General features: G+C 60.3%; 102 protein-coding genes (2 of these 102 only partly in view). 53 read left to right on the top strand and 49 right to left on the bottom strand.

What is annotated here, in order from left to right; genetic code table 11:
- Positions 1–1026: the 3' portion of an adenylate/guanylate cyclase domain-containing protein gene (locus tag RDA78_RS05995; protein ID WP_434054438.1), read on the top strand. Its footprint begins 255 nt before the window's first position; only the last 1026 of its 1281 coding nucleotides appear in the window; its start codon lies beyond the left edge, outside the window; it ends in the stop codon at positions 1024–1026.
- A 73-nt stretch (positions 1027–1099) separates the two neighbouring features.
- On the opposite strand, the gene RDA78_RS05990 is transcribed toward RDA78_RS05995, so the two are convergent.
- A complete protein-coding gene (locus RDA78_RS05990) occupies positions 1100–1843 on the bottom strand; it encodes an SDR family oxidoreductase (RefSeq protein ID WP_434054437.1) in 744 nt (247 codons plus the stop codon).
- Between the two features lie 115 nt (positions 1844–1958).
- On the opposite strand from RDA78_RS05990, the gene RDA78_RS05985 reads away from it, so the two are divergent.
- Positions 1959–2846 carry a LysR family transcriptional regulator gene (locus RDA78_RS05985; protein WP_434054436.1) on the top strand — a complete coding sequence of 296 codons (888 nt, stop codon included), beginning with the start codon at positions 1959–1961 and terminating at the stop codon, positions 2844–2846.
- A gap of 582 nt (positions 2847–3428) precedes the next feature.
- Here RDA78_RS05985 and RDA78_RS05980 read toward each other — a convergent pair.
- The 4 genes from RDA78_RS05980 to RDA78_RS05965 form a co-directional block, all read right to left on the bottom strand.
- Positions 3429–4619 (bottom strand): IS91 family transposase, encoded by a 1191-nt coding sequence (locus RDA78_RS05980; protein WP_434053052.1) that lies wholly within the window; start codon positions 4617–4619, stop codon positions 3429–3431.
- Positions 4620–4623: 4 nt separating this feature from the next.
- Complete coding sequence (locus RDA78_RS05975; RefSeq protein WP_434053053.1) at positions 4624–5529, bottom strand: tyrosine-type recombinase/integrase; 906 nt, start codon at positions 5527–5529, stop codon at positions 4624–4626.
- Positions 5530–6078: 549 nt separating this feature from the next.
- Positions 6079–7269 carry an IS91 family transposase gene (locus tag RDA78_RS05970; RefSeq protein ID WP_434053115.1) on the bottom strand — a complete coding sequence of 397 codons (1191 nt, stop codon included), beginning with the start codon at positions 7267–7269 and terminating at the stop codon, positions 6079–6081.
- Positions 7270–7272: 3 nt separating this feature from the next.
- The gene (locus RDA78_RS05965; RefSeq protein WP_434053116.1) at positions 7273–8181 is read right to left on the bottom strand and encodes a tyrosine-type recombinase/integrase; all 909 of its coding nucleotides are present in this window, start codon (positions 8179–8181) and stop codon (positions 7273–7275) included.
- A gap of 877 nt (positions 8182–9058) precedes the next feature.
- Here RDA78_RS05965 and RDA78_RS05960 point away from each other — a divergent pair.
- Positions 9059–9940: a helix-turn-helix transcriptional regulator gene (locus tag RDA78_RS05960; RefSeq protein ID WP_434054435.1), complete on the top strand. Its 882-nt coding sequence runs from the start codon at positions 9059–9061 to the stop codon at positions 9938–9940.
- A 143-nt stretch (positions 9941–10083) separates the two neighbouring features.
- Here the strand turns inward: RDA78_RS05960 and RDA78_RS05955 are convergent, their stop codons facing one another.
- From RDA78_RS05955 to RDA78_RS05945, 3 genes are all read right to left on the bottom strand, one after another.
- A complete protein-coding gene (locus tag RDA78_RS05955) occupies positions 10084–10770 on the bottom strand; it encodes an SDR family NAD(P)-dependent oxidoreductase (RefSeq protein ID WP_434054434.1) in 687 nt (228 codons plus the stop codon).
- An 18-nt stretch (positions 10771–10788) separates the two neighbouring features.
- Positions 10789–12084 carry an epoxide hydrolase family protein gene (locus tag RDA78_RS05950; protein WP_434054433.1) on the bottom strand — a complete coding sequence of 432 codons (1296 nt, stop codon included), beginning with the start codon at positions 12082–12084 and terminating at the stop codon, positions 10789–10791.
- A 433-nt stretch (positions 12085–12517) separates the two neighbouring features.
- On the bottom strand, positions 12518–13399 hold the full coding sequence (locus RDA78_RS05945) for a LysR family transcriptional regulator (protein WP_434054432.1): 882 nt from the start codon (positions 13397–13399) through the stop codon (positions 12518–12520).
- Between the two features lie 101 nt (positions 13400–13500).
- On the opposite strand from RDA78_RS05945, the gene RDA78_RS05940 reads away from it, so the two are divergent.
- Together RDA78_RS05940 and RDA78_RS05935 are read left to right on the top strand one after the other, a co-directional pair.
- Positions 13501–14682, top strand: a complete 1182-nt coding sequence (locus tag RDA78_RS05940) for an MFS transporter (protein ID WP_434054431.1) — start codon at positions 13501–13503, stop codon at positions 14680–14682.
- Between the two features lie 73 nt (positions 14683–14755).
- Positions 14756–15208: a YybH family protein gene (locus tag RDA78_RS05935; protein WP_434054430.1), complete on the top strand. Its 453-nt coding sequence runs from the start codon at positions 14756–14758 to the stop codon at positions 15206–15208.
- Between the two features lie 458 nt (positions 15209–15666).
- Here RDA78_RS05935 and RDA78_RS05930 read toward each other — a convergent pair whose 3' ends face one another.
- Both RDA78_RS05930 and RDA78_RS05925 read right to left on the bottom strand, forming a co-directional pair.
- Positions 15667–16857 (bottom strand): IS91 family transposase, encoded by a 1191-nt coding sequence (locus tag RDA78_RS05930; protein ID WP_434053052.1) that lies wholly within the window; start codon positions 16855–16857, stop codon positions 15667–15669.
- A gap of 4 nt (positions 16858–16861) precedes the next feature.
- Positions 16862–17767: a tyrosine-type recombinase/integrase gene (locus RDA78_RS05925; protein WP_434053053.1), complete on the bottom strand. Its 906-nt coding sequence runs from the start codon at positions 17765–17767 to the stop codon at positions 16862–16864.
- A gap of 405 nt (positions 17768–18172) precedes the next feature.
- Here RDA78_RS05925 and RDA78_RS05920 point away from each other — a divergent pair, with 405 nt between their 5' ends.
- Positions 18173–18433 (top strand): hypothetical protein, encoded by a 261-nt coding sequence (locus RDA78_RS05920; protein ID WP_434054429.1) that lies wholly within the window; start codon positions 18173–18175, stop codon positions 18431–18433.
- 36 nt (positions 18434–18469) lie between these two features.
- On the opposite strand, the gene RDA78_RS05915 is transcribed toward RDA78_RS05920, so the two are convergent.
- Entirely contained in the window at positions 18470–19033 is a 564-nt protein-coding gene (locus RDA78_RS05915) for a hypothetical protein (protein ID WP_434054428.1), read from the bottom strand.
- 79 nt (positions 19034–19112) lie between these two features.
- On the opposite strand from RDA78_RS05915, the gene RDA78_RS05910 reads away from it, so the two are divergent.
- On the top strand, positions 19113–19577 hold the full coding sequence (locus RDA78_RS05910) for a maleylpyruvate isomerase N-terminal domain-containing protein (RefSeq protein WP_434054427.1): 465 nt from the start codon (positions 19113–19115) through the stop codon (positions 19575–19577).
- Positions 19578–19705: 128 nt separating this feature from the next.
- Here the strand turns inward: RDA78_RS05910 and RDA78_RS05905 are convergent, their stop codons facing one another.
- Both RDA78_RS05905 and RDA78_RS05900 read right to left on the bottom strand, forming a co-directional pair.
- Entirely contained in the window at positions 19706–19942 is a 237-nt protein-coding gene (locus RDA78_RS05905; RefSeq protein ID WP_434054426.1) for a hypothetical protein, read from the bottom strand.
- Entirely contained in the window at positions 19939–20733 is a 795-nt protein-coding gene (locus RDA78_RS05900; protein WP_434054425.1) for an aldo/keto reductase, read from the bottom strand. Before RDA78_RS05900 ends, RDA78_RS05905 begins: the two co-directional genes overlap by 4 nt.
- Positions 20734–20830: 97 nt before the next feature.
- Here RDA78_RS05900 and RDA78_RS05895 point away from each other — a divergent pair, with 97 nt between their 5' ends.
- The 5 genes from RDA78_RS05895 (at position 20831) to RDA78_RS05875 (ending at position 28736) form a co-directional block, all read left to right on the top strand.
- Positions 20831–21754, top strand: a complete 924-nt coding sequence (locus tag RDA78_RS05895) for a LysR family transcriptional regulator (RefSeq protein WP_434054424.1) — start codon at positions 20831–20833, stop codon at positions 21752–21754.
- Positions 21755–21827: 73 nt separating this feature from the next.
- A complete protein-coding gene (locus RDA78_RS05890) occupies positions 21828–23174 on the top strand; it encodes an MFS transporter (protein WP_434054423.1) in 1347 nt (448 codons plus the stop codon).
- Between the two features lie 118 nt (positions 23175–23292).
- The gene (locus RDA78_RS05885; protein ID WP_420334372.1) at positions 23293–24201 is read left to right on the top strand and encodes a LysR family transcriptional regulator; all 909 of its coding nucleotides are present in this window, start codon (positions 23293–23295) and stop codon (positions 24199–24201) included.
- A 141-nt stretch (positions 24202–24342) separates the two neighbouring features.
- The gene (locus RDA78_RS05880) at positions 24343–25539 is read left to right on the top strand and encodes an efflux RND transporter periplasmic adaptor subunit (protein ID WP_434054422.1); all 1197 of its coding nucleotides are present in this window, start codon (positions 24343–24345) and stop codon (positions 25537–25539) included.
- Between the two features lie 32 nt (positions 25540–25571).
- Positions 25572–28736 (top strand): efflux RND transporter permease subunit, encoded by a 3165-nt coding sequence (locus RDA78_RS05875; protein WP_434054421.1) that lies wholly within the window; start codon positions 25572–25574, stop codon positions 28734–28736.
- A 71-nt stretch (positions 28737–28807) separates the two neighbouring features.
- Here the strand turns inward: RDA78_RS05875 and RDA78_RS05870 are convergent, their stop codons facing one another.
- Complete coding sequence (locus RDA78_RS05870) at positions 28808–29419, bottom strand: hypothetical protein (RefSeq protein ID WP_434054420.1); 612 nt, start codon at positions 29417–29419, stop codon at positions 28808–28810.
- A 108-nt stretch (positions 29420–29527) separates the two neighbouring features.
- Positions 29528–30067, bottom strand: a complete 540-nt coding sequence (locus tag RDA78_RS05865; protein WP_434054419.1) for a YybH family protein — start codon at positions 30065–30067, stop codon at positions 29528–29530.
- Between the two features lie 526 nt (positions 30068–30593).
- Between RDA78_RS05865 and RDA78_RS05860 the strand changes: the two genes are divergently transcribed.
- Entirely contained in the window at positions 30594–32204 is a 1611-nt protein-coding gene (locus RDA78_RS05860) for an FAD-dependent oxidoreductase (protein WP_434054418.1), read from the top strand.
- Between the two features lie 88 nt (positions 32205–32292).
- Here the strand turns inward: RDA78_RS05860 and RDA78_RS05855 are convergent, their stop codons facing one another.
- From RDA78_RS05855 to RDA78_RS05845, 3 genes are all read right to left on the bottom strand, one after another.
- Positions 32293–32799 carry a YdeI/OmpD-associated family protein gene (locus tag RDA78_RS05855; RefSeq protein ID WP_434054417.1) on the bottom strand — a complete coding sequence of 169 codons (507 nt, stop codon included), beginning with the start codon at positions 32797–32799 and terminating at the stop codon, positions 32293–32295.
- A gap of 94 nt (positions 32800–32893) precedes the next feature.
- Positions 32894–33787 (bottom strand): helix-turn-helix transcriptional regulator, encoded by an 894-nt coding sequence (locus RDA78_RS05850; protein WP_434054416.1) that lies wholly within the window; start codon positions 33785–33787, stop codon positions 32894–32896.
- A complete protein-coding gene (locus RDA78_RS05845) occupies positions 33784–34680 on the bottom strand; it encodes a helix-turn-helix domain-containing protein (RefSeq protein ID WP_434054415.1) in 897 nt (298 codons plus the stop codon). The genes RDA78_RS05850 and RDA78_RS05845 overlap by 4 nt, the downstream gene beginning before the upstream one ends.
- Before the next feature lie 335 nt (positions 34681–35015).
- Between RDA78_RS05845 and RDA78_RS05840 the strand changes: the two genes are divergently transcribed.
- Positions 35016–35441 (top strand): hypothetical protein, encoded by a 426-nt coding sequence (locus tag RDA78_RS05840; RefSeq protein WP_434054414.1) that lies wholly within the window; start codon positions 35016–35018, stop codon positions 35439–35441.
- Positions 35442–35515: 74 nt separating this feature from the next.
- On the opposite strand, the gene RDA78_RS05835 is transcribed toward RDA78_RS05840, so the two are convergent.
- On the bottom strand, positions 35516–36391 hold the full coding sequence (locus tag RDA78_RS05835) for a helix-turn-helix domain-containing protein (RefSeq protein WP_434054413.1): 876 nt from the start codon (positions 36389–36391) through the stop codon (positions 35516–35518).
- Between the two features lie 383 nt (positions 36392–36774).
- Between RDA78_RS05835 and RDA78_RS05830 the strand changes: the two genes are divergently transcribed.
- Genes RDA78_RS05830 through RDA78_RS05820 form a run of 3 tightly spaced genes read left to right on the top strand, consistent with a single transcriptional unit; the run spans position 36775 to position 41758 of the window.
- Complete coding sequence (locus RDA78_RS05830; RefSeq protein WP_434054412.1) at positions 36775–37407, top strand: hypothetical protein; 633 nt, start codon at positions 36775–36777, stop codon at positions 37405–37407.
- A complete protein-coding gene (locus RDA78_RS05825) occupies positions 37404–38576 on the top strand; it encodes an efflux RND transporter periplasmic adaptor subunit (RefSeq protein WP_434054411.1) in 1173 nt (390 codons plus the stop codon). The genes RDA78_RS05830 and RDA78_RS05825 overlap by 4 nt, the downstream gene beginning before the upstream one ends.
- Positions 38577–38581: 5 nt before the next feature.
- Positions 38582–41758, top strand: a complete 3177-nt coding sequence (locus tag RDA78_RS05820) for an efflux RND transporter permease subunit (RefSeq protein WP_434054410.1) — start codon at positions 38582–38584, stop codon at positions 41756–41758.
- A gap of 413 nt (positions 41759–42171) precedes the next feature.
- Here RDA78_RS05820 and RDA78_RS05815 read toward each other — a convergent pair whose 3' ends face one another.
- From RDA78_RS05815 to ltnD, 4 genes are read right to left on the bottom strand one after another with little or no spacing between them, the layout of a single operon-like run.
- The gene (locus tag RDA78_RS05815; RefSeq protein ID WP_434054409.1) at positions 42172–42933 is read right to left on the bottom strand and encodes a hydroxypyruvate isomerase family protein; all 762 of its coding nucleotides are present in this window, start codon (positions 42931–42933) and stop codon (positions 42172–42174) included.
- Positions 42930–43577 carry an aldolase gene (locus RDA78_RS05810; RefSeq protein ID WP_434054408.1) on the bottom strand — a complete coding sequence of 216 codons (648 nt, stop codon included), beginning with the start codon at positions 43575–43577 and terminating at the stop codon, positions 42930–42932. The genes RDA78_RS05815 and RDA78_RS05810 overlap by 4 nt, the downstream gene beginning before the upstream one ends.
- Positions 43574–44815, bottom strand: coding sequence for a 3-oxo-tetronate kinase (gene otnK / locus RDA78_RS05805; protein WP_434054407.1), 1242 nt, complete (start codon positions 44813–44815; stop codon positions 43574–43576). The genes RDA78_RS05810 and otnK overlap by 4 nt, the downstream gene beginning before the upstream one ends.
- Positions 44812–45741, bottom strand: coding sequence for an L-threonate dehydrogenase (ltnD, locus tag RDA78_RS05800; RefSeq protein ID WP_434054406.1), 930 nt, complete (start codon positions 45739–45741; stop codon positions 44812–44814). The genes otnK and ltnD overlap by 4 nt, the downstream gene beginning before the upstream one ends.
- Positions 45742–45884: 143 nt before the next feature.
- Here ltnD and RDA78_RS05795 point away from each other — a divergent pair, with 143 nt between their 5' ends.
- The 11 genes from RDA78_RS05795 (at position 45885) to RDA78_RS05745 (ending at position 59248) form a co-directional block, all read left to right on the top strand.
- Positions 45885–46889: a LacI family DNA-binding transcriptional regulator gene (locus tag RDA78_RS05795; protein WP_434054405.1), complete on the top strand. Its 1005-nt coding sequence runs from the start codon at positions 45885–45887 to the stop codon at positions 46887–46889.
- Positions 46890–47134: 245 nt separating this feature from the next.
- Positions 47135–48409 (top strand): hypothetical protein, encoded by a 1275-nt coding sequence (locus tag RDA78_RS05790; protein WP_434054404.1) that lies wholly within the window; start codon positions 47135–47137, stop codon positions 48407–48409.
- Positions 48406–49338, top strand: a complete 933-nt coding sequence (locus RDA78_RS05785; RefSeq protein ID WP_434054403.1) for a UbiA family prenyltransferase — start codon at positions 48406–48408, stop codon at positions 49336–49338. Before RDA78_RS05790 ends, RDA78_RS05785 begins: the two co-directional genes overlap by 4 nt.
- The gene (locus tag RDA78_RS05780) at positions 49335–51797 is read left to right on the top strand and encodes a PEP/pyruvate-binding domain-containing protein (protein ID WP_434054402.1); all 2463 of its coding nucleotides are present in this window, start codon (positions 49335–49337) and stop codon (positions 51795–51797) included. Before RDA78_RS05785 ends, RDA78_RS05780 begins: the two co-directional genes overlap by 4 nt.
- Positions 51794–52885: a DUF3419 family protein gene (locus RDA78_RS05775; protein ID WP_434054401.1), complete on the top strand. Its 1092-nt coding sequence runs from the start codon at positions 51794–51796 to the stop codon at positions 52883–52885. Before RDA78_RS05780 ends, RDA78_RS05775 begins: the two co-directional genes overlap by 4 nt.
- Positions 52882–54183, top strand: coding sequence for a hypothetical protein (locus tag RDA78_RS05770; RefSeq protein ID WP_434054400.1), 1302 nt, complete (start codon positions 52882–52884; stop codon positions 54181–54183). The genes RDA78_RS05775 and RDA78_RS05770 overlap by 4 nt, the downstream gene beginning before the upstream one ends.
- Positions 54180–54980 carry a hypothetical protein gene (locus RDA78_RS05765; protein WP_434054399.1) on the top strand — a complete coding sequence of 267 codons (801 nt, stop codon included), beginning with the start codon at positions 54180–54182 and terminating at the stop codon, positions 54978–54980. The genes RDA78_RS05770 and RDA78_RS05765 overlap by 4 nt, the downstream gene beginning before the upstream one ends.
- Positions 54977–56416, top strand: a complete 1440-nt coding sequence (locus tag RDA78_RS05760) for an AMP-binding protein (RefSeq protein ID WP_434054398.1) — start codon at positions 54977–54979, stop codon at positions 56414–56416. The genes RDA78_RS05765 and RDA78_RS05760 overlap by 4 nt, the downstream gene beginning before the upstream one ends.
- 123 nt (positions 56417–56539) lie before the next feature.
- Complete coding sequence (locus RDA78_RS05755; protein WP_434054397.1) at positions 56540–57436, top strand: DUF5996 family protein; 897 nt, start codon at positions 56540–56542, stop codon at positions 57434–57436.
- 24 nt (positions 57437–57460) lie between these two features.
- Positions 57461–58546 carry an enolase C-terminal domain-like protein gene (locus tag RDA78_RS05750; protein WP_434054396.1) on the top strand — a complete coding sequence of 362 codons (1086 nt, stop codon included), beginning with the start codon at positions 57461–57463 and terminating at the stop codon, positions 58544–58546.
- Between the two features lie 54 nt (positions 58547–58600).
- A complete protein-coding gene (locus RDA78_RS05745) occupies positions 58601–59248 on the top strand; it encodes an RraA family protein (protein ID WP_434054395.1) in 648 nt (215 codons plus the stop codon).
- A 12-nt stretch (positions 59249–59260) separates the two neighbouring features.
- Here the strand turns inward: RDA78_RS05745 and RDA78_RS05740 are convergent, their stop codons facing one another.
- Entirely contained in the window at positions 59261–61696 is a 2436-nt protein-coding gene (locus RDA78_RS05740; RefSeq protein WP_434054394.1) for a GcvT family protein, read from the bottom strand.
- Between the two features lie 188 nt (positions 61697–61884).
- Here RDA78_RS05740 and RDA78_RS05735 point away from each other — a divergent pair, with 188 nt between their 5' ends.
- Entirely contained in the window at positions 61885–63402 is a 1518-nt protein-coding gene (locus RDA78_RS05735; protein ID WP_434054393.1) for a trimethylamine methyltransferase family protein, read from the top strand.
- A 22-nt stretch (positions 63403–63424) separates the two neighbouring features.
- Here the strand turns inward: RDA78_RS05735 and RDA78_RS05730 are convergent, their stop codons facing one another.
- Positions 63425–64399: a LysR family transcriptional regulator gene (locus tag RDA78_RS05730; protein ID WP_434054392.1), complete on the bottom strand. Its 975-nt coding sequence runs from the start codon at positions 64397–64399 to the stop codon at positions 63425–63427.
- A gap of 309 nt (positions 64400–64708) precedes the next feature.
- On the opposite strand from RDA78_RS05730, the gene RDA78_RS05725 reads away from it, so the two are divergent.
- Positions 64709–66256, top strand: a complete 1548-nt coding sequence (locus RDA78_RS05725) for an ABC transporter substrate-binding protein (RefSeq protein ID WP_434054391.1) — start codon at positions 64709–64711, stop codon at positions 66254–66256.
- Between the two features lie 102 nt (positions 66257–66358).
- On the opposite strand, the gene RDA78_RS05720 is transcribed toward RDA78_RS05725, so the two are convergent.
- From RDA78_RS05720 to RDA78_RS05695, 6 genes are all read right to left on the bottom strand, one after another.
- Positions 66359–67666: a TRAP transporter large permease gene (locus RDA78_RS05720; protein ID WP_434054390.1), complete on the bottom strand. Its 1308-nt coding sequence runs from the start codon at positions 67664–67666 to the stop codon at positions 66359–66361.
- The gene (locus RDA78_RS05715; protein ID WP_434054389.1) at positions 67666–68172 is read right to left on the bottom strand and encodes a TRAP transporter small permease; all 507 of its coding nucleotides are present in this window, start codon (positions 68170–68172) and stop codon (positions 67666–67668) included. Before RDA78_RS05715 ends, RDA78_RS05720 begins: the two co-directional genes overlap by 1 nt.
- A gap of 57 nt (positions 68173–68229) precedes the next feature.
- The gene (dctP, locus tag RDA78_RS05710) at positions 68230–69243 is read right to left on the bottom strand and encodes a TRAP transporter substrate-binding protein DctP (protein ID WP_434054388.1); all 1014 of its coding nucleotides are present in this window, start codon (positions 69241–69243) and stop codon (positions 68230–68232) included.
- An 85-nt stretch (positions 69244–69328) separates the two neighbouring features.
- Positions 69329–69949 carry a 3-isopropylmalate dehydratase small subunit gene (gene leuD / locus RDA78_RS05705; protein ID WP_434054387.1) on the bottom strand — a complete coding sequence of 207 codons (621 nt, stop codon included), beginning with the start codon at positions 69947–69949 and terminating at the stop codon, positions 69329–69331.
- Positions 69946–71352, bottom strand: a complete 1407-nt coding sequence (gene leuC, locus RDA78_RS05700) for a 3-isopropylmalate dehydratase large subunit (protein WP_434054386.1) — start codon at positions 71350–71352, stop codon at positions 69946–69948. Before leuC ends, leuD begins: the two co-directional genes overlap by 4 nt.
- On the bottom strand, positions 71349–72152 hold the full coding sequence (locus RDA78_RS05695) for a GntR family transcriptional regulator (RefSeq protein WP_434054385.1): 804 nt from the start codon (positions 72150–72152) through the stop codon (positions 71349–71351). The genes leuC and RDA78_RS05695 overlap by 4 nt, the downstream gene beginning before the upstream one ends.
- Positions 72153–72298: 146 nt before the next feature.
- On the opposite strand from RDA78_RS05695, the gene RDA78_RS05690 reads away from it, so the two are divergent.
- The 6 genes from RDA78_RS05690 to RDA78_RS05665 are packed head-to-tail and all read left to right on the top strand — an operon-like array spanning position 72299 to position 79456.
- Positions 72299–72865: a tautomerase family protein gene (locus RDA78_RS05690; RefSeq protein ID WP_434054384.1), complete on the top strand. Its 567-nt coding sequence runs from the start codon at positions 72299–72301 to the stop codon at positions 72863–72865.
- Complete coding sequence (locus tag RDA78_RS05685) at positions 72862–74556, top strand: hydantoinase B/oxoprolinase family protein (protein WP_434054383.1); 1695 nt, start codon at positions 72862–72864, stop codon at positions 74554–74556. Before RDA78_RS05690 ends, RDA78_RS05685 begins: the two co-directional genes overlap by 4 nt.
- Positions 74553–76616: a hydantoinase/oxoprolinase family protein gene (locus RDA78_RS05680; RefSeq protein ID WP_434054382.1), complete on the top strand. Its 2064-nt coding sequence runs from the start codon at positions 74553–74555 to the stop codon at positions 76614–76616. Before RDA78_RS05685 ends, RDA78_RS05680 begins: the two co-directional genes overlap by 4 nt.
- Positions 76613–77233, top strand: a complete 621-nt coding sequence (locus RDA78_RS05675; RefSeq protein ID WP_434054381.1) for a cysteine hydrolase family protein — start codon at positions 76613–76615, stop codon at positions 77231–77233. Before RDA78_RS05680 ends, RDA78_RS05675 begins: the two co-directional genes overlap by 4 nt.
- Entirely contained in the window at positions 77230–78096 is an 867-nt protein-coding gene (locus RDA78_RS05670) for an isocitrate lyase/PEP mutase family protein (protein WP_434054380.1), read from the top strand. The genes RDA78_RS05675 and RDA78_RS05670 overlap by 4 nt, the downstream gene beginning before the upstream one ends.
- Positions 78077–79456, top strand: a complete 1380-nt coding sequence (locus tag RDA78_RS05665) for an FAD-dependent oxidoreductase (protein ID WP_434054379.1) — start codon at positions 78077–78079, stop codon at positions 79454–79456. Before RDA78_RS05670 ends, RDA78_RS05665 begins: the two co-directional genes overlap by 20 nt.
- A 33-nt stretch (positions 79457–79489) precedes the next feature.
- Here RDA78_RS05665 and RDA78_RS05660 read toward each other — a convergent pair whose 3' ends face one another.
- A complete protein-coding gene (locus RDA78_RS05660) occupies positions 79490–80956 on the bottom strand; it encodes an aldo/keto reductase (protein WP_434054378.1) in 1467 nt (488 codons plus the stop codon).
- Positions 80957–80965: 9 nt separating this feature from the next.
- Positions 80966–81616, bottom strand: coding sequence for a GntR family transcriptional regulator (locus tag RDA78_RS05655; protein ID WP_434054377.1), 651 nt, complete (start codon positions 81614–81616; stop codon positions 80966–80968).
- A 149-nt stretch (positions 81617–81765) separates the two neighbouring features.
- Between RDA78_RS05655 and RDA78_RS05650 the strand changes: the two genes are divergently transcribed.
- From RDA78_RS05650 to RDA78_RS05620, 7 genes are read left to right on the top strand one after another with little or no spacing between them, the layout of a single operon-like run.
- Positions 81766–82140 (top strand): TIGR04076 family protein, encoded by a 375-nt coding sequence (locus RDA78_RS05650; RefSeq protein WP_434054376.1) that lies wholly within the window; start codon positions 81766–81768, stop codon positions 82138–82140.
- The gene (locus tag RDA78_RS05645; protein ID WP_434054375.1) at positions 82137–83219 is read left to right on the top strand and encodes an aldo/keto reductase; all 1083 of its coding nucleotides are present in this window, start codon (positions 82137–82139) and stop codon (positions 83217–83219) included. Before RDA78_RS05650 ends, RDA78_RS05645 begins: the two co-directional genes overlap by 4 nt.
- Entirely contained in the window at positions 83212–83985 is a 774-nt protein-coding gene (locus RDA78_RS05640; RefSeq protein ID WP_434054374.1) for an ABC transporter ATP-binding protein, read from the top strand. The genes RDA78_RS05645 and RDA78_RS05640 overlap by 8 nt, the downstream gene beginning before the upstream one ends.
- Positions 83978–84706 (top strand): ABC transporter ATP-binding protein, encoded by a 729-nt coding sequence (locus RDA78_RS05635; RefSeq protein WP_434054373.1) that lies wholly within the window; start codon positions 83978–83980, stop codon positions 84704–84706. The genes RDA78_RS05640 and RDA78_RS05635 overlap by 8 nt, the downstream gene beginning before the upstream one ends.
- The gene (locus RDA78_RS05630) at positions 84703–85617 is read left to right on the top strand and encodes a branched-chain amino acid ABC transporter permease (protein ID WP_434054372.1); all 915 of its coding nucleotides are present in this window, start codon (positions 84703–84705) and stop codon (positions 85615–85617) included. Before RDA78_RS05635 ends, RDA78_RS05630 begins: the two co-directional genes overlap by 4 nt.
- A complete protein-coding gene (locus RDA78_RS05625) occupies positions 85614–86591 on the top strand; it encodes a branched-chain amino acid ABC transporter permease (RefSeq protein ID WP_434054371.1) in 978 nt (325 codons plus the stop codon). Before RDA78_RS05630 ends, RDA78_RS05625 begins: the two co-directional genes overlap by 4 nt.
- Positions 86588–87844 (top strand): ABC transporter substrate-binding protein, encoded by a 1257-nt coding sequence (locus tag RDA78_RS05620; protein ID WP_434054370.1) that lies wholly within the window; start codon positions 86588–86590, stop codon positions 87842–87844. Before RDA78_RS05625 ends, RDA78_RS05620 begins: the two co-directional genes overlap by 4 nt.
- Before the next feature lie 54 nt (positions 87845–87898).
- Here the strand turns inward: RDA78_RS05620 and RDA78_RS05615 are convergent, their stop codons facing one another.
- The 3 genes from RDA78_RS05615 to RDA78_RS05605 all read right to left on the bottom strand — a co-directional run bounded on the left by RDA78_RS05615 (position 87899) and on the right by RDA78_RS05605 (position 90690).
- Positions 87899–88792: an MBL fold metallo-hydrolase gene (locus RDA78_RS05615; RefSeq protein WP_434054369.1), complete on the bottom strand. Its 894-nt coding sequence runs from the start codon at positions 88790–88792 to the stop codon at positions 87899–87901.
- A gap of 156 nt (positions 88793–88948) precedes the next feature.
- Positions 88949–89611 carry an aspartate/glutamate racemase family protein gene (locus tag RDA78_RS05610; RefSeq protein WP_434054368.1) on the bottom strand — a complete coding sequence of 221 codons (663 nt, stop codon included), beginning with the start codon at positions 89609–89611 and terminating at the stop codon, positions 88949–88951.
- Between the two features lie 65 nt (positions 89612–89676).
- Positions 89677–90690 (bottom strand): NAD(P)-dependent oxidoreductase, encoded by a 1014-nt coding sequence (locus RDA78_RS05605; RefSeq protein WP_434054367.1) that lies wholly within the window; start codon positions 90688–90690, stop codon positions 89677–89679.
- A gap of 74 nt (positions 90691–90764) precedes the next feature.
- Between RDA78_RS05605 and RDA78_RS05600 the strand changes: the two genes are divergently transcribed.
- From RDA78_RS05600 to RDA78_RS05575, 6 genes are all read left to right on the top strand, one after another.
- The gene (locus RDA78_RS05600) at positions 90765–91829 is read left to right on the top strand and encodes a LacI family DNA-binding transcriptional regulator (RefSeq protein ID WP_434054366.1); all 1065 of its coding nucleotides are present in this window, start codon (positions 90765–90767) and stop codon (positions 91827–91829) included.
- 70 nt (positions 91830–91899) lie between these two features.
- Entirely contained in the window at positions 91900–92847 is a 948-nt protein-coding gene (locus tag RDA78_RS05595; RefSeq protein WP_434054365.1) for a sugar ABC transporter substrate-binding protein, read from the top strand.
- 97 nt (positions 92848–92944) lie between these two features.
- Positions 92945–93916, top strand: coding sequence for an ABC transporter permease (locus tag RDA78_RS05590; protein ID WP_319385095.1), 972 nt, complete (start codon positions 92945–92947; stop codon positions 93914–93916).
- Positions 93913–94656, top strand: coding sequence for an ATP-binding cassette domain-containing protein (locus tag RDA78_RS05585; RefSeq protein ID WP_319385096.1), 744 nt, complete (start codon positions 93913–93915; stop codon positions 94654–94656). The genes RDA78_RS05590 and RDA78_RS05585 overlap by 4 nt, the downstream gene beginning before the upstream one ends.
- Before the next feature lie 9 nt (positions 94657–94665).
- Positions 94666–95520 (top strand): sugar phosphate isomerase/epimerase family protein, encoded by an 855-nt coding sequence (locus RDA78_RS05580; RefSeq protein WP_434054364.1) that lies wholly within the window; start codon positions 94666–94668, stop codon positions 95518–95520.
- On the top strand, positions 95517–96155 hold the full coding sequence (locus RDA78_RS05575; RefSeq protein WP_434054363.1) for a nucleoside/nucleotide kinase family protein: 639 nt from the start codon (positions 95517–95519) through the stop codon (positions 96153–96155). Before RDA78_RS05580 ends, RDA78_RS05575 begins: the two co-directional genes overlap by 4 nt.
- A gap of 19 nt (positions 96156–96174) precedes the next feature.
- Here RDA78_RS05575 and RDA78_RS05570 read toward each other — a convergent pair whose 3' ends face one another.
- The 8 genes from RDA78_RS05570 to RDA78_RS05535 form a co-directional block, all read right to left on the bottom strand.
- Complete coding sequence (locus RDA78_RS05570) at positions 96175–96939, bottom strand: SDR family oxidoreductase (protein ID WP_434056105.1); 765 nt, start codon at positions 96937–96939, stop codon at positions 96175–96177.
- Positions 96940–96941: 2 nt separating this feature from the next.
- Positions 96942–97976, bottom strand: a complete 1035-nt coding sequence (locus tag RDA78_RS05565; RefSeq protein ID WP_434054362.1) for a zinc-dependent alcohol dehydrogenase — start codon at positions 97974–97976, stop codon at positions 96942–96944.
- 8 nt (positions 97977–97984) lie between these two features.
- Positions 97985–99082, bottom strand: coding sequence for a mandelate racemase/muconate lactonizing enzyme family protein (locus tag RDA78_RS05560; RefSeq protein WP_434054361.1), 1098 nt, complete (start codon positions 99080–99082; stop codon positions 97985–97987).
- Positions 99079–100056 (bottom strand): ABC transporter permease, encoded by a 978-nt coding sequence (locus tag RDA78_RS05555; protein ID WP_434056104.1) that lies wholly within the window; start codon positions 100054–100056, stop codon positions 99079–99081. Before RDA78_RS05555 ends, RDA78_RS05560 begins: the two co-directional genes overlap by 4 nt.
- Positions 100057–100084: 28 nt before the next feature.
- Positions 100085–101068, bottom strand: coding sequence for an ABC transporter permease (locus tag RDA78_RS05550; RefSeq protein WP_434054360.1), 984 nt, complete (start codon positions 101066–101068; stop codon positions 100085–100087).
- Complete coding sequence (locus RDA78_RS05545; protein WP_434054359.1) at positions 101065–102585, bottom strand: sugar ABC transporter ATP-binding protein; 1521 nt, start codon at positions 102583–102585, stop codon at positions 101065–101067. Before RDA78_RS05545 ends, RDA78_RS05550 begins: the two co-directional genes overlap by 4 nt.
- A gap of 164 nt (positions 102586–102749) precedes the next feature.
- Positions 102750–103724, bottom strand: coding sequence for an ABC transporter substrate-binding protein (locus RDA78_RS05540; RefSeq protein WP_434054358.1), 975 nt, complete (start codon positions 103722–103724; stop codon positions 102750–102752).
- A 52-nt stretch (positions 103725–103776) separates the two neighbouring features.
- Positions 103777–105249 carry an aldehyde dehydrogenase family protein gene (locus RDA78_RS05535; protein WP_434054357.1) on the bottom strand — a complete coding sequence of 491 codons (1473 nt, stop codon included), beginning with the start codon at positions 105247–105249 and terminating at the stop codon, positions 103777–103779.
- Between the two features lie 225 nt (positions 105250–105474).
- Between RDA78_RS05535 and RDA78_RS05530 the strand changes: the two genes are divergently transcribed.
- The 4 genes from RDA78_RS05530 (at position 105475) to RDA78_RS05515 (ending at position 110560) form a co-directional block, all read left to right on the top strand.
- Positions 105475–106188 carry an FCD domain-containing protein gene (locus tag RDA78_RS05530; RefSeq protein WP_434054356.1) on the top strand — a complete coding sequence of 238 codons (714 nt, stop codon included), beginning with the start codon at positions 105475–105477 and terminating at the stop codon, positions 106186–106188.
- Positions 106185–107798: a GMC family oxidoreductase gene (locus tag RDA78_RS05525; RefSeq protein ID WP_434054355.1), complete on the top strand. Its 1614-nt coding sequence runs from the start codon at positions 106185–106187 to the stop codon at positions 107796–107798. Before RDA78_RS05530 ends, RDA78_RS05525 begins: the two co-directional genes overlap by 4 nt.
- 135 nt (positions 107799–107933) lie before the next feature.
- On the top strand, positions 107934–109394 hold the full coding sequence (locus tag RDA78_RS05520) for an NAD-dependent succinate-semialdehyde dehydrogenase (RefSeq protein ID WP_434054354.1): 1461 nt from the start codon (positions 107934–107936) through the stop codon (positions 109392–109394).
- A complete protein-coding gene (locus tag RDA78_RS05515; protein WP_434054353.1) occupies positions 109391–110560 on the top strand; it encodes a mandelate racemase/muconate lactonizing enzyme family protein in 1170 nt (389 codons plus the stop codon). Before RDA78_RS05520 ends, RDA78_RS05515 begins: the two co-directional genes overlap by 4 nt.
- Before the next feature lie 5 nt (positions 110561–110565).
- Here RDA78_RS05515 and RDA78_RS05510 read toward each other — a convergent pair whose 3' ends face one another.
- The 5 genes from RDA78_RS05510 to RDA78_RS05490 all read right to left on the bottom strand — a co-directional run.
- Positions 110566–111369 carry an ABC transporter ATP-binding protein gene (locus tag RDA78_RS05510; protein ID WP_434054352.1) on the bottom strand — a complete coding sequence of 268 codons (804 nt, stop codon included), beginning with the start codon at positions 111367–111369 and terminating at the stop codon, positions 110566–110568.
- Positions 111370–111377: 8 nt separating this feature from the next.
- Positions 111378–112244, bottom strand: a complete 867-nt coding sequence (locus RDA78_RS05505; protein WP_434054351.1) for an ABC transporter ATP-binding protein — start codon at positions 112242–112244, stop codon at positions 111378–111380.
- Positions 112241–113092 (bottom strand): ABC transporter permease, encoded by an 852-nt coding sequence (locus RDA78_RS05500; protein ID WP_434054350.1) that lies wholly within the window; start codon positions 113090–113092, stop codon positions 112241–112243. Before RDA78_RS05500 ends, RDA78_RS05505 begins: the two co-directional genes overlap by 4 nt.
- Complete coding sequence (locus tag RDA78_RS05495) at positions 113085–114095, bottom strand: ABC transporter permease (protein ID WP_434054349.1); 1011 nt, start codon at positions 114093–114095, stop codon at positions 113085–113087. Before RDA78_RS05495 ends, RDA78_RS05500 begins: the two co-directional genes overlap by 8 nt.
- A gap of 106 nt (positions 114096–114201) precedes the next feature.
- On the bottom strand, positions 114202–115343 hold the 3' portion of the coding sequence (locus RDA78_RS05490; RefSeq protein ID WP_434054348.1) for an ABC transporter substrate-binding protein. The gene runs 382 nt beyond the window's last position; only the last 1142 of its 1524 coding nucleotides appear in the window; the start codon falls outside the window, past its right edge; its stop codon occupies positions 114202–114204.

Below are 115343 nucleotides of genomic sequence, written 5' to 3'. Positions count from 1 at the left end.
TTTTACTTTGTTTGTTTGTTGCTGCTTCGACGCGGGCACTATCAGCTTTCTCTGATCCTCATGCTCTTTGAGATCACAATTCATGCATGGATAGGACAATATTGCCTGGGGGTTCAGTCCGGGTTTGCGGGATACATAATTGCGTTCCTTTTAATCACGATCTTGCAGCCTTTTTGGTCGCTGAAGGTCACTTTAGGGATCTGCCTCGTTGGCATTTTGTCTGTTGCTGGCCTCATTATTCTGACATATGAACACGTTCCGCTTTTTGACCTCACAGCACCGTCCGACATGATCGTCGCGACGATCGTCTGGATTTTGTGGTCGCTGGTCATCATAGGCATGGTTGTGCCGTTTTCCATTGAGGTCAGACACAGTGAAGCTGTTCTGGAAGAAGCGTGGAATGAAAGCGAAACGCTGCTGTTGAACATTTTACCGGCGCATCTCGCCGAGCGTTTGAAGCAGACAGGTGGCACACTCGTGGACGAGCATCAACACGTGGCGGTACTGTTCGCGGACATTGTTGACTTCACATCATTCACTGAAAATATGAAGCCCGAAGCGGTTGTTGATCTCCTTGATGCGGTTTTCGCCGAATTTGATGAGGTGGCAGAAAGACTAGGTGCCGAAAAGATCAAAACAATCGGCGATGCCTGGATGGCTGTGGCTGGCGATGATGATTGCGATAAGACAATCGCACTGCTGGCACTTGCAATAAGGGACCAAATCGAACTGTTTCAAAACCCTGTCAGCGGTCACCCTTTGAAAATTCGAATTGGTATCAATTCAGGGCGTGTGGTGGCCGGCGTAATTGGCCGGCGCAAGTTCGCATATGATGTCTGGGGCGATACGGTCAATGTAGCAGCCCGTATGGAAGAGACCGGTTTGCCGGGTCGCATTCAACTGCCGGAAGAAATGATCGAGAAGCTACCGCCGAGGTTCAAGGTAACTTCTCGGGGTTCAATTGAAGTCAAGGGCAAGGGGTTCTTGCGAACCGCGTGGTTGCAGCAGGCATTACCGGTTGAATGAACTCGCCAAGTTACAATCGCAGAGTCCGCGGCCATCATGTGCTACGCGGTTGCCGTCCCTTGCCCTCCATTTATCAGACCATGCCACCGTTGGCCCGCAGAGTTTGACCATTTATCCAGCCGCCGTCCGAACTTGCCAGGAATGCGACCACGTTTGCCATGTCCTCCGGTTGCCCAAGTCTTTCAAGCGGATTAGCTCTGCTAAGGGTGGCGATTTGTTCTACTGTCTTGCCATTCAGGAACAGGTCCGTCGCAGTCGGCCCCGGAGCGATGGAGTTGACCGTAATATTGCGGCCGCGAAGCTCTTTCGAAAGAATCGCGCCCATGGTCTCGATTGCTGCCTTTGTTGCGGTGTAGACCGAATAGGTCGGAAGTTTGGCACCAACGACGGAAGTCGACAGGTTGATGATCCTGCCACCGGCCTGCATGCGCCGGGAAGCCTCCCTCATTGTATTGAAACTGCCCTTCAGGTTTACGGCCAGAATCTTGTCGAAATCATCATCGCTGGTCTGTGCGAGCGGTGCCAGTTTCATGATGCCCGCAGAATTGACTAGAACCTGAGGAATGCCGACGGCCTCCTCTGCCTTGTCGAACAACTCTGCAACATCCTTTGAAATGGCGACGTCTGCCTGCGCGGAAACCGCGCGCCCGCCAGAGCTTTCGATTTCTGCGACGACGGCCGCGGCGGCTTCTGACCCGCTTGAATAATTGACTATGACAGCAAATCCTTCGGCTGCAAGACGCTTGGCGACCGCTGCGCCGATGCCGCGCGATGCGCCTGTGACGAGTGCTGATTTTGTTTTGTGTTCAGACATCATTGGCTCCTTGGTTCGGCATCCTTCTTCGATGCGTCTCGATGTACGCAATATCGCAACCTTGTATTTCTCGAACAATTACCTAAAAATCGGCATCTGAATTGGAGATTTTCGGATAATGGATAGAGTTGATGAAATGCGGGTCTTTGCACGAGTGGTGGAGGCGCGGAGTTTCCGGCGGGCGGCACAAGACCTCGGCATACCGGCTTCAACGGCGACTGATGCGGTCAAGCGGACGGAACGCCGGCTCGGTGTGGGTCTCATTGATCGCACCACGCGCATCGTCGCGCCAACACTCGACGGCGAGGCATGGTACAAGAGGTGTCTCTCAATAATTTCGGCGATGGAAGATGCCGAGGCTTCATTTTCAGGCGGCGCAGCAGAGGGTCGTCTTCACGTCAACGCCCATGGGACACTTGCTAGACATTTCCTGCTTCCGCGTTTGCCTGAGTTCCTCGCAGGCAACCCCGGCATCGACCTCGTTCTGTCCGAGGGCGACAGGTTGGTTGATCTGATGCGAGAGGGTGTCGACTGCGTGGTTCGTGTGGGCACTCCTGCGGACAGTGACTTGATAGCGCGCAAACTCGGTGAGTTTTCTGAAGTAACCCTTGCCTCTCCCAAATACCTTGAAAGGCATGGCGTTCCTGAGAGCGCTGATGATCTTGATGGGCATGTGGTGGTAGCGTTTCAGTCATCACAAACCGGCACGGCCATACCGCTCGAGTTTGAGATTACAGGAAAGATTGTCGAAAGACACCTTCCCGTGGCGCTGACGGTCACCGCCGCCGATACTCTGGCGGAAGCCGCTCGGCTTGGCATAGGCCTGATTCAAGCGCCCAGATACCGCTTTATCGAGGATCTAAAGTCAGGCCAGCTTGTAGAAATTCTGAAAGATACACCCCCGCAACCTTCGCGAGTTTCTGCGCTTTACCCACGTGACCGTCAGTTATCGCCCCGCGTCAGGGTTTTTCTCGCATGGCTTTGTCAGATCGATTTCACAATTTGAAGCATTGTTGAAATCAAAAAAATTGCCAAAAAACAGTCGGCCAACGTTCACTTGAAATACTCACGCAAGCACGGATAAACCGTTTGAAGGTGCAATTGCGAAATTTGACGGAAACGAGGTAAAAGTCTTTCTCAACTCAAGTTGGACGCTAGCTTGAATTCCAACAAATTCTTATAATTGAACTCGTTGTGAATTGATTGGGCTTAACGCGCCATAAAAGTGAGAATTCGCAGCGAATGTCCGCTTTCGGGCGTAGGCTGCAACGCGGTGAACGACCGATTTGGCTAAGGTTTTCGGGTGCCGTTAGGCGTACGAAAACCTCTCATGCAGGAACCCGCGGTCCGCGCATTGCAGGCTATGGGGTTTTGTTTTTTTCGGCAGGTCTGGGGCAGTTACGATCAGCAACAATTGGTGGGCAGATCGGGGTGCGCAATGGCCTTTCCGGCGTTAGAGCAGCGCTTGTCGCATTGGCCTGTTGCGGGTTTGCGCGGCTGAGAGCCGTCCTGTTTTCGCAGAGCGCAAGCCGTCTCATCGGCTGATGCCGTTGCAGGGCGGCCGGTTGATCGAACAGGCCATGCCGGGTCATGGCGCAGTCTCCCGGGTTGACGCGGCACAGTGCGGGGGTGCGCGGGGCTGTTGCCAGCGGGCGAAGGTCTCGATGATGATCATGCGTCCACCACAGCAAGGGCATGGTGGCCGAGTATCGGACACCTCTGGCGCGTCGTCTTCGGGTACTGTAGCGACGCTCAGCAATGCGCGTGCACGATCGAGACTGGCCTTGCGAGAGGTGCCGGCAAGGAGGCCGTAATGGCGAATACGGTGGAAGCCGCGCGGCAGGACATGGAGCAGGAAGCGTCGGATGAACTCGTCGGTGGCGAGGGTCATGACCTGCTGCCGGTCGGTGCCGCCACGGCGGTAATCCTTGTAGCGGAAGGTGACCTTGTTCTCGTCGAAGCCGATGAGGCGGCGGTTCGAGATGGCGACCCTGTGGGTGTAGCGCGCCAGATAGGCGAGTACCGCTTCCGGTCCGGCGAAGGGCGGCTTGGCGTAGACGATCCAGCGTTTGCTGCGCACAGGCTTCAGGTGACGCAGAAAGACGCCGCGGTCCGCCAAATGGGCCATAGATCCGAAGAAGGCGAGCCGGCCGGCATCGTGGAGCGCGATCAGCCGGGTCAGGAACAGGCGACGGAACAACTTGCCCAGGGCGCGCACCGGCAGGAGGAATGCGGGGCGTGACGATATCCAGCGCGTTCCGTCGAGGGAGATGCCGCCGCCCGGCACAATCATGTGCACATGGGGATGGTGGGTCATCGCCGATCCCCAAGTGTGGAGCACCGCTGTGATGCCGATGCGGGCGCTGAGGTGCTTCGGGTCGGCGGCGATTGTCAGCATCGTCTCTGAGGCAGCCCGGAACAACAGGTCGTAGACCAACGCCTTGTTCTGGAAGGCGATGGAGGCGATCTCGGCGGGCAACGTGAAGACGACGTGGAAGTAGCCGACCGGCAAGAGGTCGGCCTCCCGCTCGGCGAGCCAAGCGCGCGCGGTGGCACCCTGGCACTTGGGGCAGTGCCGGTTGCGGCAGCTGTTATAGGCGATGCGCCAATGCCCGCAGTCCTCGCAGGCCTCGACATGTCCGCCCAAGGCAGCTGTGCGGCACTGTTCGACCGCCGACATCACCTTGAGCTGGGCAAGGCTCAGGTGTCCTTCATGGGTTGCCCGGTAGGCGGGACCGGCAGCGCGGAAGATGTCAGCGACCTCGATTGAGGTGCGCACTTGTTCACTCGGGCGGCGTCTTGCCTTCCATCAGCGCCATCAGCCGATCGAGAGGCCCCGCAACCGCGTGGATCGTTCGGGTCGAGACCTTGGCGTAAAGGGCGGTTGTCTCAAGCTTGCTGTGTCCAAGCAGAACCTGGATGACCCTGATATCGGTGCCGTCCTCCAGAAGGTGTGTGGCGAAGCTGTGCCGTAATGTATGCGGGCTGACACGTTTGCGGAGGCCGGCGACCTCGGCCGCTTCCTGCACTGCGCGATGCAATTGCCGTGACGAGATCGGATCGGTGCAACTGCGTCCCGGAAACAGCCAGCCATGGGGCAGCATCACGCCGCGCCGCTTTCCTTCGCGCCACCATACACGCAAAAGCTCCAGGAGTTGCGGTGAGAGCATGGCGTTGCGGTCCTTGCGTCCCTTGCCCTGTTCGACGCGGATCAGCATGCGGGTCGAGTCGATATCGTCGACCTTGAGATGCGCGACCTCGGAGACGCGCAGGCCCGCGCCATAGGCAACACCGAGCGCTGCCTTGTATTTGATGCCCGGTGCCGCCTCGAGCAGTTGAGCGGCTTCCTCCACACTCAACACCTCGGGCAGCTTGCGCGGGTTGCGGGTGATCACCAGAGTTCGCGACAGATCCCGTCGGTTCAGCGTTACTGTGAACAGGAAGCGCAGCGCCGAAACCGTGCTGTTGATCGTCGCCGGACCTACGCCGGTCTCATGCTGGTGCAACTGGTAGTGCCGGATGTCCTCCGTGGTCGCGGTGTCGGGAGGACGCCCGAGGAAAGCGGCGAAGTTCCGGACGTGGCGAACGTAATCCTGCTGTGTATGGGAGCCCAGGCCCCGCATCACCATGTCTTGCTGCATGCGCTGGCGTAGCTGTGTGATCGGGGCTTCGGTCTGAAAGGTCGTCATGTTGAGTTCCTCCGGTTGAAAGGAACTCCATGCTCGGACCTTTGCCTCTACCTGCCCAGAGCCTCAGAGAAATCCACCAAACCGCGCCACGTGCACCCTCCCGCGAAGCGGGTTCGTGCTTGAGGACGCAAAGCGGAAGTCTGTCGACGAGGGGTACAATGTCAGCTATGGGCCGAAATCGGCCGCGAACTTGCGCTTCACGAACGTCCGCTTCAATGACTTTTCGGATAGAACCCGACGGTCCGCTCACGTGAAGAGTTTCGGGTGCCGTCAGGCGTACGAAAGTCCCCGAGGACCGAACCCGCGTGCCGCAGATACTGTGTTATGGGGATTTCTATTTCCGGCTGGTCTTGTTCCCTACGTTGGTCGCTTGAGGGAGCGTATCGTCTGATACGTTTGCACCGCCAACAACCGGTTTCGTGTGTTGCCAGTGATGTGGCCGAGCGGTGCTGATGATCATCGCAACGGTTGGAATGGCGGCTTGGGCACAGCGGAGCCTTCGCCGGAGCGCAAAGGCTCCGGGATGGTGTCCAGTCTGTCGATGCCGGGTCATGGCCCAGTCTCCCGGTTTGACGCGGCGCAGTGCGGTGGTGCCCGGGGCTGTTGCCAGCGGGCGAAGGTCTCAATGATGATCATGTGCCCACCGCAGCAAGGACATGGCGGCCGTGCATCGGACACCTCTGGTTCGTCATCCTCGGGCTGTGGGACAACGCTCAGCAATTCTCGAGCGCGATCGAGGCTGGTCTTGCGAGAGCTGCCGGCAAGAAGGCCGTAGTGGCGAATACGGTGGAAGCCGCGCGGCAGGACATGGAGCAGGAAGCGGCGGATGAACTCGTCGGTGGAGAGGGTCATGACCTGCCGCTGGTCGGCACCAGTGCGGCGGTAGTCCTTGTAACGGAAGGTGACCTCGTTCTCGTCGAAGCCGATGAGACGGCGATTGGAGATGGCGACCCTGTGCGTGTAGCGAGCGAGATAGGCAAGAACCGCCTCCGGTCCGGCGAAGGGGGCCTTGGCATAGACGGCCCACCGCTTTTTGTGCACCGGTGATAGATGCTTCAGAAAGGCGCGCCGCTCGGCCAATGGGGCCATCGATCCGAAGAAGGCGAGCTGTCCTTTATCGTGAAGCGCGATCAGCCGGGTCAGAAACAGGCGGCGGAACAGTTTGCCCAGCACCCGCACTGGCAAGAGGAATGCGGGGCGCGACGATATCCAGCGCGTCCCATCGAGCGAGATGCCGCCGCCCGGCACGATCATGTGCACATGGGGGTGGTGGGTCATCGCCGATCCCCAAGTATGCAGCACGGCTGTGATGCCGATGCGGGCGCCAAGGTGCTTCGGGTCGGCAGCGATCATCAGCATCGTCTCCGACGCGGCGCGGAACAACAGATCGTAGACCAGAGCCTTGTTCTGGAAGGCGATGGCGGCGGCCTCGGCGGGCAGCGTGAAGACGACATGGAAGTAGCCGACCGGCAAGAGGTCAGCTTCCCGCTCGGCCAACCAGGCGCGCGCGGCAGCGCCCTGACACTTGGGGCAGTGTCGGTTGCGGCAGCTGTTATAGGCGATGCGCCAGTGGCCGCAGTCCTCGCAGGCTTCGACGTGGCCGCCCAATGCAGCTGTGCGGCAGTGTTCGACCGCCGACATCACCCTGAGCTGGGCGAGGCTCAGGTGTCCGGCATGAGAAGCCCGGTAGGCGGGCCCGGCAGCGCGGAAGATGTCGGCGACCTCAAGTGAGGCGGACACGCCTCAGCCATCGGGCGCGGTGTCTGCGACAGAGAAGATACCGAGCTTGTCGAGCGGACTGATGACAGTGCGCACCGTACGGGTCGCGACCTTGGTATAAAAGGCGGTGTTCTCCAGCTTGGCATGCCCGAGCAGGACCTGGATCACCCGGATATCGATGCCGTCCTCCAGCAGATGGGTGGCGAAGCTGTGGCGCAAAGTGTGCGGGCAGACCCGCTTGCCGATGTCGGCGGCCCGTGCCGCTTCGACGACGATGCGGTGGAGCTGACGCGTGCTGATCGGCTTAGAGTAATGCTGTCCCGGAAACAGCCAGCCGTCGCGATGCATCACGCCCTGCTGGTGGCCGACCTTCCACCAGTGCCGCAGCAGGGTGAGCAGGTCTTTGGACAGCATGGCATTGCGATATTGTCCGCCCTTGCCGCGCTCAACCCGGATCAGCATACGCTCGCTATCGATGTCGCGGACCTTGAGCATCGATATCTCCGCGACACGAAGGCCTGCGCCGTAGCCGACCGACAGGGCCGCCTGGTGCTTGAGGCAGGTGGTCGCGTTGAGCAGACGGGTCACTTCGTCCCGGCTCAGAACAACAGGGAGCTTGCGCATGCTCTTCACTCGAACCAGCTTGCGCGCTAGATCCGGCCGGTCGACCGTGTTGGTGAAGAAGAAGCGCAGCGCCGACACGATGCTGTTCATCGTCGGCACCGGGACACCGGCTTCGCGCTGCTCGATCTGGAATCGATGCAGGTCTTCGGCTGTAGCCGTATCGGGAGGTCGACCGAGATAAGTCGCGAAACGTCCGACATCGCGCGTGTAGTTGCGCTGCGTCTCCATGGAGAAGTGGCGCAGGTTCATATCTTCGATCAGTCGCTGCCGCAACCGACTGACGGGGGAAATGGATGTAACTTCGGTCATTGTTTGGTTCCTTCTGGTTGAAAGGAACCAAATGGTCCGCTCAGGACCGCCGACGCTCAATCAAAACACAGCCGTCAAGGATTTGCCGTGTCCTTGCCACGCGCGACCTCCCGCGCAGCGGGTTCGTTCTTCGGCCCCGAAGCGGACGCTCGTACAGCGCGCCACGCACGTCCGCTTCCCGACAGGAACGATTGTTACGCACGAGTGGTGCAAGGCCTGATTTATTGCATCGCAGGGGAAGTCCCCTCGCCGCTCATCCCGAAAAATCATAGCGTCTAGGTCGAACGTCCGCTTTGGAGCCAACAGCGGACTGTCGGCTCTTGGAAACTCACTCATATAAGCCATCATTCATTAGGGTATTTACCTCTGTGGTTTTCGACCCAGTGGGGACGTCTGTTTGAGTCGCAACGAATGTCCAGAACGAGCCGATCCAAGACAGTCTGTTTGTCTGATGATCGACTCTTCAAGTCGAAGGCAGCAGTTCGCTGTATCAATCGCGGATGTCTGCATTGGCGGCAATGCGGACATTAGAACGGAACGTGTTTCACTGCTGATTTTTACCAGAAAGGAGATCGGATGACCTGCCAAACTCACTTTCCCGCGCTACACCGCCCTTGATACAGAAATAAATCGTATACTGGTCGCGCAAGTCCTGGTGCGACGAATGTGTTCGGAGATTTTGACATCGGGGTCGCGGCCATCTTCAACGGGTGCACATATCAACACTCAAGCAAGCCTCAAGACTGGACTTCCGTAGACAAATCACTATCCCAACACATCAATTGTAAACTCAAAACTGTCAACCATGTTGGACATTGCAGTATCCAAATTGTACATTTGTCGCGAGGTTAAGTTTGAAGCAAGCTGGACGAGTGACTTGGCGGCATACGAGAAGTCCGAACAGCCATGGGCAAAAATAGGTTCACAGCAGGTCGCGGCTGGAGACTGTTTCGTTGACTACGTGAGTAAACACTCAGAGGGACATGTAGTTTCGGCAACAGCTGCTTGTCTCACACTCTCTGCGACGCTCTCACCATCAAGTGGCATGTTCGCGGCAAATTCTGATCGTCTAGAGGAACTTACCCGACCCCAAAATGCGTCCGCATTCGTGCCTAGGGGAACAACCATCAAAGCAGCCGTATCAGCTGGATCGCAGGAAATGCTTCTGTTTCATTTGCGCAATCCACCTGAAGAATTAGTTGAACTCAATGCCCTCGGTTACGGTCTTGAATTCAGAAACGATCTTGTCGACGCAAACCTCGGCTTGCTAGCACGCGAAATCCGCAGAGCTTTGTTGACAGGGCAAAAAGAGGGCCCGAATTTTATTGAGCATCTCATTTATGCATTTGCACAAAGGCAATTGTATCTGATGCGAAGCAAACCGGCACCTTCCCTTAAATGCTCTCCTTGGATCTCGTCCACAGTCGTTTCCAAAATCAAAGACTATATAGATGCGAACGTTGGTCAGAGTTTAAGCCTGAATGATGTTGCGAGTGCCGTTCAGATACCATTGTTCCGGTTGCAACGTGAGCTCCGCGCTACGGCAGGGGTTTCTCTATATCAACTTATTCTATCCCGCCGAATTGCACGGGTTCGCGAGTTGCTTGCGTTCTCTGATCAGACTTTGGCAGACATCTCTTTTCAGTGCGGATTTTCGAGCCAGCAACATATGACAAGCGTTTTCTCATCACGTTTGGGCGTTTCTCCCGGTCGATATCGGCGTGAAACCAATGCTGACCAAAATCGAAAAACACAATAAATGTGTCGCTTCAACGCACCGTGCGAAGTATCTTTCGAAGCAAATTGCGTATGGGTACACTTGTGGCTTCATGTTGCCCCTGACGTGTGCCTGAGTGGCTCAGGTCATGCTTCACCAAACGTGTTTTCAGAGAAAGAGAGCTTTCACCAATCCACGCTTTTTCGATCAAAGAAAAAGCCGCCATTTGGTCCGTCTTCCGGCAAGGTGCCCAGCCAGAAGGCCGTGTCTGCTGCCATTTCAGGTGTCCGGGTCGCGTTTTGTCCACCCATCCTTGTACGAACCCATCCTGGATTCATCGCGTTGGTCTTGGTGGTTTCTGGAAGATCTTTGGAGAGTCGGACTGTCAGCGCATTCAGCGCAGCCTTGGTGACGCCATATGCGCCGGGACCGCCCATACCAGCTTCAAACGACCCCCAATCCGAGGAGACATTTACGATCCGGCCATAGGCGCGCTCGGCCATTCCTGGCGCGAGCAGCCGCGCCAGCTCTAACGGACCCAAGACATTTACCGCGAAGCTGAGGTCGATTTCCGCATCCGAAAGGCTCATCAGGTCGCCATCAGGCAAGACACCCGCATTGTTGATCAAAACATCGACAGATGCTGCGAGAGAGCCGATGGCGGCTTTGATGCTTTCGCGATCGGCGACATCCATCTCCAAAGGCGTCACATTGTGCCCGCGGTCTCGAAGGCGCTGAGCCTCTGCGACAACGGATGCGCCATCGCGCCCGGACAGGAAAACCGAGTAGCCCTCCGCCGCAAAACGTTCCACGATGGCGAGCCCGATGCCGCGATTGCCGCCGGTGACGAGAACTGTTTGATTGCTGGTCATTGTCGAATTCCTTTCAGGTTAGAGCGTGCGGGCGAACTGCCGGAGGCTGTCAACGAACAGGTCCGCCCGTTCGATCATCGGCCAATGCCCACCTTCGGTCTCTTCGCGCCACCAAGTGACGTTGTAGCTGCGCTCAGCCAATGATCTGGGTGGCGGTGCGATGAAGGGATCGGGGAAGGCCGCAAATCCGGTTGGAACCTCGACCTTCACCCGCTCTGGCAGCGTCCATGGCATCTCAAGCGCAGCGCCATGGTAGATCCATAGCGCCGTGTCGTCAGTGCCGGTCACCAGGTTGACCATCACCTGATCCAGAAGCGTGTCATGGTCGATGATGTCGGTCGCGGTGCGCTGGCTCGTATCGACCCATTGTAGGAACTTGTCTGCGTACCAGGCAGCAGAGCCCATTGGGCTATCGGCCAGGGCATGGGCAATCGACTGGGGACGGGCGGATTGCATCGGGAAGTAGCTGGCCGTGGGGCTGGCAAAGGCGGCGGCCTCGGCAGCGACGAATGCGCGCTCTTCCTCGGAGGGATCGGGGATCTTCCCGAGTTGACCTGATCCTAGCCAGGCTCCCTCGGGCCGCAGCAGTAGGTGGTTCAAGTGGATGGCCTCGACCTCGTTGGGGGCGCCGACCGCCATCCAGGAGGCGACCAACGCGCCCCAATCGCCGCCCTGCATCATGTAGCGATCAAAGCCCAGCACCTCTGTCATCAACGTATGCAGACGCACGCCGATCGCTTTGGGCCCAAGAGGTGTTGCTGGCTTGTCGGAAAAGCCCGTGCCTGGAAACGACGGAACGACGACGGTGAAAGCGTCCTCTACGCGCCCACCAAAGCGCTCCGGATGTGCAAGCGGTTCGATGATGTCCAGGAACGATATGAAGTTATGCGGCCAGCCGTGTAAAAGCAGGAGACGACGTGGGTTCGGCCCTGAGCCTTCCTCGACGATGTAGTGCAAAGCCTCCCCTTCGATTTCGGCCCTGTAGTGGTCAAACCGGTTAATCCGGCGTTCGGTCGCCCGCCAATCGTACGCATTCAGCCAATGCGTGCGCAGGTCCTGCATGTAAGCTGCGGTCGGTCCCATCGCGTTGGTTTCGCCCGGGATCGGGTCGGCAAGGACAGCATCCGCAACCCGCTGGCGGATGCGATCCAGCGTCGCTTGCGGCACGTCGATCACGAACCGGTCTGCAGCAGGGATCGCGCCCATAAGACGAGAGGGACGCATCGCGCCGAGCGCGGCAAATCCTGCTCCGCTCATCTTCAGAAAGTTTCGCCGGGTGAGGGAGAGGCTGGTGTTCGAGTTGATCGGCGGCATGGGCTCGGCTCCTTGGGTTCAGAGGTCTTAAGGAGCAAAATGTCAGCGAAGGCGGCGGCGCGCCAATCGCGAGGTCTCATGTCATGATAACTGTCAGTAATCGCGCACCCGTGCTGATACCAGTTGGTAATCAGGCGATACCGGATCGCGATTGGCGTACCCGACATCGCGATGTCACTTTCAACGCAACGAACGTATCGCGACATTGAAAGGACCGAACGATGCCTCGCCTGACTGCTCAGATGAAAACCGCATTAGTCACATGGTTGGCCATATGGCCCTCAATCACCGCCTTGCTTCTGGTGATGCAAGATGCGCTCTCGACGCTACCGATCGCCGCGCAAACGTTCATCCTCACGGCCATTCTGGTCCCGTGGATGAGCTTCGTGGCCATGCCGTGGCTAATGAAGCGAGTCGGGGACTGGGTCCGGACCTAAACCTTCGGAAGCAGATCGACGAAAGACCTCAGTGTCGGCGTCATGGTGCCCTGCCGCCACGCTGCACCGAAGCTGACATCTGCATCAAATCCCGATAGAGGACGCATGACGAGGTTTTCGCCCAGATCTCCGGACATCGCGTAGTCCGCCACGACGAACAGGCCTACGCCCTTTGCAACCAGGTCCGGCCCCATCTGTGGGTCCTGCGTGTGATAGGCGATCCTCGGCGTGACACCCGCGGCAGAGAACTTGTACTTCAGGCTGTCATAGAGGTCGGGGTTGACTCTGCGTGCAAAGAACACCAGGGGCTCGTTTGCGAGCTCTTTTACCGGGATTGTATCGGCAACGGCCAAACGGTGGCCGGCAGGCACGACCAGGGACCAGCGCCCTTTCAGCATCTTCCGAACAACCAGGGACGGCTCCTCCACGGGAACGACCACCAGGCCCAGGTCCACGCGTCCCTCCATCAGTGCGCCGATCGTCTCGGCCGGCGTCATATCGTCGATCTCGACATGGGAGTCCGGATGTGCCGCGGCGAAAGCCGTTAAGGCCTCGGGCAGGAACCGCTTTGCAATGTACTCTAGGCTACCCACCCGGATCGTCATGGCACTTCCCATCTCCGATGACTTCAGCTTCGCTTCCAGCCTCTCTGCGCTGTCTATCAAACGGCGGATGTCGTCGATGATAACCTCCGCCTGCGCGGTCATGCGCACTTGGCGGTCGAGGCGTTCGAACAGGCTCACACCAAGACGCCCTTCGATGTCCTGGATTTGCTTGGTCAACGCTGGCTGAGTGATGTTGAGCCGAGCCGCAGCCCGCCGGAAGTGCAGTTCCTCCGACAGAATTAGAACGGATCGCCAAAGCCGCAGCTCGATCATGGTCGATTACCTCTGGTTATCAAGCCGTTCTATAACGCGATTAGAGTCCAGACACCAGAGCAGGCATATCTGTCACAGCACCAAACACTAGGAGACAGATCATGGCCGTGAAGCCCTTTGACAAATCCATCCTTGCCCTCGCGGCCGCGGCCTTCGCCGTGGTCACGACCGAGTTCAGTATTGTTGGCATTCTGCCCGATGTCGCGAGGGATCTCGACGTGTCAGTACCAACAGCCGGATTGCTGGTTACACTTTTCGCGTTCACCGTCGCACTTGCCGGGCCGTTCCTAACCATGCTGGCCGGAAAGATCGAAAGGCGGCGGCTGTTCGTTGGGCTGCTGCTGGTCCTCGCCGCCGGAAACATCATCGCCGCATTGGCCGAGAACTTCACGATTATGGTCATCGGACGGATCATCCCGGCGCTGGCCTTGCCAGTGTTCTGGAGCATCGCCAGCACCAGCGCTGCGCGGCTGGCAGGATCCGAGAATGCGGGCCAAGCGATCAGCGTCGTCTTCTATGGTGTCTCAGGGGCAACTATCCTCGGCATGCCGCTTGGGGCACTCATTGCCGATGCCGTCGGATGGCGCACCAGTTTCTTGGTGATCGCTGGCCTTTCCGTAGCGATGGCCATGGCACTGGCAGCGGTGTTTCCCCGTCTGGAAGCCGAGGCCGAGCAGAACACGGCATCGGCCCGTACGCTTCTCGCCAGCCGACCCTTCTTGGGTCACCTCGCCCTGTCCGGGGCCGTCCTGACGGCCTTGTTCACGGCGTATACCTATCTCTCCGATGTCTTGCAGACGATCGGTGGCATGGGTGGCGGAACGGCTGGCTGGGTCCTGATGGGTTTCGGCACTGTCGGCCTCCTGGGAAATTGGCTGGCCGGTAAGACCGTTGGTCAGCGCCCGATGGCGACATCCTTGATCGCGGCTGCTGTCGCTGCCCTGGGCATGGCCATCGCGATCCCGGCCCTTCAGGCACCCATGCTTGCTGGTATTGCTCTGTTACTTTGGGGCGTTGCCCAATCTGCAAGCTTCGTGGCCAACCATGTGCGCGTGATTCAGGCAGCTCCACACAGCCAGGACCTCGCTGCTTCGCTGAACGTCTCGGTCTACAACGTCGGCATCGGCCTCGGTGCCATCATCGGCGGCGAAGTGATCGCCACGGTGGGGCTCTCTAACGTCGGAATCGCCGGAGGGCTGATTGTCGCGGTCACGCTCGCGGTGATCTTCCTCCTAAGCCGTTGGGCTCCGCAGCAGTCTGCCGCCCCCCTCGTTCAAAACTGAAACCATCCGCCCGCCGCTTCTGTCGCGGGCACCCCCAACCTCTAATTCCAACCCCAACCTGAAAGGACACAACATGACCAAAGAAACAATCACTGCTCAGACCATGGCCTGGATCGAAGGCTGGCGCACCAGCCCCGAAGCCCCCTTTGACCTAGATGCCTTCCGTCACATTTATGCTCAAGACGACCGGTTTTCGTCCTTCGACTTTGGGCGCCCACACGAAGGGTTCACTGACTGGGCAACGGCCGAGGCCTACTACCGCAAGTTCATGACGGTGCCTGCTAACTGGCGTCTCGACCCGACCGGACCTATTCAAGTCACGATCCGTAGCGATGTCGCCTGGTCCTCCGTGCCGCTGCATGCTGCGGGCAGTCTGCCGGATGGCACCGCTTTCGACTTTCCCGACAGTCGTGTGACACTGATATTCGAAAAGGACGGTGACGAGTGGTTGATTGTTCACGAACACGGCTCCACTGCGCTGCCATTCCCGGACGAGGAAACTGCGAAGAAGATGTTGGGCGCATAGCCCGTTGGTTTCCATCACCATGCCATGATGCGATCCCGTCACGGGATCGCATTCGGCATTTCCACCAGGTCGACTTTCCGCGAACTTCCGGACATCACTTTTCAAGAAGTGAACGGCAGCTTTCGGGCACAGCCTTAAGTGCAGCGAACGACCGAATTGGCTAAGGTTTTCGGGTGCCGTTAGGCGTACGAAAACCTCTCATGCAGGAACCCGCGGTCCGCGCATTGCAGGCTATGGGGTTTTGTTTTTTTCGGCAGGTCTGGGGCAGTTACGATCAGCAACAATTGGTGGGCAGATCGGGGTGCGCAATGGCCTTTCCGGCGTTAGAGCAGCGCTTGTCGCATTGGCCTGTTGCGGGTTTGCGCGGCTGAGAGCCGTCCTGTTTTCGCAGAGCGCAAGCCGTCTCATCGGCTGATGCCGTTGCAGGGCGGCCGGTTGATCGAACAGGCCATGCCGGGTCATGGCGCAGTCTCCCGGGTTGACGCGGCACAGTGCGGGGGTGCGCGGGGCTGTTGCCAGCGGGCGAAGGTCTCGATGATGATCATGCGTCCACCACAGCAAGGGCATGGTGGCCGAGTATCGGACACCTCTGGCGCGTCGTCTTCGGGTACTGTAGCGACGCTCAGCAATGCGCGTGCACGATCGAGACTGGCCTTGCGAGAGGTGCCGGCAAGGAGGCCGTAATGGCGAATACGGTGGAAGCCGCGCGGCAGGACATGGAGCAGGAAGCGTCGGATGAACTCGTCGGTGGCGAGGGTCATGACCTGCTGCCGGTCGGTGCCGCCACGGCGGTAATCCTTGTAGCGGAAGGTGACCTTGTTCTCGTCGAAGCCGATGAGGCGGCGGTTCGAGATGGCGACCCTGTGGGTGTAGCGCGCCAGATAGGCGAGTACCGCTTCCGGTCCGGCGAAGGGCGGCTTGGCGTAGACGATCCAGCGTTTGCTGCGCACAGGCTTCAGGTGACGCAGAAAGACGCCGCGGTCCGCCAAATGGGCCATAGATCCGAAGAAGGCGAGCCGGCCGGCATCGTGGAGCGCGATCAGCCGGGTCAGGAACAGGCGACGGAACAACTTGCCCAGGGCGCGCACCGGCAGGAGGAATGCGGGGCGTGACGATATCCAGCGCGTTCCGTCGAGGGAGATGCCGCCGCCCGGCACAATCATGTGCACATGGGGATGGTGGGTCATCGCCGATCCCCAAGTGTGGAGCACCGCTGTGATGCCGATGCGGGCGCTGAGGTGCTTCGGGTCGGCGGCGATTGTCAGCATCGTCTCTGAGGCAGCCCGGAACAACAGGTCGTAGACCAACGCCTTGTTCTGGAAGGCGATGGAGGCGATCTCGGCGGGCAACGTGAAGACGACGTGGAAGTAGCCGACCGGCAAGAGGTCGGCCTCCCGCTCGGCGAGCCAAGCGCGCGCGGTGGCACCCTGGCACTTGGGGCAGTGCCGGTTGCGGCAGCTGTTATAGGCGATGCGCCAATGCCCGCAGTCCTCGCAGGCCTCGACATGTCCGCCCAAGGCAGCTGTGCGGCACTGTTCGACCGCCGACATCACCTTGAGCTGGGCAAGGCTCAGGTGTCCTTCATGGGTTGCCCGGTAGGCGGGACCGGCAGCGCGGAAGATGTCAGCGACCTCGATTGAGGTGCGCACTTGTTCACTCGGGCGGCGTCTTGCCTTCCATCAGCGCCATCAGCCGATCGAGAGGCCCCGCAACCGCGTGGATCGTTCGGGTCGAGACCTTGGCGTAAAGGGCGGTTGTCTCAAGCTTGCTGTGTCCAAGCAGAACCTGGATGACCCTGATATCGGTGCCGTCCTCCAGAAGGTGTGTGGCGAAGCTGTGCCGTAATGTATGCGGGCTGACACGTTTGCGGAGGCCGGCGACCTCGGCCGCTTCCTGCACTGCGCGATGCAATTGCCGTGACGAGATCGGATCGGTGCAACTGCGTCCCGGAAACAGCCAGCCATGGGGCAGCATCACGCCGCGCCGCTTTCCTTCGCGCCACCATACACGCAAAAGCTCCAGGAGTTGCGGTGAGAGCATGGCGTTGCGGTCCTTGCGTCCCTTGCCCTGTTCGACGCGGATCAGCATGCGGGTCGAGTCGATATCGTCGACCTTGAGATGCGCGACCTCGGAGACGCGCAGGCCCGCGCCATAGGCAACACCGAGCGCTGCCTTGTATTTGATGCCCGGTGCCGCCTCGAGCAGTTGAGCGGCTTCCTCCACACTCAACACCTCGGGCAGCTTGCGCGGGTTGCGGGTGATCACCAGAGTTCGCGACAGATCCCGTCGGTTCAGCGTTACTGTGAACAGGAAGCGCAGCGCCGAAACCGTGCTGTTGATCGTCGCCGGACCTACGCCGGTCTCATGCTGGTGCAACTGGTAGTGCCGGATGTCCTCCGTGGTCGCGGTGTCGGGAGGACGCCCGAGGAAAGCGGCGAAGTTCCGGACGTGGCGAACGTAATCCTGCTGTGTATGGGAGCCCAGGCCCCGCATCACCATGTCTTGCTGCATGCGCTGGCGTAGCTGTGTGATCGGGGCTTCGGTCTGAAAGGTCGTCATGTTGAGTTCCTCCGGTTGAAAGGAACTCCATGCTCGGACCTTTGCCTCTACCTGCCCAGAGCCTCAGAGAAATCCACCAAACCGCGCCACGTGCACCCTCCCGCGAAGCGGGTTCGTGCATGGGGGTGCAAAGCGGTCATCGAGTTTTGCAAATGCAGTTCCCCAGCAATTGTGCATTTTCCGATCGCTGATCGATAACCCTTCGATCGCATTGCCGCGGACAAGGCAGGAGTGTTGTGCCAGGTTCCTGTTACCGAGCCGCTGAGGCGGCCGCCGGCACCAGCCACTGGGGCTGTTGTCCTGACAAAAGGACTTTCGAGATTGACCCATCACCAAACGAATAAGGGAGCATTTGCAAACACGACTGACATTGATGAGCCTGATCGGTGGGCGATTGACCGCGCTGTGTCTGAATGGCACGCAGCCCGTGCACGTCTGGCGGATCCCGTCACGCCGACCTCAGACGTTGAACTTGCCACATTGTTGGATACCGAACAGGCTGCAGTCAGGAAAATCGTCTTGGCTCCAGCGCTGACACTTGAAGGACTGATGTCCAAATTCGCGCTGCTGACGTCCGAACTTGCCGATACAAAGGTTCCCGCATCGGTTCGGCTTCTGGTGGCAAGCATTCAGACTGATGCCGAACGCTTGATGGATGAGATTTAGCCCGGGGCTCAGTTGCGTGTTGAAGAAGGCCGGCAGCTAGCTCGCCTTCTTCATTTTGGCATTTGTACCCCCGACGGTTTCCAACACAGCTCGTCCGCTCAAAGCTTGATGCGTGAGCAGAGCATCCGTCAACGCGTCCAGGGCATCCCGGTTTTCAGAAAGGAGTTCGCGTGCTTGATCGAAGGCTGCCCGAAGACACCGGTTGACCTGTCTCCTGAGATCCTTGTCGTTTGCCAATTGCGCACGCAGGTGCGCTGAGCCTTTAGCGCCAAGATAAACAAGACTATTGCCAAGCCCCAGACTTGTCTCAAGATCCAGAGCACGAAGGGTTGCCTGATGAAGATCTGACCCATGCACACCACCGCCACCGTCGCCAAAATCACCCAAAACGATCTGCTCAGCCGCCAGTCCAGCAAGATCGATCACAAGGTGGTTTTCGTGCTCCTGGCGCGTCAAGAATCGTGGCCGCGTTTGTCTCGTTTCTAGTGCGCCAAGAGCATAGAGCCGTCGTTCGGGCGAGATCTCAGACTGAATTGATAGTTTCACGATGTCCCCTTCGCCGACCAAGAGATGCAAAAGAGCATGACCTGCTTCATGCACGGCAAGCCGGCGCAAATCAAAGCAGGGAAGGGGAGCCCGCTATGATGCCCCGAACGCACCGCATGAAGACCTTTTGCTGATGCGACGCGGCACCGCCTACTTTGCCCGCAACCTCAATGAACTCGCGGATCCGGACCTGGGTGAAGCAAGCCTTGTTCGAAATTGGACAAGGCGGCGGCTCGTTGCTGAAGTTAGTCTCCACGCCCGGGCTTTGGCGATCGCCCTCAAGGAACTTAGGGAAGAGCTATCCGACGAGGAAGCGGCTTGGAGACCCGACCCGGAATTTGCCGCGACGCTACCACCGCACGCCTTGCGCTATCTTTATCACCATTCGGCCATTCACCTGAATGTCGAGTTTCGCGACCTTTTGGAGAAGAACTGGGATAAACAAATCGCGCCGAATTCAAAAGCGCGAGTTTACGTCCGAACCTTACCGCTTCAAAGAGCACAATTGATTTGGGTGGCAGCCCGAAACCTTTTGGCTGAGGTGAAGGTCTCAGACCTGCCTGAACACATGCGTCGCTTGAGTGAACTCAAGTTTTGAGAGTATCTCTAGCCTCAACTCCTTATCCTGCGGACTAAAACCTGAAGAGTGAGGGTGACAATTGAAGCTCTGTTCGCTAAGCCGGATGTCTTCTTGAAGCGGTCGTTTCTTCAGACACCTTGTTTATGTTACCGGGTCGCGCCCGGACCGGATGTTCCGCTCAGCCACCAGCGCAGGCGCGCGGTGGCGAAGGGCATGGTGCCGTAGACCATCGCGGGGACCATGATTAGCGACAGAACCAGAGTTCGCAGCGGTATGGCCACATCGCTCAAGAGCGGTTCAAGCACGGCAAGCAGGACCGTGATCATCGGATAGACGACCAGCCATGTGAGCAAGGCTATCTTGTGTTTGCTGGGTTTTGTCATCTCTGTTTCTCCTGACCGGCTTGCTCTGCGATGTCCCAGGCGCGCCAGTTGTCTTCAAGGTGCGCGATGGAGGTTGTTCCGGGAATGACGATGATGTTCGGCGCATGGGCAAGCAGCCACGCGATCGCCTGTTTCGGCTCAAGCCTTGCGCCCGCCTTCATGGGATTCGCGCCAAGCGGACCATAGGGAATGAACGCAATGCCGCGCTCTGCCGTAAATGCAACAAGGTCCTGTTGGCCGGTTTCGGCCATATTGAACCGGTTCTGGACGCTCGCGACCGGGGCGACTGTGAGCGCGCGCTCAAGGTCGCTCTTGGTCACATTGGAAAGCCCGATGTGGCCTATGCGCCCGTCCGCCTTGGCCTCCGCGAGAGCTGCCACAGAAACTTCGACCGGTGTTTCGGGATCGAGCCTATGCAGCTGGAACAGGTCGATCCGGTCGCGGCGCAGATTGACGAGGGCCTTGTCGATCTGGCGCAGAAGCGTGTCCCGCGACCCGTCCGTGACGATGTTGCCGGGCGTAGGCTTGTCGACGCCGCCCTTGGTCGCGATGACCGCGAACCGGCCTTCCAGGGCTTCGCCGACGATCCGGTCAGCCGTTTCCGGTCCATAGGCCCAGGCGCTGTCGAAGAAGTCGACGCCCAGATCATTGGCGCGGCGTAGCAGCTCAACTCCCTGCCGCCAGTCGGGATAGGGACCGAAATTACCCGGCTGTCCGGTCAGGCGCATCGCGCCATAGCCAAGGCGGTTGACGGTCAGCTCGCCGCCGATCTTGAAGGTTCGATTGATCATTGCTCATCTCCTGATGCCGTGTTGATGCGGACAAGATGATCGTTGGATGCTTCCCCGTGTAGCCAATTAACAAGAGTATCTGTTATACGTATTGAGTATGAGCAAAACTCTCGACCGCCTGTCGCTTCTGGAAACCTTCGTTCGCATAGCCGAGCGGGGATCGATCAGCGGCGCGGCGCGGGACCTTGGCCTTTCACAGGCATCGGCAAGCCGGCACCTGCAAGAGCTGGAAAGCCGGTTCGGGCTGCAGCTGATGCGGCGGACGACCCATTCTCTCGCACTGACACAGGCCGGGTTGGACCTCTTGCGTGATGCCCGGAGCCTCCTGACCGGTTGGGACGCGTTGCGGGAAACGCACTCAGGCACCGACAGCGCCGTCCGCGGCCCGCTGAAAGTGGTTGCTCCGGTCGCCCTCGGTCAGCTTTATCTCGCCGACATCGCCGCCGACTTTCAGATGGCGCATCCGGAGGTTTCACTGACCTGGGATCTGAACGACCAGCCCATACGCTTCGCGGAAGTTGGATGTGACTGCTGGATCCGGATCGGTCGCGTGCCGGACGAGACCCTGGTCATACGGGAAATAGGACGCGTCGAGAGACTGGTCGTGGCAAGTCCCGGTCTCCTGGCCGGGTTCTGCCCCGTGACACAAGACTTGGTTTCCGGGCTGCCTTTCGTCGCCTTGTCGCCGTTCGAGGGAGGCCGCATAAGCCTTCGCGACACACAAGGCCGGGATCTGGCGTTCGAACCGCGCATCAGTATGGCGACCAACAACATCTTTGCCGTTCACAGGGCCGTTCTGAAGGGGGCAGGAGCTGCCATTTTGCCACGCTGGTTCGTGCAGGCGGATCTCGACAACGGACGCCTGACCGACATTCTGCCCGCCTGGCGCGCGGCAGAACTCCGGATCAATGCGGCCTATCTCCCGGCAGGACGGCAGCCAAAACGGCTGTCATCGTTTCTGCGGTGTGTTACGGACCAGGTCGCCCTCGTACCGGGCATCGGTGCATCCGAACCACGTTGATTTTCCGGTGCAGTGTGCGACCATTCGGTGACGGGCAACCGATTGACGGTGCGGAAAAGGCAGACGATCCGACATGGCAAATACCGTTTCCGATTTGATGCCGTCACCCATGCCGTCGATCCTGCCCATTCTCTCGGTCAACTTCGTTGGAACGCTGGGTTTTTCCATCGTCGTTCCCTTCATGGTTTTCCTCGTGACCGATTGGGGTGGCAATGCGCTTGTTTACGGAGTGCTTGCCTCGACCTATTCAGCGTTTCAGCTTATCGGCGCGCCGATCCTCGGCAAATGGTCGGATCAGATCGGCAGGCGCAAAGTGCTGCTGGTGAGCCAGTTGGGCACGCTGGCGTCCTGGGTCGTGTTCCTTATCGCCTTTTACCTTCCCACCGATGCGATCATCCAGGTTGAATCCGGCCTCCTGGGGCAATTCGCGCTGACCCTGCCGCTGATCGTGCTCTTCTTTGCGCGCGCGGCGGACGGTCTCACTGGCGGGAATGTTTCGGTCGCAAACGCTTATCTTGCCGACATCACTGATGATGCTCACCGGACAGAGAATTTCGGCCGGATGGCCATGTCGACAAACGCGGGGTTCATCCTTGGGCCTGCGCTTGCCGGGCTACTCGGCGCGAGCTTTCTTGGGGAAATGCTGCCCGTGATCGCCGCGCTGCTGATCTCCCTCGTCGCAAGCGTCCTGACGTATCTCGGACTGACGGACACGCATGCCGGCATGCTGCGGACCAAGCCGGGCCTCTCCAACGCCTGCAAGGTGTTCGGACAGGATACCAAGGAGGCTTACCGTCTGACGGGATGCGCCGAAACGCCGAAGACGGACCTCATGCGCCTGCCCGGGATTCCGCAACTCATGCTCGTCAACTTTCTGGTGATGCTGGGGTTCAGTTTTTTCTACATCGCCTTTCCGGTTCATGCAGCCACGCGGCTGGATTGGACCGTGACCGACACCGGCATCTTCTTCGCCGTCCTGAGCCTCTTCATGATGCTCGTCCAGGGACCGCTGCTCGCCCGTGCTGCCGAGGTGGTGTCTCAACGCGTGCTGGTCTCCTGCGGCGGACTGGTGCTCGGTCTCGGCTTCGTCGCTCTCTTCTGGAACACGACGCCCAGCATCTATCTCGCGGCGCTCCTGATCGCTGTGGGCAACGGGCTCATGTGGCCGACGTTCACCGCCGTTCTGTCGACATTCGCCGGCAACGAACACCAGGGCGCAGTTCAGGGAATGGCGAGCAGTCTCAGCGCCGCAGCAAGCATCATCGGTCTGATTGGCGGCGGTCTGCTTTATGACTGGATGACGTCCTGGGTGTTCCTGGTATCCGCGGCAACGATCATGCTCGCCGCTCTTGTCGCGTTTACTCTGCCACATGCTGGATCGGGGAAACCTGCCGGAGCGGTTGCAGGTGCTGCGACGTGAGGCAATCTGCAGGCGCCTGATCTGAAACCGTTTTACCATCGCGTTCTTTCCATTGCAGGCGGGCCGCAGCGTTCTTTATGATCGCGACCTGAACGTGCCATCCATCAATCGGTGCTAGATGAACAATCTCAACGAACTGCGGGTATTCGTCCAGGTTGCCCAGGCGGAGAACTTTGCCGGGGCGGCGAGGGTGCTCGGCATGACGACTTCGGCTGTCTCGAAAGCAGTCCAGCGGCTTGAGGCGGAAATGGGAGCCAAGCTCTTCACCAGGACAACGAGATCGGTCTCGCTCACCGTGGAGGGAACGCGTTTTCTCGACGGGGCAACACGTCTGCTGAGCGATGCCGACGCGCTCAAGGAGGAATTTGCCGACAGCATTTCGCAGCCACGCGGAAAGCTCGTCATTTCAGCGCCGGCTGTGTTTGGGCGTGTCTGGCTGACCGAACGTGTGCTCGCTTTCATGTGCCGTTACGAGGAGGTCGATGTCGAGCTGAAATTCGAAGACCGTCAGGTCGATCTTGGAACCGAGGGCATCGATATCGCGATCCGAATCGGCGCGCTTGGCGACAGCGCTAATCTGATGACAAGGAAGCTCTTCGACGATCGTGCGTATACATGCGTCTCGCCCGCCTATATCGAGCGATACGGACGGCCCGAAACGCTGGAAGACCTCGAACATCATCGCGGCATCCACTATCGGGTTCAGAACACCGGCCTCTTGTTTCCGTTTCTTTTCGACGAGAACGGTGAAGTCGTGCGCCGCACACTCAATCCGGTCCTGATAGGAAACAGTGTCGATGCTTTGCGTCAGGCGGCCGAACAGGGGATCGGCATTGCCCAGTTGCCGAGCTTTCTTGCTCTGGAAGCCTTTGAGGCCGGACGGCTCGTCGAAGTTCTCGAAGACAAGAGGCTGAATAACTTCCCTTATTCGATTATCTACCTCAACCGGCAGCTTGTTGCCCCCCGTGTCAGGGCATTTGTTGATTTTCTGGTCGCCGATCCGCCGAGCTTCGTTCAGGCGCTGTAAGAGCGGAGATGCATACAGCTCTTTGATTGCGTCCTATCAGGAAACACTGAGCGTCTTGGCTTCCGGCTAATCAGGAGGCAACTCCGAACCCATCTCCCTTCCCATGCGCGGGGCACCGCCCCGCAACGAAAGGAGACCGGAATGCCAAAGTCCAGCAAACTTTTAGCAGGTGCCGCACTGGCCGTATTCTACGGCGCCGGTGCCTGGTATGCCGGAGAGCGCATCAGCGACATGCCGTTCGTCGCATCTGTCGAAGCGTCGGCACCGGCCCAAGAAGTGCCGCTTCCGGTCGTCGACGTGGTGGCGGCAGATGCACGATCCATCACCGAGTGGGACGAATTCACCGGCCGGTTCGAGGCGGTCGATGAAGTGTCGATCAGAGCGCGCGTGTCGGGTTATCTCGATGAAGTTCACTTCAAACCGGGCGATATTGTTGAAAAGGGCGATCTTCTTTTCACGATCGATGCGCGCCCGTTCGAAACGGCGCTCGCCGAAGCCGAAGCCAGGCTGAGTGAAGCAAGGGCCGCGGCGCGCCTTGCTGAAAAGGAACTGGACCGTGCCGAGCAGCTCATCGAAAACGGGCATACAAGCCGGTCTGTTCTGGACGAGCGTGTCCACGAGGCGGAAATCGCAGCGGCAAGTATCGAGGCCGCCGAGGCTGCTGTTTCGCGCGCCAGGCTCGACCTTGGCTTCACCCAGATCCATGCACCGGTCAGCGGGCGGATTTCGGATGACTTTGTCAGCCCCGGCAATCTGATCGCCGCCGGCGCGGGATCTGGTGCTCTGACGACCATCGTTTCCCTCGATCCGATTCATTTCGTCTTCGACGCGACGGAACAGCAGTATCTTGAATACATGCGTGCGTCCGCATCGTCGGGGCTAAGGGAAATTGCCGGAAAAACACCGGTTGACGTGCGGCTCATCGACGAAGCTGATTTTGCCCATGGCGGTTCCATCGACTTCATCGACAACCGGATCGACCGGTCCACGGGCACCATTCGCGGCCGCGCCGTGTTCGAGAATCCGGATGGGGTTCTGACCCCCGGCATGTTCGGACGCCTGCGTCTTGCAACGGCTGAGGACACCCGCCGCGTGCTCATTCCGGAGCGGGCGATCGGGTCCGATCAGACCACGAAATTCGTCTGGGTGGTCGACAACACCGGGACGGTGTCGCGCAAGATCGTCACGCTCGGCGACCGATACGCTGACGAACGCGTTGTCGAAGGTCTTTCAGAAGGCGAACGGGTGATTGTCTCCGGCCTGCACATGGTGGGTGCCGGTGCACAGGTTACGGCCCGATTGATTGAAGAACCAACGGTTCAGATGGCGAAGCGCTAGGCGCGCATCGTATATCAGGTGAGGACAAATTAATGAAACTTCCCCAGTTTTTCATAGACCGGCCGATATTCGCCGTCGTGCTTTCGGCCTTCATCACAATCGTTGGCGCACTCAGCTACTTCACGCTGCCGATTGCGCAATATCCGGAGGTGGCACCCCCCACCGTTCAGGTCCGGGCACAGTATCCGGGTGCTTCCGCCGAAACGATCGCGTCAACGGTGGCGACCCCGCTCGAACAGCAGATCAACGGCGTTGAAGGCATGCTCTACCTGTCTTCGCAGGCCACCGGCGACGGCAACCTGACGGTCACCGTCACGTTCGAGCTCGGCACCGATCTCGATGCAGCTCAGGTTCTGGTACAGAACAGGGTGGCCATAGCCGAACCGCGCCTGCCGGCGGAGGTGCAACGACTCGGAGTGATTACCCAGAAAGCATCACCGGATCTTTTGCTCGTGGTGCACATGTTCTCGCCGGACGGCTCCAAGGACGACCTTTACATCACCAATGCCGCTCAGCGCGTACGCGACGAACTTACGCGTCTTGGCGGTGTCGGCGACATCACCATCTTCGGTGCACGCGACTACGCCATGCGGATCTGGCTCGATCCGGAGCGCATTGCGGCACTGGATATGACACCCGGCGAAGTGCTCTCGGCTCTGCGGAGCCAGAATGCCCAGATTGCATCCGGCCTGCTGAACCAGCAGCCGACCCCGACAGCCTCTGCCTTTGAGCTCTCCGTTCAAACGGCGGGCCGACTGGCATCGCCTGAGGAATTTGAGCGGGTCATCGTCAAACGGGGGGATGACGGCAGGATCGTTCGGCTGAGCGATGTCGGCCGCGTCGAGCTTGGTGCGGCGGACTATACGACCCGCGCTTATCTCGACCGAAATCCTGCCGTCGCAATGGTCGTGAACCAGCGCCCCGGAACCAATGCGCTTGCGACGGCCGAGGAGGTTCTGAGCACGGTCGAACGGCTGAGCCAGGACTTTCCCGAAGGCCTGGCCTACGACGTGATCTACAATCCAACCGAGTTCATTCAGGCTTCGATTGACGCAGTTGTTGCCACAATGATCGAAGCGGTGCTGCTGGTCGTTGCCGTGGTCCTATTGTTCCTTGGCACATGGCGTGCCGCCGTAACACCGATCCTCGCGATCCCGGTCTCTCTGGTCGGCACATTCGCGGTCATGTCCGCGCTTGGCTACTCGATCAACAACCTGTCTCTGTTCGGCCTTGTTTTGGCAGTCGGCATCGTCGTCGATGACGCGATCATCGTGGTGGAAGGCATCGAGAAACATATCCGCGATGGCCTGAAGCCACGTGAGGCGGCGCGCAAGACCATGACTGAAGTGTCGGGCGCATTGATCGCAACGTCGCTGGTCCTTGCGGCTGTGTTCATCCCGACGGCGGCTGTCGCCGGCATTTCCGGTGAATTCTACCGCCAGTTCGCGGTGACCATCACGGTTGCAACGGCAATCTCGCTGTTCGTCTCCCTGACCCTATCGCCGGCATTGGCAAGCCTTCTGCTGCGGCCGCATGGTGAACAGAAACCCGGTCTTCTGATGCGGCCGATGGTCTGGGCGCTGTCAAAATTCGACAGCGGGTTTGACCGTCTGTCTTCCGGTTATGCGACGACAACCAGGCGGTTGGTCCGGGCACCGCTGATCATGCTGAGCCTCTTTGGCGGACTGCTGCTCCTGACGGATCATCAGTTCTCCAAGGTGCCGTCCGGCTTCATTCCAGAGCAGGATCAGGGTTACTACATCACCGTCGTGCAACTGCCTCCCGGCGCTTCGCTTGAGCGCACGGATGCCGTCGTTCGCAACGCGGTCGACGAACTCCTGGATATCAAGGGCGTCGAGCATGCCGCCGTGTTTGCAGGCTTCAACGGGGCCACGTTCACGACCGAGTCGAACACGGGCGTGATCTTCTTTACCACCACGCCGTTCGCCGAACGCGAAACAAAAGGCATCGTTGCCGAAGAGGTCCTGTCTGAAGCGCGCCAGCGGATGGCAGCCCTCAATGACGCGGCGATCTTCGTCATCGCCCCGCCGCCTGTACGCGGCATCGGAACGGGTGGCGGCTTCAAGATGATGCTGCAGGACACGGGTAACGTTGGCCCCGCTGCGCTGGAACAGGCCGCAAGAGCTCTTTCTGCCGAAGCCAATGCGGATCCGGGCCTCGTTGCGGTCTTCTCGCTCTATTCGACCGGTACTCCGCGCGTTTGGGCAGAGATCGACCGTGAGCGGGCCGAGATGCTGAACGTGCCCATTGCGTCCGTCAACGAAGCGTTGGAAGTCTACCTCGGTTCGGCTTACGTCAACGACTTCAACCTGTTCGGCCGCACTTACCGCGTGATCGCACAGGCCGACGCTTCGTTCAGGGAGACCGCCGAGGACGTGGCCCGATTGCGGACACGCTCTGAGGATGGTGCCATGGTCCCTCTTGGAGCCGTTGCGACGTTTGAAAACACCACCGGGCCGCTGCGCCAGCCGCGCTACAATCTGTATCCGGCCGCGGCTGTCCAGGGTCAGACAATGCCCGGCGTGTCATCGGCAGAGGCTGTGGAGAAGATGGAAGCCATTGCCGAACGCGTGCTTCCGGCTGGTGTCTCCTACGAGTGGACGGAACTGAGCTATCAGGAAAAGAACACGGATGACACGGCGCTTCTGGTGTTCGGCTTTGCGGTCCTGTTCGTCTTCCTGGTGCTTGCGGCCCAGTATGAGAGCCTGGCCTTGCCGTTGGCTGTCATCCTGATCGTGCCGATGGTGCTTCTGTCCGCGATCACCGGCATCTGGCTTGCCGGCCTCGACAACAACATTCTGGTTCAGATCGGGTTTGTGGTTCTCGTCGCGCTGGCCTCGAAAAACGCGATCCTGATCGTCGAATTCGCCCGCCAGGCGGAGACGGAAGGGCTGAACCGATGGGATGCAGCTGTCAGGGCCGCACGGACACGTTTGCGCCCGATCGTGATGACCTCGCTCGCCTTCATCCTCGGAGTCGTTCCGTTGATGATGGCGACCGGAGCAGGTGCGGAAATGCGCCAGGCCCTCGGCACGTCGGTCTTTTCCGGAATGCTCGGTGTGACGCTCTTCGGTCTGCTGTTCACGCCCGTGTTCTACGTCATTGTCCGCACTTTGGAAGACCGTATCGCCGGAATGCGGAAAGGAACCTCCGAAGGACACGCGCAAGAAGCATAGGCAAAAGCTCACGACGTCTGACATCCTCACCTAAGGCGTCCCGGAAGAGCGCGGTCCAAAGGCCGCGCTCTTCATTTTTCGAACAAATAAACAGTGTCGCCGGTTTCGACGGTGTGATTGCCGGTTGCAGCTCGGAAAATTCGGTTCACACAGTGATTGTCTGCCAATGCACTCGATATCTGAAAAGGCGCTCGCGCTTTGGCGCGAGGCGAACAGATATCAGCTTTATCGGGAATGACGAGATTTACCCGAATGTCCTTGTTTTTAAGCTCCTTCGCGAGGGTGCGCGTCATGGTCTGGGCGAAGTGAAGCACGCCAAGTTCAGCCGGATGCATTTTGTCTCCGCAGCGATCGTCTTTGACGGCGAAGAGGCAAATGGAACCTCCTGGCGAGGAGGTGCATTGCGTGACAAGTCGAAGGAAGTTCCAAAGGAAATTGATGTTCTGGGACAGTGATTTGTCAACCGAGGTCCACTCTTGAACCCTGCCCGGGGGATGATTTGCGCACCCATTGAAAATGTCTGCAACGACGATGTCGAAGTCTCCGCACAGATGGGGCGCACCAAGTGTTTCGGCGCCGAGCTGTGCAGTTTCCGGCGTGTAGCCGCTATGCGCGATCTGCGCACCAACTTTGTGAAACCTTTCGGCAAGGGCAGTGCGCAGGCCGTGGTTTTCACACGCCATCAGGATACGTTTGCCGGCAAGTTCAGACAGTGGTTTTCTCCAGGGCTGGCAAGTGCGGACGATTTTGCAGTTAGCAATTGAAGGTCGAACCCAACGGTTCGAAACCGTTCACGCTCTATCGGCAAGCATTGCGTCCACTTCGTCGACACCGGGAAAAGGCAAGGCTGATGAACCGTGCTCGTGTACGATAAGCCACTGGTCGCCTCGCTTCTCCAGAATGAGTGTGACACGCCCTTCGGGCATTTCGATAAGCGTTCCGTCACGCGTTTCTCCGCCACCGGTCAACGAAATCGTCGACCAGGCGATGTTCCCGCTTATGTGCACTTTCAGATCGTCGTTTGCCTTGAGCCACCAGACCTTGGGAACGGTCATGAACTTTCGATAATATGCCTGTGCTGACGCCCAGTCCCGGAAGCCGTCATGAGGGCGCCCGAAGTCAAAGGATGAAAATGTCTCGTCTTGCGCGTAGATGTGCCTGAAATTATCGAGATTGAAGGGTTCTGAAGGGTTTGTTCGCCAGCTCTCGATCCAGCTAAGGGTGCGCTCGATAATTTGCGCTCGGTCGCTGTTTGCCAAAGGCGAATTGTCTGTAACGTCAACAGCAGCACTTGCCTTGACTGAGAACGTGGTGATTGAGCTTTGTTTCATCGGGTTTCTCCATTCGGACCGGCCATGACTTCCATGAATGTCGGCTACAGCCTTAAAGTCGGAAGCACTCTTCTTTGATGGACCCATGGACCATGCTGGCACCGCGAAACCCGAGGAGGGGTTCGAGGATTGCCGCAGGTGTCGCGGCGCCGAGGCGGCGAATTCGGCCAAAGCAGTGATGTCTGCTTTTCAAATCGCGCTCGCCAAGCGTGTCGTCCCGTCCTCCTTTCTGCCTGGTCTTGGGCCCGCGGCACATAGTTTTGGGCAGGATCGTTTGCTGGTCTTTCAGCCAGTTTTGCGATTCCAGAAGTTCGTTTTTCCGCCGCCCAGCCTGACCGGGACAGCGCGTGCGCACCCTCAAGAACACGGATTTGCGAAGCTGTTCTGGCGCTGCGCAAATCTGAAAGACAACCGAATACGTCACCTTTAGGATCCGTCCTCGGTCATGGATTTTCGTGGCTTATGGCGACAGGGCATCTGCGGATATGCGGATTGCAAATTGATCGTCGTCCAGGGAGACAATTGGATGGAAAGCTTTGCAGCGAACCTTCGTGAAATGACCCGAACACCCCTTCACGAAAGCCACGTACAAGAGCTTACGACGCTGGGACGGGAAGTGCGCTTTCAAACTGGCGAGACCATCGCGGATGTCGGGGATTCAATGGATCACTTCTATTACATCCTGGAAGGGCGGGTCGAGTTGATGGATCCCTATACCCGCGAGGCCTATTTCCCAACCAGTCTCGGTCCCACGCAATTCATCGGTGACATTGCGTTTTTGAACAATGGCGCGCACAACTTGCCTCTGCGCGCAAAGGAGGAGACCCTGGTCCTGGCGGTTCCGCGTGGTGAGATGCTGGAGGCAATGGCGCGCATTCCCGAGATGTCGGATATCGTGATCTCGGTGTTTGCCGCCCGCAGGAGACGGCAGATCGAGGAGAACGACTCCTCATTGGTGCTGATCGGGGCCGATTACGATCGCAATGTTCGCCGCGTTGCCGAGTTTGCGACGCGTAACAAGATACCGTTCCGGATGATCGATCTCGGATCGAGCGACGCTCAGGAAATCGCAATGAGTTGCCGTCTGAGTAAGCGTCAGCCCGCGGTGGTGTTTGGCCACAATCGTGTCCTGGATCCGCCGACGCCTGCTCAGCTTGCGGCCGTACTCGGCCTGGAACAGAGCTTCAAGTGTGACGAAACCGTCGATGTCCTGATTGTCGGGGGAGGACCGGCAGGTGTCTCTGCGGCGGTTTATGCAGGCGCTGAAGGCCTGTCCGCGCTCCTGGTCGAGGACATTGCCGTCGGAGGACAGGCGGGAACATCCAGCAGGATCGAAAACTACATGGGGTTTCCGACCGGAATATCCGGTTCGGATCTTGTCTGGCGCGGGGAAGTGCAAGCCTTGAAGTTCGGGACACGCTTCATGCGTCCGCGACGTGCTGAATCCCTGCGAAGGCAGGCCGACGGTACGTTTTGCGCCACACTGGATACCGGTCAGGAGCTTTGTGCACGCGCGGTTGTCGTGGCAACGGGCGTCCAGTACCGCAGGCTGCCTCTGCCGCGCCTTATGGACTTCGAGGGACTGGGGGTCTATTACGCGGCGACCGATATGGAGGCACGCTACTGCATCGGGAGTGACGTGATCGTGGTCGGCGGCGGCAATTCGGCCGGACAGGCTGCAATGTATCTTTCGCGAAAGGCCCGGCATGTGCACGTGCTGGTGCGCGGGCCGAGTCTGGCGACGTCAATGTCGGATTATCTGCTGTCGAGGCTTCAAACAGACCCGGCCATCACCATCCACTACAACGCGCAAATCAAGTCGCTCGAAGGCGATTGCAAGCTCGAAGCTGTGGTCGTTGAGCGTGAGGGAGAAGATTGGCGCGTTGAGTGTCCCGCCGCGTTTCTCATGGTCGGGGCCGAACCCAATACCAAATGGCTTGCTGCAACGTGCAACCTTGACCAGAAGGGATTTGTGCAAACAGGCCTTTTGGCGGAACACGCGTCGCCGTTTGCAACATCATGTCCGGGCCTGTTCGCTGTTGGTGATGTGCGTGCCGGCTCCGTAAAACGCGTTGCCTCCGCTGTGGGGGAAGGATCGGTTGTCATTTCACATGTCTGGGAGTACCTGAACGCCTGATGGGGAGCCTGGCACGGGTCTGCTCTCGCAATTCTTGGGGGTTTCACTGCCTGAACAAAAATAGCGCGAAGCGGTAGACGGATCAGAGCTATTTGCGTTTCAGGTCCCTGATTGAACATCCCGCCAAAATTGCCGCGGTTGCTTCACTTATGCGTTTTTGTTCTGTTTTCGGTGTCTTCGCAGATGAAACGTGAACCGCGAACATTCGTTTCTTGCCGGCAGTCAGTTCATCCCAGTGCCTCGTCAGCTCGAGATCGGAGTCGATCGCCAGCTTGAGAGCGTCCGGAACGTCGACATGGTTCTGGTCGTCGACCCTGAAGCGCATCTCAACGACATCGCCGACATCAACACCCGTATTGGCAGTTACCTTCGGAGACACAATGAAATACCTGCGCCCGTCTCCAACCGGGATCCAGGCCCCACGCACCGGAACATCGGCAATCTCGCCCTCCACCCGTAGACGCGGATATTCGCTATAGGGAAGACCGGTTTCCAGCTCGGGCGGCAGGAACAGGACCTTGTACATGACGACACGCGTTTTTCCGACACCATGGCGAGAAATTTCGGCTTCGAACGCATGCGTGAAGTAACTCATGCCTGCAGCCCGGATTTCCGGGTTTGCTCATTGCAAGGCCCGGATGCCATGACAGCCAGATTGGCAGGTCCCGCATTTTCCAGGCCGCGAAAGGTCAACCGTCGGTCTCCCTGCGGTAGCGGGCGGGGGAGACACCCAGTTTGCTGGTAAAGGTGTTTGTCATGTGCTGCTGGCTCGAAAAGCCGCACGCATAGGCTATCTGTGCAATAGGTTCGTTTGAATTCAGGAGTTTGTCCCGCGCGCGCTCGATGCGTGCGTCAAGCACCAGCTGGTAAAGCGTTCTTCCGGTCTTGGAAACGATCGCGTGTTTCAGTTTGAGCTGCGGCCAACCAAGTTCAGATGCAATGGATGCAAGGGTCGGCGGCTCATACTCGTGGTCACCTATCAGTTTAATGATCCGCTGAAGCTCGCTGTCGGAAAGACTTGGATACCTGTGCGTGTTCTCGGCATCCGCAAGAGTAAGCAAACGTTCGATGACGAGGAGTTGCAGCGCTTCGGAGCGCAGAATGGATGTCGGTGCCGTCGTTCCGGCGGTCTTCCAAAGCGCAAGCAGGTCTCGCCGAAGACGCACATCTGAAAAGAGGGGGCCGCAAAGGCTGTTGAGTTGAGCAGGATCCAGACCGGTGTCCGCTGTTGCCGATTTCAAGTGGTCTTTAGGCAGGCTCAACAACAGCAAATCGTGTGGACCAGGACAGGAATATGCGATCGCCGTATCTGGCGGCGCGAGACAAAAGACGCCGGTTTGTGAGCGCTGACTGCGTGACCAGTACTTTCCTTCCAGGTCCCACCTGAACTCCATGTCCGCTTTCAATACGAACTGCAGCACAAATTCCGGAACCGCGGCATCTTTCATCTGGTGCGGTGCTTGGCGGATCTCGATCATGTCGAGACGGTCGAAACCGGCTGTTCTGTGATTTCTGGGGAACGTCGCGTAGTCTGATGTCTCGATGAATTCGCGAAGACTATTCGCTGTCTGTGGGCTGCTCACGGGCCAAACTCCTTGCGATATCGGGCAGGAGACGTGCCAAGTTTGGACGTGAAACTATTGGTCATGTGCTGTTGGCTCGAGAAGCCGCATGCATATGCGATGTTTGCAATCGATTCCTTGGTTTCGGCCAGCATGCTACGGGCTCGCGCGATACGCCTGCCCAGGACAAATGCGTGCGGGGTCTCGTTGAAGCAGCGCTTAAAGGCTTGAAAAAAGTCGGCGACAGGTCTGTTCACGACCATCGCAAGGGTTTTGACCGATAGATCGGTGTCGAGAAGATCATCGATCGTTTCTATAAGGATCGCTTTTTCTTTGTCGGAGAAGTCCTTTTTGGACCGAGGCGGTGTCGTTTTGCTAGAAAGACGCAAAAGCCGCGCTGTTATCAACAACAGCGCTCCCTCGGTAAACAAGGTTCCATGGTCGTCCTGGCTGCCCATTTCATCGAACAAGTTGCGCAAAATGGCAGCCAGCATCGGATCACGGGCACCGTGCTCAAAGATGGGCTCCAACTTAGTCAGAAGGTTTCTTTGTTCCATTCCGCTGAGGTCTGCAAGGCGCGCGAGTTCAATCGCAGAAAAGAGCCCGGTATGATCGCGGTCAACCGTAACCTGTAACGGCTCACCTGGCAGCTTGAAGAGAAAGCCGTCCGGTACCCACGTTGCGCGGTAATCTGCGGCCATGTTGTTGAAGTCCAACGGAACAGCCGTCGCGCCCGCGTTTTGAAAAACAACCAGCTCAGGCGTAGGTGGATCCGGATAGTCACCGGCGGGATGTTGCGTCAGCGTCGACGATACGCCGCGGTTCTTGTCATACGATCGATCAATGACGTATTCGCGGTATGGTCCGTCGCGATACCAATCGTAGTAGTTCTGTGTGTGCAGATGGTGCGACACGTCTCCGGGCTTCCCTCCTCATCGACGCTATAATGATAGGGCCAGCGGGCATTCTTTCAATGACGTAACGTCAATTTCAAGAAGGTGCGGGTAAACGAAAAAGAAGCGCGCAGCACCTGGAAGGGAGGTAGCGACGCTGGTGCTGCGCGCGGCTCCAAAGCAGGCGGATTGGAGCTCTCCGGAGCTTAATTCCGCTGTTCGCTGTCTTCTTTCACAAAAATCCTGTTTTCAGCCAATTGACCACCCTCGGAAAGTAACTGTAAGCGGCACATTTTTGAAAGAGGACGATGTTCGTGTTGTTTAAGCTGTTCTCCTGAATTTCGTTGGAAGAAGAGATGGTCGACACGGTCATTGTGCGCGGGCTTTTGCGGATCTTCGCCGGAACGGTGGTGCTTGCGCACAACATCACTTTTTCAGCTTGGCGAAGAGCCTCCGTTGATGACGACCATCTTGCCGAGATCCTGAAGGACGATCGCGTATTTCTGGAGGGTGCAACGACCGATATCCTGGGACTCTGCAACGAAATCGGATGCTCCCTTCCTGGGGATTTCATGGGGCTGTCAAAGTTCTCGTCCATCCCGGTCGGGTCCTGCGTCGAAACGCACGCTATGCGAACCAGGTTCAGGAAAGACCATACGCAAATGGCAGATGACGCAATATTTTTGCTGAGGGTTGTGCCATTCGAAACGCTGCCGATCTCGAAACCGATCCTCTCCCAACATTCGGCTGCGCACGAAATCTGGTCAAGGCGGTGGGGCTGAACATCACAAAGACGCGTGCCGTGAGCATGTCTTGAAAGAGCGTCGCGCGGGTGACAAACGATCCGTTCAATGCTTTACCTCTCTTTGGCGGTTTTGGTCCTGTCGGCGGTAAAATTGTCCCGGTATCGCCCGGGCGTCACACCCAACACCTCCTTGAAACTCGAGGTCAGGTGGGCTTGAGACGAGAAGCCGAGCGCATAGGCGATTTCGGAAATCGGCAGGTCGCTGTCTTTCAGCAATTCTCGTGCACGACCGATGCGGCGCTCAATCACATAGCGCTGAGGAGTGCATCCGATACTTGCACGGAACTTTCGTGAAAACGCGCTCGGCGTCATGTCAAAACGTTTTGCCAGTGCTGCAACACGGACCCCATCTTCTATCTGAGCATCGATCTCGGACAGAACGCTTCTGAGTGTCCCATTCGTGAAAACGGTCAATTGATCGTTTGCCGACATGTTGGTCGACGCTCCGATGGCATGAGACAGCAGGAGATCGGTTACCGCACCCAGGAACGTGGAGTTCGGGCAGGACGGCTCGAAGAGATGCCTGCGGATGGTCTGCGCAATCAAGGCTATGTCGCCATGCCGGTGTTCGACAACGAGATCGGGCAGCCGCCATTTTTTTGAGCCGCATTGCGAAAGAAGCTTTGCGGCCCTGTTCGCGGTGACGGAGATATAGATATGCTCGATGGCAGCCGACTGCCGGGCGTTGCGGGTTCTGCCGGAGGGCAGGTAACTCAGGCAAAATGCGCGCCGCACCCGTCCGACAGCGCCTTGCCCTCTCTCAACAATTGTCATGTCGCCCGAGGCCAATGGGATCAGCAGCACGCATCTGACTGGATCGATCCGTGCTTCAAACGCGGTGGCTTTGGTCACCGCCGCATAAATGTCCTCGGTCGATGCGTGCGCAATTGGCTCCGGCAAACCATGATCGGGAGACGGAACGATCATCGGTTCGCCTCCAACGCGCGAAACAAGTGCATGTCGGTTTGGTCTTCCATGCCCCCTACATGGCTCAAGTCACACCGTCTTTCTTACAAGCAACGCGTTTTTACAGATTTCTGCACGAACGGAGGCTCAAGCACGATCGAGAAGCCAGGCATAACAGGGCAAGTCACTCGTTTTTAAGGGGAGAACAGGCGAGTGCTCGCGGTTCAAGCGCTTACGTGCGCACGCCGAGAAGCGCCCGTTTCTCATCCGGTGTGCAAGTTTTTGTAAGCCGCTCAAATCTGGAAGAACGCAGATGGCCGTTAGCGCAGACTGGCCACGAGCCGATGGGAGCGTGGTTTCCAACTGGCTTGTCACTCGGGATAATCCACGTGAGGACAAGGGTAATGAACACCACTGAAGGCATGGGCAGTGACCTTCCGTCAGTACCCGGTGATCGCGGCTTCGGTAGTCCGTCCCCGCGGGGTAACATTTCTCCTCTGGTTTCGTTTCGCGGCGCGGTCTCTCTGAAGCCGCAAGCTGTTTGCGACGCTGAAACCAATTGCATACTTGAAGACTGGAACGCACGCAGGAGCATGACCCATGCCTCGCTGGAGCTCTTTCATCGGCTCGGCGACGCCTGCATGTTGGTTGATGCCGACTGTCGGCCCGCCGGTTACCTTCCGGACGCACAATCCAACACGCTTTCGGAGACGCTGATCCGGGAGTTTCTATTTCCCGATGGGCTCCGGTTGCTCCGTCCCGGTCCGGCCTTCGTCCTTCGCGCACAATACAGTCTGATCGCGCTGCAAGGATTCTGGCACTTGCTGGTCTGTCCCATTCCAGACCCAGGTACCGACATCCCGGTCGGCGCAATTGTCGTCCACATAGACCGTCACCTGACAGATCGAACGGGTGGGCGGCGTTTGCATCAGGATCTTGGAAGGGTGGATGTTCCCGGACCCGATGACCCGCTCACAGAAATTCCGAAAATTGCCGCGCAGCAGCAGCCGCAGTCGGGACGGAGGACGAATTCATGACGCTGAGTGGAGTGGGAAAGTCGGGAAAGCTCCGGTCGGCGCTGCGTTTCCTGATGGTGTTGTTGGTCCTTTTTTCGTTGCAGGACCCGGCGCGCGCGCAGCAGTCACAACCGCCTGCGGTTGTCGTTTCCAAACCCATCGCTGAATTGGTCGTTGATTGGGACGAATACACGGGACGCTTTCAGGCGGTTCAAACCGTCGACTTGCAAGCCCGCGTGACCGGATATCTCGCGGCCATCCACTTTGAAGACGGACAGCTCGTCGAAGAAAACCAGCTCCTTTACACGATCGATCAGCGTCCCTTCAAGCTGGCGGTCAAACAGGCGAACGCACGCCTGCAGGCAGCTGAAGCGACGCGCGACTTGGCTTTGCTCGAATTCGAGCGAGCGAGAGAGCTGTTCAACCGGAACGTCGGCCCGCAGAGCGCGGAACAACGCACGTCTGCCGCCTACCAGGAAGCCCTGGCAAACGTCGCCCTGTCCGAAGCGGAGCTCGAAATCGCAGAACTGGAACTGCAATTCACACAGATCCGGTCACCGATCAACGGTCGCATCGCGGAAACACAAATCGATATCGGCGATCTTGTCGTCGGTGGCCCCTCAGGGGCGACTGCTCTGACAACAATCGTCAGCGTTGACCCAATCGAGTTCGTTTTCACTGCGTCGGAAGCCGATTTCCTCAAATACGCGCGTCTCAACGCGACCGGCGAACGCGGAACGTCGCGGACAACGCCCAATCCGATTTTTGTCCGGTTGCAGGATGAAACGGCCTTTGACAGGGGAGGCGCCATGGACTTCGTCGACAACCGGCTTGATCCGAACTCCGGAACCATTCTTGGGCGTGCCGTGTTCGAAAACCCGGAAGGCTTCCTGCAGCCCGGCCTGTTCGGCCGCGCCCGTTTGTTGGGCTCGGGAGAATTCGAGGCTTTGCTGATACCAGACTCCGCGATCGTTGCCGATCAGGCGCGTTCCATCATCTACGTCGTGAATGAAAGCAATGTCGTCGAGACCCGGCAAGTCGTGAGGGGTGAAATCTGGTCTGGCCTACGGATCATCCGGTCCGGACTGAGTGCTGAGGACAACGTTGTCATTTCGGGTCTGCAGCGGGTGCGTCCAGGCGGTCAGGTCTCGCCGGTGCTTGAGCAGATTGCATTTCCGGCGGCGGAGTAATCCTGATGGAGAAGAATAACTTTTTCGTTGATCGCCCGATTTTCGCAGCAGTCATTTCCATTCTCATCGCGCTGATCGGTTTCGTTTCCTATTTGCGGTTGCCGGTTGCTGCCTATCCCGATGTCGTTCCTCCGACGATCCAAGTCACAGCGCTGTATCCCGGAGCCTCTTCCGAAGTCATCGCAGATACGGTCGCAACACCGCTGGAACAGGAAATCAACGGTGTCGAGAACATGCTCTACATGCTCAGCCAGTCGACCAGCGATGGCCGGATGGTGCTGACGATCACATTTGAGCTGGGGACGGATATCGATCAGGCACAGGTGCTGGTGCAAAATCGTGTCGCGATTGCCGAACCGCGGTTGCCCGAGGATGTCCGGCGCCTCGGTATCCAGACGCAGCAGAATTCCCCGAGCCTAATGATGGTGGTCCATCTGCTTTCGCCGGATGGAAGCCGGGACCAGCTTTACATCTCAAACTACGCCCGAACGCAGATTGTCGATCGTCTGCTCAGGATTGACGGTGTCGGCCAGGCAACGGTGTTCGGCGAACGGGCATATTCGATGCGTGTCTGGCTTGACCCGGACCAGATCGCCGCCCGTAATCTGACGGTTGGCGAAGTTGTAAATGCGCTGAGAACCAACAACATTCAGGTCGCATCCGGGGCGTTGAACCAGCTGCCGGTCGAAGATCCCGGGGCCTTTCAGCTGAACATTGAGACCCTTGGACGTCTCGTTGATCCGCAGCAATTTGAGGACATTGTCATTAGCGCCGACGCAAACGGGCGGAAGATCCGCGTGCGAGACGTCGCGCGAGTTGAACTCGGTGCCCAGGACTACAGCACCAACGGTTATCTCGACGAATTCACGGCTCTTCCTATCGGTATTTTTCAAAGACCCGGATCCAATGCGCTTGAGACGGCTGAGGACGTGATCCGGCTGATCGAGGAGCTGTCCGAAGAGTTCCCGCCGGGCATCGAGTTCGACATCATCTATAATCCGACGGAATATATCGAGGAGTCCGTTGAACAGGTTTATGTGACGATCGAAGAAGCGGTCATTCTGGTCGTCCTGGTGATCGTTGTCTTTCTGCAATCTCTTCGCGCGTCGATCATCCCGATCCTGGCAATACCCGTGTCGCTAATCGGCACCTTCTTCGTCATGCAGGTCTTTGGGTTTTCTCTGAATAATCTGACCCTGTTCGGATTGGTTCTGGCCATCGGTATCGTCGTTGATGATGCGATCGTCGTCGTTGAAAATGTCGAGCGATATATCGAAGAAGGGCTCACTGCGCGCGAGGCCGCGCACAAGACGATGTCGGAAGTGAGCGGTGCCCTCATATCCATCGGCCTTGTGCTCTCTGCCGTGTTCATACCGGCTGCCTTCATCGAAGGTATCACAGGTCAGTTCATGCGCCAGTTCGCCATCACCATCGCTGCTGCCACGGCGATTTCGGTAACTGTTGCTTTGACCTTGTCGCCGGCGCTGGCAGCTCTCCTCTTGAAAGACAAGACCGCCCGGGCACCGTCAGGTGTGTTTGCTCGGATCTGGTCGGTCGTCGGGATCCCGTTCCGGGCCTTCGGCCGGGGCTTCAACTGGGTTTTTGACAAGCTTGCAGCTGCTTACGCGTGGCTTGTGTGCCGTTTGGTGAAGGTCACAATCCTGATGCTGCTGATCTATGCCGGTTTGATGTATGCGGCCTATTTCCAGTTCAACAGGGCACCGACCGGGTTCATACCGGATCAGGATCAGGGCTACCTGATCACCGTTGTGCAATTGCCTGCAGGGGCATCGCTGACACGCACGGATGCCGTCATACGCGAGGCCAGCGATTTGTTGCGCGGCATGGATGGGTTTTCGCACACGGTCGCCTTTGCCGGCCTTGATGGCGCGACTTTCACGAACGCGCCGAATGCGGGCGCGATTTTCGTTGTGACTGATCCCTTTGAAGATCGTCTGCCAAAGGGGCTGACGAATGATGTGCTGATAGGCCGGGCGTTTGCCGAGCTCTCCAGCATTACCGACGCGATCCTTTTTGTCATAGCACCGCCACCCATCCGGGGTATCGGCAATGCCGGTGGGTGGACGCTTTACCTTCAAGACGAGCGCGGGCGAGGTCTTCGTGCGCTGGAAGCTGTGACACTGGACGTCGTGCAGACGGCAAACCAAATTGAAGGCCTTTCGCAGGTTTTCTCGCTCTTCAATACGGCGACACCGAAGCTGTTTGCAGATATCGACCGCGTCAAGGCGGAGGAACTGGGCGTGCCGCCTGATCGCTTGTTCGAAACGTTGCAGGTCTATCTTGGCTCGGCGTTTGTGAACGACTTCAACTTCCTCGGCAGGACCTACAGGGTGACGGCGCAGGCCGAGGGGCATTTCCGGGATGAGCCGCAGGATGTTCTGGATCTGCGAACCCGGTCCGATAATGGCAGTATGGTGCCGATCGGTTCGGTTTCGGTTCTCGAACAGCAGACGGGGCCTTACCGTATCGCGCGCTACAACCTCTTTCCCGCAGCCTCCGTGCAGGGGTCGACACTTCCCGGTGTGTCAACAGGGCAGGCGATCGCGACACTTGAATCAATACTGGACGAGCGCTTGCCGGACGGGTTCGGGTATGAGTGGACCGGCCTCACGCTGCAGGAAAAACTAGCGGGGAACACGGCAATCATCGCCTTTGCCCTTGCCGTTGTCTTTGTCTATCTGCTTCTGGCTGCGCTGTACGAAAGCCTCTTCCTGCCGCTTGCAGTCGTATTCATCGTCCCGATGTGTCTTTTGGCCGGGATCACAGGTGTCATGCTCAGAGGTCTCGACAACGACATTCTGGTGCAGATCGGCTTTGTCGTGCTGGTTGGACTTGCGTCTAAAAACGCGATCCTGATCGTGGAGTTCGCGCGCCAGGCCGAAGAACGCGGCCTGTCGCGGATCGACGCGGCTGTCGAGGCTGCTCGCCTGCGCTTCCGTCCGATCCTGATGACGTCATTCGCGTTCATTCTCGGCGTTGTGCCCCTGCTTCTTGCACAGGGTGCTGGCTCTGAAATGCGGCAAGCGCTCGGAACCGTCGTTTTCTTCGGAATGCTTGGCGTCACGTTTTTCGGTCTTTTGTTCACTCCGGTTTTTTACGTCGCGTTTCGATGGCTGGAGCTCAAACTTGTGACACCGCCAATCAAAAGCCAGTCGGTATAGCGCTCTGTTATCGCGTTGAAATTGCGCTACGCTTTGAAAGGAAGGGTGGTGCCGGAAAGTGTTTCCAGACAGGCTGTTGAGGTTATGCATAGGAACCCCACGTCCGCCGATGCGGGCGCTTGAAAGTCCCAGCACCGGACAAAAAAAGACCGCGTATAGATGTCATCCATAGGCACAACGATGCAAGTCTCGGTGTGATCAGGCTCCCGCAACCAATATTAGCCCGCATGGCAAAAGCCTGCGGGCTTTTTCTATGTGCGCAGTCAACAAACTCCACTATCAAACCACGGGCAGCCCGTTCGGCCGGCACAAGGTCCGCCGGACCAATCGCTATTCCGGCCTCACCTCGTCAGGGGCCCCATCAAGGAGGGCTAAGCCCGACGCACAAGGGCAAAAAAACCCCAAATCCTGCATTAGATCGAGGTCAACCAGCCAAGCGTATCTTCGGTCTTGGTTTTCGGGCGGTATTCCGCCCCAAGAGGCTTCGCCCAGCCCAGGTCTTCGATTTCGGAAAACACGGCCTGGTAGTCGATCTCTCCATGATCGGGCGTGCCCCGGTCCGGCACCGACGCGAACTGGATATGTCCGATGATCGGGAGCAGATTGCGCAGCCGGGTGATCACGTCGCCTTCTGTCCGGCCAACATGGTAGCAATCGAACATCAGTTTCAGATTGGCCGCGCCAACGTCGTTGATTATGTCCGTCGCCTGCTGCGTGGTCCGCAGATAGTATCCGGGAGCATCGTGCTCGTTGAGCGGTTCGATCAACATCGTCAGGCCGTGCTTGCCGCCGCGATCGCAGGCATAGTCCAGATTGTCAATGAACGTGTGGCCGCCCGCGATGCTCTGGTCGAAACCGGCCATGACATGGATGCCGCGAGCACCGATTTCCACCGCGTAGCCGATCGCCTCGTCAATCGCGGCACGGGCTTCGCCTACTCTTCCCGGGAGCGCGGACAAGCCGTTTTCTCCCAGTGCCACGTCGCCGCGCCGTGTGTTCAGCCCGAGCATCTCCAGGCCGGTCTCGTCAAGGGCCCGTCTCACATCGGAGGCGGGCGTGTCAAAGGGCCAGTGGCATTCGACCGCGTGGAAACCCGCGGCCTTGGCCGCGCGGATTGCGTCGGGCAGGGATCTGTCGCCAAAGAGAAAGCCGAGGTTGGCGGAAAACCTTATCATCCATCCCACTCCACATCGAAATTCGTGACGAGTGATTGAACCTGCTCGCCGGTGAGTGACCGCGCATTGACGCCGCGCAGCATCATGGCCAGCCTCGCGGTTTCCTCAAGTTCCTCGATCGCGTTGCAGGCGGCTTCCACGTCGCTGCCCGCAACGACCGGGCCGTGGTTCGCCAGCATGACCGCACTCCGCTTTCCGGCAAGCCCGCGGACGGCCTCGCCCATCGCGGGATCGCCCGGCAGGAAGAAAGGCAGGAGCTTCACCTTGCCGAGTTTCATGATTGCATAAGGCGTCAGCGGCGGCAGAAAGTCGTCCTCGTCAGCGTCCGGCATCATCGACCACGCCACTGAATGGCAGGAGTGAAGGTGAACGACTGCGCCTGCACGGCTGCGGGTGTCGTAAAATGCCGTATGTAGCGGCATCTCCTTGGTCGGCGGATCACCCGAGATCAGGGTGCCTTTCGCGTCAAAGCGGCTGAGACGGCCAGGATCGAGACGGCCAAAACTTGTTCCGGTCGGAGAGACCAGCAGTCCGCCGTCTTCGGTCCGGGCCGAGATGTTGCCGGTGCTGCCGTGTGTCAGACCCCGGTCGAAGAGGGACTTTGCCAGGAGGCAAATCTGTTCACGCAGGTCGTTCTCGCTCATGTGCCACCTGCAAGCAGTCTGTCGGCCTTTTCGAAGAAATCCTCAGAACCGAAATTGCCGGACTTCAGCGCGATCACCAGGTCAGGCCGGGCCCGGAGCGCCGGAACCCCGGGATCGATCTCGGGCCCGATTTCAAGGTTATCCAGACCTAGCCCCTCGACAATGGCACCGGATGTTTCGCCGCCGGCGGCGATGATGCGCCGCGCTCCCCCCAGCACGGCCAGTCTTGCGACCTCCGCGAAGAAGCTTTCGAACGCAGCGGAAGAGGCCTCGCGGCCATACGTTTCCTGTACTTTTGCCACTGCGTCCGGATCGGCGGAGCTGTAGGCCAGCGGCAACCCCTCCGTGCTGAGAAGCCAGTCGGCGATATCCTGCGGGCTCAGACTGCGATCGATGACATGTGCCGCGTTTATCTCCCTGGCCGGATGCCGGGCGGCGTGACGGGCGACCTGGGCCCGTGTCGCGGCGGAGCAGGACCCGGACAGCACAACCGATTTTCCGGTCTGGCCCGCCCAAGCGGGCTGGGAGGCCGTGCAGCCGAAATTGCCGGGAAGGCCGAGAGCAATGCCGGAGCCGCCCGTGATCAGCGGCAGATCCCTTGCGGCTCTGCCGATTTCGAACAGGTCCTCGTCACGGATCGCATCGACAACGATGTGCAGATGGCCGGCGGCATGCTGGTCGTCCAGGGACTGCCTGATCTGCGCTTCCCCCGCGAACACGTCTCCGGCGGCAATGTGTCCGACCGAATGCTTGGTCTGCGGTGCAAGCCAGCGTCGGATATCCGGGTCAGTCATGGGTGTCAGCGGATGGTTCTGCATGCCGGATTCGCTTAAAAGCCGGTCTTTCACGAACAGGTGTCCCTGGTAAATCGATCGGCCCGTCCCGGGGAACGCGGGACAGACGATGACCTTGGCAGCGCCAAGTGCGTCTGCCAAAGCGTCTGCGACGGGCCCGATGTTTCCCTCGGCGGTGGAATCGAAGGTCGAGCAGTATTTGAAGAAGAATTGGCTGCAGCCCTGGTTCCTCAGCCAGTCCAGAGCGGCGAGGGATTGCGCAACGGCTTTACCGGGATCGATGGAGCGCGACTTCAACGCGACGACCCCGGCCTGGACGTCATCGCCGGCAGGCGCGTCCGGAATGCCCGTGTACTGCACCGTGCGCATGCCTCCCTTGGCAAGGGTATTGGCAAGGTCGCTGGAACCGGTGAAATCGTCGCCGATACATCCGAGCAGCATCATGTTTCTCCCGGCAGTGTGAGACCCGCATTGCGGGCGTAAACCTTGGCGACCGCGGCATCGTCTTCGCGGCCGAGCCCCATGCCTGCGGCGGCGAGATATTGCTGCAGAGCGGCGGCCGTGATCGGAGCGCTGAAACTGGCCGACTTTGCAATGTCCAGCACGATGCCCAGATCCTTTGGCCAGATGTTTACCTGGCTCAGCGGTGTGTAGTCACCGGCGACGATATGGGGGGCCCGGTTCTCAAGCATCCAGCTTGTGCCGGCGCACTGGCTGATGACCTCGACGAATGTCTCCGGCGACACACCCTGGGTCATGCCGAATGTCAGGGCTTCGGCCATCGTTGCGATGTGAACCCCGGCCAGCAATTGATTGACGGCCTTCATCGCCGAACCGGCTCCCGCCGTGTCGCCGAGTTCGAACACGGTCTCGGCTGCTGCCGCAAGAACCGGACGGGCAGCGGTGAAGGCGGCAGGCGATCCGGAGGCCATGACTGAAAGCTGGCCTTGGGACGACTTGGCTGCCCCGCCGGAGATCGGTGCGTCGAGGTAGTGGACCCCCGATGCGTTGCATCTTGCCTCCATGTCACGGGCGAAATCCGGGGGAACCGTGGCGCAGGCCAGAACAACGGAACCGGCGCGCATTGACGAAACGATGCCATTGTCACCGAACAGGACGTCCTCGGTTTGCCCGGCGTTCAGGACAACAATGACGGCAGCATCCAGGGTGCTGGCGATTTCGGCGAGAGACCCGGCGGCCCCGCCTTCGGCCCGGAACTTCTCGATCTTTGACGGGACAACATCAAATCCATGCGTGATCAGACCCGCCCGCAAGCAGGACTGCGCAATTCCGTATCCCATTGACCCAAGGCCAATGACAGCGGTTCGGAACGGACCTGTCATTTCGAGAACCTCATTCAGCCAGAACATTTACAATTGATCCTATGACTGGTATCGATACCGGTACCGATACCAGTTGTCAATTGGCGAAGGTTTCTCGGCCTTTGGATTGTGTTGGAAGCCCTTAGCCGATAGACCGGCAAAGGGGCGGGGCCCACCGGGGGGACAGGCACTTGGACGAAAAGAGCCGTATCACGTTGGCGGAAGTCGCCATGGCGGCGGGCGTCAGCAAGATGACCGCCTCCCGTGCCCTGCGTGGTGCGGGCGATGTGTCCACGAGAAATGTCGAGAAGGTTCATCAGGCAGCACGGGAGATGGGATACGTCGGGAACCACCTGGCCTCGTCTCTGTCGGGCCAGCGGTCCAGCCTCATCGGCGTCGTTGTTCCCAGCATGGCAAATGTGGTCTTTGCCGAAGTTCTGGCGGGGATCGCCGAGGGCATCGAAGGAAGCGGCATGCAACCCGTCTTCGGGGTAACCGACTACAATCTTGAAAAAGAGTACGAAGTCATCCGGAACATGCTGTCCTGGAACCCGGCGGGCCTGATCGTCACCGGGCTTGACCAATCGGACGACGCTAGGCGGTTGCTGGAGAAGGCAAACATACCGGTGGTTCAGATCATGGATCTGGATGGCGCTCCGGTCGATGCCTGTGTTGGCTTTTCCCAGCGTGCCGCCGGTGCGGCGATGGCGGAGGCGCTGCTGGGACTGGGCCGAAAACGGTTCGGCTATGCGGGCTGCGGCCTTGAAATGGACTTTCGCGCCAAAAAACGGTTTGAAGGTTTCAGTGAAGCGCTGTCGCGGGCCGGGCTGGCCTTTGCGGCCTCCCGGATCTCCGAAGGCTTTTCGACCGTGAAAGGCGGGCGCGAACTGACGTTGCAATTGCTTGAAGCCAGGCCCGATCTGGACTGCATCTGCTATTCGAACGACGATCTGGCCGCCGGCGGTGCGTTTCACTGCATTTCGGCCGGATTGTCGGTCCCGGACAAGTTGATACTCGCGGGATTCAACGGGCTCGAATTCGTCGAAAGCCTGCCGGTCAAGGTTGCGACCTCCCGGACCCCGCGAAGGGAAATCGGGCAGGCGGCCGCCGGGATCGTACTTGGATCGGCCCGTGACGGAAGCGCCAATACACCGGCACGGATCGAGTTTCACCCCAAGATCGATCTCGGAATTTGATCCGGGGGTAACTCTATCCGGAATCTGTGTTGGACGCGGTGGTGTTGCTTGAGTGAAGCAGCCAATCGAAATGGGTCCGTTTGGGTCCGATCAGATATCGACGCCGAACCCGAAGGCCTCCCTGCGTATCAGTTTTTCTGCTTTGGGGATTTTTTACAAACATGCCCTAAGATCGCAGGCGTTTGACAATACCCGTTATGGTGTCGGTCATCCGCCGACCAACCGATGGAAACGCTTAGCGGAAAATGCCGATACCACCCAAGACCCAGCACTTCCTGAAAAAACTGAAGGCGGAGGCCGACCCGGCGGATATTGCTGCACGCCTGGGTCCGCGAGACGACGCGCCACCGCCGCTGATGACCTTGCCGAAGCCTTCCAGATCGGCGATTGCCCGGATCTGGTCGCGCTTGATCAAATCCGGTGTTCCGGACACCGCCAGGAAAGCACTGGCGGACGAGCAGACGCAGGCCGACGCGGGGCACTATGTCGGCAACATCGAGAACATGATCGGGACCGTGAAGGTGCCTGTTGGAGTGGTCGGACCTCTCCGGGTCAATGGCGTCTTTGCCCGGGATGATTACTTCGTGCCTCTGGCGACGACGGAGGCAGCGCTTGTGGCGTCTTATGCCCGCGGCGCGAAGGCGGTCGGAAAGTCGGGCGGTGTCAGTGTTGCGACACTCGGCGAAGGGGTCCTGCGCTCGCCGGCGTTCCGGTTTGCCTCGATTGCCGAGGCCGGTCTGTTCGTGGAATGGGCAATCGGTTCCGCCGAGAAGCTTGTTGCCGCTGCCGAAAGCACGACTCGGCACGGTAGGCTTTTGTCCATCGATCCCGTGATCGACGGTGAACTCGTGTTCCTGATGTGCCGTTACGAAACAGGCGATGCTGCCGGTCAGAACATGGTGACCTTCGCGACCGAAGCGTTGTGTGAATATGCGTTGAAGACAACCCCGGTCTCGCCAAGGTCTTGGTTCCTGGAAGCGAACTTTTCCGGCGACAAGAAAGCAAGTTTTCTCGGCGTCATGCTTGGCCGGGGGCGCCGCGTCACGGCACAGGCCGATATACCGGAAGAGGTTGTTGAAGCGACACTCGGGTCTCCGATCGACCAGATCCTGGAATACGGCCGCGTTGCCAATCTGGGTGCGCTCATGACGGGCCAGGTCGGGGCGCAGGCACATTTCGCCAACGGTCTGGCGGCCCTTTATCTTGCGACCGGTCAGGACGTTGCCTGCGTCGCCGAATCCGCTGTCGGGTTCACGCGCATGGAACGAAGCAGCACGGGTCTTCTCGTTACGGTGACCCTGCCCAATCTGATCCTCGGTACGGTCGGCGGGGGAACGAAACTGCCATCGCAATCCGCGGGCCTCGACATTCTCGGTCTGAAGGGGTCGGGCCACGCGCCCGCCCTGGCTGAAGTCGCAGCGGCCTTGTGTCTTTGCGGAGAGCTGTCGCTGACGGCCGCCGTTGCCGGGGGCCAGTTCGGCAGCGCGCACAAGCGTCTGGCGCGCGGGAACAGCTTATGATTGCCAAACCGGAACGGGACACATCCCTTCCCGCGCGGGTGTGGATCTATCAGCGGGAACGGTTTCCCCTGGTCCAGACAGTCCCGCTCCTGGGCGCCTTTTCCGCAGCCTCGGTCACGGCGTCGGCCAGGCTCGCCGATCGGCCGCTGCCCGATATCGCGACCTATCTGGCCGCTTTCCTGATCGTCATGGTGTTTTTCTGGCAGATGCGGGCGCTGGACGAGGTCAAGGACGCGGAGATCGATCGGCGTTACCGGCCGGAGCGTCCGATACCGCGCGGCCTGGTTTCGCTGCGCCTGATCCTCTGGCTTGCCGCCGTTGCGGCAATACCGGCTGCCGCTGCCGCCTATGCGCTCTCCCCGGGCGTGCTGATCCTGGTGATGATCGCCTGGGCGTGGCTGGCCCTGATGGGGGTGGAGTTCTTCATCCCGGAATTTCTGAAGAAGAGCCCGGCACTTTACCTGATATCGCACATGGCGATCATGCCGCTGATCGATCTTGTTCTGACAGGGTGCGAATGGGTGCCCGCCGGATCGGTGCCGGACGGTATCTGGACATTCCTCCTGATGAGTTTCTGTAATGGCTGCGTTATAGAGTTCGGCCGCAAGATCTGGGCGCTCGAGCAGGAGCGCGAAGGGGTTGAGACCTACAGTTCGTCCTGGGGGATTCCGCGGTCTCTTTCAGCTCTTGCTGCAATGACCGGGCTTGCCTTTATGTCGCTCGTCATTTGCGGTTCCTATCTCGACAGGCCATTGCTCACGACGATTTGCGGACTGGTGTTTCTGCTGCCTTTTCTGTTCGTGCTGGCCGACTTTTGGAAAACACCTGACGGCAAACGGCAGAAACGGCTGGAAACCCTCTCCGGAGTTTGGGTGCTGGCCTGTTATCTGATTGCGGCGTTTACACCGGTTCTCGGGGTGGCATCGTGACCTCGCTTGTCAATTCGCAAGAGGCGCGCACGAAATCGTCGCAAGCGATCGGCGGCAAGGCACTGGCGCTTGCCGGACTCGCGGAAGCCGGCTTCAGTGTGCCACCCTTTTTCGTGATCCCGTCGGATGGTTTTCAGGATGGCGTTCTCGGCGAAGATTTGCGGTCCGCCGTTGACGAAGCCTGTGCCGCTTTGCACGGATCCCGCTTTGCCGTTCGTTCCTCCGGCGTTGCCGAGGATGGGGTTGCAGAATCCCATGCGGGACAGTTCCTGTCGCGCCTCGATGTGCGCGCCGCGGATGTTCCGGCAACCGCCGAGGAGGTCTTCGCATCCGGGCTTGGAGACAGCGTGACGGCCTACCGCGAAGCGCGCGGGATTGCCGATCTGAACATGCCGTCGGTGATCGTGCAGGAGATGGTCGATGCCAGGGCAGCCGGGGTTGCATTTGCCGCCGACCCGGTAACGGGCCGGCGCGACCATGTCCTCGTCACCGCCACCGAAGGCCTCGGTGATGCGCTTGTCTCGGGTGAGGTGAGCGGCGAAATCTGGCGGTTCTCCTTTCCGCTGATGGAAACACTGCAAAGGCCCGGCGGAACAAGCGCGCTTTCGGAAGATGACGCACGCGAGATCGCCCGGCTCTGCGCCTCGGTAAGCGAGTTGAAAGGCGTGCCGCAGGACATCGAGTGGGCTTTCGCGAAAGAAAGGAAAGAGCCTTTTCTGCTGCAGGCACGTCCGATTACGACGCGCCTCCGGCCTGCAGGCGTGGCCGAAGAGCGTCTGCTTGTATTCGACAATTCCAACATCGTCGAGAGTTATCCGGGGCTGGTCTCGCCGCTGACCTACAGCTTTGCGGTCGCGGCCTACGCGCGTGTTTACCGGTCTTTCCTCAAGCTGATCGGAACACGGGCCACCGTGATCCGGGACCATTCCACGGAGCTGGACAACATGCTCGCCCGCATCGACGGGCGCATGTACTACAATCTGGGCAACTGGTACCGCCTGTTGTCACTGTTGCCGTTCTTTTCCAGCAACCGGGAGCACATGGAGACCATGATGGGGGTTTCCGAACCGCTGCCGGAAGAAGTCATGGCCGGGATATCGCCTGCAACCGGGCCCGGGTCCGGCCTGAAGATGGTCGCAAAGCTTGGGCTCGCCGCCCTTCGCCTGAACGCGACGAAAGCCGGTTTCCTGAACCGGGTCGCCGATACCGTGCCGCCGCGAAAGGACTGGCCGTCCATCAAGCGGCGGCCCTTGTCCGAACTTGCTGCGGAATACCGGCGTGTCGAAGCCGCTCTTCTGGATGACTGGGATGCGCCGATCGTCAACGACTTCCTGTGCATGATGGCTTTTGGCGGCTCCCGATCGCTCCTGCTCCGGTGGGCGGGCGAACCGGGCCTCGCGCTGCACAACGATGTAATGATCGGTCAGGGGGATATCGTTTCCGCCGAACCGGCGCGTCTAATCCGGCAGATGGGTGAGCGCGTTCGGACGACACCAGGTGCCGCCGAAACACTGGTCTCGGGTGACGCGGACGCGATCTTTGCACTTGCGGAGATCGGACCGCTCCTGAAGGCGTATCTGGACAAGTTTGGCGACCGGCGCATCGGTGAGCTGAAACTCGAGGAACCGACGCTTGATGAAGCGCCCTTGCCCCTGTTCCGCGCCGTGACCGCCGCCGCTTCCCGATCCACCACCGAGCCGCAACGTGCGGAACCGGATACCGAACTGGGCCGTCTGTTCAAGGGCCGTCCCCTGAGACGCGTTCTGGCGCGATGGGTGCTCGGGTACGCCAAAGCACGGGTGAGGGATCGGGAGAATCTGCGTTTTGAACGGACACGGATTTTCGGCTACGCGCGCCGGGTCTTCCTGTCCATGGGGGATTGCCTGACGGCAACCGGGCATCTGGACGCGCCCGAACACGTCTTCTTCCTGACGGTCGATGAGCTGCTGGCTGCGGTCGAGGGTTCAGCCGTGAATTCAGGGATCGTGGATCTCGTGGCGTTGCGGCGGAAGGATCAGGAAAATGCTGCGCGTCTGCCGGACCCGCCCGAGCGCATTCTCATTCGTGGATCGGTGCTGGACAGCACCGGCAGGTTGGCCGTGGTGACCGGATCCGGGGCGGCAGAAGTTTCAGAGGACGACCGTCAGCGCAAGGGAACGGCGTGCGGCGGCGGCACCGTCCGGGGAATGGCGCGGGTCGTGCATGATCCCGCCGAGGAACAGGTTCAGCCCGGCGAAATTCTTGTTGCGCGCCATACGGACCCGGGCTGGATTTCCCACTTCGCCAATGCTGCCGCCGTGATCGGTGAGCGCGGCAGTGTCCTGTCTCATTCCGCGATCGTCTCGCGCGAACTTGGTATTCCATGCGTGGTTGCGGTGCCAGGAGCCTGTGACTGGATAAAGACCGGAGACCGTCTCGAAGTGGATGGTTCCGCAGGCTGGGTGACAAAGATCTCATGACCGCATCCATCGACCAGCGCGCCAGTTTCGAGGCGGTCCGATATGCCCAGGCCTGGGAAGATGCCGATGTTTTGCTGGGCGCCTTCCACAAGAGACCCGGTCAGCGATTCCTTTCCATTTGTGCCGCGGGAGACAACGTCCTGGCGCTGCTGCTGTTGGATCCGCGTGAAGTCGTTGCTGCAGACCTGTCCGACGCCCAGATCGCCTGCTTGCGCCTGCGTATCGCCGCCTGCCGCACGCTTCCGCATGGCGCGTTCCTGGAGTTGTTCGGCGCACGTCCGTCTTCCCGCAGGAGCGCGTTGCTGACCGAGGCCCTCGCAGTTTGTGACGGCGATACCAGTGCTTTCTGGCAAGCGCTGGAGCCTCAGGTTGCCGAATATGGTGCTGGCAATGTCGGCAAGTTCGAGAACTATTTTCGTCTGTTCCGCCGCTATGTTCTGCCGCTGATCCACTCAAGGTCGACCGTTGAGAGCGTCTTCGAAAAGCGCGACTGGGCGGCCCGGGCCCGGTTTTTCGAGGACCGCTGGAACAATCGCCGCTGGAACCTGTGTACCAGCCTGTTTTTCTCCAGGACCGTCATGGGCTGGCTCGGGCGGGATCCGGCATTTTTCGATCATGTGGAGGGCAGCGCAGGCGCGCATGTCAGGAACAAGGTCCGGTTCGCAGCGGTTGACCAGGACCCGAGCGAAAACCCTTACATGCGCACGGTCCTGACCGGCCGCAGCGCCGACGTTCTGCCAACGGCCTGGCGCGAGGAAACCTATCAGGCAATTGCCGATCGGGTCGACCGCATAACGGTGGTGAAGGGCCCCGTGCAGCGGGCTGCCAAGGGACCGTTCGACGGTTTCAATCTCTCCGACATCTTCGAGTATATGTCCGTGGAGGAAACAGCCGAGATTTACACGGACTTGTTCGAACAGGCAGCGCCCGGTGCGCGATTTGTCTACTGGAACATGATGGCGCCGCGTTCCGCGCCGCCCTCGCTGGCCGGCCGTGTGGTGCGGCTCTCTGATCTGGAAGCGGAACTCAAGCAGATCGACAAGGCTTTCTTCTATGCCGACCTGATCGTCGAGGAGAAGACGTCTTGACGGCGCAGGTGCTGATCGCCGTCGCTTCTGTCGTCGCACTCTTCGCGCTTGCGACGGGTATCCGGCGGATTGCCGGCCGGTTTGTCATCGGCGCTGAAAGCCAGCGCAAGGCCGTTCATGTTGGTGTGGGCATTCACGCGATGCTCCTGCCTCTTCTGCTCAATCGGGAGGGGTTTCTTGTCTTCGCCGGACTGGCCGCCGCAGCCCTCTTCGTGCTCCGCATGCCGGGGGTTGCGACGGATGGCATCGGGGCATCGCTCCACTCCGTGCAGCGGCGCTCTTGGGGGGACTTCCTGTTCCTGGTCGCCGTGACCTTGCTCTTTGTCCTCTCGGCGGGGCATCCCGCCCTCTATACCCTGCCGATTGCCGTGCTCACGCTGTCCGATGCCGCTGCCGCCCTGGTCGGCACCAGATACGGCCAGCTCAGGTTCGGCGGCGATGACAGGATCAAGAGTGTCGAGGGCAGCGCCACGTTTCTCGTCGTGACCTGGATCGTTGCCGTCATCATCCTGCAGCTTGGAACCGAGATACCGCGCGCGAATGTCATCTGGCTCGCGACCCTCGTGGCGCTGTTCGCCACCTACGTTGAGGCCGACAGCTGGCGCGGTCTGGACAATCTGTTTGTGCCGGTCGGGATCTTCGTGCTCCTTGTAACCTGGTCGGACTCTTCCCCGGTCATACTGGCTGTCATCACGCTTGTCTGGCTGTCTCTGCTCGTGGCGGCACAGGTTTATGCGCCGCGCATTGGCATGACAGCGCATGCAGCCAGGACCGCTCTGGTCGCGCTGATCCTGTCCACGATCGCAGCTTCCCCGATCAACTCCGTTTTGCCTGTCATGGCGTTTTTTGCCGCGATGATGGCCAGATCGGCGGTCGAGGATACGGAGCCGGTGCTGGATTTCGTGGCAACGCTGGTTCTGACCGGCGTTATCTGGCTCCTGACGGGCAATGTCTTCGGCGACAATGCGGTTGCCTATTATTCGGCAACGTTTGCGGCGGTCGGGTCCGGCTATGTTGCATTCGCCCTCAGAAGGACCCGGCTTCGAGTTCCGGGCGGCGCCGCAGCCGCAGCCCTGTTTCTTTTTGTCTATTGGTTATTGCTGCCTCACATCATCGATTTCATCGGCTGGACCCCGGAGATCCCCTTGCTGCTGGTCGCCGGAGCCGTCACGATCGTAACGCTGTTGAGCGAAGTCTTGCGGCCGAAGTCCTGGGGCAACCGGAACCCGGGCCTGCGGCTGGCGATCACCGCGTTGGCGATGCTTATGCCCGTTTATGTCTACGAGGTTCTGTCATGAAAACGCAGCCGAAGCTCCACCGTGACGTTCCCGCCTGGAGGGGACTGCGCACCGCTGCGATCGGGACGGGAGCGTTTGGCGACACCGCGAGCGGTGCAGCCTATCTGCAGGAGGCCTGCGCGGCGCTGCGCGGCGAAGGCTTCGAGGCGGTGGTTGGTCCGATGGACGGATCGACATGGGGAACTTACCGCCTGCAGACCTGGTCGGACGGGAGCCCGGAGTTTCTGATGGAACCCAAAGGTGGTCCCGATGATCTCGTCGCCTATGAGCAGGCGGGTTTCGAGATTGCGGAATTGCATGTTTCGGCGACAGCCGAACCCGGGCCGCGCGGCTTTGAGGACAGGGTTTCCGGAGTTTCGGTTGAAAGCTGGAACGGCAAGGATCCCGAGGCGTTGCTTTCCGGTGCGCATGCGCTGGTGATGGAAGGCTTCCGCTCGACGCCTTTTTTCACGCCCGTTCCGGAAGCCATGTTCCTGGAACGCTATGGTTCGTTGCTGGCGCATGCCGATCCGCGATTCATCCTGCGCGCCATCGATCGGGATGGAGCCCTGCGCGGACTGACCCTCGCGTTTCCCGATCCGATGCGCCGGGGCGCCATTGTGCTTAAGACCTATGTCGGAACCATTCCGGGGGCCGGCCGGGCGATGGCGGACCGAATCCACGCCCTTGCCGGGGAACTCGGCTTCAGGGAAGTCGTCCATGCGTTGATGCGCTCAGGGATCGCGTCGGAGGCGCAGAGCCGGAAATTCGGCGGAACGGTTTTTCGGCGTTACGCGTTGATGGGACGCCTGCTGTGAATCTCATCAACGACTTCCTGCGTGAGGCGGAGCGCCATCCGGAGCGCATCGCGATCATCGATAAGTCGGGCATTGCAATCAGTTACGGGGATCTTGAAAGAAAATCGGCGCGGCTTGCGGCTACCTTTGCCGCAAAGGGTATCGGGAAAGGAGACAGGGTGCTGGTCGGAACCTTCCCCGGCATCGGTCTTTACGCGGGCCTTGCCGCTCTCTGGCGGGTGGGCGCGGTGGCGGTTTTCCCGGAACCGGCGATGGGTCTCGCCGGGTTTCGGCATGCGGCAACGGCGGCGCAACCGGTGGCGCTGATGGCGAACTGGAAAATCGGCCTGCTGTCCCGCCTGTTGCCAGAGACCCGGCGCATTCCGCAGCGACTGTCCGCAGAAGCAGAAAACGCCGGTCTTCTCGATCATTGCGAAGTGCGCGAGCCGTCGGATCCGGCACTGATCTCCTTCACCAGCGGCAGCACGGGCCTTCCCAAGGCGATCGAGCGCTCCCACGGCCTCATGCGTGCGCAGCACACGGCGCTGGCGCCGCTCATTGCCCCCGGAGAAGGATTTGAGACTGACATCGTCGCCTTTCCCGCCTTTGTCCTGACCTGTATCGGACATGGCGGCACCGCGGTCATGCCGAACTGGAACCTGCGCCGCCATGACAGGACGTCTCCGGACGCCGTTTGCCGGCTGGCGGAGGAGACCGGTGCAACGCGGCTCCTGGTTCCGCCGGTTGTCGTTGAGCGTCTGCTGCAGGCCCGGCTGCAGGAGACCGTCAAACGGGTGATGACGGGCGGAGGGCCCCTTTATCCGGACATTGCGCGGCGGTTTCTCGACGCCAATCCCGGCAAGGGACTGACTGTGGTCTACGGATCGACGGAAGCGGAGCCCGTTTCCCATGTTCATCTGGAAGAGCTGAGCGACACCGATTGGGAAGCCGCCGCGTCCGGAAAGGGACTGCCGGTCGGGACACCCGTTGACGAGGTCTCGCTGAAATTCGTCGACACGGAAATCCTGGTCTCCGGCCCGCATGTCAATCGCGGCTATCTCGACCCGAGCCGGGACCGGGAGACGAAATGCGTTGACGGCACGACTGTCTGGCACCGCACGGGCGATGCCGGTCGCCTCGACGAAAGCGGCCGCCTATGGCTTCTCGGAAGATACAACGCCTCGAGCGAGGCCTATTCCGCATTTTCGATCGAAACCGCCGCGCGGCTCTGGCCAGGTGTCTCCGCAGCGGCCTTCGCCGTCGGTCCTGGCGGGACGCCGGTGCTGTTCCTGGCAGGCGAGGCAGGTCATGAGGAGTTGTGGCGCGAACGCTTGGACATGCTTGGCGAGATTGAATTGCAGATCGTGGGCGAGATCCCCATGGACCGCCGGCACCGCTCCAAACCTGATACGGCGAAACTGCTGGCAGAGGCTCGTTCGGCCCGGAAGACGGCCTGACCCCTTGCCGGGATGAAACACCTTCTCAAAATTCTTAAATGATCTGGACCAGGGCACATGACAAACTAGATGTGCATGGAGGACATCTTTCCCGCGACGCCTGACCGGCAGGAGAACCGCCCGATGATCACGCTCCCTCCGCTTCCCTTTGCAGACTGGTCCGATACCAGGGACACGCTCCATCTCTTCCTGCAGATCATCGGGAAGATCAGGCTGAAGGCCCATCCCAAGCTGAATCACTGGTGGCATGTCACGCTTTACCCGCATGTGCGCGGCCTGACGACAGGACGCATTCCCTACGAAGACAGCGGTTTTGAAATTCTCTATGACATGTTCGACCACGAGGTTATCGTCGGCCGGAACGATGGCAGGCGATCCTCCTTTGCGGTTCCGGGGCTGACGGTGTCGCAATTCTACGAGACACTGTTCTCGCATTTGAGCGATCTCGGCGTCACTGTCAGCATCGTTGCGGTTCCCTACGACAACAAGTCGAAGGTCCCCTTCAGGGACGACCAAGCACCGCGTGCCTATGATGCGGCGGCGGTATCCGCCTTCTGGCGCGCCCTGTGCGCGATTTCGAGCGTGTTCGAGGATTACCGGTCCCGGTTCGTCGGCAAGCAGACCCCGGTGCAACTCTACTGGCACTCCTTCGATCTGGTCGTCACGCGTTTTTCCGGGCGTGCCCATCCGCTGGAAGGCGGCACCCAGTCGGACAGGGAAGCCTATTCGCACGAGGTCATTTCGATCGGTTTCTGGCCGGGCGATGACACCTTTCCCGAAGCTGCCTTCTACGGTTATGCCTACCCGGAACCTGAGGGAATGAATACGATCCCGCTTCAGCCTGAAAAGGCATTCTGGGCGGAGAAGAACGGGGGTGCACTCGCGATCTTCAAATATGAAGACGCCCGCACCTCCGCAAACCCGGCGGAAGCGATCTCGGCTTTCCTTGAAAGCCTTTACGAAGGTGCAGCGAACAAGGCAAACTGGCCTGCCGAAGACCTGAACCACATTTACCGCTGACAGTTTCGACCAAAGGATAGCCGCATGAGTGAAGCGCTGCCTGTCATTTCAAGTTGCCGTGTCAGGCCTGTGCTGGCACCTCTTGCAATACCGCACAAGACCGCATCGGGGACCCTGGAGGCCGCGCCGCTGGTGCTGATCGACATCACGTCAAATGATGGCGTGACCGGCTCTGCCTACATATTCGCCTATACGCCTGCGGCGCTTGAGCCTCTTGCGGTTCTGACACGCAACATCATCGATGGTTTGTCCGGGCAGGCGGCGGACCCTGAGGACGTGAATACCCTCTTGGATGCGCGGTTCCGCCTGCTTGGCAATCAGGGCCTTGTCGCCATGGCGATTGCCGGGATCGATATGGCTTTGTGGGACGCGAGGGCCAAACGTGCCGGAGAGCCGCTGTCACAGCTGATCGGGGGCGGTCAGGATCCCGTGCGTGTCTACGACAGTCTGGGTCAAATGCCGCCGGACGAGACCGCGCGCGAGGTTGAAGCCTCGCTTGAGCGTGGCTTCCGCGCTTTCAAGGTCAAGGCGGGTCACCCCGATGTCGCCGTCGATGCCTCCGTGATCCGGGCGATCCGGAAGGTGGCGGGACCGGATGTCTGGGTTGCGGCGGATTTCAATCAGGCGTTCAGCGTTGACGAGGCGGTGCGCCGCATGAAAACGCTTGATGACGAGGGCCTTGCCTGGATCGAGGAACCCGTTCACGCCACCGACCATGACGGGCATGCCGCCGTGCGCGCGGCGATCCGGACACCCGTTCAGACGGGCGAGAACTGGTGGGGTGTTGCGGACATGCAAAAATCCCTTGCCGCCGGGGCGTCGGATGTTGCCATGCCGGACGTCATGAAAATCGGAGGCGTCACCGGCTGGCAGGCAGCAGCACGCCTCGCGCAGGAAAAGCCCGTACCCGTCGCAAGCCACCTGTTCCTGGAGATTTCCGCACATCTTCTGCGCGCAACGCCAACCGCCATGATCCTGGAGTGGTTTGACGTTGCCGGAACCCTTCTCACCAGCACACCGGACGTGAAGGACGGCCATACGGTTCCGTGGAGCGAACCGGGCATCGGCGTCGCATGGGACGAAAACGCGATCGCGAAGCTGAACGGGTGATCGATCCATGGACAGGACTTAGCCGCCGGAGTGCGGCGCAAGGGGAAAACCGGCATGAGCGTGAAGATCAACCCGGCAGCGGCGACGCTGAGTTCTGAGGAAATCGAAGCCTGGCGGGAGATCGCCGTCAGCATTACCGTCGACCTATTGCCGGAACAGCAGATCGATCCGGCGATACGCCCGCAAACCTTTGGCGGACATCCGTTGCGTCTTCTGGGCCCGGCCCTGACGGTTGCAGTTTCACCGCCGGATTTCGGAGCGGTCATTCACGCGCTGGATCACGTTCGTGCAGGCGACGTGGTGGTGATCGCTGCCGGCGGCCGGGCGGACAACGCCATGATCGGCGAGATTCTCGGCGGTGACCTGCGGGAGAAAGGATGCGCCGGGATCATCGTTGATGGTGCGGTACGCGACATCGATGTTCTGGGCAACTGGCCGGACTTTCCGGTCTTTTCCCGCAGCGTCACGCCACGCGGCCCGGTCGGGGCTGCGAAAGGTGAAATCAATGGGTCCGTCAGTTTCGGTGGCTGCACGATCAGCCCCGGCGACCTTGTCATGGGCGATCGAGACGGCCTGATTGCCGTGCCGCCGGATCTTGCACGCGCCCGGCTCGACGATGCCCGGGCCAAGCTGGCGCTCGAAGGCGACTGGATCGAGGGCCTCAGGAGCGGCAAGCCTGCAACGGACGTGTTCGGGCTCTAGAGCCGGCCGGCGTCAGCTCCGCAAGCGCGCAAAATCCGGATCGTAGGGGCTGGCGGGAATGACGTTGGCATCTGTTAGATCGCCGCACAGATCAATCTGCATGCATGTCCCTGCCTCTGAATAGTCCGGATCAACGAAGGCGTAGGCGAGGTTCATGCCCACGCGGTGCCCCCAGTCGCCGGACGTGACCGTCCCCACCACCTTGCTGTCCAGCATGAGCGAGGCTCCGCCCGGTGCGGGCGCGCGGGTCGTTTCCACCTGCAGCGTGACCATCTTCCTTGTCGGACCCCTGGCCGCCAGCGCTTCCAGTGCCGGCTTTCCAACGAAGTCGCCTTTCGACATTTTGACGAACCGGTCAAGGCCGGTTTCGAAGGGATCGAACTCCGTCAGAAGATCAGCCTTCCAGTGGAAGAAGCCTTTTTCCATGCGCATGGATTCCACCGCGCGTGCACCGAAGAGCGACAGGTTGAACGCCTTTCCTGCCTCCCGGATCGCAAGATAGGCCGCGTAGAGCGATGCATTCGGCACGTGGATTTCATAGGCCAGCTCACCGGAAAAACTCACGGACATCACGGTTGCCGGTGCAAAGCCGATGAAACATTCCCGCACGCTGAGCCAGGGAAATGCGTCTTTCGACCAGTCGCCGCGCGAACATGCCGACAGCGCCTTCCGCGCGTTCGGCCCGGCGAGAACCAGGATTGTCTGGTCGTTCGTAAGGCTCCGGATTTCAACATCCTCGCCGTCACGCAGGTGCGCCGTCAGCCAGTCCATGTCGTGGAATTCGCTGGCAGCGGCCGACCCGTACCAGACCCGTGCGGGGCCCCGGTCGCTGGCAGGCAGATTGGCGAATGTAGCCTCGCACTTGATGTGGCCATGATGATTGAGCAGGTATCCGAGCCCGACCCGCCCGTCGCGTTTCGGAACCGTGCCGCAGGCAAGCCGGTCGAGGAACGCATGCCGGTCCGCACCGGTGATTTCGAACCTGTTGAAGCCATTGACTTCGCACAAGCCGACATTGTCCCGGACATTTTCCACTTCCCGTTTGACCAGATCGAAGGCTTCGTCGAAATCGAAACCCAGGGTCGGGTGGAAATCGGCACCGGGCTTGATGTAGTCGACGCGTTCCCAGCCATTGACCACGGTGAACTCCGCACCCTCGGCGGCCAGCACCGGCGTGAGGGGCGTCGTCTTCGCCGACCGGCCAGCCGGGCGGTGCTCGTGGGGGAAATGGAAACGGAATTCGTTCTGGTAGTCTTCGATCGCCTTGAGCGCTGTCAGTTCCACATTCGCGTGGCCGGTAAACCGGCGCGGATCCAGGCACCAGGTGTCGTAACAGGCCTCGCCATGGACGATCTGCTGGGCCAGCAGCCAACCATGGCCGCCGCCCTCTCCGAGCCCGGCCCGCAGGCCGATGATGCAGAAGGCGTTGCGCTTGCCGGGAATGGGTCCGACCAGCGGCGCGCCGTCGATCGTGTAAGTGATCGGACCGTTGATCACCGACCGGATACCCGCTTCCATCAGCGCGGGCATGCGTGCAAAGGCTCCTTCCAAGACATCCGTGATGCGGTCGAGATCATCCGGGCAGAGCGCATTGACGAAATTCGGATCAATGCCGTCCATGCCCCACGTCTTGCAACCTTGTTCGTAGAACCCGATAAGGAGACCGTTTTTTTCCTGCCGACAGTAATAGTCGCTGATCGGGCAGCGGATGAGCGGCATGCGGTGCCCCGCCTGAACAATCTCAGGAATATCCTCTGTCAGGAAATACTGGTGTTCCATCGACGCCACCGGATGGTGGACATGCATCATTGCCGCGACCTCGTTGACCCGGTAACCGCAGGCATTCACCACGATATCGCAATCGATGTCGCCGTGTTCGGTATGCACGGTCCAGGTGTCGTCCCGGTGCTGCGTCAGTGCCGTGACCGGGGTGTTCCGATAGACTTCCGCGCCGGCCTTCCGGGCGTGAAAGGCGAGCGCCTGGCACAGTTGCGCCGGGTCGATGTCGCCATCGAGCGGGTCCCACAATCCGCCCAGAAGATTGTCGGTTGAAACCAGCGGATGCCGTCTTGCGCATTCATCGGCATCGATTACCTCGAAATGCACATCCATTCCGCGGGCCATGGAGGCAAAGTGCCGGTAGCCCTGCATTTGCGCCTCTGTATTGGCCATGCGGATGCCGCCGTCACCATGATGGTAGTTGATCGGGTATTCGGGGTTCTCGGCAAGATCCTTGTAGAGCTGGATGGAATGCGTCTTCAGGCCGACCATTGTCTGGTTCATGCCGAAATTCGTCACCTGGGCGGCGGAGTGCCAGGTCGTGCCGCTGGTGAGTTCGTTGCGTTCGACCAGAACGACGTCGCTCCAGCCTTCGCGGGTCAGATGATAAAGGGTCGAACAACCGGCAATGCCACCACCGATGACAACGACTTTGGTGCGGGATTTCATGAAACGTCACTCCAGGCCTTCAGTGAAAGCGCATAGAGCCCAAGACCGGGTAAAGTCACAATACGGTTTTCACTTAGTTCGAAAATTTCGAAATTCAGCGCTCAATAATATGAATTAATGCTATTTCTGTTGCGCAATATCCGAGCATAACTTTGAGTGGCGCTGCAACTGATTGGGGAGAACAGCACATGAGCGGTGGCCGCGCGAAAAGGGGAGGCAGGAAGGAACGCCTGGCGATGCGGGCCGCCAAGCCGCTGGTCGACCCGTGCCCACCGGGCCAGGCGGGCGGCAGATACAAACCGCTTCTGGATGATGAGCTGCAGCAGATCTACCGAACGGCGCTGGATCTTCTGGGCCGGCTCGGGATGGGCGAAGTGCCCGAACGTCTCAGGGAAGACCTGCTTGCGTCGGGCGCCGAAGACGCCGGAAATGACCGGATCGTGTTCCCTGTAGAGCTCGTGGAAAATGCGATCAAGTCTGCAGCCAAAACCTTCACATTCCATGGCCGCGACCCGGCGAAGTCGATCACGGTCGGCGGCAGCAAGGTTTACTTCGGCACGGGCGGAGCAGCGGTTCAGACACTCGACATGGACAGCGGCCTCTACCGGCCGTCGACTCTGGAAGACCTGCACAATTTCACACGGCTGCAGGACGTGCTGCAGAATGTCAGCTGGTTCACGCGCTGCTGCGTCGCAACGGACGTGCCTGACACTTACGATCTGGATGTGAACACGGTCTACGCGCTGCTCAAGAACACGACCAAGCCCGTTGCGACCTCGTTCACGCTTCCCGAGCACGTCGAGCCGATTGTCGGCATGCTTGACATTGCCGCCGGCGGCGACGGCGAATTTGCCAGACGCCCCTTTCTGAAGGCCCATATCAGTCCGGTCATTTCCCCCCTGCGCTACGGCGAGGACGCGGTCGGCGTCGTCTACGAGTGTATCCGGCACAACATTCCGATGTCCTGCATTACCGCCGCCCAGGCCGGTGCGACCGCCCCTGCAACCTTGGCCGGTTTCCTGGCGCAGTCGCTTGCCGAAACGCTTGCGAGCCTCGTGATGGTCCATGCGATCAAGCCGGGCTTTCCGATGATCTTTTCCAACTGGCCTCTCGTCATAGATCTGAGAACCGGCGCGTTTTCCGGCGGCGGCGGTGAAACCGCCGTTCTGAATGCGGCGTCCGCGCAGTTGACCAACTGGCTCGGTCTGCCGTCCGGGGTTGCCTCCTCGATGACAGATGCCAAGGCAATCGATGCACAGGCCGGTGTCGAAAAGGGCATAACCTCGCTCGCCGCCGCACTTGCCGGGGGCAATCTGATCTATGAAAGCTCGGGCATGACGGCGTCTCTCCTGGGCGCCAGTTTCGAGGCGTTCGTGCTCGATGATGAAATGCACTCCATGACCTATAGGGCGCTCAGAGGTGTCGAGGTGACGCCGGACACGCTCGCCTTCGAAGCGATCTGTGAAGCGGTTCTGGGAGAAGGTCACTTTCTGGGTGGTCAGAACACCTATCAGGCCATGGAGCGCGACTACTTTTATCCGTCCCTTGCCGACAGGGAGGAGCCGAGAACCTGGGCCCAGAACGGCGCGCAGGATGCATGGACGCGCGCGCGCGTCCGGGCGGGCGAAATCCTGGCAAGCCATCATCCGGCCTATCTGTCGGAAGAACAGGACCGCAGCATACGGGACCGTTTCGACATCCTTTGAAGCCGTCGGGGCACATGGACGATCAGTCGATCAGCTTCAGGCTGTCTTGCAGCCAGGGCGTCTTCTGAAAAAAGGGCGTGAGCAGCGTGTCATCGATGAGCGAGCGGATGGAACTGTCGACAAGGTTGAGTACGGACCTGGAACAATCCGCATTGGCGAGGATCGCCAGCGTGCGGGAAAAACCTTTGCCCGGAAAGCGGTGCATCTCGACATCGGGGTGAAAGCGCCGCGCCCTGGAAAACAGCAGCGGGGTGGTGATGGTCCAGCCCGTACCAGCCGCCACCATGGCCAGAAGCGTCTGGTTGTTGCCGCATTCGAAGCGGTGCGGCGGCGAGATGTCCATGCGCCGGAGTTGGGCTTCGATATGTTTGGCCATGATGAGATTGCTGGTGAACCTCAGGAACGGCAACTTGGCCTTTCCGTGAATGATTTCAGTAGGCGTCCTGTCCAACCCCTTGGGAACGACCATCACATAAGGATCGCGCAGCAGAGGCCGCTCGATGAAATCGCGCAGGCGTTCGTTCGACGTCGCCGCGACACCGATGTCGAGCTGCCGGTTGCGCAGCATTTGCACGATCATGTGACTGGAATCGGTATGATACAGGAAATCACAATTGGGCATTGCCTCGAAGAGCGACACGGCAAGTGCCGGAAAAACATCGCTGTCGAAATCCTCGATTGTGCCGAGCCGCAGGTAGCTGGCCTCCGCCATGTTTCCGCCGGCTGCTTCCGCCCTGGCCCGGCGCAGCGCATGCAGCGCATCGTCGATGTCGCGCAGGAAAATCTTGCCTTTTGGCGTCAGGACAAGCGGGCGCCGGGAGTGGTCGAACAGCTCCACGCGCAGCGTTTCTTCCAGGTTCCGCAGATGGTGGGAAACGGTGCTTGCCGCAAGGCCGGTCTCCGCCGCGACCGCCTGAAGCGAGCCGCTGCGCGCGCACATCTGGAAAAGCTCCAGCCCCTTGAGGCTGAGGTCCTTGATATCAGGGCGTTGCGGCATTGGCGTTCCGGGCACTCATCATTACAAAAATTTATGCTGATTTTTTCGGATTTGTACTGCAAACTTTTCGAAATTTCCTGTTGTTCCTGTTTTTGTTGGAGAAAATGTGGAAGCGTTGTAGGAATTACATTCACAGGACCGAAAACAGGTCTGAGCCAAAAACAGAGGTGAGAACACAACAAGCAAAAACAAACACGATCGTCCTGTGGCCAATCAGAAAAATGTCTGGGCGCGATTGGACTGGACAACGTCAGCAATAAAATCAAGTTCCGAGAGGGGAGCCATAGTATGAGTGATGGAAAGTTTTCGATGAGTTCAATGAACCGCCGAAGGTTCCTGCAGACAACCGGTGCAGCGACCGTCATGGCTGGCAGCACGCTGTCGCTGACAGGAACCGCAAAAGCCGCACCGAAGCGCGGCGGCACGCTGCGTGTCGCCAAGGGCCACGGCCAGACAACAGACACGCTGGATCCGGGCACATGGGAACATGGCTTCGTGATCGCGCTGGGCTATGGTTATTGCGGCTACCTGACTGGAGTTGCGCCCGACGGGTCGGTTGAGCCGCAGCTCGCCGAGAGCTGGGAAGCGGATGACGAAGCAAAGGTCTGGCGCTTCAAGCTGCGTCCGGGCATCACCTTCCATTCCGGCAAGGCCGTCACGCCGGAAGACGTGATCGCGTCGATCAACTTCCACCGTGGCGACGACTCCACATCTGCCGCCAAGCCGTTGCTGGCCGCCATTGACGACATCACCGCAGATGGCGACACGGTCGTTTTCTCGTTGTCCTCCGGCAGCGCGGACTTCCCGTTCACCTTCACCGACTACCATCTGCCAATCCAGCCGGCCAAGGACGGCTCCGTTGACTGGAAGTCCGGCGATGGCGCGGGCCCGTACAAGCTGACCAATTTCACGCCGGGTGTCTCCGCAACGCTGACGCGGAATGAAAACGACTGGAACAGCGATCGCGGCTACTTCGAAAAGATTGAGCTGCTGGCCATCGTTGATCTGAATGCGCGCACGACCGCGCTGATCTCCGGTGACGTGCATGTCATCGACAAGCTGGACCTGAAGACAATCGGACTGATGGGGCGTCGCCCTGGACTGACGATCCATGAGGTCGCCGGCAATCAGCACTACACGTTCGCCATGTCCACCAACAAGGATCCCTACACGGACAGAAACGTTCGCCTCGCTCTGAAGCATGCTGTCAATCGTCAGGAAATGGTCGACAAGATCCTCTTCGGTTACGGCGCGGTCGGCAACGACCACCCGATCGGACAGGGACAGCAGTTCTTCAACTCCGAGCTGGAGCAGCGCACCTACGATCCGGACAAGGCCAAGTTCTACCTGAAGGAAGCCGGTCTCGACAGCCTGTCGGTAACCCTGTCTTCAGCCGACGCAGCTTTCCCGGGCGCGGTTGATGCAGCCGTCCTGTTCCAGCAATCGGCAAAGGATGCCGGGATCAATCTTGAAATCAACCGTGTGCCGAATGACGGCTACTGGTCGGACGTCTGGATGAAAGATCCGTTCACCGCTGTCTATTGGGGCGGTCGTCCCGTCGAGGATGCCATGTTCTCGACAGCTTACGCCAAAGGCGTCGCCTGGAATGACAGCTTCTGGGACAATGACCGCTTCAACGAACTGCTGGTCACCGCGCGCGCCGAGCTCGACCCGGACAAGCGCCGCACGATGTACTACGAAATGCAGGCCATCGTGAACGAGGACGGCGGCGTGATCGTTCCGATGTTCGCGAACTACGTCTTTGCAACGTCGAACGACATCGTTGTCAGCGACAGCATGGCCTCCAACTGGGACATGGACGGCGAGCGCTGGATGGAGCGCTGGTCCTTCGCCTGAACCTGAAAGGTTTGATGAATGAGAATGGGGCGGGATTTCCCGCCCCATTTTTTTGGGGGGGGGGGTTGATCGAATGCGACCCTGGCCGATGCGCATGTTCGCTTAAAGCCCCGGCAGCCACAGCGCGATTTGCGGGAACAGCACCAGAAGCGCAACAAGCAGCAGCGAACAGCCGATAAACGGGAACGCGGACGTGTAGATCGTGCGCATGGTCGTTCCGGGCGGCGCCACCCCCTTCATGACGAACAGCAGCAGCCCGAAGGGTGGTGTCGTGAAGCTGATTTCCAGTGCAAGCAGCATGATCAGCCCGAACCAGATCGGGTCGTAGCCGAGGTTCATTGCCAGCGGGAAGAAGATCGGCACGGTCAGGAGCATCATCGAAATCTGTTCCATGAACATGCCGAGAAGCAGCAGCACCGCGAACATCACCATCAGCATCGCGAGTGGTGCCAGTTCGAACGAGATGGCCCAGTTCACCAGGCCGCGAGACGCTCCGGAAAATGCCAGCAACTGGCTGAAAGTCGCGGACCCGAACACGATCAAGTAGGCCATAAGCGTCACCTTGAGCGCACCTGTCACGGACTTTCGCATCGCTTCCCAGGTGAGGCACCGGAACACGGCCGCGAGGATCAGAACACCGAGCGCTCCGAACGCGGCCGCTTCGGAAGGGGTCACGAAGCCGTTGATCATCAGGATGATGATGACCACCATGACGCCGACCATCGGAACGACCTCGCGCAAAAGCAGACCGATCTTGCTTGCGAAGGACAGCGGCTCAACGTCATAAGCGGGCGCGGCTGTCGGATCCAGCTTCGTCTGCAGCCAGATCGTGCCGATATAGAAGGCCGCGAGGATCAGACCCGGAATGACCCCGGCAATCAGCAATGCACCGACATCGATTTGCGCCAGCGTGGCGAGCAGAACCGCAAGCGCCGAGGGTGGAATGATGATCGCAAGGCCGCCTGTCCCGAGAATTGGGCCGATGCTCATGTGAGATTTGTAGCCGCGTTGGCTCATCTCCGGAACCATCAGGGAGCCGAGCAGCGCCGTGGAACCCATCGACGAGCCGGACAGGGTCGAAAAGGCCGTGCCGCCGAGCACGGTCACGTAGCTCAGCCGGCCCGAAAGTCTGCCAAGCAGCCTGTCGATGGCATTGAACATGCGCCCGCCCAGACCGGTATGAAAGAAAATCTCGCCCATCAGCAGAAACAGGGGGATCGGGACAAGCGCGAATTTGGTCAGCGATCCCAGGCCGTTGTTCAGCAGCTGGCCGATCCCTCGTTCACCGCCCATAAACACCCAGGCGCCGACGATGTTTGCTGCCAGGAACGCCAGGGCCACCGGCATGCCCATCGCCATCAGGAAGACGATGACACCCAGCAGGAGGGCCAGAGCCTCGTACCATTCCATTATTCGTGTATCCCCGCTTCACCGGTATGCATCAGCTCCGAACCGACGACGAAGCGCATGAACTCGGCCGCCATCAGGCCAAAGCTGACCGGAAAGGTGATCGTTAGCAGCCAGCGCGGATAGTAGTAGGCACGGGTGTCGTAGTCGCCGCGCTCGATGTTTTTCAGAAACAGTTCCAGGCCCTTCCAGGCCAGGATGACACAGACGAGCACGCAGGCCAGAGCGACGAGGCGGCTGACCACATGGCGGGGGCCTTCCGGCAATGCGGAGGTGACCAGCTCGATATGTACGTGGCCCTTCTCGCGCACCAGCCACGGAGCGCCCAGCATGGTCATGTAGAGCAGCCCGTACTCGGAAGACGTGAACAGCCAGGCAAAGGGCTGCAGTCCGAGGTTCCGCATGAGAACGGAAACCACAACGGACACCATCAGCCACACCAGCGTCGCGCCTGCAATCACCGCCATGGCATCAATCACGTGCCCGTAAATCCTGGAAACAGCTTTCATGCATCAGCCCCGAGGTCACGCGTGAACAGGCCCGCCGGAGGCGGGCCTGTCATTCACTTATTTTGCCGAATCGAGATCGTAGAAGAGTTCGATCAGCGTGTCATAATTGCCTGTTCCGCCCGGCTGTTCAGCCATGAGGCCTTTCATGCGCTCCCAGGTTTTCTCGCGTGCGGCGGCCAGGTAATTGGCTTTCGCCTCGCCTTCCAGCGAAACCACCGTCATGCCTGCAGCTTCCAGAGCAGCGAAGTCTTCATCACGCTTGGCGCGCAGGGCTTCAACACTATCTTTCTCGTGCTGGATCGCGACGTCCTGAAGGATCTTCTTGGATTCGTCCGACAGCGAGTCCCACTTCTCCAGGTTGACGATCACGCCGAGATCCGTGGAAAAGAAGCAGGGCTCGATCCGGTAGTTCAGGAACTCGTTCCACTTCAGGTCGATCAGGCCGATCTGCGTCCAGCCGGTCGCATCGACGACACCGCGCTGCAGGGCGGAATAGACCTCACCGGTCGGCAGATCGATCACCTGCGCACCGAGATAATTGGTGAAGAACGCGTTGTAGACGTTGTTGCCGCGCAGCTTCAGCCCTTCGACTTCCAGGTTGCCGTTCTCGTCGAAGGTCGGCTCGTTGCGGGTCCAAAGGTTGTAGCATACGCCACTGTCGAACCAGCCGAGATACTTCAGTCCCATCTTTTCCTGATGGATCTTGTCGATCAGCTCGGTGCCGCCATTCTGGCGCGTTTCGACAGCCGTCAGGTTGGAGGCGACCATCGCATCCTTTTCAGGAAGCGCACCGCCGTAGAAGGAGCCCGGCGTATAGACCATGTCGACAATGCCGTCGCGGACTGCGTCGGGCTGCTGGAACATGCCGATGGCTTCCGGTCCGCCGCGCACCTCGATCTGCACGACGCCCTTGCCGGCCTCGTTCACCTTGTCCACGAAAGACAGGAAACTCTTGGTGTAGATCAGCGTTTCGGGAAACGCGTGGACGGCTGTGATCTTGTCTTCCGCTTGCGCCGACGCTGCCATCAGCGCCGATCCCGCAACAAGGCCGGCGAATATCATCTTCATCATTTTCTCTCTCCACTTCACAGGATGGCTTTTGCCTTTATCCCTCTGGTTGTTCAGGCTGTGCCCTGATGCGTACTGCCCTTGCGGTTCAAGAGCCGGTGTGTTCCTTCAAGGGCCGGACCCATGGCGCATGGCTGTCCCGTCCCTGTTTGTGTTGCTCGATGGCTGCTCGATGCTGCATCGTCAGATCGATGTCGTCCCAGCCATTGATCAGCTTGGTGCGCCAGCCCGGATCGATGTGAAAGCCGATGGTCCTGCCGTTGATACTCAGTTGCCCTGCTTCCAGGCACACGTGCGCGGGTCTGGCGCTGTCTTCCAGTGCGCGCATCAGCGAGTCGAAGTCCTCTTCGGGGATCCGTGCGGGCAGAAGTCCGTTGTTGACGGCGTTGCCCGCGAAGATGTCGCCGAAGCTCGGCGCGAAAACGGCCCTGATGCCTGCGTCCACAAGCGCATAGACCGCCGCCTCGCGCGACGATCCGCTGCCGAAATTGCGTCCGGCGACGACGATGGATGCTTCTTTGTGCCGATTGAGCGGGAAATGCGGATGTTCGCTGCCGCTGCCATCCCGGCGCAGATCATGCAGCAGGAACCCGCCGTAGCCCTTGCTGCGTGGTGTCGACATGAAGCGGGACGGGATCAGCTGATCCGTATCGATATTGTGGATCGGCAGGGCGACGGCCTGTCCGCTGTGTTTCGTCCAGCCGCTCATACCGTCCGCCCCTCAAGAAGAGGCCGCACGTCCGTGATCGTGCCGGTCACGGCCGCCGCGGCCACCATGGCGGGCGACATAAGATGGGTCAGGGCGCCGGGACCCTGCCGTCCGCGGAAATTCCGGTTCGTGGAGGAGGCGCAGCGTTTGCCGGGGTCGACGAGATCGCCATTCATGCCAACGCACATGGAACAGCCGGACGCGGCCCATTCGAGGCCGGCATCGATGAAAATGCGGTCGAGACCTTCCTGTTCTGCCTGCGTCTTGACGAGCGCGGACCCGGGCGAAACCAGACCGGCCACCTTGGCCTTGCGCCCGGAAAGGACGGCAGCGGCAAACCGGAGATCCTCGATCCGGCCGTTCGTGCACGAGCCGATGAAAACCTGGTCAACCGGTGTGCCGTCGATGGGCCGTCCCGCTGGCAGACGCATATAGTCGAGTGCATCGCGCACGGCCTGTGCCTTGCCATTGGTAAGGGTTTCCGGATCCGGAATGGTCGATGTCACCGGGATTGCGTGTTCGGGGCTGGTGCCCCAGGTGACGGTTGGTGCAATGTCGCCTGCCGCAAGCTGGATGTCCCGGTCAAATGATGCGCCGTCATCCGATGACAGTTTCGCCCAGTCTTTAATGGCCGCATCCCATGCGGACCCTTGCGGAGCATGCGGACGGTCACTGACATAGGCGAATGTCGTTTCATCCGGCGCGATCATCCCGAAGCGGGCTCCGCCTTCGATCGACAGATTGCACAGGGTCATCCGGCCTTCCATCGACAGGCCGCGCACGGCAGACCCGGCATATTCGATCGCGTGTCCCTGGGCCCCGTCCGCACCGAGCGTCGCGATCCAGTTGAGCGCGATATCCTTTGCACTCACGCCCGGGCCAAGGTCCCCGTCAATCCGGATGCGCATGGCGGCGGGTTTCTTCTGCCAGATGGTCTGAGTCGCCAGCACATGTGCCACTTCCGTTGCGCCGATGCCGAAAGCAAGCGCGCCGAATGCACCGTGGGTGGACGTGTGGCTGTCGCCGCAATTGATCAACAGGCCGGGAAGGGTCAGCCCCTGCTCCGGCCCGACAACGTGAACGATCCCCTGTCCGGGATCGCGCAAGTCGAACAGCCTCAAACCATGATCGGCGGCGTTTTTCCGCAGCGTCCCGATCATGTAGGCGATCTGTGGAGCAAGATTGGCATCGCGTGCTCGCGTGGGGGCATAATGATCGACGACCGCGAAGGTCAGCTCCGGTTCCGCAACTGCGGCTCCACGCTCCGCCAGCTTTGCGAAAGCGTGGTGCGAGCCTTCGTGAACGAGATGCCTGTCGACCCACAAAAGAGACGACCCGTCTTCGCGCAGCACGATTTCATGCGCAGACCAGAGTCTGTCCAGAAGTGTGCGCGGTGCCGTCATGCGCTCTCACCCGGCGGTTTTCCGATCGCAGGTTCCCAATGGCGGGTGTTGCCGTCACCGACCCGGGTGAGCGGCATTTCGAGCCGGAACATGTCAGGCCGGTAGAGCCCCGACAGATATTCGACACCGTTGCCGTTGACATCCTTGACCACCCGCCTCAGCGAAAGCAGCGGGGAGCCGACGGCAATTCCGAGCGCCTCGGCAATGTCCGGGCCTGCAAGTGTGGCCGAGACCGATTGATGAGCGTCCTTGATCTGGACCCCGCTCAGTTCCAGCAGTTTGAAGAGGGGCGTGGTCGCCAGATCGTTTTCGGAATAGTTCGCGGCAATCGACGCGGGAACGTAGGTTGTTAGATGCGAGAAAGGTGTGCCGTCGGTGCTGCGCACGCGCGTTGCGATCTGCACCTGCTCCTTTGTCTCGAGCCTCAGCGCACCGGCAACGAATTCGGGTGCGGGTCCATAGGAAAACGACAACAGGCGGGCCGTTGTGTTCTGGCCCATCTCCACGAGCTGGGGCATCAGTGTGGCAAGGTTCATGGCCATTGGCTTTTCCCGCTGGCCGGATGTGCGCACCGTCGTGCCGCTGCCGGCGCGCCGGACGATCAGCCCGGCTTCGGACAGAGCATCAAGAGCCTTGCGTATCGTGACGCGGGAAACGCCGAAGAGTTCGGCAAGCTTCTGTTCGGGAGGGAGATTCTTGCCGTCCTCCAACCGCCCGTCTGCGATCTGATCGCGAAGAGACAGATAGACCTGCCGTGCCTTGGCCCCTTCCGGAAGCAGCGATTTTGCAGGCTTGTTCACGACGGAAATTCCTCCCTGATCCTCGCATAATGTTATCGCCGGTTTTAAAAAGATCAAGCTTCGGTACGATTGATTTGTCTTTTTCTGTCTTAACAACATATACAAATTAGTATTATAAAAAATACAAATATCGGGAGGAAGGCGGAGTGCCGATTGTTGAACTGCATCTCTTGAAAGGCTACGGGGCCGAAGAGAAACGGCGCCTTCATGAGGCGTTGACGAGTGCTGTCCGCCTTGTCGTACCCGCAGGGCCGGATGCCATCACGGTCATGATCCACGAGATGGCAACCGAGGATTATTCGCGCGGAGGAAAGCATCGAAGCGGGGCGCCCGCATTGCCGGATCCCGTCGATATCGTCCGCCGCTTCCTGTCCGCCATGGAAGCCCGTGAGATTGACAAAGCGGAGTCCATGCTGGCGGCCGGCTTCTCGATGCGTTTTCCGGGAACGAAACCCATGTCCACCTTGCCGGAACTGCTCGACTGGGCCAGGCCGCGCTACCGCTTCGTCGGGAAGACCTATGAGGGCTTCGACGCCCTACAGGGCTCTGATAGTGCGGCGATCGTCTACTGCCGTGGCAGCCTGTCCGGTGAATGGCCAGACGGCACCGCGTTCAGCGGTATTCGTTTCATGGACCGGTTTGAGATCGAGGCGGGCAGGATCACGCGGCAGGATGTGTGGAACGACATTGCGGAGGTTAGGGCGCAAGCATGAGCGAGATCGATGCCATTACCCTGTCGGTCCTGTCCGGCCGCATGGAACAGATTGCCGACGAGATGGACGCAACGCTGTTCCGGGCAGCCTTCAACCCGATCATAGCCGAAGCCCATGACGCCAGCCATGGGCTTTACAGCGCCGCGACCGGCGACACGCTGGTTCAGGGCAAATCCGGATTGCCGATCTTCGTCGGCGTGATGTCCTTTGCGGTCAAGGCTGTCATTGAAAAGGTCGCTGCCGACGGCGACCTGCGGGACGGTGATATCTTCATCTTCAACGATGCCCATATCGGCGGCACGCATCTTTCCGACATGCGCCTTGTGCGGCCCTATTTTCGTGACGGAGAGCTGTTCTGCTATCTCGCATCCGTTGGCCACTGGCACGATGTTGGCGGCGCAGTTCCGGGTAACTACAATCCGGCGGCAACGGAGGTTTTCCAGGAAGCGTTCGTCCTGCCGCCGGTGCGTCTCGCCAGCGCCGGTGAGGTCAATCAGGACATCATCGACATCCTGCTGAGGAACACGCGGCTGCCGCAATCGGCGATGGGTGATCTCAACGGCCAGCTCGGCGCGCTGGACCTCGGTGTCAGGCGCATGGACGAGCTGTTGGACGAGTACGGGTCAGGAACGGTTTCCGCTGCGCTTGACGCCCTTGGTCACCGGGCCGAAGCGCTGATGCGTTCAGAACTTCAGGAACTGCCGGACGGCCGCTGGGAGGCGGAAGACTTTCTCGACAACGACGGCATCACCGACGAACCCCTTGCGATACGCGTCGCGCTGGAAATCAGCGGCGACCGGATGACGCTCGATTTCGCGGGCTCCGCGCCGCAATGCGCCGGGCCGGTGAACATTGCGTTGCCGACGACGGTCGCCACCGCCTATGTTGCGATCAAGCACATCTTCCCTTCGCTGCCCGCAAATGCCGGCGTGATGCGGCCGATAGACGTCAAGGTTCCGGACGGCTCGCTGCTGTCTGCGGAGTTTCCAAGTCCGACCGGTGGCTACACGGAAACGATCCTGCGCATGATCGACGTGATTTTCTCCGCCTTTGCCAGGGCGGCGCCCGACCGGGTCGTCGCCAATGCCTACGGCACGATCAATGCGTTGTCGATCGCTGGAAAGCGGAGCAACGGCAAGCCCTGGGTCATGTTCAGCTTCTATGGGGGCGGTCATGGCGGCTCGCCCGAAAGCGACGGCCTCAACCACGGCAACGCACCGATTTCGACCGCGACAATTCCGCCGATGGAGATCCTCGAAGCCGCTTATCCCGTGATGTTCCGGACCTGGGCCCTGCGCCCGGACAGCGCTGGCCCCGGAAAGCATCGCGGCGGACTGGGCGCGGTCTATGAAATCGAGGTCCTGGAAGAAAACGGGGCCGAGGCATTTCTGTTCGGCGAGCGCGGCCGCTTTGCTCCCAAGGGGATTGCGAACGGCGGCGATGGCGCCATGAACCGCTTCACCTTCGAGCAGGACGATGGCTGGGAAACGCCGCCGCTTGCCTCCAAGATGCGCGGCATAAAACTGCGTCGGGGACAGGCCGTGCGTCTTGAAACACCGGGTGGTGGTGGCTACGGCAGCGCCGAGGAACGGGCCCCCGAAGACATCGCCCGCGATGTTGCAAGAGGTATGTTGGACGCCGGGAGCGCCGACCGGCTTTACGGCAAGGGCTGGCGGGAGGTGGCTCAATGAGCGGGCGCATGATCGGGGTTGATGTCGGCGGCACATTCACGGACGTGTTTGTGCTGAACGAAGAAGACGGAACCGCGGAAGTTGCCAAGGTGCCGACCACGCGGCCGGACCAGTCCGGCGGGTTCCTGGACGGGATTTCGCAGCGGGTCTCGGATCTGTCGGAGATCTCAGTTGTGATCCATGGAACCACGGCCGGAACCAACGCCCTGTTGGAGCGCAAAGGCGCGAAAACCGGCGTTATCTGCACCCAGGGACTGCGCGATGTCCTGGAGATGCGCCGCCGGGACCGGCCGCGCACCTGGGGTCTGCGCGGGGATTTCGAGCCTGTTGTCGACCGGCGGGACCGGTTGGAGGTTCCAGAGCGAACTCTCGCCGACGGGTCGATCCGGACGCCGGTTGACCTTGAAGCCGTGCGCAACGCCGCGCATCAGTTGCGCGAGCAAGGCTGCGAATCCGTGGCGATCCTCTTTGCCAATGCCTACGCCAATTCGGAGAACGAAACAGCGGCGGTGCAGGCTGTGCGCGAGATCTGGCCGAACCCCCACGTTTCGGCCTCCTCGGAAATCCTTCCCGAAATCCGCGAATTCGAGCGGTTCTCGACAACGGCGCTGAACGCCTATCTGCAGCCGGAAGTGTCCGGCTATCTGCACAGGTTGGAAAACGCGCTGAATGCGGGTGGGTTTGACGGCGAGTTCATGATCGTGCAGTCCAATGGCGGCGTGATGGCGGTCGATACGGCCTGCCGCTTGCCTGTCCGCACGGCGCTGTCCGGCCCGGCTGCCGGCGTGATCGCCGCCGGATACATTGCGTCTTCCGCCGGTTTTCAAAACGTCATCACCGGTGACATGGGCGGCACCAGCTTCGATGTCTCGCTGATATCGGACGGGCATTCGATGTTGTCGCCGCAGACCTCGATCGACTTCGGCATGGTGGTGCGCACGCCGATGATCGAAATCACCACCATCGGTGCGGGTGGCGGCTCGATCGCCTGGGTCGACAGGGGCGGGCTGCTCAACATCGGTCCGGAAAGCGCCGGGTCGGATCCCGGTCCGGTCGCCTACGGTCTCGGCAATACCCGGCCGACAGTGACTGACGCCAATGTTGTCCTCGGCCGGATCGATCCCGACAATCCGATTGGCGGAAAACTGACCCGGCTTGATGTCGAGGCGGCATCTGCGGCCATCGACACGCATGTCGGACGCCCGCTGTCTCTGGACACGGTCCAGGCTGCCGAGGCAATTCTCAGGGTCGCCAATTCCAGAATGGCCGGCGCCATCCGTCTCGTCAGCATTGAACGCGGTTTTGATCCGAAGAACTTCGCCTTCATGCCTTTCGGCGGTGGCGGAGCGCTGCACGCAGGTGCCATGTTGAGTGAAGTCGGGATCGCCAGGGCCATTGTCCCGCGCTATCCGGGCGTTACCTCGGCCATGGGCTGCGTCATTGCGGATATGCGTCAGGATTTCGTTCAGACCATCAACACGCTGGTGGACACGCTCGACGAGACCGCGCTGGGCGCATTCATGCAATCTCACGTCGATCAGGGGATGTCGCTGCTGGATGCCGCCAGAACGAGATTTGAATCGCGCAGGCTGACCTTCGAACTCGACATGGCCTATGTCGGTCAGACCCACACTGTTTCCGTTCCGCTGAGCGTCGCAACCGGCAACGGCAAGGTGACGCCGCCGACCCGGGCGGAGATCGAGAACGCGTTCGATGCCGCCTATCAGGCGGCCTTCGGCCGGCTTCTCAAAGGGGGTGTCAGACGGATCCTTAACCTGCGCAGTTCGGTAACCGGTTTGCGTCCGAAATTCGATCTCAGGGCGCTCGCGCCGGTGGAAACGGGCGCACCTGAATCCAAGGCGTTGCGCAACGTGCATTTCGGCAATGAATGGCACGAGACGAAGATTTTCGACCGGCTGGCACTTCCCGTCGGAACCGTTATCGAAGGCCCGGCCATCCTGGAACAGCCGGACACGACCGTGCTGATCGAGCCGGATCTTCAGGCACGGGTCGATGCCTTCGGCAACACCATCATCGAACCTTCGGAGGACCATTCGTGAGCGAACCCGTCCAATGGGATCTGTCCAGAACGGGGCTTCTGACGATCGATCTGCAAAATGACTTCATTCACCCGGAAGGTGCCTATGGCCGCGCCGGTCAGCGGGCCGACGGCATTGCGGCGCTGCCGGGCCGCATCAAGCCGCTCGTCGACGCCCTGAGAAAGCGCGGCGGCCATTACATCTCGGCCCAGTTCACACTCGTGCCGGATGCCAATGGCGAGCCGCTGATCGCACCGCATCTGAAAAAGTTGAGACCTTTCCTGGGCAAGGGTGATTTTGCCCCGGGCAGTTTCGGCAACACGTTGGTGGACACGCTTTATCCGGCGGATTTTGTCGTCGAAAAGGTTGCCTATTCGGCTTTCTACCAGACGCGACTGGAATACATCATGCGTGCCGCCGGCATCGACAACCTGGTCGTTGGCGGCATCGTCACCAACGGCGGGGTCGCGTCCACCTTGCGCGATGCGCATTTGCGAAACATCGACACGGTTCTTCTCACCGACGGCAGCGCTGCCTTTGACAGCACGCTGCATGAGGCAACGCTTTTGTCGCTTGGAACGGTGACCGCTCAAATGACATGTGCGGATGTGCTCACCTGGCTGGAGAAAACATCATGAGCCTCAAGACCCGTCTCCAACAGAACAGCATCCTTGTCGCGCCCGGTGTCTATGACGGTCTGACGGCGGCAATCGCGGCGTCGGCGGGTTTCGAGGCGCTCTATCTTAGCGGCGCGGCTGTTGCCTATACGCGTCTCGGCCGGCCCGATATAGGGCTGACTTCCGTGACCGAAATGACGGAAACCATGGGCCTGATTGCGGACCGGACCGACCTGCCCGTCATTATCGATGCCGATACCGGTTTCGGCAACGCGCTCAATGCACAGCGCACCATGGGCCTTTACGAGCGGGCCGGCGCGTCGGCGCTCCAGGTCGAAGACCAGACCTATCCCAAGAGGTGCGGTCACCTGTCGGACAAATCGCTCATTGCCACATCGGAGATGGCGGGCAAGGTGAAGGCGATGGCGGATGCACGCCGGTCGGCGGAAACACTGATCATCGCGCGCACGGATGCGATCGCGGTCGAGGGGTTCTCTGCCGCGGTCGACCGGGCGGAAGCCTATCTGGAAGCCGGTGCAGACGTTCTGTTTGTGGAAGCGCCGCAATCCCGCGAACAGCTTTCCGGCATCGCGCGGCACTTTGCAGGCCGGGTTCCGCTTCTGGCGAACATGGTGGAAGGCGGGGCGACACCCATAACCGGTGCGGACGACCTGGAAGAACAGGGCTATTCCATCGTGATCTTCCCCGGCGGGATCGTGCGCGCCATCGCACGCACGGCGGGCGAATATTATCAAAGCCTTCGCGAGAATGGCAGCAACCGGCCCTTTGCCGGAAGGATGTATGATTTCGACGGCCTCAACGGGGTGATCGGAACGGCCGAAATGCTCGCAAGAGGGGCCGCCTATGACCGCGACGAAAGCTAACGTCGCGCCGCCGCCCGAGATGTTTGACCTGGACTGCGAAACCCTGATTGTCGGAGCCGGTGCCGCCGGGCTTGTTGCAGCACTGGCCGCCCATGAAGCGGGACAATCCGTCCTTGTGATCGAGGCGGACCCGGTGCCAAGGGGCTCCACCGCGCTCTCCGCGGGTCTGATCCCGGCTGCCGGAACCAGGGCACAGGCACAAGCCGGGATTGCGGATGATCCCGTACAGTTTGCCGCTGACATACAGGCGAAGGCCGGCAGCGAGAACGAGCAGGCGCTGGTCGACAGGCTGGCGGTCAACTCCGCTCCCGTGATCGACTGGCTGACCGATACCCACGGCCTGCCATTCACGGTGATCACCAATTTCGATTACCCGGGACACAGCCGGCGGCGCATGCATGGCCTGCCGACGCGCTCGGGTGCCGAACTGATCGACGCGCTTCGGGCAACCTGCGAAAGGGCCGGGCTCGACATCATCTGTGAAAGACGGGCGGTGCGTCTGTTCCGAGACGGAGCGCATGTTGCGGGCGTCGAGGTTGCGTCACCGGACGGCGGCGTCGAAACGATTGGCTGCCGGAAACTGATCCTCGCCTGCAACGGTTTTGGCGGCAATCGGGAACTGGTGACAAAGTATCTCCCCGAAATCGACAACGGCCTCTGGTTCGGCCACGACGGCAATCGCGGTGAAGCCGTCTTGTGGGGTGAGGGGATCGATGCGGATCTGATGCATCTCGGGTCTTACCAGGGACACGGAAATGTCGCCCATCCGCACGGTATTCTCATCACCTGGGCCGTGATCACCGAGGGCGGTGTTCAGGTCAACCGGGACGGTGTCCGGTTCTGGAACGAGGCGCAGGGCTATTCGGAGGCCGCGCGGGCAGTGCTGTCCCAGCCAGGGGGAGAAGCTTTCGCGATTTTCGACGGCCGGATCGCGGGTGTGGCGCGCCAGTTCGAGGACTTCAAGCAAGCCGAAGCCGCCGGGGCGATCAAGACGAGTGAAACGCTTGAGGGCCTTGCGTCAGAGCTCAATCTCCCGGTTGAGGCTCTTGTCGAAACGATCGGCTCGCTGCCTGTTGATCGTGCGGATGCCTTCGGCCGGACATTCAGCGCTCCGCCGCTCGAAGCCCCATATTGCGGCGTGCGGGTTACGGGGGCTCTCTTTCACACGCAGGGCGGTCTTCGAACCGGTGATCAGGCGCGCATCATGCGCAAGGACGGATCGGATTTCTCCAATCTGTTTGCATGTGGCGGGGCGGCGTGCGGCGTATCGGGAACATCCGACAGCGGCTACCTGTCGGGCAACGGCCTCTTGAGCGCGGTTGTTCTGGGCCGCTTGGCAGGAGCAGCACCGCTCGTATGACCGGCGCAGAGCCGGGCACCGCTGCGTTGCCCGTCAGTCATCCGCCAGAAGCGCCTCGGCTTCGATTTCCACCTTGTGATCGCCGATGAGCCCCGCGACGACGACAAGCGTGTTGGCAGGCTTTATTTCGGAGAAGACACGGCCGTGGGCTCTCGAGATATCAAGGACATCCGCCTCGTCGACAATGTAGATCCGTGTCCGTACCACATCGTTGGCGCTCGCACCCAGTGCAGTAAGTGCCGCCAGGATCTTGTCGAGAATATAGGTGGTCTGGGCCCCGGCATCGCCGGGCGCAACCGCCCGCGCGGCCCCGGCGACGGCCGTCGTGCCGGAGACATGGAGCCTGTTCCCGATCTTCTGGGCGCGGCAATAGCCCGCAATCTCTTCCCAGTCGGACCCTGTGAGCACCTTTGTGGCGTCCGCGCGATGCGTTGCAGAGATGGCACGATGGGCGAGCGGCATCTCCGCAAGATGATGGCTCAAGTCTCCTGACGCGGTCAGGAACGGGGGTTTGCGGTATTCGTCGCCGCAGTCTCCCGGCACGTCGTCGGTCTCGGCAAAAGCGTCTTCGAGCCGCGCGCGATCCTCCTGATCCAGCGTGAAAGAAAAGAGCTTCCGGTTGTCGGCGATATGTTCGCTTTCGCCGATCCGGGCCCCCACGATGATCCCGGCGACGGCGTCTTCGTCCAGCACCCAGCGCGTCGCGACATTTGCAATGGACACACTGTGCTTTTTGGAGATTTCGCTTGCTGCCGAGAGTATGCCCTGAAAACCTGACCAGCCGCCGGCAGCGTCGATGAAGCGCTTGTACTTCATTTTCGACCAGTCGGAGATGTCCCTGGGTTCCGGCTTTCCAAGCCACCTGTCCGAGAGAAACCCGCCGCACAAGGTGCCGTAACCAAGCAGCCGGACACCCCTCTCCGCACACAGCTGCGACAGGGGACCGCGCGCGCGCCGGTCGATCATGGAGAAGGACACCTGATTGGTGACCAGCGGGATGCCGTCCGACAGGGCGAGCCGAAGATGGGCCGCGTCGAAATTGGTGACACCAAGCGCCTTGATAAGCCCTTGCTGTCGCAGCCGCGTCAATTCGTGCAACGCGTCCAGCCAGGCAGGGTGCTCGAAGCTCCACCAGTGGAACTGCAGCAGATCGATGCGGTCCGTGCCGAGCCGGTCGAGCCGCTCTTGTACGCCCCGGCGTACGACATCCGCGGTCATCGGGCCCGGTTCGGGACACCACTTGGTGAAGATCTGCGGGCGCCCGCCCTCGCTGTGTCTCGCCAGCAGCCGACCGGAAATGATCTCGGCGCTGCCGTAGTGGTCGGCCATGTCGAACGTGGAAAAACCTGCGGAAAGATAGGCGTCCAGATCATCGGCGGCTTTTTCCGGGTCCAGAACGGTCCCGTCCTTTTCGATATCCGCCACCTGCCACAGGCCGGTCAGGACGCGGCTGATCTCCAATCCCTCTGCAAGCTTTTGGCGGGGCGGCTCGGCTGTCATTTTCGTCCCTCAGCTTTCCGGCAGCAGCAGTTTGAAGCTGCGCTCGATATCCAGCGCGAGCGCTCCTTGCGCTGCCTTCCGGTCCGATTTTCTCAAGGCCGCGATGATCTCCTCGTGATGAATGTGTTCCGGAATTTCATTCGCGGCCCGCTCCTTTACCACCAGGTTCAGGAAGGCGCCGTACTGAAGCCAGAGCGCCTCGACAAGCGGCAGGATCACACGTGACCGCGCATAACCATAGAGCGTGAAGTGAAAGTCGTAATTCTGCTTGAGGTCGGGCATATCGTTGTCCGACCGCGGCGCGGAAATGATTTCCTCAAGCGCGTCGATACCGCCTGCATCCAGATGGTCCATGGCCTCTTCAAGCAGCAGCGCCTCAAGGGCGAGACGCGCTGATTTCAGTTCGCGCATGCGCTCCGGATCGAAGGGCGGCACCTCGAGCGTCCGGCTTGGCGTGTCGACCAGGGCACCTTCAGCGACAAGGCGTCTGACCGCTTCGCGTACCGGCGTCATGGAGGTTCCCAGCTGGTCCGCAAGCGTTCTCAGGCTCACCGTCTCGCCGGGTGCAAACGCACCGCGCGTGAAGGCTTCGCGCAGGGCGTCATAGGCACTCTCGCGCAGTTTCGACTGGTCTATCCTTGCGATTTTCGGCGCACTCATCTCCGCCCCACGGACCCGTGCCGGGTTTCTTTTCTTGACAACCTCATTTTGTGACATGGTATAAAATATCACAGATCACATGCAAGGCGCCAAACTTAAAAAAGTGGGGAGCGGTGGCTGGCAAGGGGAACACACACCTGGATGACGCGATGCCCGAGCGAGACGACGGTTTCTGGCTGTATGACCTGAAGGTCGAAACCGTTCTGGACGGCCGGACGCCTGTCTGCCGCCACATTGAAGGCGAGAGTTTCTCGGTCGAGGGTGAGGCGCTCGTGTTCGACAAATGTCAGCGTGTCTCCATGTATGCGCTCGCTGCGGTCTTGCCGCTGCTGCCGGCAAAGCAGCGCGATACCCATCCGAATGACTGGATGTCGACCGATGCCGAAGTCGCCTGCGCCGATCCGCATTGTGGTGGGCGATTCCGGATAACGCGCACCACCAGGCGCTGGTTCTCGCATTCTGCAACAACCGGCCTGCCGGAAACGCGCAGCACGCCCTATTGGCAAAAGGAAGAGGCCGAATGAGCGTGGAGAAGGCAGCGTTGCGTCCAGGATACGGCATCTCCCGCGTCATAAAGGGCGGCTGGCAGCTTGCCGGTGACCACGGCCCGGTTGAGCGGCAGGCGGCCATCGCGGACATGGAAGCTTTCGTCGATGCCGGCATCACGGCGTTCGATTGCGCCGACATCTATACCGGTGTCGAGGAAATGATCGGGGCCTTCATTTCCGATCTGCGCAAGCGCCGCGGCGCCGATGTCGCTGACCGGGTACAGGTGCACACCAAACTTGTTCCCGATCTCGAGCGCCTGGAGAACCTCTCCGACACGGAAGTCGAGGCGATTGTCGACCGGTCCCTGCAACGGCTCGGGATCGAGCGTCTGCATCTGGTTCAGTTCTATTGGTGGGACACCTCCATCGGCGGTCCTGTTCGCGCCATGGAGGTTCTCAAACGCTGCCAGGAAAAAGGCAAGATCGCCCATCTCGGCGTCACCAATTGGGACGTCGTTGAGACCGCGCCTTTTCTCGATGGGGGGATCGATCTTGTGTCGACCCAGGTGCAGTATTCGTTGCTCGACCGGCGGCCGGAAAACACGCTCGTTCCGTGGTCGGCGGAAAACAATATCAGCCTCCTGTGCTACGGCACCCTGGCCGGCGGGTTCCTCACGGATGGCTGGCTTGGGCAGCCCGACCCCGGCTTCGCGTTTGAAAACAGGTCCCTGGTGAAATATCGCCTGATCATTGATGAATGCGGTCCCTGGTCGTCCTTTCAGGCCCTGCTGCGCCTTCTCAAGGAGATCGGCGACCGGCACGGCGTGTCGCTGAGCTCTGTCGCGACGCGCTGGGTCCTGCAGCAGCCTCAGGTCGCGGCCGCGATCGTCGGCGCGCGCTATGCGCGGCATTTGCCGAAAACTCTGGAGGTTTTCCGGTTCAGGCTTGATGAGCAGGATCTCGCGCGCATTTCGGATTGGCTCGACGCGGCGCCGGGTCCCTCCGGCGAGGTCTTCGCGCTGGAGCGCGACAGGACCGGCCGCCACGGGCGGATCATGAAGTACAACTTGAACACACGGCCGAATGACGCGGTGCTGGGGGCGTCCAATGGATGATGCGATCCTCACGCTCAGCGGCGTCAGCCGGTCCTTTGGAGACTTCAAGGCGGTCGATGATGTCACCCTGAAGATCCGGGAAGGATCGATCACCGGTCTGATCGGCCCGAATGGTGCCGGCAAGTCGACTCTGTTCAACGTGATTGCAGGCGAGCTGGCCCCGTCAGCGGGCTCCGTCAGTCTGTCCGGAACGGACGTCTCCCGCCTGCCGCCGGACCAGCGCTTTGTGCTCGGGCTCGGCCGGACCTTTCAGATCCCGCGGCCCTTCGCGCGCATGAGCGTCCTTGAAAATGTCATGCTCGCCCCGCTTCAGCAGACCGGTGAAACGCTTCTGGGTGCCGTGTTCGGCAAGGCACGCATTCGAGAACAGGAAAAGGCCGTCCGCAGCCGCGCGCTCGAAGTACTGAACTTTCTGACGCTGCGACCCGTTTCGGATCAGCCCGCAGGCAAGATCTCGGGCGGCCAGATGAAGCTGCTTGAACTCGCGCGCGTTCTCATGGGCGATCCACGCCTGATCCTGCTGGACGAACCTGCCGCTGGCGTCAACCCGGCCCTGACCGAAGTGTTGATTGAAAAGATCGAGGAACTGAACCGGGGTGGCAAAACCTTCCTCATCATCGAACACGATATGGATTTCGTGATGCGGCACTGCGATCCGGTGATTGCCATGGCCGAAGGCAAGGTCGTGTTCCAGGGAACGGCGGCGGAAGCCCAGTCCAACCCGGTCCTTCTGGAAGCGTATCTGGGGGCGCCGGTCGATGCCTGACGCCCTGCTCCGGATCGAAAAACTGACGGCTGGCTACAGGCCGGATCTTCCGATCCTGCGCGGCGTGTCACTGAAAGCGAAAACGGGCGAACTGACAGCCATCATCGGCCCAAACGGGGCCGGAAAGTCGACCCTGATCAAGGCCGTTGCCGGCCTGCTCTCGATCACGGAAGGCCGTGTTCTGCTCGAAGAAAAGGAAATCACCGGGCTCGAACCCGATCGCCTTTCGCACGCCAGAATTGCCTATGTGCCCCAGACCGACAATGTCTTTCGCACGCTCACGATCCAGCAGAATCTCGATCTGGTTTTGAAGTCTCACCGCACGCCGGCGGAACGGATCCAGGCGCTCTTTGAGCGGTTCCCGGTGCTTGCCGAAAAAAGACGCGAAAAAGCCGGATCGCTGTCCGGCGGGCAGCGCCAGTTTCTGGCTGTCGCCCTGGCGCTCGCGGTCGAGCCTCGGCTGATCCTCATGGACGAACCTTCCGCGGGCCTGTCGCCGAAATCCGCCGAAGAGGTGCTTGATCATGTCAGACAGCTGACCCGGCAGGGCGTCTCGGTGCTCCTTGTCGAACAGAACGTGAAGCAGGCGCTCGGACGTGCTGACCATTGTTATGTTCTGGCCGAGGGCCGGAACCAGATTGACGGTCCGGCGCAGGACCTGCTCGCGGACCCGGCGCTGGGCCGTATCTATCTTGGCGGCGAACGGAAGGGGGCGGCATGATCCAGCATCTTGTCGACGGCATTCTCGTCGGCTCGTTCCTGTCGCTCGGTGCCATTGGCCTGACGATGGTGATGCATATCCTGCGCTTCGCCAATTTCTCCCACGCGGAGCTCCTGTCCATTGGCGCATACTGCGCCCTTGTGTTTGACAGGCTGTTCGAGAGCCTGCTGCCCGTACTGGCGGCAAAGATCGGCCCTTTGTCCATGACGGGAGCGCTCTTGCTCTCGATCCTCATCTCCATGCTGGTGACTGGTCTGTCCGCAGTCCTGATCGACAAGCTGGTCTTTCGCAGGGTGCGCCAGAAAGGCGGTGAGCTATCGATGGTGTTTGCCTCCTTCGGCATGTCTCTCGTCATCCGCAATGTCATCGGGCTTGTCTTCGGCCTGTCCAGCGAGCTCTATTCCCGCGACATTGCCTTCGCCATGGTGTTGTCCCGAGACCCGCTGTTGCTGGTGAAGCCCGATCAGGTCTTTGTCCTGATTGCAGCACTGGTGATCATGTTCGCGCTCTACCTGCTGTTCTCGCGCACCACGATCGGGTTTGCGCTCAGGGCGATCGCCGAGAACCCGAGCCTTGCCCAGGTGCATGGTGTCAACCTGAAGAAGATGATTGCGCTGGTCTGGATCATGGGCGGTGCATTGGGTGCAATCGCAGGGGTCTTTTACGGCCTCAGCTACCAGATCACGCCCGTCATGGGCCGCGACCTCGTGCTGCCGATTTTCGCGGCAACGATCGTCGGCGGGATCGGCAGCGTCTATGGCGCGGTGCTCGGCGGGTTCATCGTCGGGGTCGCCTCCAACATTGCCCTTGTTGTTCTGCCGTCCGGATACAGTCCGTCGGTTCCCTTCGTGATGATCCTTCTTGTTCTGCTCATCCGGCCGAACGGTCTCTTCGGGGAGGCGCGGGCATGATCGGTGTGATCTCCTATCTCGTGTTCTTCACGACGGTTGCCGCCATTCTCGGTATCGCGGTGCTCGGCCTGAACTTGCAATGGGGTAATACCGGCCTCTTCAATGGCGGTGTTGTCGCGTCCTTCGGGGCGGGTGCCTACGGAACTCTGATCCTTGGGGGCGCGCCGCAGGAAAGTCAGCTGGGCGGGTTCGAGCTGTTCTACCCGCTGGCACTTCTGGCGGGCATGGCCGCCGCCGGGCTTCTGGCCTGGGCGGTGGGCAGGCTCACTTTGCGGCTGCGCCACGACTACCTCGCGATTGCCACTTTCGGCGTCGCGGTCGCCTTTGAAAACGTGATGCGCAACGCGACCAGCATCACCGGCGGCGCGCAGGGCATCCGTGGCTTCGAGCGTCCTTTCAGACAAATGCTCGGGGACGGCTTCACCTACAACGTGGTGTTCCTGATTGTCGTTCTTCTCATTCTCTGCGCGGTCTATGTCTTTCTCGAGCGCCTGACCGTCTCGCCGTTTGGCCGCTTGCTGCGCGCCATCCGCGAGGACGAAACCGCGGCCAGATCCCTGGGCAAGTCACCCGACAGGATAAGATTGATTTCCTTCGTGACCGGCTCGGTTATCATCGGCCTCGCAGGCAGTCTCTACGGCACGTTCTATGCGTTTGTGAGCCCGCAGGACGTTCTGCCCATTCTCACATTCCAGATCTGGGCCATGCTGATCGTCGGCGGCGCCGGAAATGCCAAGGGTGCGCTTGCCGGCGCCTTTCTGATCTGGGGAGCCTGGACCTTTTCCGGCTGGGCCCTGTCCCGCTTCGCGCCTATCGAGGCACAACTCTACACCGGGTCGATTCAGTTCGTGCTGATCGGTCTGGTGATTGTCGGCATGCTGCTCTGGAGGCCTCAGGGCCTGTTCCCCGAGCGGCTGATCGTTTCCCAACCCGGCCGGAGCCGGGAGAAAACACAAGCAGAGGGGTTCACATGAGAACGTTACTTACGATTGCGGCCTTCGCGGCCGGAGTGTCGGCTCTGAGTACCGGAGCGCACGCACAGGACTGCACGACCAAGATCGGCGCGACGCTGCCGACCTCGGTGGACTGGGGCCGGCCGATTGCCGAAGTGGCGCAGTTCGCCGTCGACCAGGTGAACGAAGCCGGTGGTGCCGCCGGGTGCCAGATCGAAATGGTTCTGCGCGACACACAGGTCGATCCCAAGGTCGGTGTCGATGCGGCCAAGGCACTGGTTGATCTGGAAGGGGTCAACGTCCTGCTCGGCGCGGTCTCGTCGGGCGTTTCCATGCCCATCCTGACCTCCGTCACGGTCCCGGGCGGCGTCATGCAGATGTCCTGCTGCTCGTCCTCGACCGCCTTCACCAAACTGTCCGAGGAAGGCAAGACCAACGGCCTCTGGTTCCGGACATTCGCAACGACGGCGGTTCAGTCGGCGATGGCCGCGAAAGTGGCCTCCGACAAGGGCTACAAGAAGATCGCCGTCCTCTACAAGAATGATGACTGGGGCCAGGACATGGCCCGTCTGATTGCAGCCGATTTCGCAGCCGCCGGCATCGAGGTGACATCGTCCGTTGCCATCAATGACGCTCAGCCGTCCTACCGCGCCGAGGTCACTGAGGCGATCGGTGGCCAGCCGGAAGCTCTTTATCTTGCACTTTACCCGAATGAAGGCACATCCGCGGTCCGCGAATGGCTGTCTCTCGGCGGGACCCAGGACATGATCCTGGCGAACTCGCTGAAGTCCGATGAATTCAGGGACAATGTCGGCCTGCAGTATCTCGGCAATGCGCTCGGCACGGACACCGCTTCACCGCGTGTCGCCAGTGCAGATGCCTTCAAGGCCGCCTATGTGGAAAAATTCGGTTCCGAGCCGAACGGCCCGGGCCTTGCCAACAGTTTCGATGCCGCCATGCTGGCACTTCTCGCCATGGAAGCGGCAGGCAAGGACGCGTCAGGTGCTGATATTGCGGCCGCGGTCGCCAAGGTGACGGACCCGAACGGGACGCCGGTCACGGCGGATGTGGCCGGATTTACAGCCGCGAAGGAGACGCTCGCGGGCGGCGGCACGGTCAAGTATCAGGGCGCGACCGGTGATGTCCGTTTCGATGCAAACGGAGACGTTTCCGCACCGGCGGTTGTCTGGAAATTCACCGACAGCGGCACCGAGGAAGTTGAATATCTCTCCCTCAGCGATGTCGATGCGTTCATCGCGTCGCTGAAGAAATAGCCGAAAAATGAATGCCGATACCCGCCGTGAGCAACGGCGGGTATCGAACGGAACCTAAAGTTCGTTGACCGGCACCTTCAGGAACGTCTTGCCGCTGTCGTCGGCAGGCGGCAGTTTGCCTGCACGCATGTTGACCTGGATGGATGGAATGATGAGCTTCGGCATGGAGAGTTGAGCGTCCCGTTCGGTCCGGAACTTCACGAACTCTTCCTTCGTCTTGCCTCCGCCGACATGGATGTTGTGCTCCTTCTCGTCGCCGACGGTCGTTTCCCACTGGATGTCCCGGCCGTTCGGGCCGTAGTCGTGGCACATGAAGAGGCGCATGTCCTCCGGCAGCGACAGCACCTTCTGGATCGAATCGTAGAGCGTCGCAGCGTCGCCGCCCGGAAAATCGGCTCGTGCCGAACCGCCGTCCGGCATGAACAGCGTATCACCGGCAAAGGCGGCATTGCCCATGATATGCACCATGCAGGCCGGAGTGTGTCCGGGGGTCGCCATGGCAAAGGCTGTCATCTCGCCGATCTGGTAGGTGTCGCCGTCCTGAAACAGCCGGTCGAACTGGCTGCCGTCGCGCTGGAACTCGGTGCCTTCGTTGAAGACCTTGCCGAAGGTTTCCTGGATGACGGTGATCTGGTCGCCGATGCCGAGCTTGCCGCCGAGCTTCTGCTGGATGTAGGGCGCTCCGGAGAGGTGATCGGCATGGACATGTGTCTCGATCAGCCATTCGAGCTCAAGCCCGTTTTCCTCGATATAGGCGATGATCTCGTTGGCATTATCATAGGTGATGCGGCCGGCAGCGATATCGATGTCCATGACGCTGTCAACGACAGCGCACGCCTTCGAGGACGGATCCTTTACGACATAGCTGATCGTGTTTGTCGCCGGATCGAAGAAAGCCTTCACGTCCGGTACGACCGCCATGTCGACAGGGTAGTTGGACCTGATCATCTGTGTCTCCTCCGACAGGTTCCTGCCCCAACGATAGTTCCAAAGAGTCGCCCATCCGTCCGTTTGATGCAACGCCTTTCAACGGTTACCGGACATCACTATCGTCACAAGAGGATGTGAATTTTCAATCCCGGCGATACTCCGTGGATCGCCTTGTCAGATGTACCGGGCGATGTCCCCGGCATGTATGCCGGCGCAGTCGACAACCGGAAACGCCGTCTCATCGGCTGTGAAAACGGCGTTCAGGTCAGTCCCTCCGAGCAGCACCGCCTCGGCACCCCGATCCACAAGCGCGCGGCCTGCGCGAACGAAGACGTCTTTCAGTTCCGGGGCCGGCGCTCCCGACTGTACCAGCGTCACATAGGCCTCATGGACATGTTTCGGGTCATCTCCTGCCGGTGTCAGAACGTCGACCGGTGAGAGCTTGCCATTCATGCCGGAGCTCATGACGGTTTCGGTTCCAAGGATGCCGACACGGGTCATTCCCTTCTCCTGCAGCCAGGCCGAAAGGCTTTTGGTGAGATCAAGGATCGGTAAGGGAGAAATCTCTGCAAAGGCATCAATGCAGAAGTGACCGGCAATCGAGGTGACCGCGACGTTCTCCGCACCGGCAGCCTTCAGCCGCTCCGTTAGGCGCAGATAGATGCCGCATTGCGCGGCCCCGTCTCCCGAAGTGAGGTTGGCAAGCAGCGTTGGAGCGTCGGCGTGAACGATGGTCAGGTCCAGGTCGCGGTCCTTCTCAGCTGCCAGCCGGATCAGCCGGCGGTAGTAGAAGTCAGTGGCGGCCGGGCCGATGCCGCCGATCAAGCATATGTGCAAAATGCGCCTCATGATCAGATTGTGTGCGTTCGCGGCACCTTATCGAAGCGCGCAACAACCGCAAGTCAGGTCGTTTCGATCGGTTTGCTCCTGAGGCGTCCGACGGTTTCCGGCTCTGCACGCCGGCAGGCAACGGGAGGCAGGCCCTTGGCGATCTGGCTCATGTCTTCCAGGACAAGTGCGCCGATCTGCTGAAGTGCGGAGGTCAGGGCACCTGCGCGATGGGCGGAAAACAAAATGCCCGGAACCTTCCGGATCGGGTCGTCGGCAGCAACCGGTTCTTCCGGGAAGACATCCGTTGCGATCCGCAGGCGGCCGCTTGAGGCTTCTTTCGAAAGGGCGTCAAAATCTGAAATTGCCGCCCGGCTCAGGAGGACAAGCATCGCCTGATCCTGCATCATCGACAGCTTTTCAGCATCCAGCAGATGGGCATTTTCGGTCGTGATGGAAGCGACAACAAAAATCACCCGATTTTGCCGCAACAGGTCATCCAGTGATGCAGGTTCCACCCCAAGGCGGCGCAAGTGATTGTCGGGCAGCCAGGGGTCGAACGCCGAGATCTCCGCCTGGAAAGGGGCGAGCAGCTTGTGAAGAGCGCGCCCGAGATCTCCAAACCCGATAAAGCCGATCCTGCTGCCGGTCAGAAGCTCGGCCTCCGCGTTGCCCTCAAGACCGTATTTTTCGTTTGCCGAGAGAAAGTCATTGTGGCTGGAGTGTACGCCGCGCGCCAGTGACAGCGCCATGCACAGCCCCATTTCGGCAACGGGCAGCGCGAACACGGATGCCGGTGTCAGCACATGTACGCCGCGCCGCAGGCAGGCTTCATAGTCCACATTCGGAAGAAAGTTCGTTTCGACATTGATCAGGGCCTTGAGCCGTGCCGCGCGCTCCAGTCTGTCCGCTTCCATGGCCTGCTGGCTTATGACGATGTCGGCCTCCGGCAGATGGCGCTCATAGGCCGCATCGCGCTCTGCGGGATCTATTTCGATCACGTCGAACTCGGAAAAAAACCTGTGCCGGTCCCGGGCGCTGAAGATCTCGTCCGTCTGGCGCGGGTCGGGATCGTAAAGAACACGCATTTTTCGTTTCTCCCAAAAAACGATTTACAACATAAAACGTTTTTTCTAGCATTGGCGCAAGGAGGAGTTTGTCGATGCCCGACAAGGCTGCGCAAAAGCAGCGGGGGTCGAGGCCGTCCATCCGCGATGTTGCGCGGCGGGCGGGCGTATCACCCGGTTGCGTTTCCAATGTGATCAACGGCCGCCGCAAGCTGGACGATCCCATCGGCCGCGCCGTGCTCCAGGCGGTCCGCGATCTCGGATACCGCCGCAACACCATGGCCTCCAATCTGCGCCGCAGTCAGAGCCGCATCATCGGTCTCGTCATTCCAGATTTCGAAAACCCGTTTTTCGCCGAACTGGTCGCAAAACTGGAGCATCGCGCCGAGGCTACGAACTACCGCATCGTCGCCACCTCCAGCAGGGAGGATGCAGATATCGAGGCGCGCGAAATCGACGAACTGGTCGGCTGGCGCGTGGCCGGTGTCTTCGTGATACCGTCGCTCTATTCCCGTGCTGCGGAGCTTGTTGAATCCAACGAAACGCCTTTTGTCTTTCTGGACAGGATCCAGCATCACGCGGCAACCGACGGCGTTGGCGTGGACAACGCTGCTGCCAGCGCCGCGCTTATGCACAAGCTGTTCGATGCCGGCCATCGCCGCATTGTCGTGGCCTATCTCGGAGATGGCATCGCCAATGTCGCTGAACGGCTCGAGGGCGTTCGTGCCGCCGTCGACGGTCGCGCGCAGGAAGTCATTGTCGACTACGTGCCCACCGGCGACAGCATCGAGGGTGCGCGTGCCGCACTGGCCGCGTATCTCGACGACAACCCGCCTCCCGATGCCGTGTTTTGCCTGTTCAACACGGCGACACTGGCCGCCTATGGTCTGTTGCAGGAGCGCGGTCAGGTCATCGGGACGGACACGGCTCTGGCCGGTTTCGACGACAGTGCATGGATGGCCCATGTGCACCCGCCTGTCGCAGCAATTGTCCAGCCGACGGAGGAAATCGCCCGGGTCGCGTGGGAGCGGCTCTTGGCAAGGATCGAGGGCGGTGACACGCCGCCGGAGACGATCCGCATCAACTGCCGGCTCGAGGCAAGGGAGTCGCTCGGCCCGCTGGATACCCAGGCGGGCGAAGGCGACCCCAACGGTGCTTGAGCACCGGCAGAGAAATAGAAGGTGACGAAGAAGCGCCGGTACAGCAGAGACGAAAAGTGGAGGAAAGCAAATGTTCAAGCAATTGACTGTAACTGCCCTCGTGGCGCTGCTGGCCGTGCCAGCACAGGCCGAAACCTACGGCGTTCTGATGAAAACCCTGTCCAATCCGTTCTGGGGTGCCATGGAACTCGGTGTCCGCGACGGTGCCGGTGAAGCAGGCGTGGAATATTACCTGCAGGCTGTCGAAAGCGACCAGGCAGCTGAGCCGCAGCTCAACGTGTGCAACACGATGCTGGAGCGCCAGCCGGACGCGATGATCACCGCCGCGATCAACTCGACCATCTTGCTACCATGCCTGAAACGGGCAACGGAGATGGGTATTCCGGTCGTCGATCTCGATGGCAATCTCGATCACAAGATCGCAACGGATGCCGGCGTCGACATCGCGTTTTCCATCGGTTCCGACAATGTCGCTGCCGGTGCGCAGGGCGCCGAGTGGCTCGTCAGCCAGGTCGGTGCGGATGCCAAGGGACCGGTTCTGGTCATCGAGGGCCTTTCCGGCAACGTGACCGGTCAGAAGCGCGCCAACGGCTTTTCCGAAAAGCTTGCAGAACTTGCGCCGGGGCTCGAAATCGTCGCATCTCTGCCGGGTGACTGGGACCGGGGCAAGGCCGCCAACATCACCAATGATATCCTGACCGCCAACCCGGAACTCGTCGCCATTTTCGCCGCCAATGACGGCATGGCTCTTGGCGCCGTCGAAACGGTCTATGCAGCCGGCAAGGGAGACCAGGTGACGGTTATTGGCGTTGACGGCAATTCGGACGCGGTAAAATCGATCAAGTCCGGGCGCTTGAACGCATCGGTCGCACAGCTGCCCTACCTCGTCGGCAAGCAGGCCGTTGAAATGGTCAAGGCGGGCGGCGATCAGCCGGACTGGGTCTATGTTCCGACCATGGTGCTGACCAAGGAGGTGCTGGAAAGCGGCTCCGACCCGATGCTCGAATACGTCAAGTAACAGCGGCAAGGCAGGCCGCCGGATCAACGGACATTCAGCCTGAAATGGCTGAACATCCGGGCGCTGGTCCGGCGGCCCGCATTTACCGGGTGGGCATATGCTGAAAATTCTCGAAAGAACACACGTTCGCGCGGAGTCGCTCGCGGTTCTCCTGGTGCTGATTGTCGTCATGGCGATCCTGTCGCCGGTAACAGGCTCCGGGGTGCGGGTCTTCCTGACCGCGAACAACTTCTTCAACATCATTCTCGCCAGTGCCACCTTCGGCATTCTGGCCATCGGGGCGACCTTCGTCATCAGCGCGGCAGGGATCGATCTCTCGCTCGGTTCCGTTCTGGGACTGGCATCGGTCACTGGCGCGGCGCTGGTCGTCACGCTTGAGCTGCCCTGGTACTTCGCCATAATAGGCGCACTTGGCGCAGGCGCGGCAGCAGGCGCGGTCAACGGCTTCATCATCACAAGGGGGCATGTGCCCGCCTTCATCGTGACCCTGGGCATGCTCGGAATTGCCCGCGGCCTCGCGCTGATCATCTCCAGCGGGCGCGGCATATACGGTTTGCCGGAAGAGATCCTTTTTCTCGGCCAGGCGCGCCCTTTTGGCGTGCCGACACCTGTTTTCATTCTCTTGTTTGTCGCGTTGGCGTCCCACTACGTATTGGCCCATACGCCGTTCGGGCATCACACGCTGGCGCTCGGCGACAACGAGAACTCGGCGCGGGCAACCGGCATCAACATCCGGCGTCAGCGGATGCTGCTTTACACGATCTCGGGCCTGATGGCCGGCATTGCCGGGCTGATTTTCACAGCGCGCGTCAACACCGGGGATCCGACCGCCGGTCTGAATTACGAACTTCTCGCGATCACCGCCGCCATTATCGGGGGAACCAACCTCTTTGGCGGGCGCGGTTCGATCCTCGGCACGATGATAGGCGCGCTCATCATGGGTGTTCTGCAGAACGGGCTCAATCTCATGGCCGTTCAGGCCTACTACCAGCAGATGGCGATCGGCGCTGTTCTGATTGCCGCCGTCTGGCTCGACCAGATCCGGACGCGGGGGAGGTCGCTGCAATGAGCCTCCTGGAGCTATCAGGCGTGGAGAAGAGTTTCGGTCCGGTGCAGGTCCTGCACGGGGTCAACCTGACGGTCGACGCAGGTGAGGTGATCGGTCTCGTCGGCGACAACGGCGCCGGCAAATCCACCCTCATGAAAACGATCACCGGCGTTTACACCACGGACAAGGGACGCATCAGTTTTAATGGCACCGATGTCACCGGCCGGAATCCCGGTGAGCGCCGCGAAAGCGGCATCGAGATGATCTACCAGGATCTTGCACTCGCGCCGCAGCAGGACGTTGCCAACAACATCTTTCTTGGGCGGGAGCCGACTAAACGGTTTCTCGGCCTGCTGCCGGGTTTTGTCGACAAGTCGAAGATCGATGCCGAGGCGCAGCATATGATCGACCGGCTGGGTGTGCATGTTCCCTCGATCCATCTGCCGGTCGGCATGCTGTCGGGCGGTCAGCAGCAGACCATTGCGATCGCGCGCGCCCTGACATTCAAGCCGAAGCTTGTGATCATGGATGAACCGACGGCGGCGCTTGCCGTGCGCGAGGTCGAAAGCGTGCTGAACCTGATCCGGCAGATGCGCGATGAAGGCATCGCGACGATCCTGATCAGCCACCGCCTCAACGATGTCTTTGAAGCCTGCGGCCGTATCGTGGTACTTCGCCGTGGAAACGTCATTGCCGATCTGAAACGGGACGAAACCGACATGGCGGAAGTCGTTTCTTATATCGTCGGCGCACACGGATAGGACTGCGATATGCCTCGACTGGGACTGCATGGCCTCGCCTTTACACCGCTCTGGAACCCAGCAGAAGCGGATCGCCTGCTTCCGCCGATCACGGCTCACGGCGTGACGGTCATCGAAACGCCTTTGCTCGATCCGAAGAACTACGACAGCGTTGGAACCCGGCGTGCCGCGGAGCGCAACGGTGTGGAGATCGTCTGTTCGCTCGGGCTTCCGGCCGAGATCGATATCCTGCGCAATCCGGGCGATGCGGTCGATTATCTGGGCTTTGCCCTTCAGGTGGCGCGGGATGCGGGCGCGGCTGCGCTGTCCGGCGTGACTTATGGAACAATAGGCAAGACAAGCGGAGCTCCGGTCACCGCAGCGGAAAGCGATGCCATTTGTCGGCTGGTCGACCGCGTTGCCCAGAAGGCGCGGGATCTCAACATGCGCCTTGGCCTCGAACCCTGCAATCGCTATGAGACCCATTTGCTGAACACGGCCCGGCAGACCGCCGAGATCATTGAACGCGTCGGCGCGCCGAATGTCTTCATTCATCTCGACACCTATCATATGAACATCGAGGAAGCCGGCATGGCCGAGGGCTTTGCCGATGCGGGCGAGCATCTCGGCTATGTCCATTTGTCGGAATCCAACCGTGGCGTTCCGGGCAGGGGCACGCTCGACTGGGCGGGGACATTCAGGGGATTGGCCGACGTCGGATTTCAGGGAACGATGACTTTGGAAAGCTTTGTCTATCTGGCACCGGAGATTGCATCCGGCCTTGCGGTCTGGCGCCCGGTGGCCGGGCGCCCGGAGGATGTCATCGAGGTCGGCCTGCCGTTCCTTGCCGAGCAGGCGGAAGCGGCGGGGCTCAATCTGTCATGACTGCTCCGCAGGATATTTCGGTTGAAGACCTTGCGGCCCGGATTGTGGAACGCGGGCGCACGAACCGGAGCGTAACAGCTGTCTGCGGTCCTCCCGGCGCGGGCAAGTCCACACTCTCCGATGAACTTGCTGCAAGGCTGAACGAAAAGGATCCGGGCAGTGCTGCCGTATTTCCGATGGACGGCTATCACTACGACGATCTGATCCTGAACGCCCGTGGATGGCGCCCGCGAAAGGGTGCGCCGCATACGTTCGATGTCGGCAGCTTCCGGCACATGCTGATGAGGCTCAAGCGCAACGAGGAAGACGAAGTCGCCGTCCCTGTCTTTGATCGCAGCATCGAGATCGCGCGCAACAGTGCGCGCGTCATTCCGCAGTCCGTGCGGCACCTGATCGTGGAGGGAAACTATCTTCTGCTCGACGAGGCACCCTGGCGCGACCTCGGCCCGCTCTTCGACACCACGGTCTTTTTGAGTGTGCCGCTCACCGAGCTTGAGCGGCGTCTTGCCGAACGCTGGCAGGACCTTTCGGAAACGGACCGCAAGGCGAAGCTGGAAGAAAACGATCTTCCGAACGCGCGGCAGGTTGTCAGCGGCAGCCTGCCGGCGGAGTTCCAGATCGTCTTCGATCCCTGAAAAGGGCTGTAGCCCCGGCCTATCGGCCCATCCAGCCTCCGTCGACGGTCATGACGGTGCCGTGCATGTAGTCCGAAGCCGCGGATGCAAGGAAAACGGCCGGTCCGGCAAAGTCCTCCGCGTTGCCCCAGCGCCCGGCCGGGATACGCTCCAGGATCGACTTCGACCGCACGGGATCGTTGCGCAGCGCCTCGGTGTTGTCCGTTGCGATATAGCCCGGTGCAATCGCGTTGACATTGATCCCCCTGGCGGCCCATTCGTTCGCAAAGGCTTTGGTCAACTGGCCGATTGCGCCCTTGGAGGCTGCGTAGCCCGGAACCGTGATGCCGCCCTGGAAGGTCAGGAGCGAAGCCGTGAAGATGATCTTGCCGGAGCCGCGTTCCACCATGCGCGCACCGATCTCGCGCGTCAGCACGAACTGGGAGGACAGATTGACCTCGATCACCTCGTCCCAGATGTCGTCGCCATGTTCGGTCAGCGGTGCACGCTTGATCGTGCCGGCATTGTTGATGAGGATATCGATGACCGGATGAGCCTCGTTGACCTTGGCCGCGAAGGCTTTCAGCGCCTCACGGTCACTGAAATCGCAACTATAGCCGGTGAAGTTGCGTCCGAGCGCGCGCACCTCTTTCTCAACCTCGCTGTCCGAGCCTTCAAGACTGGCGCTGACGCCGATGATGTCCGCGCCTGCGTCGGCGAGCGCCACTGCCATTGCCTTGCCGATGCCGCGCTTGGCGCCGGTGACAAGCGCCGTCTTTCCGGCAAGGCTGAAACTGTCCAACACACTCATTCTGCATTCTCGCTGATCTGGATCATGGATTTGATGGCGCTCGGGTTCTGGGTAAGGGCTTCGAACGCGCCCTGAATATCCTTGAGCGGCTGGATATCGGTAATGAAGGAGGAGCAGTCGACGACGCCTTCGGCGAGAAGCTGCATGGCCTGGTCGTAATCTTCGGGCCGATAGACGCGGGCACCGAAGAGTTCCAGTTCCCGCCAGAAAAAGCGGAACATGTCGACGTCCGGCTTCTTGGCGTGGATTGCCACCATGACAATACGTCCCCGCGCGGCGGCGGCATCGGTCATCAAATCGACGCCTGGCTGGCTGCCCGAGACCTCGAAGACGACATCCGCGCCCTTGTTGCCCGTCAGCGTGTTCACCTGCTCGGCCGCGTCCGACTGTTTCGGATTGATCGTGGAGAAGCCGAGCTTCTCCGCGTAGGCAAGGCGGCTCTCGCTGATCTCGCTGATCGTGACCTTGCCGCCGGCGTGCCGCGCGACGAGCGCGACCAGAAGACCGATCGGACCGCCGCCGATCACCAGAACGTCTTCCCCGGGTTTGACCTGTGCGCGGTTGACGTCGTGACACGCGACCGCAAGCGGTTCGATCAGCGCCGCATGCGCAAGATCAAGACCCTCGGGAAGGACGTGGATCGTGTGGGCAGGCACATTCCAGTATTCCTGGAAAGCGCCTTCGGTATCGATGCCGATGAATTTCAGGTTGTGACAGATATGCTCGTGACCGGCGAGACACGCAGGACATTCGCCGCAATGGTCCAGCGGTCTTACGACAATCCGGTCACCCGGCTTCAGGCCGTCGACCCCGGTGCCGACCGCGGAGATGACCCCGGACATTTCGTGACCGATCGTGCGCTCGAACCCGACGCGCTGGTCCATGTGGCCAAGGAAGATGTGCAGGTCTGTGCCGCAGATGCCGCAATACGCGACCTTGATCTGAACTTCGCCGGGACCGGGATCGGACACCTGCTTTTGTTCAAGTGAGAACGTCTTGTCGCCGCGATATACGGCAGCGTTGCTGAGCATGAGGACCTCTAGAGTGTCAGGACTTTGTGGGGTTCAAGGAGCGTCCAGTCGAATTCGACGCCCGTCCCGGGGCTTTCCGGCGCAATGGCAAGGTGGTTTTCCACCTGCAGCGGGCGCTTCGTGTATTGGTCGATCGGGAACGAATGAACTTCGATCCATCCGGCATTCGCCTGCGCGGAAACGAGACTGACGTGTAACTCCTGCATTCCGTGGCTGCATACCGGGATCTTGTGTTGACGTGACAGGTCAGCGACCTGAAGGAAGCCGGTCACGCCGCCGCAGTTGGACGCATCCGGCTGGATGAAGCTGAGTTTGGACTGATCGAATGCATATTCGAACTCGTGGATAGTATGAAGATTTTCGCCCATGGCAAGGGCACATCCGGTTGCGTCCGAGATCTCGCCGTATCCCTTGTAGTTGTCCGGGATCGTCGGTTCTTCGAACCAGAGAATGTCATAAGGTGCAAAGGCCTGGGCCGCGGCGATCGCCTCGTCCACGGACATTGAGTAGTTGGCATCGACCATGAAGGCGACATCGGGACCGATCAACTCGCGCACCGCCGCAATGCGGGCAACGTCTTCTTCGAGTGTCGGCTGGCCGATCTTGATCTTAACCCCGTTGAAGCCCCGATCCAGGTAGCCCTGGATGCTTTCCAGCAGTTTCGGCAGCGGAAAGTTCAGGTCGATGCCGCCGCAATAGGCCTTGCATCTGTTATCGGCACCGCCTGCCAGTTTCCACAGGGGCCAGCCGCGCTGCTTGCCGCGAATGTCCCAAAGGGCGATGTCGACGGCCGAAATGGCGAAGGAAGCGATCCCGCCCCGTCCCACATAATGGATGTGCCACTGCATGCCTTCGTAGAGATTTTCCACCGCGCCGGCATCCTGACCGATCAGGAAAGGCGCCAGATCGTGGTGGATCATGGCGGCGATCGCTGATCCGCCCTTTCCTCCCGTGTAGGTGTAGCCGGTCCCCTCGGTGCCGTCGGTCAGGACGACCGTCGCCGTCACCAGTTCGAACAGGGTGTGGTCGCCATGCTTGGCGTCCACCAGCACTTCGGCGAGCGGGACGTGGAACAGCTGCGTGCGGATCTGTCTGATCGCGGTCATTTGGCGAACTCCACGCCCGACTGGCGGTTCATGACCCGCGTCTGGAACAGGATGACCGCGAACAGGAAGGCGCCCCGGATGACCATCTGCCAGTAGGCGCTGAAGCTGATCCAGCCCTTGCCGTTTTCGAAGTTCAGGATGTTGAAGACCAGCCCGAGCAGAAGCGCGCCCGCAACCGTGGCCGGGATTGACCCGAGTCCCCCGGTCAGAAGGGTTCCGCCGACAACCACCGAGGCGATTGCCGAAAGTTCCCATCCGACCCCTTCGAGCGGCTGGCCGGCTCCGAAACCGGAGGCAAGAAAGACACCCGCCAATCCGGCGCATCCGCCGGACAGCCCGTAGGCGAAGATTTTCGCCCGGTTGACCTTGAGGCCCATCATCACGGAGGCATCTTCACCGCCGCCGACGGCGAGAATTGTCCGTCCCAGGCTGGTCATTTCCAGAACAACCCAGAGGCAGACCACGAGAATGAGCACCAGAACGATTGTCCAGGGCACGATGCCCATGGCCTTCTCCATGCCGAGCTGGGTGAAATTCGAGCCCCAGTCGACCGAAATCGTCTGGGCGCCGGAGATCACCAGCGAGCCGCCCTTGGCGCCGAGCATCGTGGTAAGGGTCGCGATGAACGGCGGAATGCGCCCGAAGACGATACAGATGGCGTTGAAGAGCCCGAAGCCGACACCCGAGAGCACGGCAAGCGGAAGCGCGACCTCGATGCCGTATGGGCTGAGATAGGCGGCAATGACGGAGGTGAACGCCGCAACCGATCCGACCGAGAGATCGATCCCCCCTGTCAGAATGACGAAACACATGCCGACCGAAATCGCGATGAACATCGCGTTGTAGTTCAGGAACGACGTGATGTTGTAGGCGCTGCCGAAATTGTCATAGCGGAGCAGGCCGAACACGATCAGCACGAACAGGGCGATCCAGACCGCGACGGACTGCGGATTGCGCGAAATGTATTTCCGCATGTCGAAGGCATTTTGATCAAGCACGGCACTATTCCTTTCGCGCTTGCTGAATGTAGACGGCAGCCAGGATGATGGCGGCCTTGGCAATCAGCGCGACTTCGTCTTCAACGCCGTTTGCCAGAAGCGTGTATTTCACCAGCTGGATGATGACGGCCCCGAGGATGGCGCCGAAGATCGGTGCCTTGCCTCCCTGAAGCAGCGCACCGCCGACGACGGCTGCCGCGATGGCGTCGAGTTCCATCAGGTTGCCGTTGCGCGCCGCGTCCGAGGCCGAGTTGATCGCGACGACAATAAGACCTGCCAGCCCCGATAGGACCGAACAGATCACATAGGCGCCTATCTTGACCCGGCGCACAGGGCCACCGGCGAGTTTCGCGGCGCGCTCGTTGCCGCCGATCGCAAGCAGGTATCGCCCGAAGACGGTCCGGTTCACGACCCAGAAGAGAAGGCAGGCAATGGCAAGAGCCAGCCATCCCTGAAAGGGGAAACCCAGAATCTTCCCGGTGCCGAGATAGCTGAACTCGGGGTAGGAGAAGGTCTGCAGGTTGCCGTTCGTCAGCACCTGGGCGATGCCGCGCCCGGAAATGAACAGGATCAGTGTTGCGATGATCGGCTGCACCCGCAGCACCGCGACGATGACCCCGTTGAAGAGCCCGCAAACAAGCGCCGCGACCAGTGGAAAGAAAAGCGCGCCGATCAGCCCCAGCACCGGGTAGGCCTGGCCGAAATCCGACATGAAGATCAGCGGAGCCAGCGCCCCGGACAGGGCCATGACCGCACCGACCGAAAGATCGATCCCGCCCGTTGCAATCACGAGCGTCATGCCCATGGCGACGATGGCAATCGTCGCGACTTGCGAAATGTTGACGGCAAGCGTCTGCGTCTGCAGGAAATTGGGCGTGACGATGATGTTGAAGATGAGGATCAGCCCGAGCGCGATCAGGCCGCCGTGATTTTTGAGTTTTGCGGTAAAGTCCGTTCGCATGGTGTGTTCTGATGTCAGGCTGGTCATGCGGTGCCCTCCTCGTGGTGGGCAAGCGCCCTGACCAGGGCGTTTTCGGTGATCCCGGGATTGGTGAGTTCGGACACCGCCTTGCCTTCATGCATGACGACGATGCGGTTGGCGCCTTCCACCAGTTCCTCGAATTCGGAGCTGATCAGGATGACGGCATGTCCGTCGTCGACGAATTTCCGGATGATCGACTGGATCTCGCGTTTGGCACCGACATCGACGCCGCGCGTGGGCTCGTCCAGGATCAGGATGTCCGGCCTGGTTGCCAGCCAGCGTGCCAGGAGAACCTTCTGCTGGTTGCCGCCCGAGAGCTCGCGGATCGGCTGATCCATGTGGGAGGTCTTGATCCCGAGTTTCTGGATGAATTCGCCGACCAGTTCCTTTTCGCGGTCCCGGTCGATCTGTCCGTGCTTGCGCAGGTTCGGCAGGAGCGCGAGCGTGAGGTTCTCGCGGACCGACATGTCCGGAACGATCCCTTCGGCCTTGCGGTCCTCGGTCAGGAACCCGATCCGCGATCGGATGGCTTCGGACGGCTCGGACGGTTCGAATTCCTGGCCCTGCAGATGCATGGACCCCGATGTGAGATGATCCAGCCCGAAGATACTCCTGGCGGCCTCGGTGCGCCCGGAGCCGAGCAAGCCGCCAAGACCGACGATTTCGCCGCGATGAAGCGTCATGGAGAAATCGCTGAGACGCGGGCCCGTCGCGACCTTGTCGACTTCAAGGACAACCTCGTCATAGGCGGCGCGCCCGCCAGCCAGTTCCGTCAGGCCTTCGGCGGCGATTTCTTCCGCGTTGCGCCCGAGCATGCCGGCGATCAGATCAAGCTTCGTCGTTTCTGAGATATTCTGGCAGCCGACCGTCTGGCCGTCGCGCATGATGGTGACCCGGTCGCAGATCTGGAAAAGCTCGTCAAGAAAGTGGGACACGTAAAGAACCGAGACGCCGGATGATTTCAGCTCCCGGACGACCCCGAACAGGATTTCCACTTCCGAGCTGTCCAGCGAGGAGGTTGGCTCGTCCATGATGACGAGTTTCGCGTCCATGGAGACGGCGCGCGCAATGGCGACAAGTTGCTGGATTGCCGTGGAATAGCTTCCGAGCGGGGCGGTCACGTCGATTTCGATGCCGAACCGCGCGAGGATTTCGCGCGTGCGCCGGTGCGCTTCGGACCAGTTGATCATGAAGCCGAAAGACCTTGGCTCCTGTCCCATCACGACATTTTCGCTGACAGACCGGAGTGGGACCAGGTTCAATTCCTGGTAGATCGTGGCGATCCCGGCATTCTGGGCTTCGCGGGGCGAGGCAACGTGGCTGGGTTCACCGGCGAAATCGACGGTGCCTTCGTCTCGGCGGTAAAGGCCCGTCAGGATCTTGATGAGCGTTGATTTTCCTGCACCGTTCTGGCCGATGAGTGCATGGACTTCGCCAGGTTCAACCTCAAGAGACGCACTTCGAAGAGCCGGCACGCCACCGAAGTGTTTCTTGATCCCGGCCATGGTGAGCAGAGGTGCCATGGTGGCTCCTGTCAGCATGAGAGCATCGCGCGATCGCATGAACGCAATTGGATGCTCGATCACATCAGAACCGATCAACAGCCGGATGTTCAAGCGGTTCCGCTTGAACATCCGTTGATCTGGGAGAAAAGAGCCGGAGGGGAGCATCCCTCCGGCAGTTGGTCTTAGTAGGCTTCGTCGATATGCTTCGCGGCGTTGTCGGCCGTGAAGATCCGGTCTTTGACCTGCACCCAGGGTTCGATGGTTTCGCCGGCTGCGTAGCGCTTCATGGTTTCACATGCGAGCGGTCCGAAGAACGGGGAGCTTTCCACCGTGACGCCCATCTTGCCGTCGATGATTGCCTGAAGCGCATCGCGCGTTCCGTCGATGGAGACGACCAGAACGTCCTCGCCCGGCTTGCGTCCGGCAAGCTCGAGAGCCTGGATGGCTCCGATGGCCATTTCGTCGTTATGGGCATAGACGATGTTGACGTCCGGGTGGGCCTGCAGCAGCGTTTCCATGACCTGGCGGCCAAGGTCGCGGGCAAAGTCGCCGGACTGGGACGCGACGATTTCAAAACGCTCATCCTCAACGATGCGGTCGTCGAAACCGCTCTTGCGGTCGTTGGCCGGGGACGATCCCGTGGTTCCTTCCAGCTGGACGATGATGCCCTTGTCGCCCTTGAAGTTTTCGATGGTCCATTCCGCGACGCGTTTGCCCTGGTCAATGAAGTCGGATCCAAGGAAAGCCACGAAGTCCTCGCCAGGCTTCGCTGCGTTCGGGTCGACGGAGCGATCGACCAGGAACGTCGGAATGCCGGCAGCCTTGGCCTTCTTCACGGCAGGAATGAGCGGCTTTTCTTCGCGCGGGGGCAGGAACAGCACGTCGATGCCCTGTGCGATCATGCTGTCGACGTCGGCAACTTGTTTGGCCGCAGAGCCGGCAGCATCGGTCGCGATCAGATCCCAGCCGCAGCTTTCGGCCGTGTCATGGAAAGACTTGGTTTCGGCGATCCGCCAGGGATTGTTGGACTCCATCTGGGCAAAACCGACCTTGTAGCGGTCCTTCTGCTCAAGCGGCGGCAGCCCGGCAGCCGATGCGATTGAAGTCACTGCGCCAAATGCAATCGCAGTAGCCAGCAAGAGAGTACGTTTCATCATTTCCTCCACTTTGGTGCGACCAGAATCCCCCCGGCCGCGAGAGTCTGGGGTGTCAGCCCCAATTCAGGTAGGCGGTCTGCTTGCGCAGATAGCCATCGAAGCCGTAACGGCCGTCTTCTCCCCCCAGCCCGGACAATCCCCACCCGGTGTGAAAGCCTTGAACGGCCTCTCCGTTGGAGCGGTTCAGGTAGAGTTCTCCGAACTTCAGGCGATAAGGAGCTTGTGCGAGACGCTTGTGGTCCCTGGTGAACAGGTAGGCGGAGAGCCCGAAAGCTGTGTCGTTGGCAAACTGCACCGCCGTGTCGAAGTCATCGACCCGGACGGCCGTTGCAACGGGGCCGAACACCTCGTTTTGGACGGCCGGATTGTCGTTCTTTGCCGCTTCCAGCACGGTTGGCGCGAACCAGTGTCCCTTGCTGAACGGGCCGTCCTCGCGAACGCCGCCCTCAAGAAGGACAGCCGCGCCCGCGCGCACGGCATCCGCGACGATATCTGCGACCTTGTCCCGCTCGATGCGGTTCACCTTGGGGCCCATGTCGACGCTGCCGAGCGGATCGCCGAGGGTCAGCGACCTGGAGGCCGCGACGAATTTCTCCAGGAATTCGTCCGCAATGACACGGTGCAGATACATGCGTTCGTTGCAGGTGCAGATCTGGCCGCAATTCGTGTAGCGCGCAGCGACGGCCGCCTCAACGGCCCGGTCGATGTCGGCATCTTCCATGACGAGGAACGGGGCCTTGCCGCCCAGTTCCAGCCGCACAACCTTGATGTTGCCGGCGCCGGCCCGGTAGATTTCGCGTCCAGCGCGCGTGCTGCCGGTCATGGTGACGAGGTCGGACATCGGGCTTTCAACAAGGGCCGCACCGACGACGGGGCCTCGGCCGGTCACCACGTTGAACACACCGGCGGGCAGGCCGGCCTTTTCGCTCAGGCTTGCAAGGGCAAGTCCGGAGAGCGGCGTTGCCTCATGGGACAGCAGCACGAACGTGTTGCCTGCCACCAGTGCCGGTCCGAGCTTTCTCGCTGCCAGCGCGAACGGATAGTTCCAGGCCGTCAATCCGACCACGGCACCGTAAGGATGCCGGCGGATGTGAATTTCCTCGTCCCGGTTGTCGGAAGCAACGATATCGCCTTCGATCCTGCGTGCATTTTCCGCCGCATATCTCAAAAAGGTGATACCGGCATCGACCTCCTGGCGGGCATGGCTGAGCGGCTTGCCCTGTTCAAGCGTGACAAGACGCGCAAGCTGCTCCTTGTGCGTCTCAACTTCGTCTGCGAGTGCCGCGACCAGCCGTCCGCGTTCGATTGCAGGACGGCTCGCCCAACTGGCAAAGGCGCGGCGGGCGGCTGCAAGGGCTTCGAGCGCGTCGGTCTCCGACCCCTCCGTGATCGTCGCGATGATGGTCTCATTGGCCGGGTTCTCCACCTCCAGGGCCGCCGATGCCGGCGCGCGCGTTACCCACTGGCCGTTGATGTACATCCCGGCAGCGATCGGACTTTCCGAGGAGAAGGTGAAATCAAACACGAACAAACTGTCCTTTGGTATGACCAAACTGGAACAAGTAAGTTAAGAAAACAGACCAAAGTCAATCCTAATATCAGAAATTTAGTACATAAAAATAATAAACATATGAAAAATAAGGGAAAACAGGGCAAAATTTTTAACGGGTAGAAAAAATGACTTTACGAACAGCAAATTTATGTCGTACCAAAAAGTGTAATTTTGAAGACAAGGGAGCGTTGATGCCCAATGGACATCGGCAACGAAACGGGTCGGGCGGCGGACAATGTGGTCGCCATGCTGGAAGCGAAAATCGTTTCGGGTGAGCTCGAGGACAAGACTCCCTTGCCCGCGGAACGGGAGCTCATGGAACAGTTCGGCGCAAGCAGGACCGTGATCCGCGAGGCGATCTCCCAGCTGTCCAGCCGCGGCCTGATCGAAACGCGGCCCCGGTTCCGTCCGATTGTGCGCAAGCCGGATTATGCGACGGTTTTGCACGCCTGCGGCAATGTCGTGCAGCATCTCCTGACCGACAGGACGGGTATCAAGAACCTCTACGACAGCCGGGTTTTCATCGAGCGCGCGCTGGTGCGCGAGGCCGCGTCGTCGGCACGCAAGGACGATATCGTCAGTCTCAGGGAAGCACTGGAGGAAAACCGGAAAGCCATCCCGGACTCGAACGCATTCTACCGGACGGATGTTGCCTTCCACGGTGTTCTCTACCGCATTCCCAGGAACCCGATCTTTCCCGCGATGCACGAGGGTTATACCTCGTGGCTGGCACCCCAGTGGGACCGCATGTTGCGCTCGCCTGAACGCAATGAAGTAAATTACCTGGCGCACAAGTCCATTCTCGACGCGATCCTGGAGCGTGACCCGGTCGCGGCGGAAGAAGCGTTGAACAACCATCTGAAGGCCGCCTGGGAATTCGTGCGCGTCACATTTGATTGGGGGGACGAATGACGTCCGGATACGACTACATCGTCATCGGCGGCGGCTCGGGCGGGGCCGTCGCGGCAGCAAGGCTCGTGAGCGAAGGTGGCGCGCGGGTCTTGTTGCTGGAAGCGGGTTATTCCCATCGCCACCCGCTGCTGGATATGCCCCCCGGCATTTTCAAGATGATCAACGGTTCCAAGTACATGCGGTATCACAAGACGACGCCGCAGCCGCATCTTGACGGCAGGGTCCACGACATCCCCCAGGGCAATGTTCTGGGCGGAGGGTCGTCCGTCAACGCACAGGTCTACATGCGCGGCCGTCCCGGCGATTACGATGCCTGGAACGATGTGCTGCGCGCGAACAATGACAATCCCGGCTGGGGCTGGTCAGATGTCCTGCCGCATTTCAGGGGCATGGAAGCGAACAATCGTCTGGCGGGCGAGCTTCACGGCACGGACGGCGATGTCATGGTGTCGGACCCTGGCTATGTCGATACCATGTCCCGCTGGTTCGTGCAGTCGGTTCAGTCGCTTGGCGAACCCTACAACACGGACTTCAACGGCCCGTCACAGCGCGGCGTCGGCTTTTACCAGTTCACCAACAGAAATGGCCGCAGAAGTTCGACCGCCTATGCATTCCTTGAACCGCTTCGAAGCGACCCGAGACTGACGATCAAACTTCAGGCCGCGGTTGAAAAAATCATCGTGGAGAACGGTCGCGCTGTCGGCGTTTCCTACACGGATCCGGCCGGGACGCACACAGTCAATGCCTCGGCGGAAATCATTCTCGCAACAGGGGCGCTGGTCTCCCCCAAGATCCTGATGCTGTCGGGTATTGGCCCGGCGGATCATCTGGGCGAATTCGGCATCAAGGTTCACGCCGACAGGCCCGGCGTTGGCCAGAACTTGATCGATCATCCCGAAGTCCCCATCACCGCCTATGCCAGCGGGCCGCATGGCTACTACCGCCAGGGCGAAGGCTGGCGCATGCTTTTGAACGGGCTGCAGTTCAAGCTCTTCGGAAGCGGCCGCATTACCTCCGCCGGCGTGGAGGCCGGGGCTTTCGTCAATCCGCGCAACCGGGACGGGGAACCGACGATCCAGGCCTTCTGCGTTCCCATCGTTTACCTGGACCGGGATGCGCAGTCGGAGCTGAAAGACGGCTACGGGGTCACGGTCACGACGGTTGTCGTCAAACCGAAGTCCCGCGGTGAGGTGAGGCTGGCGTCCGGATCGCCCGAAGATATGCCCATCGTGTGTCCGAACCTCCTGAAGGAAGAAGACGACATGCAGGAGATGATGGCGGGCCAGCGCTTCTTCCTCGAAGCGCTCCAGTCGAACCCCATCGCCTCGAAACTGAAGAAAGTCGCGATCCCCGATCCGCAGAAGTGTTCGGACGAAGAACTCAGGAGCCACTGCAAGCGGTTCGTCAAAACCAACTATCACCCGGCCGGAACCGCGCGCATGGGTGCGGATGGCGATGACATGGCAGTGCTTGACGGCAGGCTGCGCGTCCGCGGCGTCGAGAACCTGCGCGTCTGCGACATGTCCGCCGTCCCCGACATCAATGCAGGCAACACGAATGCTCCGGCCATGATGCTGGGTTCTCGATGTGCGGATTTCATTCTTCAGTGATTGGGAGAACTCGCATGGCAAGGTGCGCCGTCATGCATCTTTAGGTTCGTGCATGAGAAACGACGGGGAAATTTCCGTTGTGAATGCCCCGGCCCACTGCCACGATAGCAGGAACCTGTTTGACTGAGGCGTGCCATGGATTTCCCAACAAAACTGTATATCGATGGCGCCTTGTGCGAGGGAAGTGCGCGGCAGGACGTCTTCAATCCGGCGACCGAAGAACGTGTCGCAACGGTCCACACGGCAGGACTTGCGGATGCCCAGCGGGCGCTGGAAGCGGCCCGCGACGCCTTTCCGCGCTGGTCCGCCACACCGATCGCCGAGCGTCAGGCCTGGATGCGCAAATTGCGTGAAGAGGTGGTCGCTCACGAGGACTTTCTGCGCGATTGCATACACCACGAAATGGGCAAGCCGTGGGCGCAGACCCTTGAGGACTGGGACCGGCTGGTCGTATCGCTCGACTTCTACGCCGAGGAGATCGCGCGCATCCACGATGTCGGGCTTGCGGACCGGGCGGGAACCCACACCCACAGGATGGTGCACGAGGCCGCAGGGGTCGCGCTGGCTTATCTCGCTTGGAACTTTCCGCTCCTGAACCTGGCCTTCAAGATCGGACCGGCAATGGCAGCTGGCTGCCCCATTATCATCAGGCCTTCCGAACAGACGCCGATATCCGCCTATGCGGTGGGAATGCTGTGCGAAAAAATCGGCCTGCCGCGCGGTGCCGTTCAGATCCTGTGCACGGATGGCTACGACGTTGCCGACGCGATGACCGCATCGACGATCCCGCAGGTGATCACGCTGATCGGCTCCACCGGGACCGGGCAGCACATCATGCGCACCGGCGCAACGTCGATCAAACGCTATTCCATGGAACTGGGCGGCAACGCGCCGGTGCTTGTTTTCGAGGACGCGGATCTGGACCTTGCCGCCGACATTGTCTGCGGCGTGAAGTTTTCCAACGCCGGACAGATATGCGTGTCCCCGAACCGGGTCTTTGTCGCAAGTTCAGTTCACGCCGCCTTCGCCGACAAGGTAACAGCCCGCGCAAAAGCCGCGAAAACGGGTTTCGACAAGACGGCCGATATCGCCACCGGGCCCGTGATCGACAGGCGCGCCTGGATACGGATCAAGGGGTTGATCAACGATGCCGTTGCCGAAGGCGCGGAGCTACTTGCCGGCGGAGACAGGCCCGCGCAACTGAACAAGGGGCACTACCTGGCACCGACCGTCCTGGACCGGGTTACCGAAACGATGGCGGTCTATCGCCAGGAGACATTCGGACCGATCGTCAGCCTGATACCGTTCGACAGCGAGACGGATCTCACAGCCATGGCCAATGATTGTGAAGAAGGCGGCCTGACGGCCTATATCTTCACGCGCGATCTTGCCAGGGCGGAAGCTTATGCGGCAAAGCTGCGTTACGGGGAAATCCAGATCAACGGCGTGAAGTATGACATCGACCTGCCGCATGGCGGGATCGGCCAGTCCGGCATCGGCCATGACTGTTCGGCGCTGGCGCTTAGGGACTACCTGATCGAAAAGAGAATAACCCGTGCACTCGACGACACGGACTTCGAAGGGTTGAACGCATGAAGATAACAGGCGTCAAAAGCCATGTGCTGCAATACGACCTGCCCGGCGAGCTGGGCTATTCCCAGCAGTATTACGAAAAACGCACAGCCCATCTGGTCGAGGTTCAGACCGACGAGGGCGTGACCGGCTGGGGGGAGTGTTTCGGTCCGGGCAATGTCGCGGTCGCCAACAAGGGGATCGTTGAGAAGGTCATCCAGCCGATCATACTCGGCAGCGATCCCGTCGATCGCGACGTGCTCTGGCATCGGGTCTACAATCTCATGCGCGATCACGGCCAGAAGGGCATGCCGCTGCAGGCGCTGTCCGGCGTTGATATCGCGCTCTGGGATATAGCGGGCAAGGTCGCCGGCCTGCCGCTTCACAAGCTGATCGGCGGCGCGCACCGCGAGCGAATCCAGGCCTATGGCTATGGCATGATGCTCAAGCGCGAAAGCGTCAACGATCACATCATGCGCTTCCGGGAAGAAGCAGCGCAGATCATGGACATGGGATTTGCCGCCGCGAAGATGAAGACGGGGCTTGGTCCGAAGGACGATGTCAGGCTTTGTCAGGCGGTTGCCGAAGGGGTGGAAGGCCGCGGCAAGTTCATGGTCGACGCCAACCACTGCTACACGACGTCCGACGCTTTTTATGTCGGCCGGGCGCTCGAAGAACTGGGGGCCTACTGGTTTGAAGAACCGGTCGCGCCGGAGGACCTTGACGGATACCGGGAGCTGCGCCGCGGCCTTCGCGTCAACATCTCGGGCGGCGAGGCGGAGTTCAATCGCTGGGGTTGGCGGCAGATCCTGGAAAACCGCGGCCTTGATATCGCCCAGCCGGAAGTCTGCGCGCTTGGCGGCGTCAGCGAATACCTTCGCGTGCTTGCCTTGTGCCATGCCCATTTCACGCCGGTGATCAATCACGTCTGGGGATCAGCGATCGCGGTTGCCACCAACATTCAGCTCCTGGCGGCAATGCCGGCCCTTCCCGGCGGCCTCAATCCCTGGGAGCCGATGCTGGAATTCGACACGACGGACAACAAGTTCCGGGACGAGTTGCTTCAGGAGTCGCTGGATATTCAGGGCCAGGTGAAGTCATCGGGCGGATACGTCTCCATTCCGCAAGGCCCCGGGCACGGCGTCACTCCGGATACAGAGTTCATCAGGCGGTTCGAACTCGACCTGTGAGACGGTCAGGTCCAGACCTGGTCCGGGTCCGGCAGCGGAATGGCGTCCAGCAGCGCGCGCGTGTAGTCCGCCTGCGGATTTGCAAAAAGGTCAGCGGTTGCCGAATTCTCGACGATCTCGCCATGGTGCATCACAAGGATGCGCGAGCACAGGCGGCGGATCACCGACAGGTCGTGACTGACAAAGGCCAGCGTCAGACCGAGTTCCCGCACAAGCTGCTCCAGAAGGTTCAGGACCTGGGCCTGAGAGGAGACGTCCAGACCCGACACGATTTCGTCCGCCAGAATGAAATCCGGTTTGAGGGCGATGGCGCGTGCAATGCCTACCCTTTGGCGCTGGCCACCTGACAGCTCGTGCGGATATCGGGTGGCGAAGCTCTTCGGCAGGCCGACCATTTCGAGTGCTTCATCGACCCGCGCCGGAATGGTGTCGAAGCCCTGCAGGCGCAGGGGCCCGGCAATGATGCCGCCGACGCGCCTGCGCGGATTGAGCGAGGACATCGGGTCCTGAAAGATCATCTGGAACCGTTTGCGTAGCGGCCGCAGCGCGTCTTCGTCCAGTTGTGCAATCTCGGTTCCCTCGAACAGGATCGATCCGGAGTCCGGCCGCAGGAGGCGGATCATGGCACGCCCGAGTGTCGATTTGCCGGATCCGGAGCCACCGACAATGCCGAGCACATCGCCCTTGGCGACATCGAACGTGAGGCCTTTCAGGACGGTCGTGCGCGGCGCGGCGCCGAACAGCGGTTTGTGTGCGAGGTCGGGGAACGAAACGTTCAGATCGCGAAGTTGGTAGATGAGATCACGCATGGCTCCACTCACTCCGTCAACTGCGCATCGAAGGCGGCAACTTCCTGTTCTACCGCGGAAATGATGTTGTCCGGGACCGGCATGAGCGAACCGTCAGGGTCGGTATATTTCGGAGTCGCCGCCAGGAGGGCCTTCGAATAGGCGTGTTTCGGTGCTGCGAAAAACGTCCTGACATCGGTCTCCTCGATGACCTTGCCGGCGTAAAGGACGGTGAGCGACTGGCTGATCTTGGAAACCACGCCGAGATCGTGTGTCACGAAGAGAAGCGCCGTGTCATGCCGTTCCTGCATCTCGCGGATCAGCTTGAGGATCTGCTTCTGCACCGTGACATCAAGCGCCGTTGTCGGTTCGTCGGCGATGATCAGTTTCGGTTCGGCCGCGAAGGCCGAGGCGATCAGGATGCGTTGCCGCATGCCGCCGGAAAGCTCGTGCGGATAGGATTTCATGACCCGGTCCGGCGACTGGATATGCACTTCATCGAGGAGTTCAACCGCGCGGTCTTCCGCTTCCTTGCGCTTCCATCCGAGAATGTCGACGAGGCGGTCCGTGATCTGCGGACCAACCCTTCGGGACGGATTGAGCGCGGTGAGCGGATCCTGCGGGATCAGCGCCACCTTCGCACCGATCTTCGCGCGCCGCTGTTTCGGTGGCAAGGTCAGCAGATCCTCTCCGTCAAGAAGGATCTCGCCACCGGTGAGTTGTGCCGCACGCGGCAGGATGCCGAGCACCGCCTTGCCGATCATGCTCTTGCCTGCCCCGCTCTCGCCGACCAGCGCACGGACTTCACCGGCATTGACGCTCAGCGAAACCTTGCGCAGCAGCGGTGCGCCGTTCTTGAGCCTGACCGTCAGGTCCTTGATCGTGAGATAGCTCATCGCAGCACCGGATCGAAATAGTCCTTCAGGCCTTCGCCCAGCTGGGAGAAGCTCAGCACCGTCAGGAAAAGCGCTCCAAGCGGGAACACAAGAACCCACCAGGCCTGATAGATGGATGTGCGTCCCTCGGCGATCATGCCGCCCCAGGTCGGCTGGTCGGTCGAGATGGACAGGTTCACGAAGCTCAGAATGGCCTCAACGATCACGGCGATTCCCATTTCGAGCGTCAGCAGGGCAACGATTGTCGGCAGCACGTTGGGCAGGATCTCGGCAAGCGCAATGCCGAGGCGGCTGCGCCCGGCGACCTGCGCGGAGGCAACATAGTCCATCGCACCCTGGCTCATCGCTTCGGCGCGCACCACGCGCGAAAACCGCGTCCAGTCGATCACGACGATCGCGACAATGATGGATGTGAGGCCTGTTCCCAGCACGGCAATCAATAGGATCGCAAACAGCACCGGCGGAAACGCCATCCAGATATCGACAAGCCGGGAGATTACCAGGTCGGCCCAGCCCCGGAAATAACCGGCGATCAGCCCGAGGGTGGCCCCAACAAGACATGTGAGCGTTCCGGCGACCAGCGCAACGGTCAGCGCCAGTCTCGCCCCGTAAAGCATCCGGCTCAGCAGATCGCGGCCAAGGGAATCGGTCCCGAGCAGGTAGGCCGGATCGGCCCCTTGCTGCCAAAAGGGCGGCAGCCGAGCCGCGAAGAGATCCTGTTCCAGCGGATCGTGCGGACTGATCATCGGCGCGAAAATCGCGGCAAGAACGAGAACGAGCAACCAGCCGCCGCTGAGCCAGAGACGAAGGCCGGGCAGGCGGCGGATCTGTCCACGGGCATCAAGCATGTCGGAGCCTCGGATTGAGCGCCGCGTAGGTCATGTCCACCAGCAGGTTCACGAGCGTGAACAGAAGCGCGAACACCAGCACAATCCCCTGGATGAGCGGCAGGTCGCGGTTGATCACCGCATCGATCGCCATGTTTCCGAGGCCCTCGTAGGAGAACAGGCGTTCAATGATGACGGTCCCGCCTATGAGGAAGGTGAACTGGACGCCGATCAGTGTCAGCGTTGGAAGGATGGCGTTCGGCAGGGCATCGCGGGCAATGATCGATGTTTCCGAATAGCCTTTAGTCCGTGCCAGGGTGATGTAGTCGTCGTGCATGCATTCCTTCAGGGACTGCTTCAGCAGCTGCAGAATGATCGCCGCAAGCGGGATCGCCAGCGCGAGTGCGGGCAGCAACATGTGGCCGAGAAGATCCAGCACCACGTCGAAACGGAAGCGGACCAGCGCCTCGATCAGGTAGAAATCGGTATTGAACTCGAACCCGAGGGAAGGCGAGACGCGCCCGGAAATGTGAAACAGCGGCCAGAGAACGCCAAGCACGAGAATGAGCGCGAGACCCCAGAGGAAATCCGGCAGCGAAAGGGCAACACCGCCGGCAACATCGATACCGCCCTCGACCTTCGTGCCACGGTAAAGCGTGGCAGTGAGCGCGGCTGAACCACCGACGACAATCGCGATAAGGAGCGCCATCACGGACAATTCCAGCGTCGCCGGAAGCCGTCCGATCACAAGATCGAAAACAGGCTGCCGGCTCGTGATCGATGTTCCGAAGTCACCCTGCAGGACATTTCCGATCCAGATGAGAAACTGTTGGAGGATGCTTTTGTCCAGGCCGTACAGCGCCTCCAGACGCGCGATGTCGGCGTCGGTCGCGCCGGGCGGCAGCATCATCGCGATCGGATTTCCGGGGACGACCCGGATCACGACGAAAACGATGATGGCAGCGCCCAAAAGGGTGATGATTGTCGTCGCCAGGCGCGTCAGCAGCGTACGCACGATTTGCATGTATAGGTCCGCAGCCCTTCATTCAGGAAAAAGAGCCGCCGCAGCACCCTAAGGAGCAAGCAGGAAGGGCACTGCGGCGAAGGTGAGGTAACGTTTTCCTGACTTATCAACGGGTCATCAGATGCGGCAGCAGCGCGCCCGAGGCGTGCGGAGTTACCTTGACCTGATCGCTGTGCAGGATCGGCTGCACGTACTGGATCAGAGGCAGCACGAGCGCGTTCTCGGCGATGTGCTTGTCGACCGCCTTCCAGCCCGCGATACGTTTCTCCTCGTCTGCCTCGCCCCACAGCGGCAGGATCATCTGCATCAGGTCTTCACCATCCCACACGGAATGCGGCGACGGGCCGAACATGGCAAAGCCGGTGGAGGTCGTCGGATCGCCGATCGCGTTGCCCCAGTTGTAGAACGCCGCCGGAGCCAGTTGATCCGCTGCCCGCAGTTCGAAGTGCTTGGCGATTTCGTAAACCTCGATCTCGGCCTCGATGCCGACCTTGCGCCACAGACCGACAATCACCTGGATGATCTCGTAGTCCTTCGGCTTGAAGCCGCGTGTTGTCTGGATCTTGAACTTGACCGGGTTGTCCGGACCGTATCCGGACGCAGCCAGCAGTTCCTTGGCCTTTTCCGGATCGTATGGAACGGTGATGGACGGATCATAAGCGGAGTAGTCCGGCGTCTGCAGCGTGTCGATCGCAACCCCGTATCCGGACAAGAGCCGCTCGATGATGGTTTCCTTGTCGATCGCATGAGCCATGGCCATGCGCACGTTCGGATCGTTCATGGGCTCGACATCGTTGATGAAGATCATGCCGATATCGGAGATCGGAGCCGCGGTACCGACGATCCCGTCCTGTTCCTTGAGGCGGTCGAATTCCTCGTAGGGCATTTCCAGCGTGACATGCGAATTGCCTGAGCTGACCTCGAAGGTGCGGCTGGATGCGTCGGTGACGAACTTGATGGTGACGGTCTTGAATTCGGGTGCGCCGCCCCAGTAGTTCTCGTTGGCTTTCAGGCGCACGAACGCATTGCGCTCGAAGTTGTCGACCATGTAGGGCCCTGTCCCGATCGGAGCAGCTTCGAAGCCTTCCGCGCCGACTTCCTCGTAGTATTTCTTCGGCAGGACATACCCGGTGAGGAAGCTCATCCATTTGAAGATTGTCGGCTCGTATTCCTTGACATCAGCGGTGACGCGGTTGCCGTCGATCGCGAAGTTGCCGATCTTGCCCCAGATGAACTGGATGGGATTGC

It is taken from the genome of Roseibium sp. (genome assembly GCF_051016195.1).
Lineage (GTDB): Bacteria > Pseudomonadota > Alphaproteobacteria > Rhizobiales > Stappiaceae > Roseibium.
Note: the sequence above shows the minus strand (reverse complement) of the source record. Positions and strands in the feature narration are given on the sequence as shown.

What these genes read in the sequence shown, in the direction of transcription:
- RDA78_RS05990 (WP_434054437.1), bottom strand. Translation starts at nt 1,843, where the DNA reads ATGATGTCTGAACACAAAACAAAATCAGCACTCGTCACAGGCGCATCG.
- RDA78_RS05985 (WP_434054436.1), top strand. Translation starts at nt 1,959, where the DNA reads ATGGATAGAGTTGATGAAATGCGGGTCTTTGCACGAGTGGTGGAGGCG.
- RDA78_RS05975 (WP_434053053.1), bottom strand. Translation starts at nt 5,529, where the DNA reads ATGACGACCTTTCAGACCGAAGCCCCGATCACACAGCTACGCCAGCGC.
- RDA78_RS05965 (WP_434053116.1), bottom strand. Translation starts at nt 8,181, where the DNA reads ATGACCGAAGTTACATCCATTTCCCCCGTCAGTCGGTTGCGGCAGCGA.
- RDA78_RS05955 (WP_434054434.1), bottom strand. Translation starts at nt 10,770, where the DNA reads ATGACCAGCAATCAAACAGTTCTCGTCACCGGCGGCAATCGCGGCATC.
- RDA78_RS05950 (WP_434054433.1), bottom strand. Translation starts at nt 12,084, where the DNA reads ATGCCGCCGATCAACTCGAACACCAGCCTCTCCCTCACCCGGCGAAAC.
- RDA78_RS05945 (WP_434054432.1), bottom strand. Translation starts at nt 13,399, where the DNA reads ATGATCGAGCTGCGGCTTTGGCGATCCGTTCTAATTCTGTCGGAGGAA.
- RDA78_RS05940 (WP_434054431.1), top strand. Translation starts at nt 13,501, where the DNA reads ATGGCCGTGAAGCCCTTTGACAAATCCATCCTTGCCCTCGCGGCCGCG.
- RDA78_RS05935 (WP_434054430.1), top strand. Translation starts at nt 14,756, where the DNA reads ATGACCAAAGAAACAATCACTGCTCAGACCATGGCCTGGATCGAAGGC.
- RDA78_RS05925 (WP_434053053.1), bottom strand. Translation starts at nt 17,767, where the DNA reads ATGACGACCTTTCAGACCGAAGCCCCGATCACACAGCTACGCCAGCGC.
- RDA78_RS05910 (WP_434054427.1), top strand. Translation starts at nt 19,113, where the DNA reads ATGCGACGCGGCACCGCCTACTTTGCCCGCAACCTCAATGAACTCGCG.
- RDA78_RS05905 (WP_434054426.1), bottom strand. Translation starts at nt 19,942, where the DNA reads ATGACAAAACCCAGCAAACACAAGATAGCCTTGCTCACATGGCTGGTC.
- RDA78_RS05900 (WP_434054425.1), bottom strand. Translation starts at nt 20,733, where the DNA reads ATGATCAATCGAACCTTCAAGATCGGCGGCGAGCTGACCGTCAACCGC.
- RDA78_RS05895 (WP_434054424.1), top strand. Translation starts at nt 20,831, where the DNA reads ATGAGCAAAACTCTCGACCGCCTGTCGCTTCTGGAAACCTTCGTTCGC.
- RDA78_RS05890 (WP_434054423.1), top strand. Translation starts at nt 21,828, where the DNA reads ATGGCAAATACCGTTTCCGATTTGATGCCGTCACCCATGCCGTCGATC.
- RDA78_RS05885 (WP_420334372.1), top strand. Translation starts at nt 23,293, where the DNA reads ATGAACAATCTCAACGAACTGCGGGTATTCGTCCAGGTTGCCCAGGCG.
- RDA78_RS05880 (WP_434054422.1), top strand. Translation starts at nt 24,343, where the DNA reads ATGCCAAAGTCCAGCAAACTTTTAGCAGGTGCCGCACTGGCCGTATTC.
- RDA78_RS05875 (WP_434054421.1), top strand. Translation starts at nt 25,572, where the DNA reads ATGAAACTTCCCCAGTTTTTCATAGACCGGCCGATATTCGCCGTCGTG.
- RDA78_RS05870 (WP_434054420.1), bottom strand. Translation starts at nt 29,419, where the DNA reads ATGGCGTGTGAAAACCACGGCCTGCGCACTGCCCTTGCCGAAAGGTTT.
- RDA78_RS05865 (WP_434054419.1), bottom strand. Translation starts at nt 30,067, where the DNA reads ATGAAACAAAGCTCAATCACCACGTTCTCAGTCAAGGCAAGTGCTGCT.
- RDA78_RS05860 (WP_434054418.1), top strand. Translation starts at nt 30,594, where the DNA reads ATGGAAAGCTTTGCAGCGAACCTTCGTGAAATGACCCGAACACCCCTT.
- RDA78_RS05855 (WP_434054417.1), bottom strand. Translation starts at nt 32,799, where the DNA reads ATGAGTTACTTCACGCATGCGTTCGAAGCCGAAATTTCTCGCCATGGT.
- RDA78_RS05840 (WP_434054414.1), top strand. Translation starts at nt 35,016, where the DNA reads ATGGTCGACACGGTCATTGTGCGCGGGCTTTTGCGGATCTTCGCCGGA.
- RDA78_RS05835 (WP_434054413.1), bottom strand. Translation starts at nt 36,391, where the DNA reads ATGATCGTTCCGTCTCCCGATCATGGTTTGCCGGAGCCAATTGCGCAC.
- RDA78_RS05830 (WP_434054412.1), top strand. Translation starts at nt 36,775, where the DNA reads ATGAACACCACTGAAGGCATGGGCAGTGACCTTCCGTCAGTACCCGGT.
- RDA78_RS05825 (WP_434054411.1), top strand. Translation starts at nt 37,404, where the DNA reads ATGACGCTGAGTGGAGTGGGAAAGTCGGGAAAGCTCCGGTCGGCGCTG.
- RDA78_RS05820 (WP_434054410.1), top strand. Translation starts at nt 38,582, where the DNA reads ATGGAGAAGAATAACTTTTTCGTTGATCGCCCGATTTTCGCAGCAGTC.
- RDA78_RS05815 (WP_434054409.1), bottom strand. Translation starts at nt 42,933, where the DNA reads ATGATAAGGTTTTCCGCCAACCTCGGCTTTCTCTTTGGCGACAGATCC.
- RDA78_RS05810 (WP_434054408.1), bottom strand. Translation starts at nt 43,577, where the DNA reads ATGAGCGAGAACGACCTGCGTGAACAGATTTGCCTCCTGGCAAAGTCC.
- otnK (WP_434054407.1), bottom strand. Translation starts at nt 44,815, where the DNA reads ATGATGCTGCTCGGATGTATCGGCGACGATTTCACCGGTTCCAGCGAC.
- ltnD (WP_434054406.1), bottom strand. Translation starts at nt 45,741, where the DNA reads ATGTTCTGGCTGAATGAGGTTCTCGAAATGACAGGTCCGTTCCGAACC.
- RDA78_RS05790 (WP_434054404.1), top strand. Translation starts at nt 47,135, where the DNA reads ATGCCGATACCACCCAAGACCCAGCACTTCCTGAAAAAACTGAAGGCG.
- RDA78_RS05785 (WP_434054403.1), top strand. Translation starts at nt 48,406, where the DNA reads ATGATTGCCAAACCGGAACGGGACACATCCCTTCCCGCGCGGGTGTGG.
- RDA78_RS05775 (WP_434054401.1), top strand. Translation starts at nt 51,794, where the DNA reads ATGACCGCATCCATCGACCAGCGCGCCAGTTTCGAGGCGGTCCGATAT.
- RDA78_RS05765 (WP_434054399.1), top strand. Translation starts at nt 54,180, where the DNA reads ATGAAAACGCAGCCGAAGCTCCACCGTGACGTTCCCGCCTGGAGGGGA.
- RDA78_RS05755 (WP_434054397.1), top strand. Translation starts at nt 56,540, where the DNA reads ATGATCACGCTCCCTCCGCTTCCCTTTGCAGACTGGTCCGATACCAGG.
- RDA78_RS05750 (WP_434054396.1), top strand. Translation starts at nt 57,461, where the DNA reads ATGAGTGAAGCGCTGCCTGTCATTTCAAGTTGCCGTGTCAGGCCTGTG.
- RDA78_RS05745 (WP_434054395.1), top strand. Translation starts at nt 58,601, where the DNA reads ATGAGCGTGAAGATCAACCCGGCAGCGGCGACGCTGAGTTCTGAGGAA.
- RDA78_RS05740 (WP_434054394.1), bottom strand. Translation starts at nt 61,696, where the DNA reads ATGAAATCCCGCACCAAAGTCGTTGTCATCGGTGGTGGCATTGCCGGT.
- RDA78_RS05735 (WP_434054393.1), top strand. Translation starts at nt 61,885, where the DNA reads ATGAGCGGTGGCCGCGCGAAAAGGGGAGGCAGGAAGGAACGCCTGGCG.
- RDA78_RS05730 (WP_434054392.1), bottom strand. Translation starts at nt 64,399, where the DNA reads ATGCCGCAACGCCCTGATATCAAGGACCTCAGCCTCAAGGGGCTGGAG.
- RDA78_RS05725 (WP_434054391.1), top strand. Translation starts at nt 64,709, where the DNA reads ATGAGTTCAATGAACCGCCGAAGGTTCCTGCAGACAACCGGTGCAGCG.
- RDA78_RS05720 (WP_434054390.1), bottom strand. Translation starts at nt 67,666, where the DNA reads ATGGAATGGTACGAGGCTCTGGCCCTCCTGCTGGGTGTCATCGTCTTC.
- RDA78_RS05715 (WP_434054389.1), bottom strand. Translation starts at nt 68,172, where the DNA reads ATGAAAGCTGTTTCCAGGATTTACGGGCACGTGATTGATGCCATGGCG.
- dctP (WP_434054388.1), bottom strand. Translation starts at nt 69,243, where the DNA reads ATGATGAAGATGATATTCGCCGGCCTTGTTGCGGGATCGGCGCTGATG.
- leuD (WP_434054387.1), bottom strand. Translation starts at nt 69,949, where the DNA reads ATGAGCGGCTGGACGAAACACAGCGGACAGGCCGTCGCCCTGCCGATC.
- leuC (WP_434054386.1), bottom strand. Translation starts at nt 71,352, where the DNA reads ATGACGGCACCGCGCACACTTCTGGACAGACTCTGGTCTGCGCATGAA.
- RDA78_RS05685 (WP_434054383.1), top strand. Translation starts at nt 72,862, where the DNA reads ATGAGCGAGATCGATGCCATTACCCTGTCGGTCCTGTCCGGCCGCATG.
- RDA78_RS05680 (WP_434054382.1), top strand. Translation starts at nt 74,553, where the DNA reads ATGAGCGGGCGCATGATCGGGGTTGATGTCGGCGGCACATTCACGGAC.
- RDA78_RS05670 (WP_434054380.1), top strand. Translation starts at nt 77,230, where the DNA reads ATGAGCCTCAAGACCCGTCTCCAACAGAACAGCATCCTTGTCGCGCCC.
- RDA78_RS05665 (WP_434054379.1), top strand. Translation starts at nt 78,077, where the DNA reads ATGACCGCGACGAAAGCTAACGTCGCGCCGCCGCCCGAGATGTTTGAC.
- RDA78_RS05660 (WP_434054378.1), bottom strand. Translation starts at nt 80,956, where the DNA reads ATGACAGCCGAGCCGCCCCGCCAAAAGCTTGCAGAGGGATTGGAGATC.
- RDA78_RS05655 (WP_434054377.1), bottom strand. Translation starts at nt 81,616, where the DNA reads ATGAGTGCGCCGAAAATCGCAAGGATAGACCAGTCGAAACTGCGCGAG.
- RDA78_RS05650 (WP_434054376.1), top strand. Translation starts at nt 81,766, where the DNA reads ATGCCCGAGCGAGACGACGGTTTCTGGCTGTATGACCTGAAGGTCGAA.
- RDA78_RS05645 (WP_434054375.1), top strand. Translation starts at nt 82,137, where the DNA reads ATGAGCGTGGAGAAGGCAGCGTTGCGTCCAGGATACGGCATCTCCCGC.
- RDA78_RS05640 (WP_434054374.1), top strand. Translation starts at nt 83,212, where the DNA reads ATGGATGATGCGATCCTCACGCTCAGCGGCGTCAGCCGGTCCTTTGGA.
- RDA78_RS05635 (WP_434054373.1), top strand. Translation starts at nt 83,978, where the DNA reads ATGCCTGACGCCCTGCTCCGGATCGAAAAACTGACGGCTGGCTACAGG.
- RDA78_RS05630 (WP_434054372.1), top strand. Translation starts at nt 84,703, where the DNA reads ATGATCCAGCATCTTGTCGACGGCATTCTCGTCGGCTCGTTCCTGTCG.
- RDA78_RS05625 (WP_434054371.1), top strand. Translation starts at nt 85,614, where the DNA reads ATGATCGGTGTGATCTCCTATCTCGTGTTCTTCACGACGGTTGCCGCC.
- RDA78_RS05620 (WP_434054370.1), top strand. Translation starts at nt 86,588, where the DNA reads ATGAGAACGTTACTTACGATTGCGGCCTTCGCGGCCGGAGTGTCGGCT.
- RDA78_RS05615 (WP_434054369.1), bottom strand. Translation starts at nt 88,792, where the DNA reads ATGATCAGGTCCAACTACCCTGTCGACATGGCGGTCGTACCGGACGTG.
- RDA78_RS05605 (WP_434054367.1), bottom strand. Translation starts at nt 90,690, where the DNA reads ATGCGTGTTCTTTACGATCCCGACCCGCGCCAGACGGACGAGATCTTC.
- RDA78_RS05600 (WP_434054366.1), top strand. Translation starts at nt 90,765, where the DNA reads ATGCCCGACAAGGCTGCGCAAAAGCAGCGGGGGTCGAGGCCGTCCATC.
- RDA78_RS05595 (WP_434054365.1), top strand. Translation starts at nt 91,900, where the DNA reads ATGTTCAAGCAATTGACTGTAACTGCCCTCGTGGCGCTGCTGGCCGTG.
- RDA78_RS05590 (WP_319385095.1), top strand. Translation starts at nt 92,945, where the DNA reads ATGCTGAAAATTCTCGAAAGAACACACGTTCGCGCGGAGTCGCTCGCG.
- RDA78_RS05585 (WP_319385096.1), top strand. Translation starts at nt 93,913, where the DNA reads ATGAGCCTCCTGGAGCTATCAGGCGTGGAGAAGAGTTTCGGTCCGGTG.
- RDA78_RS05580 (WP_434054364.1), top strand. Translation starts at nt 94,666, where the DNA reads ATGCCTCGACTGGGACTGCATGGCCTCGCCTTTACACCGCTCTGGAAC.
- RDA78_RS05575 (WP_434054363.1), top strand. Translation starts at nt 95,517, where the DNA reads ATGACTGCTCCGCAGGATATTTCGGTTGAAGACCTTGCGGCCCGGATT.
- RDA78_RS05565 (WP_434054362.1), bottom strand. Translation starts at nt 97,976, where the DNA reads ATGCTCAGCAACGCTGCCGTATATCGCGGCGACAAGACGTTCTCACTT.
- RDA78_RS05560 (WP_434054361.1), bottom strand. Translation starts at nt 99,082, where the DNA reads ATGACCGCGATCAGACAGATCCGCACGCAGCTGTTCCACGTCCCGCTC.
- RDA78_RS05555 (WP_434056104.1), bottom strand. Translation starts at nt 100,056, where the DNA reads ATGCGGAAATACATTTCGCGCAATCCGCAGTCCGTCGCGGTCTGGATC.
- RDA78_RS05550 (WP_434054360.1), bottom strand. Translation starts at nt 101,068, where the DNA reads ATGACCAGCCTGACATCAGAACACACCATGCGAACGGACTTTACCGCA.
- RDA78_RS05545 (WP_434054359.1), bottom strand. Translation starts at nt 102,585, where the DNA reads ATGGCACCTCTGCTCACCATGGCCGGGATCAAGAAACACTTCGGTGGC.
- RDA78_RS05540 (WP_434054358.1), bottom strand. Translation starts at nt 103,724, where the DNA reads ATGATGAAACGTACTCTCTTGCTGGCTACTGCGATTGCATTTGGCGCA.
- RDA78_RS05530 (WP_434054356.1), top strand. Translation starts at nt 105,475, where the DNA reads ATGGACATCGGCAACGAAACGGGTCGGGCGGCGGACAATGTGGTCGCC.
- RDA78_RS05525 (WP_434054355.1), top strand. Translation starts at nt 106,185, where the DNA reads ATGACGTCCGGATACGACTACATCGTCATCGGCGGCGGCTCGGGCGGG.
- RDA78_RS05520 (WP_434054354.1), top strand. Translation starts at nt 107,934, where the DNA reads ATGGATTTCCCAACAAAACTGTATATCGATGGCGCCTTGTGCGAGGGA.
- RDA78_RS05515 (WP_434054353.1), top strand. Translation starts at nt 109,391, where the DNA reads ATGAAGATAACAGGCGTCAAAAGCCATGTGCTGCAATACGACCTGCCC.
- RDA78_RS05510 (WP_434054352.1), bottom strand. Translation starts at nt 111,369, where the DNA reads ATGCGTGATCTCATCTACCAACTTCGCGATCTGAACGTTTCGTTCCCC.
- RDA78_RS05505 (WP_434054351.1), bottom strand. Translation starts at nt 112,244, where the DNA reads ATGAGCTATCTCACGATCAAGGACCTGACGGTCAGGCTCAAGAACGGC.
- RDA78_RS05500 (WP_434054350.1), bottom strand. Translation starts at nt 113,092, where the DNA reads ATGCTTGATGCCCGTGGACAGATCCGCCGCCTGCCCGGCCTTCGTCTC.
- RDA78_RS05495 (WP_434054349.1), bottom strand. Translation starts at nt 114,095, where the DNA reads ATGCAAATCGTGCGTACGCTGCTGACGCGCCTGGCGACGACAATCATC.